The sequence below is a fragment of the Puniceibacterium confluentis genome (assembly GCF_007923445.1).
GTDB classification, from domain to species: Bacteria; Pseudomonadota; Alphaproteobacteria; order Rhodobacterales; family Rhodobacteraceae; genus Puniceibacterium; species Puniceibacterium confluentis.
Genome location: NZ_VOJI01000004.1, coordinates 1 through 115,343, shown reverse-complemented (window position 1 = coordinate 115,343; position 115,343 = coordinate 1). Strand labels below are relative to the sequence as shown.

100 protein-coding genes (1 of these 100 running past the window's edge) are annotated in these 115,343 nt (G+C 64.5%); 52 read left to right on the top strand and 48 right to left on the bottom strand.

Features of this window, described 5'->3' with window-relative positions; translation table 11 throughout:
- The 7 genes from FOY53_RS06300 to tsaA all read right to left on the bottom strand — a co-directional run.
- A protein-coding gene (locus FOY53_RS06300; RefSeq protein ID WP_146586864.1) for a hypothetical protein crosses the window boundary here: on the bottom strand, nucleotides 1–538 show its 5' portion. 206 nt of this gene lie to the left of the window's left edge; the window shows 538 of its 744 coding nt (coding positions 1–538); its start codon is at nucleotides 536–538; its stop codon lies beyond the left edge, outside the window.
- A gap of 53 nt (nucleotides 539–591) precedes the next feature.
- Entirely contained in the window at nucleotides 592–999 is a 408-nt protein-coding gene (locus tag FOY53_RS06295) for a lysozyme inhibitor LprI family protein (protein WP_146586862.1), read from the bottom strand.
- Between the two features lie 2 nt (nucleotides 1,000–1,001).
- Complete coding sequence (locus FOY53_RS06290) at nucleotides 1,002–1,307, bottom strand: urease subunit beta (protein ID WP_146586860.1); 306 nt, start codon at nucleotides 1,305–1,307, stop codon at nucleotides 1,002–1,004.
- The gene (locus FOY53_RS06285) at nucleotides 1,304–1,483 is read right to left on the bottom strand and encodes a hypothetical protein (RefSeq protein WP_146586858.1); all 180 of its coding nucleotides are present in this window, start codon (nucleotides 1,481–1,483) and stop codon (nucleotides 1,304–1,306) included. The genes FOY53_RS06290 and FOY53_RS06285 overlap by 4 nt, the downstream gene beginning before the upstream one ends.
- 38 nt (nucleotides 1,484–1,521) lie before the next feature.
- On the bottom strand, nucleotides 1,522–1,824 hold the full coding sequence (locus FOY53_RS06280; protein WP_146586855.1) for an urease subunit gamma: 303 nt from the start codon (nucleotides 1,822–1,824) through the stop codon (nucleotides 1,522–1,524).
- A gap of 20 nt (nucleotides 1,825–1,844) precedes the next feature.
- The gene (locus FOY53_RS06275; RefSeq protein WP_146586853.1) at nucleotides 1,845–2,663 is read right to left on the bottom strand and encodes an urease accessory protein UreD; all 819 of its coding nucleotides are present in this window, start codon (nucleotides 2,661–2,663) and stop codon (nucleotides 1,845–1,847) included.
- Nucleotides 2,664–2,843: 180 nt separating this feature from the next.
- Nucleotides 2,844–3,347: a tRNA (N6-threonylcarbamoyladenosine(37)-N6)-methyltransferase TrmO gene (gene tsaA / locus FOY53_RS06270; RefSeq protein ID WP_246107304.1), complete on the bottom strand. Its 504-nt coding sequence runs from the start codon at nucleotides 3,345–3,347 to the stop codon at nucleotides 2,844–2,846.
- Between the two features lie 260 nt (nucleotides 3,348–3,607).
- On the opposite strand from tsaA, the gene FOY53_RS06265 reads away from it, so the two are divergent.
- The 4 genes from FOY53_RS06265 (at nucleotide 3,608) to FOY53_RS06250 (ending at nucleotide 6,997) form a co-directional block, all read left to right on the top strand.
- Nucleotides 3,608–4,315 carry an ABC transporter permease gene (locus FOY53_RS06265; protein ID WP_146586851.1) on the top strand — a complete coding sequence of 236 codons (708 nt, stop codon included), beginning with the start codon at nucleotides 3,608–3,610 and terminating at the stop codon, nucleotides 4,313–4,315.
- Nucleotides 4,308–5,081: an ATP-binding cassette domain-containing protein gene (locus tag FOY53_RS06260; protein WP_146586849.1), complete on the top strand. Its 774-nt coding sequence runs from the start codon at nucleotides 4,308–4,310 to the stop codon at nucleotides 5,079–5,081. The genes FOY53_RS06265 and FOY53_RS06260 overlap by 8 nt, the downstream gene beginning before the upstream one ends.
- A gap of 33 nt (nucleotides 5,082–5,114) precedes the next feature.
- On the top strand, nucleotides 5,115–5,933 hold the full coding sequence (locus FOY53_RS06255; protein WP_146586847.1) for an ABC transporter substrate-binding protein: 819 nt from the start codon (nucleotides 5,115–5,117) through the stop codon (nucleotides 5,931–5,933).
- A 167-nt stretch (nucleotides 5,934–6,100) separates the two neighbouring features.
- On the top strand, nucleotides 6,101–6,997 hold the full coding sequence (locus FOY53_RS06250) for a substrate-binding domain-containing protein (RefSeq protein ID WP_146586845.1): 897 nt from the start codon (nucleotides 6,101–6,103) through the stop codon (nucleotides 6,995–6,997).
- A gap of 61 nt (nucleotides 6,998–7,058) precedes the next feature.
- On the opposite strand, the gene FOY53_RS06245 is transcribed toward FOY53_RS06250, so the two are convergent.
- The 10 genes from FOY53_RS06245 to FOY53_RS06200 all read right to left on the bottom strand — a co-directional run bounded on the left by FOY53_RS06245 (nucleotide 7,059) and on the right by FOY53_RS06200 (nucleotide 19,843).
- Entirely contained in the window at nucleotides 7,059–8,363 is a 1,305-nt protein-coding gene (locus FOY53_RS06245; protein WP_146586843.1) for an NAD(P)/FAD-dependent oxidoreductase, read from the bottom strand.
- A gap of 457 nt (nucleotides 8,364–8,820) precedes the next feature.
- Nucleotides 8,821–9,603 carry a crotonase/enoyl-CoA hydratase family protein gene (locus tag FOY53_RS06240; protein ID WP_146586841.1) on the bottom strand — a complete coding sequence of 261 codons (783 nt, stop codon included), beginning with the start codon at nucleotides 9,601–9,603 and terminating at the stop codon, nucleotides 8,821–8,823.
- Nucleotides 9,604–9,616: 13 nt separating this feature from the next.
- Nucleotides 9,617–10,480 carry a hydroxymethylglutaryl-CoA lyase gene (locus tag FOY53_RS06235; protein WP_146586839.1) on the bottom strand — a complete coding sequence of 288 codons (864 nt, stop codon included), beginning with the start codon at nucleotides 10,478–10,480 and terminating at the stop codon, nucleotides 9,617–9,619.
- Nucleotides 10,477–12,480: an acetyl/propionyl/methylcrotonyl-CoA carboxylase subunit alpha gene (locus FOY53_RS06230; RefSeq protein ID WP_146586837.1), complete on the bottom strand. Its 2,004-nt coding sequence runs from the start codon at nucleotides 12,478–12,480 to the stop codon at nucleotides 10,477–10,479. Before FOY53_RS06230 ends, FOY53_RS06235 begins: the two co-directional genes overlap by 4 nt.
- Entirely contained in the window at nucleotides 12,480–14,087 is a 1,608-nt protein-coding gene (locus tag FOY53_RS06225; RefSeq protein ID WP_146586835.1) for a carboxyl transferase domain-containing protein, read from the bottom strand. The genes FOY53_RS06230 and FOY53_RS06225 overlap by 1 nt, the downstream gene beginning before the upstream one ends.
- 103 nt (nucleotides 14,088–14,190) lie before the next feature.
- A complete protein-coding gene (locus tag FOY53_RS06220; RefSeq protein ID WP_146586833.1) occupies nucleotides 14,191–15,480 on the bottom strand; it encodes a TRAP transporter large permease in 1,290 nt (429 codons plus the stop codon).
- A 74-nt stretch (nucleotides 15,481–15,554) separates the two neighbouring features.
- On the bottom strand, nucleotides 15,555–16,559 hold the full coding sequence (locus tag FOY53_RS06215; protein ID WP_246107303.1) for a TRAP transporter substrate-binding protein: 1,005 nt from the start codon (nucleotides 16,557–16,559) through the stop codon (nucleotides 15,555–15,557).
- 26 nt (nucleotides 16,560–16,585) lie between these two features.
- On the bottom strand, nucleotides 16,586–17,053 hold the full coding sequence (locus tag FOY53_RS06210) for a TRAP transporter small permease (RefSeq protein ID WP_246107302.1): 468 nt from the start codon (nucleotides 17,051–17,053) through the stop codon (nucleotides 16,586–16,588).
- A gap of 53 nt (nucleotides 17,054–17,106) precedes the next feature.
- On the bottom strand, nucleotides 17,107–18,243 hold the full coding sequence (locus tag FOY53_RS06205; protein ID WP_146586831.1) for an FAS1-like dehydratase domain-containing protein: 1,137 nt from the start codon (nucleotides 18,241–18,243) through the stop codon (nucleotides 17,107–17,109).
- 40 nt (nucleotides 18,244–18,283) lie between these two features.
- Entirely contained in the window at nucleotides 18,284–19,843 is a 1,560-nt protein-coding gene (locus FOY53_RS06200) for an acetate--CoA ligase (protein WP_146586829.1), read from the bottom strand.
- A 147-nt stretch (nucleotides 19,844–19,990) separates the two neighbouring features.
- Here FOY53_RS06200 and FOY53_RS06195 point away from each other — a divergent pair, with 147 nt between their 5' ends.
- From FOY53_RS06195 to FOY53_RS06185, 3 genes are read left to right on the top strand one after another with little or no spacing between them, the layout of a single operon-like run.
- A complete protein-coding gene (locus FOY53_RS06195; protein WP_146586826.1) occupies nucleotides 19,991–20,776 on the top strand; it encodes an IclR family transcriptional regulator in 786 nt (261 codons plus the stop codon).
- Between the two features lie 3 nt (nucleotides 20,777–20,779).
- Nucleotides 20,780–21,211 (top strand): PaaI family thioesterase, encoded by a 432-nt coding sequence (locus FOY53_RS06190; RefSeq protein WP_246107301.1) that lies wholly within the window; start codon nucleotides 20,780–20,782, stop codon nucleotides 21,209–21,211.
- Nucleotides 21,204–22,430, top strand: coding sequence for a CaiB/BaiF CoA transferase family protein (locus FOY53_RS06185; protein WP_146586824.1), 1,227 nt, complete (start codon nucleotides 21,204–21,206; stop codon nucleotides 22,428–22,430). The genes FOY53_RS06190 and FOY53_RS06185 overlap by 8 nt, the downstream gene beginning before the upstream one ends.
- Before the next feature lie 515 nt (nucleotides 22,431–22,945).
- Here the strand turns inward: FOY53_RS06185 and FOY53_RS06180 are convergent.
- From FOY53_RS06180 to FOY53_RS06160, 5 genes are all read right to left on the bottom strand, one after another.
- The gene (locus tag FOY53_RS06180) at nucleotides 22,946–23,671 is read right to left on the bottom strand and encodes a lysozyme family protein (RefSeq protein ID WP_246107300.1); all 726 of its coding nucleotides are present in this window, start codon (nucleotides 23,669–23,671) and stop codon (nucleotides 22,946–22,948) included.
- Between the two features lie 235 nt (nucleotides 23,672–23,906).
- Nucleotides 23,907–29,633, bottom strand: coding sequence for a DUF11 domain-containing protein (locus FOY53_RS06175; RefSeq protein ID WP_186766531.1), 5,727 nt, complete (start codon nucleotides 29,631–29,633; stop codon nucleotides 23,907–23,909).
- 90 nt (nucleotides 29,634–29,723) lie between these two features.
- Nucleotides 29,724–32,342: a beta strand repeat-containing protein gene (locus FOY53_RS06170; protein WP_246107299.1), complete on the bottom strand. Its 2,619-nt coding sequence runs from the start codon at nucleotides 32,340–32,342 to the stop codon at nucleotides 29,724–29,726.
- 78 nt (nucleotides 32,343–32,420) lie between these two features.
- The gene (locus tag FOY53_RS06165) at nucleotides 32,421–32,933 is read right to left on the bottom strand and encodes a hypothetical protein (RefSeq protein ID WP_146586817.1); all 513 of its coding nucleotides are present in this window, start codon (nucleotides 32,931–32,933) and stop codon (nucleotides 32,421–32,423) included.
- 742 nt (nucleotides 32,934–33,675) lie between these two features.
- Nucleotides 33,676–34,296, bottom strand: coding sequence for a VPLPA-CTERM sorting domain-containing protein (locus tag FOY53_RS06160; RefSeq protein WP_186766530.1), 621 nt, complete (start codon nucleotides 34,294–34,296; stop codon nucleotides 33,676–33,678).
- A 380-nt stretch (nucleotides 34,297–34,676) separates the two neighbouring features.
- Between FOY53_RS06160 and FOY53_RS23025 the strand changes: the two genes are divergently transcribed.
- Both FOY53_RS23025 and FOY53_RS06155 read left to right on the top strand, forming a co-directional pair.
- Nucleotides 34,677–34,814 (top strand): hypothetical protein, encoded by a 138-nt coding sequence (locus FOY53_RS23025; RefSeq protein ID WP_186766529.1) that lies wholly within the window; start codon nucleotides 34,677–34,679, stop codon nucleotides 34,812–34,814.
- A gap of 144 nt (nucleotides 34,815–34,958) precedes the next feature.
- Entirely contained in the window at nucleotides 34,959–35,639 is a 681-nt protein-coding gene (locus FOY53_RS06155; protein ID WP_146586813.1) for a hypothetical protein, read from the top strand.
- Nucleotides 35,640–35,751: 112 nt separating this feature from the next.
- Here the strand turns inward: FOY53_RS06155 and FOY53_RS06150 are convergent, their stop codons facing one another.
- Nucleotides 35,752–37,305, bottom strand: a complete 1,554-nt coding sequence (locus tag FOY53_RS06150) for a hypothetical protein (RefSeq protein ID WP_146586811.1) — start codon at nucleotides 37,303–37,305, stop codon at nucleotides 35,752–35,754.
- Nucleotides 37,306–37,565: 260 nt separating this feature from the next.
- Between FOY53_RS06150 and FOY53_RS06145 the strand changes: the two genes are divergently transcribed.
- Complete coding sequence (locus FOY53_RS06145; protein WP_146586809.1) at nucleotides 37,566–39,677, top strand: S8/S53 family peptidase; 2,112 nt, start codon at nucleotides 37,566–37,568, stop codon at nucleotides 39,675–39,677.
- Between the two features lie 163 nt (nucleotides 39,678–39,840).
- On the opposite strand, the gene FOY53_RS06140 is transcribed toward FOY53_RS06145, so the two are convergent.
- Nucleotides 39,841–40,926: a phosphatase PAP2 family protein gene (locus FOY53_RS06140; protein ID WP_146586807.1), complete on the bottom strand. Its 1,086-nt coding sequence runs from the start codon at nucleotides 40,924–40,926 to the stop codon at nucleotides 39,841–39,843.
- Between the two features lie 200 nt (nucleotides 40,927–41,126).
- Between FOY53_RS06140 and FOY53_RS06135 the strand changes: the two genes are divergently transcribed.
- Nucleotides 41,127–42,728 (top strand): AfsR/SARP family transcriptional regulator, encoded by a 1,602-nt coding sequence (locus FOY53_RS06135; protein WP_146586805.1) that lies wholly within the window; start codon nucleotides 41,127–41,129, stop codon nucleotides 42,726–42,728.
- 83 nt (nucleotides 42,729–42,811) lie between these two features.
- Here the strand turns inward: FOY53_RS06135 and FOY53_RS06130 are convergent, their stop codons facing one another.
- The 4 genes from FOY53_RS06130 to FOY53_RS06115 are packed head-to-tail and all read right to left on the bottom strand — an operon-like array spanning nucleotide 42,812 to nucleotide 45,269.
- Complete coding sequence (locus FOY53_RS06130; RefSeq protein WP_146586803.1) at nucleotides 42,812–43,291, bottom strand: DUF6505 family protein; 480 nt, start codon at nucleotides 43,289–43,291, stop codon at nucleotides 42,812–42,814.
- Nucleotides 43,288–43,992, bottom strand: a complete 705-nt coding sequence (locus FOY53_RS06125) for a biotin/lipoate--protein ligase family protein (protein ID WP_146586801.1) — start codon at nucleotides 43,990–43,992, stop codon at nucleotides 43,288–43,290. The genes FOY53_RS06130 and FOY53_RS06125 overlap by 4 nt, the downstream gene beginning before the upstream one ends.
- Entirely contained in the window at nucleotides 43,989–45,074 is a 1,086-nt protein-coding gene (locus FOY53_RS06120) for an Mrp/NBP35 family ATP-binding protein (RefSeq protein ID WP_146586798.1), read from the bottom strand. Before FOY53_RS06120 ends, FOY53_RS06125 begins: the two co-directional genes overlap by 4 nt.
- Nucleotides 45,075–45,080: 6 nt before the next feature.
- The gene (locus tag FOY53_RS06115; RefSeq protein ID WP_146586796.1) at nucleotides 45,081–45,269 is read right to left on the bottom strand and encodes a DUF6494 family protein; all 189 of its coding nucleotides are present in this window, start codon (nucleotides 45,267–45,269) and stop codon (nucleotides 45,081–45,083) included.
- A gap of 100 nt (nucleotides 45,270–45,369) precedes the next feature.
- Between FOY53_RS06115 and FOY53_RS06110 the strand changes: the two genes are divergently transcribed.
- Complete coding sequence (locus tag FOY53_RS06110) at nucleotides 45,370–46,110, top strand: hypothetical protein (RefSeq protein WP_222435228.1); 741 nt, start codon at nucleotides 45,370–45,372, stop codon at nucleotides 46,108–46,110.
- A gap of 75 nt (nucleotides 46,111–46,185) precedes the next feature.
- Here FOY53_RS06110 and FOY53_RS06105 read toward each other — a convergent pair whose 3' ends face one another.
- Nucleotides 46,186–48,150: a 4Fe-4S binding protein gene (locus FOY53_RS06105; RefSeq protein WP_146586794.1), complete on the bottom strand. Its 1,965-nt coding sequence runs from the start codon at nucleotides 48,148–48,150 to the stop codon at nucleotides 46,186–46,188.
- A 165-nt stretch (nucleotides 48,151–48,315) separates the two neighbouring features.
- Here FOY53_RS06105 and FOY53_RS06100 point away from each other — a divergent pair, with 165 nt between their 5' ends.
- The 9 genes from FOY53_RS06100 (at nucleotide 48,316) to FOY53_RS23020 (ending at nucleotide 56,961) form a co-directional block, all read left to right on the top strand.
- Entirely contained in the window at nucleotides 48,316–48,888 is a 573-nt protein-coding gene (locus FOY53_RS06100; protein WP_342783960.1) for a DUF3305 domain-containing protein, read from the top strand.
- Complete coding sequence (locus tag FOY53_RS06095) at nucleotides 48,885–49,535, top strand: DUF3306 domain-containing protein (protein ID WP_146586792.1); 651 nt, start codon at nucleotides 48,885–48,887, stop codon at nucleotides 49,533–49,535. The genes FOY53_RS06100 and FOY53_RS06095 overlap by 4 nt, the downstream gene beginning before the upstream one ends.
- Nucleotides 49,532–50,137, top strand: a complete 606-nt coding sequence (locus tag FOY53_RS06090) for a TorD/DmsD family molecular chaperone (RefSeq protein ID WP_146586790.1) — start codon at nucleotides 49,532–49,534, stop codon at nucleotides 50,135–50,137. The genes FOY53_RS06095 and FOY53_RS06090 overlap by 4 nt, the downstream gene beginning before the upstream one ends.
- A gap of 111 nt (nucleotides 50,138–50,248) precedes the next feature.
- Complete coding sequence (locus tag FOY53_RS06085) at nucleotides 50,249–50,437, top strand: twin-arginine translocation signal domain-containing protein (RefSeq protein ID WP_146586788.1); 189 nt, start codon at nucleotides 50,249–50,251, stop codon at nucleotides 50,435–50,437.
- A gap of 98 nt (nucleotides 50,438–50,535) precedes the next feature.
- Nucleotides 50,536–53,526: a formate dehydrogenase subunit alpha gene (locus tag FOY53_RS06080; protein ID WP_146586786.1), complete on the top strand. Its 2,991-nt coding sequence runs from the start codon at nucleotides 50,536–50,538 to the stop codon at nucleotides 53,524–53,526.
- A 14-nt stretch (nucleotides 53,527–53,540) separates the two neighbouring features.
- Nucleotides 53,541–54,134 carry a formate dehydrogenase FDH3 subunit beta gene (gene fdh3B / locus FOY53_RS06075; protein ID WP_146586784.1) on the top strand — a complete coding sequence of 198 codons (594 nt, stop codon included), beginning with the start codon at nucleotides 53,541–53,543 and terminating at the stop codon, nucleotides 54,132–54,134.
- A gap of 167 nt (nucleotides 54,135–54,301) precedes the next feature.
- Nucleotides 54,302–55,516 carry a formate dehydrogenase subunit gamma gene (locus tag FOY53_RS06070; RefSeq protein ID WP_146586782.1) on the top strand — a complete coding sequence of 405 codons (1,215 nt, stop codon included), beginning with the start codon at nucleotides 54,302–54,304 and terminating at the stop codon, nucleotides 55,514–55,516.
- Nucleotides 55,517–55,519: 3 nt separating this feature from the next.
- Entirely contained in the window at nucleotides 55,520–56,815 is a 1,296-nt protein-coding gene (locus FOY53_RS06065; RefSeq protein WP_146586780.1) for a c-type cytochrome, read from the top strand.
- Entirely contained in the window at nucleotides 56,812–56,961 is a 150-nt protein-coding gene (locus FOY53_RS23020) for a hypothetical protein (protein ID WP_186766528.1), read from the top strand. The genes FOY53_RS06065 and FOY53_RS23020 overlap by 4 nt, the downstream gene beginning before the upstream one ends.
- Before the next feature lie 39 nt (nucleotides 56,962–57,000).
- On the opposite strand, the gene FOY53_RS06060 is transcribed toward FOY53_RS23020, so the two are convergent.
- A complete protein-coding gene (locus FOY53_RS06060) occupies nucleotides 57,001–58,611 on the bottom strand; it encodes an FMN-binding glutamate synthase family protein (RefSeq protein ID WP_146586778.1) in 1,611 nt (536 codons plus the stop codon).
- Between the two features lie 78 nt (nucleotides 58,612–58,689).
- Nucleotides 58,690–59,268, bottom strand: coding sequence for a cupin domain-containing protein (locus FOY53_RS06055; RefSeq protein ID WP_146586776.1), 579 nt, complete (start codon nucleotides 59,266–59,268; stop codon nucleotides 58,690–58,692).
- Between the two features lie 373 nt (nucleotides 59,269–59,641).
- Here FOY53_RS06055 and FOY53_RS06050 point away from each other — a divergent pair, with 373 nt between their 5' ends.
- The 6 genes from FOY53_RS06050 (at nucleotide 59,642) to FOY53_RS06025 (ending at nucleotide 69,974) form a co-directional block, all read left to right on the top strand.
- Nucleotides 59,642–60,598, top strand: a complete 957-nt coding sequence (locus FOY53_RS06050) for a TAXI family TRAP transporter solute-binding subunit (RefSeq protein WP_146586774.1) — start codon at nucleotides 59,642–59,644, stop codon at nucleotides 60,596–60,598.
- Nucleotides 60,599–60,704: 106 nt separating this feature from the next.
- Nucleotides 60,705–63,473 (top strand): TRAP transporter permease, encoded by a 2,769-nt coding sequence (locus tag FOY53_RS06045; protein ID WP_146586772.1) that lies wholly within the window; start codon nucleotides 60,705–60,707, stop codon nucleotides 63,471–63,473.
- A gap of 265 nt (nucleotides 63,474–63,738) precedes the next feature.
- Nucleotides 63,739–64,695 (top strand): carbon-nitrogen hydrolase family protein, encoded by a 957-nt coding sequence (locus FOY53_RS06040; protein WP_146586770.1) that lies wholly within the window; start codon nucleotides 63,739–63,741, stop codon nucleotides 64,693–64,695.
- A gap of 73 nt (nucleotides 64,696–64,768) precedes the next feature.
- On the top strand, nucleotides 64,769–67,507 hold the full coding sequence (locus tag FOY53_RS06035; protein ID WP_146586768.1) for an aminotransferase class I/II-fold pyridoxal phosphate-dependent enzyme: 2,739 nt from the start codon (nucleotides 64,769–64,771) through the stop codon (nucleotides 67,505–67,507).
- An 18-nt stretch (nucleotides 67,508–67,525) separates the two neighbouring features.
- On the top strand, nucleotides 67,526–68,986 hold the full coding sequence (locus FOY53_RS06030; RefSeq protein WP_146586766.1) for a biotin carboxylase: 1,461 nt from the start codon (nucleotides 67,526–67,528) through the stop codon (nucleotides 68,984–68,986).
- Nucleotides 68,987–69,002: 16 nt separating this feature from the next.
- Nucleotides 69,003–69,974 carry a C45 family autoproteolytic acyltransferase/hydrolase gene (locus FOY53_RS06025; protein ID WP_146587173.1) on the top strand — a complete coding sequence of 324 codons (972 nt, stop codon included), beginning with the start codon at nucleotides 69,003–69,005 and terminating at the stop codon, nucleotides 69,972–69,974.
- Between the two features lie 254 nt (nucleotides 69,975–70,228).
- On the opposite strand, the gene trpA is transcribed toward FOY53_RS06025, so the two are convergent.
- Nucleotides 70,229–71,020, bottom strand: a complete 792-nt coding sequence (trpA, locus tag FOY53_RS06020) for a tryptophan synthase subunit alpha (RefSeq protein WP_146586764.1) — start codon at nucleotides 71,018–71,020, stop codon at nucleotides 70,229–70,231.
- Between the two features lie 195 nt (nucleotides 71,021–71,215).
- Between trpA and FOY53_RS06015 the strand changes: the two genes are divergently transcribed.
- The 7 genes from FOY53_RS06015 (at nucleotide 71,216) to FOY53_RS05985 (ending at nucleotide 76,446) form a co-directional block, all read left to right on the top strand.
- Nucleotides 71,216–71,842: a DUF1007 family protein gene (locus FOY53_RS06015; RefSeq protein ID WP_146586762.1), complete on the top strand. Its 627-nt coding sequence runs from the start codon at nucleotides 71,216–71,218 to the stop codon at nucleotides 71,840–71,842.
- Nucleotides 71,824–72,702 (top strand): nickel/cobalt transporter, encoded by an 879-nt coding sequence (locus tag FOY53_RS06010; RefSeq protein WP_146586760.1) that lies wholly within the window; start codon nucleotides 71,824–71,826, stop codon nucleotides 72,700–72,702. The genes FOY53_RS06015 and FOY53_RS06010 overlap by 19 nt, the downstream gene beginning before the upstream one ends.
- A gap of 142 nt (nucleotides 72,703–72,844) precedes the next feature.
- Nucleotides 72,845–74,218, top strand: coding sequence for an MATE family efflux transporter (locus FOY53_RS06005; protein WP_246107298.1), 1,374 nt, complete (start codon nucleotides 72,845–72,847; stop codon nucleotides 74,216–74,218).
- 53 nt (nucleotides 74,219–74,271) lie between these two features.
- Nucleotides 74,272–74,475 carry a hypothetical protein gene (locus tag FOY53_RS06000; protein ID WP_146586758.1) on the top strand — a complete coding sequence of 68 codons (204 nt, stop codon included), beginning with the start codon at nucleotides 74,272–74,274 and terminating at the stop codon, nucleotides 74,473–74,475.
- On the top strand, nucleotides 74,456–75,091 hold the full coding sequence (locus FOY53_RS05995) for a 50S ribosomal protein L25/general stress protein Ctc (RefSeq protein WP_146586755.1): 636 nt from the start codon (nucleotides 74,456–74,458) through the stop codon (nucleotides 75,089–75,091). The genes FOY53_RS06000 and FOY53_RS05995 overlap by 20 nt, the downstream gene beginning before the upstream one ends.
- A 113-nt stretch (nucleotides 75,092–75,204) precedes the next feature.
- Complete coding sequence (gene pth, locus FOY53_RS05990; RefSeq protein ID WP_146586753.1) at nucleotides 75,205–75,915, top strand: aminoacyl-tRNA hydrolase; 711 nt, start codon at nucleotides 75,205–75,207, stop codon at nucleotides 75,913–75,915.
- Nucleotides 75,916–76,077: 162 nt separating this feature from the next.
- Nucleotides 76,078–76,446, top strand: coding sequence for a DUF2237 family protein (locus FOY53_RS05985; protein ID WP_146586751.1), 369 nt, complete (start codon nucleotides 76,078–76,080; stop codon nucleotides 76,444–76,446).
- A 222-nt stretch (nucleotides 76,447–76,668) separates the two neighbouring features.
- On the opposite strand, the gene trpB is transcribed toward FOY53_RS05985, so the two are convergent.
- The 4 genes from trpB to FOY53_RS05965 form a co-directional block, all read right to left on the bottom strand.
- Nucleotides 76,669–77,889: a tryptophan synthase subunit beta gene (trpB, locus tag FOY53_RS05980; RefSeq protein WP_146586749.1), complete on the bottom strand. Its 1,221-nt coding sequence runs from the start codon at nucleotides 77,887–77,889 to the stop codon at nucleotides 76,669–76,671.
- Nucleotides 77,890–77,978: 89 nt separating this feature from the next.
- On the bottom strand, nucleotides 77,979–79,316 hold the full coding sequence (locus FOY53_RS05975; protein ID WP_146586747.1) for an MATE family efflux transporter: 1,338 nt from the start codon (nucleotides 79,314–79,316) through the stop codon (nucleotides 77,979–77,981).
- Nucleotides 79,317–79,365: 49 nt separating this feature from the next.
- Entirely contained in the window at nucleotides 79,366–79,869 is a 504-nt protein-coding gene (locus FOY53_RS05970; RefSeq protein ID WP_146586745.1) for a PaaI family thioesterase, read from the bottom strand.
- Entirely contained in the window at nucleotides 79,869–80,291 is a 423-nt protein-coding gene (locus tag FOY53_RS05965) for a PaaI family thioesterase (protein ID WP_146586743.1), read from the bottom strand. Before FOY53_RS05965 ends, FOY53_RS05970 begins: the two co-directional genes overlap by 1 nt.
- A 206-nt stretch (nucleotides 80,292–80,497) precedes the next feature.
- Between FOY53_RS05965 and FOY53_RS05960 the strand changes: the two genes are divergently transcribed.
- From FOY53_RS05960 to FOY53_RS05910, 11 genes are all read left to right on the top strand, one after another.
- Entirely contained in the window at nucleotides 80,498–80,869 is a 372-nt protein-coding gene (locus FOY53_RS05960; protein WP_146586741.1) for a MerR family transcriptional regulator, read from the top strand.
- 215 nt (nucleotides 80,870–81,084) lie between these two features.
- Nucleotides 81,085–81,489 carry a MerR family transcriptional regulator gene (locus tag FOY53_RS05955; protein ID WP_146586739.1) on the top strand — a complete coding sequence of 135 codons (405 nt, stop codon included), beginning with the start codon at nucleotides 81,085–81,087 and terminating at the stop codon, nucleotides 81,487–81,489.
- Between the two features lie 23 nt (nucleotides 81,490–81,512).
- Nucleotides 81,513–83,294 carry an acyl-CoA dehydrogenase C-terminal domain-containing protein gene (locus FOY53_RS05950; RefSeq protein WP_146586737.1) on the top strand — a complete coding sequence of 594 codons (1,782 nt, stop codon included), beginning with the start codon at nucleotides 81,513–81,515 and terminating at the stop codon, nucleotides 83,292–83,294.
- Nucleotides 83,294–83,509, top strand: a complete 216-nt coding sequence (locus FOY53_RS05945; RefSeq protein WP_146586735.1) for a hypothetical protein — start codon at nucleotides 83,294–83,296, stop codon at nucleotides 83,507–83,509. The genes FOY53_RS05950 and FOY53_RS05945 overlap by 1 nt, the downstream gene beginning before the upstream one ends.
- Before the next feature lie 14 nt (nucleotides 83,510–83,523).
- A complete protein-coding gene (locus tag FOY53_RS05940; RefSeq protein WP_146586733.1) occupies nucleotides 83,524–83,736 on the top strand; it encodes a hypothetical protein in 213 nt (70 codons plus the stop codon).
- 169 nt (nucleotides 83,737–83,905) lie between these two features.
- Nucleotides 83,906–86,395: a heavy metal translocating P-type ATPase gene (locus tag FOY53_RS05935; RefSeq protein ID WP_146586731.1), complete on the top strand. Its 2,490-nt coding sequence runs from the start codon at nucleotides 83,906–83,908 to the stop codon at nucleotides 86,393–86,395.
- Between the two features lie 137 nt (nucleotides 86,396–86,532).
- A complete protein-coding gene (locus tag FOY53_RS05930; protein WP_146586729.1) occupies nucleotides 86,533–87,369 on the top strand; it encodes a DUF305 domain-containing protein in 837 nt (278 codons plus the stop codon).
- Between the two features lie 830 nt (nucleotides 87,370–88,199).
- Nucleotides 88,200–88,838 (top strand): glutathione S-transferase family protein, encoded by a 639-nt coding sequence (locus tag FOY53_RS05925; RefSeq protein WP_146586727.1) that lies wholly within the window; start codon nucleotides 88,200–88,202, stop codon nucleotides 88,836–88,838.
- A gap of 11 nt (nucleotides 88,839–88,849) precedes the next feature.
- Entirely contained in the window at nucleotides 88,850–90,061 is a 1,212-nt protein-coding gene (locus FOY53_RS05920; protein ID WP_146586725.1) for an acetyl-CoA C-acetyltransferase, read from the top strand.
- Nucleotides 90,062–90,201: 140 nt separating this feature from the next.
- Nucleotides 90,202–90,744, top strand: a complete 543-nt coding sequence (locus FOY53_RS05915; protein ID WP_146586723.1) for a hypothetical protein — start codon at nucleotides 90,202–90,204, stop codon at nucleotides 90,742–90,744.
- A gap of 192 nt (nucleotides 90,745–90,936) precedes the next feature.
- Complete coding sequence (locus FOY53_RS05910) at nucleotides 90,937–93,135, top strand: 3-hydroxyacyl-CoA dehydrogenase NAD-binding domain-containing protein (protein ID WP_146586721.1); 2,199 nt, start codon at nucleotides 90,937–90,939, stop codon at nucleotides 93,133–93,135.
- 181 nt (nucleotides 93,136–93,316) lie between these two features.
- Here FOY53_RS05910 and FOY53_RS05905 read toward each other — a convergent pair whose 3' ends face one another.
- Nucleotides 93,317–93,961: a sulfotransferase family 2 domain-containing protein gene (locus tag FOY53_RS05905; protein WP_146586719.1), complete on the bottom strand. Its 645-nt coding sequence runs from the start codon at nucleotides 93,959–93,961 to the stop codon at nucleotides 93,317–93,319.
- Between the two features lie 115 nt (nucleotides 93,962–94,076).
- On the opposite strand from FOY53_RS05905, the gene FOY53_RS05900 reads away from it, so the two are divergent.
- On the top strand, nucleotides 94,077–95,702 hold the full coding sequence (locus tag FOY53_RS05900; protein ID WP_146586717.1) for an AMP-binding protein: 1,626 nt from the start codon (nucleotides 94,077–94,079) through the stop codon (nucleotides 95,700–95,702).
- A gap of 107 nt (nucleotides 95,703–95,809) precedes the next feature.
- Entirely contained in the window at nucleotides 95,810–96,835 is a 1,026-nt protein-coding gene (locus FOY53_RS05895; protein ID WP_146586715.1) for a hypothetical protein, read from the top strand.
- Nucleotides 96,836–96,947: 112 nt separating this feature from the next.
- Here FOY53_RS05895 and FOY53_RS05890 read toward each other — a convergent pair whose 3' ends face one another.
- From FOY53_RS05890 to FOY53_RS05865, 6 genes are all read right to left on the bottom strand, one after another.
- Nucleotides 96,948–98,252, bottom strand: a complete 1,305-nt coding sequence (locus FOY53_RS05890) for an SPOR domain-containing protein (RefSeq protein WP_146586713.1) — start codon at nucleotides 98,250–98,252, stop codon at nucleotides 96,948–96,950.
- 89 nt (nucleotides 98,253–98,341) lie between these two features.
- Nucleotides 98,342–98,974, bottom strand: coding sequence for a uracil phosphoribosyltransferase (upp, locus tag FOY53_RS05885; RefSeq protein ID WP_146586711.1), 633 nt, complete (start codon nucleotides 98,972–98,974; stop codon nucleotides 98,342–98,344).
- The gene (locus tag FOY53_RS05880) at nucleotides 98,971–100,002 is read right to left on the bottom strand and encodes an adenosine deaminase (protein WP_146586709.1); all 1,032 of its coding nucleotides are present in this window, start codon (nucleotides 100,000–100,002) and stop codon (nucleotides 98,971–98,973) included. Before FOY53_RS05880 ends, upp begins: the two co-directional genes overlap by 4 nt.
- Nucleotides 100,002–101,207, bottom strand: a complete 1,206-nt coding sequence (locus FOY53_RS05875) for a phosphopentomutase (RefSeq protein ID WP_146586707.1) — start codon at nucleotides 101,205–101,207, stop codon at nucleotides 100,002–100,004. Before FOY53_RS05875 ends, FOY53_RS05880 begins: the two co-directional genes overlap by 1 nt.
- Before the next feature lie 130 nt (nucleotides 101,208–101,337).
- A complete protein-coding gene (locus FOY53_RS05870; RefSeq protein ID WP_186766526.1) occupies nucleotides 101,338–102,639 on the bottom strand; it encodes a thymidine phosphorylase in 1,302 nt (433 codons plus the stop codon).
- Nucleotides 102,639–103,148, bottom strand: coding sequence for a cytidine deaminase (locus FOY53_RS05865; RefSeq protein ID WP_146586705.1), 510 nt, complete (start codon nucleotides 103,146–103,148; stop codon nucleotides 102,639–102,641). The genes FOY53_RS05870 and FOY53_RS05865 overlap by 1 nt, the downstream gene beginning before the upstream one ends.
- A gap of 193 nt (nucleotides 103,149–103,341) precedes the next feature.
- On the opposite strand from FOY53_RS05865, the gene FOY53_RS05860 reads away from it, so the two are divergent.
- Nucleotides 103,342–105,621, top strand: coding sequence for an NADP-dependent malic enzyme (locus FOY53_RS05860; RefSeq protein WP_146586703.1), 2,280 nt, complete (start codon nucleotides 103,342–103,344; stop codon nucleotides 105,619–105,621).
- Between the two features lie 322 nt (nucleotides 105,622–105,943).
- A complete protein-coding gene (locus tag FOY53_RS05855) occupies nucleotides 105,944–107,836 on the top strand; it encodes a propionyl-CoA synthetase (RefSeq protein ID WP_146586701.1) in 1,893 nt (630 codons plus the stop codon).
- Nucleotides 107,837–107,888: 52 nt separating this feature from the next.
- On the opposite strand, the gene gloA2 is transcribed toward FOY53_RS05855, so the two are convergent.
- Together gloA2 and FOY53_RS05845 are read right to left on the bottom strand one after the other, a co-directional pair.
- Entirely contained in the window at nucleotides 107,889–108,293 is a 405-nt protein-coding gene (gloA2, locus tag FOY53_RS05850; protein WP_146586699.1) for an SMU1112c/YaeR family gloxylase I-like metalloprotein, read from the bottom strand.
- 358 nt (nucleotides 108,294–108,651) lie between these two features.
- Complete coding sequence (locus tag FOY53_RS05845; RefSeq protein ID WP_146586696.1) at nucleotides 108,652–109,413, bottom strand: NAD kinase; 762 nt, start codon at nucleotides 109,411–109,413, stop codon at nucleotides 108,652–108,654.
- Between the two features lie 170 nt (nucleotides 109,414–109,583).
- Here FOY53_RS05845 and glyA point away from each other — a divergent pair, with 170 nt between their 5' ends.
- Entirely contained in the window at nucleotides 109,584–110,879 is a 1,296-nt protein-coding gene (gene glyA / locus FOY53_RS05840; protein WP_146586694.1) for a serine hydroxymethyltransferase, read from the top strand.
- 119 nt (nucleotides 110,880–110,998) lie between these two features.
- On the opposite strand, the gene FOY53_RS05835 is transcribed toward glyA, so the two are convergent.
- Together FOY53_RS05835 and FOY53_RS05830 are read right to left on the bottom strand one after the other, a co-directional pair.
- Nucleotides 110,999–112,306 carry a sensor histidine kinase gene (locus FOY53_RS05835; protein ID WP_146586691.1) on the bottom strand — a complete coding sequence of 436 codons (1,308 nt, stop codon included), beginning with the start codon at nucleotides 112,304–112,306 and terminating at the stop codon, nucleotides 110,999–111,001.
- Nucleotides 112,307–112,584: 278 nt separating this feature from the next.
- Nucleotides 112,585–112,959: a hypothetical protein gene (locus tag FOY53_RS05830; RefSeq protein WP_222435226.1), complete on the bottom strand. Its 375-nt coding sequence runs from the start codon at nucleotides 112,957–112,959 to the stop codon at nucleotides 112,585–112,587.
- A 124-nt stretch (nucleotides 112,960–113,083) separates the two neighbouring features.
- Here FOY53_RS05830 and FOY53_RS05825 point away from each other — a divergent pair, with 124 nt between their 5' ends.
- Nucleotides 113,084–113,854 (top strand): alpha/beta fold hydrolase, encoded by a 771-nt coding sequence (locus FOY53_RS05825; protein WP_146586687.1) that lies wholly within the window; start codon nucleotides 113,084–113,086, stop codon nucleotides 113,852–113,854.
- 129 nt (nucleotides 113,855–113,983) lie between these two features.
- Here the strand turns inward: FOY53_RS05825 and FOY53_RS05820 are convergent, their stop codons facing one another.
- Complete coding sequence (locus FOY53_RS05820) at nucleotides 113,984–114,328, bottom strand: hypothetical protein (RefSeq protein WP_146586685.1); 345 nt, start codon at nucleotides 114,326–114,328, stop codon at nucleotides 113,984–113,986.
- Between the two features lie 684 nt (nucleotides 114,329–115,012).
- Between FOY53_RS05820 and FOY53_RS05810 the strand changes: the two genes are divergently transcribed.
- A partial coding sequence (locus FOY53_RS05810) for a transposase (RefSeq protein ID WP_186766525.1) occupies nucleotides 115,013–115,343 on the top strand: 331 nt, incomplete at its 3' end.

Genomic DNA, 115,343 nt, shown 5'->3' with positions numbered 1-115,343 from the left:
CTGTCTCTGGTTTTGCGGCAGCCGGACCCACTGGTTTGACATCGGGGGCCTTGCTGGCCGACGGGGCTGCGGCGGCAGGTGCTGTCACGGACGGGCTGGGGGTTTGCGCCTTGGAAATCGGCGCATCCACCGGCGCGGGGTCTGCCTTGGGCGCGGCGGCGGCGGGCTTGGGTGCCGTCACCACAGGCTGTGCCGTCGGGGCGGCCTGTGCTGTCTTGAGCTCAGCCTTGGCAGGCTTTGGCTTGACTGCCTTGGCTTTGGTTTTGGCAGGCGCAGGTGACGGGCGCGACGCCGCGCGCGGCACTGGTGGCTTGGCCGCGGGCACTTCGGCCACCGGCGTTTCTGGCGCGGCGGTCAGGACGGCAGTCGGGGCGGCGATCGCTGGCACAGTCATGCGGCCGAGCTGCATCATCAGACTGCGCTGGCGCAGGCCAGCCTGAAACAGGGTCTGGCCGACCTTGACCTGCGAGGTCCAGACTTCGCCGGACGCCCTGATGCAGGCGAGTGTCATCTGAAAGGGTTGCATGAGCAGTGGCATGGGGCTCTCCTTTTCAATTCTGGCGCGGGCCTGTGGCCCGACGGGATAGGGTGTCAGTATTCGGTGGCAAATCCGGCCAGATCCTCTGTCCGGGTCCGTGTCAGACGTGTGAGGCACTCGTAAAACAGCTGTGACTGAAGCGTACCGCCCCGGGCCAGCAGACTTTCTGCCTCGCAAGCCTGATCGCGGTAAGGAATCCAGGCACGCTGCGCGTCACGCAGAATCGTAACGGCCGGAATTTCATCCGCACCGATGTAGTGATCAAGATCCCGGGCTTTGGCCATCGCTTTTTTCCAGACCGCATTCAGCTCGGCATCCGCTGCCTCATGGGCGCGCGCCGCACAGCCGGTCATCTCGACCTGGGTTGTGGGGCTGACGCAGTCCAGGGGCTGCGCCATGCCCTTTGCGGCCCAGCCCGTCGCGGGCAGCACGATCAGTAGGGCGAGAACGGACCGGCGCATGCTCACAGATCCCCCATCACCGCCTGATTGAACCCGAAGATCCGCCGATTGCCACCGATCGGCACCAGCTGCACCTCGCGGCGCTGGCCCGGCTCGAACCGGACCGCCGTGCCGGCGGCGATGTCCAGCCGCATCCCGCGCCCGGCATCGCGGTCAAAGTCCAGAGCCGCATTTGCCTCGCCGAAATGGTAGTGGCTGCCGACCTGCACCGGACGGTCACCGGTGTTTGCGACCATCAGGGTGATCGCCGTGCCACCTGCGTTCAGCGTCAGCGTGCCCTTGGCCGGAAACAGTTCGCCGGGGATCATTTGCGGGCCCTCATGCGCACCAGGGCCAACCGCGCCGCCAGCGCGACAACCCCCAGCCCCGCCACCAGCGTCAACCAGTGTGCGCCGTCATGCGGGTGCAGGTGTGCGCCGGAATGCGCCAGCACGGGCGAAGCGATGGCAGTGAACAGCAGGGCAGGTGTGGCGATGCGGGTCATGGCGTTGGTCCTTTGTTGGGCGGTTTGCGGCGGTGTCGTCAACGGATCGGATTGTGCACGGTGACCAGCTTGGTTCCGTCGGGAAAAGTGGCTTCGACCTGCACTTCGTGAATCATTTCGGCGATGCCCTCCATGCACTGCTCGCGGGTGATCACATGCGCTCCGGCCTGCATCATCTCGGCGACAGAGCGGCCATCGCGCGCGCCTTCGACCACCGCGTCGGTGATCAGGGCAATCGCCTCGGGATAGTTCAGCGGCACTCCGCGGGCCAGGCGCTTGCGCGCCACTTCGGCGGCCATGGCGACCAGCAGTTTGTCTTTCTCTCGGGGCGTCAGTTGCATGTGGTTCGGTTTCCGGTGGGTTAGAGCATCCAGGGTCGGGGCAGATCCCCCCCCGACAGGTGGCGCAGAAGCGGGGTCAGTCCACGGCGCATCCCAAAGCTGTCCGGCGCGGTCAGGCGCAGGAACAGCAGATCGTCGCCAAGAGCCGAAACCCCCGCGCTTTCGGGCAGCAGTGCGCGCAGGGGGTCCAGCTGTCGGCGCGCGCCCGGCGTTGCAAACACGACCGATGCCAGCGCGCCGCAGCCGTCGGCCACAAACCGGCGATCGAGGGTGGCGGCGGCATCCCCGTCCAGGTGCAGGCGGTCGGCAAAGGCAAGGCGCCCGTCGATGCGCAGGTCGATGTGGTCGCGCAGAGTCAGCCGGCGCACGGATTCGCCCATCGCGGCGCGACCAAAGATCAGGGTCTCGACCGCCAGCAGTGTTGCGTCCGCCGCCATCTCGACCGTCAGGTTGCGTGCCAGTGCGGCATGGTCGAACAGGATCGTCTCTTGCGGCAGCCAGTCAATGCGCGCGCCCGGCCCGATTCCGAGCGTGGTACTCACCCGCCCCGGCGCCCCCGGCAGTGCATGATAGATGCGTTCCGCCGCCTGGCTGGTCAGGCTCAGATGCGCCCCTGCCCCGGCTTCAAAACGGGCTTCGAACCGGTCACCGCCGGTCACGCCACCCGAGGTATTGAGCCATACGGCGGGCAATGCCGCAGTTGCCGGTCGCGGGAACAGCAGCCGCGATGCCCCGGCCTGATGCAGATCCACAAGCACGCTTTTCCCGTCACGGACCCGCGCGGAAAGATGCGTCCGGCCCCGGGCGCGCTGCGCCGCAGGCAGGGGGGCCTTGGTCATGCTGTGATCGTAGGGAATGTGGCGGACTCCGATGCTGCGATGGATACGGTTTTCACAGGATCGCCTACAGCGACAAGCCCTGGACCGTGACGGCATCCGCTCAGCGCCCCCCCACGCACCCCGAACGCCCAATCTGCAGGCTGTTCCTGGCTTCCTGCCAAAATTTCGGGCACATGTGAATCACGCAAGATCCGCCGCCTTTTCCCCCGCTTTCGGCGTAAAATCGCAGCGGTCCGGCTTGATATCCAGCAGCGGCGTGCCGTCCAGACAGTCCAGCCCGCGCACCACCAAAGCCGCACGCTCCCGGCGCACCAGATGGACGCGTGCGGTGCCGATCGGATTGGGCCGTACCGGCGAGCGCAGCGCAAAGGTACCGACAGTCCGCCCGTCATGGCGCGGACTCTGCGTGACCAGATCGCGACGCGACTGATGCAGCCAGTAGATCACTTCGAGACGGCTGTAGGCTTCGATCCCATCCAGCGCCGCTTCCCAGATCGGGTCAAGTTCAAGGCGGCATTCGGGGCCGTCCAACCGGCCCTGACGGGGGCAGTCGGCACGGGTCAGAAACGGGGTACGGATACGCCCGATAAACCGGAGCGCGGCATCGTCGGCCAGGTCCAGATCGACCTGCCGCTCGCCGGGTCGGGTGTCGGTGCGGTCCTGCGGCATCCGTTGTCTCTGCATGGTTTGGCAACAGAATACATCAATCCGGCACGCGGAAAAGTACCCGTGACGTCCGCGCACCGGAAAGCATCGACAGCTTGCGGTGCTCTGACGCGGAGTCGGCGGTTAGGCGGCATTACACGGCCCGGTCGAAGGAATGCCGCCGCGCGCCCGAAAATCGGTAATCTTTCCAGACCAAAATCAGCTTAAATTTCTTGCACGCCTGTCCGAATTACCGCATCATTCCGGAGTATCCGAAGATTATGCAAAGGCCGGAAATTTTGCAAGACTATGGAGAGGCATTGTCTTTGGCCCTGAGCCTTGTCCTGTCGGGCGATGGTGACCTGTATCAAATCGTCATCCTGTCCCTGCGCGTCAGCCTGACAGCCACCGCGCTGGCCTGTTTGATGGGGCTGCCGCTTGGGGCATTGCTGGCGGTGACACGGTTCCGCGGACGCGGTGGCGTGCTGGTGCTGGTCAACGCCCTGATGGGGTTGCCGCCGGTGGTTGTCGGGCTGCTGGTCTATCTGCAACTGTCGCGCTCGGGTCCGCTGGGGTTCCTCGGGCTGCTCTATACGCCCAGCGCCATGATCATTGCCCAGTGCATCCTGATCACCCCGATCGTCGCGGCCCTGTCCCGCCAGGTGCTCGAAGACATGCACACGGAATATGCCGAGCAGTTTCGCTCTCTCAGTCTCAGCCGGACGAGGAGCATGCAGGCGCTGCTGTGGGACGGCCGCTTTACGCTGCTGACCGTCGCGCTGGCGGGATTTGGCCGCGCCGTCGCCGAAGTGGGCGCCGTGATCATTGTCGGTGGCAACATCGACCATCTGACCCGGGTGATGACCACCGCGATTGCCCTTGAAACCTCGAAGGGTGATCTGGCACTGGCGCTGGCGCTGGGAATCGTGCTGATGGTGCTTGCCCTGGGTGTGAACGCCACGGTGCAGTCGGTGCGGATGTCCGCCATGAAGCAAGCCTATGCGTGAATCCCGCCTCCCCCGCGCCGGTGAATGTCAGCAGGTCCAGCCGCCCTGCGGCCCTGTCGTGCAGGCGGCGCGCCTGTCGGCACGGAGGCTAGGGTATCTCGCGCATGGCAGGACGCTGATCAGCAACCTGGATCTGGATCTGGACACCGACGGCATCACCATCGTCATGGGCCCCAATGGCGCCGGCAAAAGCCTGCTTTTGCGACTGCTGCACGGGCTGATTGTCCCTGACGCGGGAACGGTATTCTGCGACGGCGCGCCGCTGGACGCGGGGGCGCGGATGCGCCAGGCGATGGTGTTCCAGAAACCGGTGCTTCTGCGCCGCTCGGTTGCAGCCAATGTCGATTTTGTACTGCACAGCCGCGGTCCGCGCGACTCTGCGCGGCGTGACGTGCTGCTGGGCCGCGTCGGCCTGTTGTCCCGGGCCGCACAGCCCGCACGCCTGCTGTCGGGGGGCGAGCAGCAGCGCCTGGCTCTGGCGCGGGCGCTGGCGAGCGCGCCGGATCTGCTGTTCCTTGACGAACCCACCGCCAGCCTCGACCCGGCCTCGGCACAGATGATCGAGGATATCCTGCGCGAAGAGCGGCGCCGGGGAACCAAGATCGTCTGCGTCACGCATGACATTGGTCAGGCCCGCCGGCTTGCCGATGACATCGTGTTCCTGTCGCAGGGCCGGCTTGCCGAACACCGCCCTGCGGACGCCTTTTTCGGCGCTCCGGCGTCCCCGGCCGCGCAGGCCTTTCTCGCGGGCCGCCTGACGGTCTGACATTACTTCCCACCATCGCCAGAGGAGACCCCGATGGGCGTTCGCACGTTTGTTTCCACATTCGCCCTGCTGAGCCTAGGCGCCGGACCCGCGCTGGCCCAGGACCGGACGATCCTGGTGCAGTCGACCACATCGACAGCGAACTCGGGGCTTTACGACACGCTGCTGCCGCAGTTCAACGAAGCAACCGGGATCACCGCCAACGTGGTGGCCGTGGGCACGGGTCAGGCGATCCGCAACGCCGAGAACTGTGATGGCGACGTGCTGCTGGTGCATGCCAAGTCGGCGGAAGAGGCCTTTGTGGCAGAGGGCTTTGGGGTCAAGCGGTCGGATCTGATGTACAACGACTTTATCGTCGTGGGACCAGCGGATGACCCCGCCGGTGTTGGCGGCATGAACGATGCCGCGGCGGCGCTGGCAAAAATCGCCACCAGCGGCGCGCTGTTCGCGTCGCGGGGGGATGACTCGGGCACCCACAAGAAGGAGATGTCGCTGTGGCAGGGCGCAGGTGTCGACGCGGCGGCGGCATCCGGCCAGTGGTATCGCGAAACAGGCTCTGGCATGGGCGCTACCCTGAACGCGGCGGTGGGTATGAACGCCTACGCCCTGACGGACCGCGCGACCTGGATCAGTTTTGAAAACAAGAGCGATTTCGACATTGTCGTCGAAGGCGATCAGGACCTGTTCAACCAGTATGGGGTGATCCTGGTGAACCCCGAAAGATGTCCGACGGTCAATGCCCGGGACGGGCAGGAATTCATCGACTGGCTGCTGTCCCCTGCCGGCCAGACCGCGATTGCGGCCTACCGCCTGAACGGTCAGCAACTGTTTTTTCCAAACGCCCGGCCGTAGGCCCATGGCAGGAGACGCCGAATTGCGCACGGATTGCCGTCACCGCGCGATGATTTATCCGCGCTGGCCGGGGTGTGCGAATTGACCCTCTGCCGCTGGCGGCGGAGAGGCCGCCGCACCGGTCAGGCCTTGTCCAGCGACGGCACGGCGCATAGTCTGCAGCGATCATGACCGACACCGCTGACCAGACCCGCCCCGAATTCCTGACCGTGCGCGAGTTGGCCGAACTGCTGCGCATCAAGGAACGCAAGGTCTATGACCTTGCCGCCAGCGGCACCGTGCCCTGCTCCAAGGTCACCGGCAAGCTGTTGTTTCCCGAGGCGGATGTCCGCGCCTGGATCGCCAGAGGCAGCGCCATTGCGTCCGTCACGGACGGGGCGCGCCCGCCGCAGGTTTTCCTGGGCTCGCACGACCCGCTGCTGGACTGGGCCCTGCGCCAGTCGCGGTGCGGCATCGCCACCTATTTCGACGGCTCGCTGGACGGGCTGGACCGGTTCGAGGCGGGCGAGGGACTGGCCAGCGGCCTGCACATCTTTGACGCCGCCATGGACCATTGGAACCTGTCGGCGGTGCAGGGTCGCTTTGCGGCGCGCAACGTGGCGCTGCTCGGCTTTGCGCGGCGCCGACGTGGGCTGATTCTGTCGGCGGACGCCCCGGATGCGATCAGGGAAATCGCGGATCTGGCCGGTCTGCGACTGGCGCCCCGCCAGCCGGAATCCGGCACGCACGGTCTTTTTGAACACCTGCGCGCCGCGGCCGGCCTTGCGCAGGATGCCTTGCACTATTGTGACCCGGCCCGCAGCGAGGCGGATGCGGTGATGGCCGTCCAAAGCGGAAACGCCGATGTCGCCTTTGGCCTCGAAGCGCTGGCCCGTCCCTACGGTCTGCGGTTCGTGCCCGTGATAGAAGAACGCTTTGATCTGCTGATCGACCGTCGTGCCTGGTTCGACCCGCCGTTGCAGCAGTTCGTGCGCTTTGTGCAGGGCGACAGTTTTGCCCGCCATGCTGCCGGTTTGGGCGGCTATGACATTGACGGTATCGGGGCGGTGCGCTGGAATCCCTGAAGCGCTTCGGCGCGACACGCAAACGGCGCCGCGGGGTTCACAACAACCGGCGTTGTCGTGCCTAGCCGTGTCGCCCGCTGCGCGGCAGCCGGTTTTCAACCAGATGCACCAGCTGCGCCCCCAGGGCGATGAGCGGCTCGCGCAACCGTCCGAATACCGGCGCCGCCAGTTGCTGCGACGGCAGCGGGATGTCGGCCAGGCTGCGGTGTCCTGACAGATGCTCGGCCAGCAGACGGCCAAACACCGTACCGGGCGCAATTCCGCGACCATTGTATCCGCTGATTGCCAGAATATCCGGCCCCAGGCAGCTCAGCCTTGGCAGATTGCTCCGGGTCATGCCGATCTGTCCGCACCAGCCGGACTCGAACGTCACGTCGCCCAGTTGCGGAAAGATCCGCGCGATGGCGCGGTGGGCCCAGTTGCGGTGCACGGCCAGTCCGCGGCCCGTCAGGCTGCCGACCGAACCGAATATCAGCCTTCCGGCGGCATCCAGACGGAAAGAGCTCAGAACCTCGCGCGTGTCCCAGGCCCCCTGGCGGTAAGGCAGGATCGACTGGCGCAGGTTGTCCGACAGGGGCCGGGTGGCAAAGTTGAAATACGGCAACATGACCTGGGTTTCGCGCACTTCCGGATAGACATGCCGGGTGTAGGCATCGGTTGCCATGATCACCTTCCCGGCGGTGATGCTGCCGCGGCTGGTCCGCAACAGGGGCGCACCGTTGCGGGTCTCGACCGCGAGCACCGGCGAACCGGTGAAGATCCGCGCCCCGGCTGCCTGCGCCACGCGCGCCAGTCCGCGCGCATAGGCCAGCGGCTGGATTGTCCCGGCCCGATGATCCAGCAGCGCACCGCTGTAGGCGCAACTGCCGATGGCCGCGGCGGCATTCTCGGCCCCCAACAGCTCAAGATCGACGCCGCGCCGACGCCATTGCGCCGCTCTTTCCGCAAGGTTGCGCAGGCCGGACGCCCCCACCGCACAGTGCAGGGTTCCGGTGCGCACCGCCTGGCAGTCGATGGCTTCGGCGCGGATCAGATCGAACACCTCCTGCGGCCCCTGCCCTAGCAGCTCCAGCAGCGCCGTGCCCATCCCGGACCCCAGGGTGCCGATGATCTTGTCCGGCATCACCCACATGCCGGCATTGACCAGACCGACATTGCGGCCCGAGCCGCCGAACCCGGCCTCGACGGCCTCTGCCAGAACCACGCTCTGCCCCGCACGCGCCAGATGCAGGGCCGCCGACAAGCCGGTATAGCCGCCGCCGACAATGGCCACATCAGCCGTGACGTCCTGATCCAACACCTCTGTAACTGGCGCATCCGGAGCGGTCTTTTCCCAGACTCCGTGACTATGAGGGTCGTTGTTCATGACGTCCGGGTACTCTGGCGGCGGCCGTGTGCGGGCCTGTCTGAAGAAGCGGTAAGCCTGCTCTATACGCCTGAATTCCAGGGTTTCCAGTGCGCGCCTGCCTGCGGTGGCGATTTCGCGCCTTCGTGATGCCCCTCTGCGACGGTCTCCCGGCCGGAGTCATGGCGGCAACAGGCCCGCGAAACAGACCTTCTGTGACGGAAATTTCCTGCCTGTCGTGCCGTGCCAGAGGGTGATCCGCCTGCAGATACAGGCCGGGAAACCGTTTGCGGTCAAGGCAGTGGGTGCCTGTCACTCCGGCAGGCCCGGGACGCAGCCTGCCCTTTGCATCGCCGATCATGTTATCCGACCCCGCCCGGAAGACATCGAAGCCGGGTCGGCCGCGCACAACAGGCGCGACTAAACGTCCCGCACGCACCTTACCGGCTGGCGGGACTTTGGCGCCGTGTGGATCTTCCTACTGCCAGGGAGGCGGCACCTTTGCAAAGAAGGCCGCGATGCCGTTCTGGGTTTCTGCGGTTTCCCAACGGTCGGCCAGCGCGTTTGCGGTCATTTCGGCGGCCTGTGCCGGATCGTGGCCGGAAAGGCTCCGGCACAGCGCCTTGGCGGCGGCGACAGCGCCGGGCGCACAGTCGAGAATGCCGGTCACCTCGGCTTCGACAGCGGCGTCCAGATCCGCCGCCGGACAGGCGTGGGCGACAAGTCCGGCCCGGATCAGAAATGCAACGTCAAAGGGTCTGGCGTTAAAGAACACCTGCCGGGCAAAGGCCGCGCCCAGGCGGGCGACGACGAAAGGACCAATGGTGGCCGGGATCAGCCCCAGGCGGGTTTCGGTCAGCGCAAAGCGCGTGCTGCTTTCTGCCAATACGATATCACACACCGCGACCAGCCCGAGACCGCCGCCATAGGCTGCACCGTGCACCCGGCCGATCAGCGGCTTGGGCAGCGCGTTCCACAACCCCAGCATGTCCGCCAGCGCGCGGGCGCCGGCCACCTTTCCGGGACGGTCCTGTGCGGCCTGATCGCGCATCCAGGCCAGATCGCCACCCGCGCAGAAGGTCCGGCCTGCCCCCGACAGGACCACGGCGCGCACCGCGTCGTCCGCGCCCAGTTCACGGGCAACCTCGGTCAGTTCGGCGATCATCTGCGCGTTCATCGCATTGTGCTTGTCCGGGCGCTGCAGCGTGACCTGCGCGATCCCGCGGGCATCGGTCGCGACGCTGAGGGTCTGGAATGTCATGACGGTTTTCCTGTCAAGTTGGGGGGACGGATTTCATCGCGGCGATACAGGCCTCGGCCAGGGCCAGGGCTTGCAGGTCGATGCCGGTGTCGAACCCTTCGGCCTGCAACATTTCGACCAGAACCGCAGTCGACAGGTTGCCCTTGGCTCCCGGGGCGTAGGGGCAGCCGCCGAGCCCGCCAACCGCGCTGTCAAAGGTGCGCAGCCCCAGATCCAGCGCGACGCGGACATTGTCGATCGCGGTGTCACCGGTGTCGTGGAAATGCCCGGCCAGCCGCTCTGCCGGGATCTCTGTCAGCACCTCTTCGATCATCCGCCGGATGCTTTCCGGCGTGCCGGCCCCGATGGTGTCGCCCAGCGCAATTTCGTAACATCCCATGTCGAACAACCGACGGGCCACGTCGCGCACCGCCCGCGGGTCCACCGCGCCGTCATAGGGGCAGACAGCGACGCATGAGACGTAGCCGCGCACCGGAACAAAGGCCTTTTCAGCGACGCCCATCACCGGTTCGAAACGGCTGAGGCTTTCCGCGATCGAGCAATTGATGTTCTTTTGACTGAACCCCTCCGAGGCCGAGGCGAAGATTGCCAGTTCGTCGGCCCCGGCTGCGATGGCTAGTTCGGCCCCCTTGAGATTGGGTGTAAGCACGGCGTAATCCACCGCATCGTGGCGCTGGATTCCCGCCATGACCTCGGCGGCATCGGCCAGCTGCGGCACCCATCTGGGGGAAACAAAACTGGTTGCCTCGATCTTGCGGAACCCGGCGCGGGACAAGAGGTCGATCAGTTCGATCTTGCGGGCGGTCGGGATGATCTGCGTCTCGTTCTGCAGTCCGTCCCGCGGACCCACCTCGTAGACGCGCACCGCATCGCTCATTCCGCCGCCTCGTCTTCAAAGGTGATCAGTGCAAGACCGCCCTCGACCGGGGCGCCGACTGCGCAGGCCACTGCGGCAATGATGCCGTCGCGCGGCGCGACAAGGGTTGTTTCCATCTTCATGGCCTCCATCACCCCCAGGACCTGGCCCTGGGTCACCCGGTCGCCGATCGCTGCCGACAACTGGATCACGACACCGGTCATCGGCGCCAGGACCGCATTGCCGGTATCGGCGCGCGCTGCCTGCCCCGAACGGGCGTCCGGTACGATCAGATCCGTGGTCCGCCCCTCTGAGAGCACCGAGACCAGCGCCCCGGCGCCCAGATCCGCACGCGCGACCCGTGCGCCGCAGCGGATGCGCTGTGCGCCGACGCGGGCAGAGAGCGCCGCGCCGTCGCGGCGGATCTCGGACAGGGTGACCGGTTCCGGGCCACCGCTGAGGGTGACGCTGTCACCGCTTTCGAAACTGAGGGTCCGCGCCAGTGTCTCGGTGCCGTGCAGCATGAGAACCTCGGTCTGTGCCGTGCCCCAGAGCCGCCAGCCCGGCGGCGTTCCGCCACCGGATGCCCCCGGCGCGAGGTCCAGCGCCGAATACGCGGCAAAGGCAAGATGGGTTTCGCTGAGCGGCACTGCGGCACAGAGCGTGTCAAGGTCGCGGGCGATCAGGCCGGTGTCGAAGTGCCCGGCGTTGAATCCCTGGTGCGCCGCCAGCGCCGCCAGAAACCCGGCATTGGTGACCGTCCCCGCCACATGGGTCTGCGCCAGCGCGGTGCGCAGACGGTCAAGCGCCTCGGCCCGGGTGGCACCATGGGTGATGATCTTGGCGATCATCGGGTCGTACCAGGGGCTGATCTCGTCACCGCTGCGCACGCCGGTGTCATTGCGCGCGCCGTCATGGAACGACAGATGATGCAGGGTGCCGGTGGCGGGCAGGAAATTGTTGCCGGGGTCTTCGGCGTAAAGCCGTGCCTCGAAGGCGTGGCCACTGATCGTCAGCTGGTCCTGCGTGCAGGGCAGCGGCGCACCGGCAGCGACCAGCAGTTGCCAGGCAACCAGATCGACGCCGGTGATCGCTTCGGTCACCGGGTGTTCGACCTGCAGGCGGGTGTTCATCTCCATGAACCAGAACCCGTCGGGACGCAGCGGGCCGGACCCGTCGGCTATGAACTCGATGGTGCCGGCACCGGAATAGCCGATGGCCTTTGCGGCTGTCACCGCGGCCTCGGTCATCGCCGCACGCACGTCACCGGTCATGCCGGGCGCCGGCGCTTCCTCGATCACTTTCTGGTGGCGGCGCTGAAGCGAGCAGTCGCGTTCGAACAGATGCACCACGTTGCCGTGACTGTCGCCGAACACCTGCACTTCGATATGGCGCGGCGCGGACACGTATTTTTCGATCAGCACATGGCCGTCGCCAAAGGCCGACACACCTTCGCGCTGCGCCGAGGCGAGCGCGGCGGCAAAGTCAGACGGGTCATCGACGCGCCGCATGCCTTTGCCGCCGCCGCCCGCCCGCGCCTTGATCAGCACCGGATAGCCGATGTCATCCGCCTGTGCGGACAGGAATGCAGGGTCCTGATTTTCACCATGATAGCCGGGCACGACCGGCACACCGGCCTGTTGCATCAGCTTTTTCGCCGCATCCTTGAGCCCCATGGCCCGGATCGCGCTGGCCGAGGGGCCGATGAACACCAGACCGGCCTGCTCCACAGCGTCGACGAAGTCCGGGTTTTCGGACAGGAAACCATAGCCGGGATGGATCGCCTGCGCCCCGCTGTCCAGCGCGGCCTGAATGATCACATCCCCCCGCAGATAGCTTTGGGACACCGCGGGTGGGCCGATGTGCACCGCCGCGTCAGCCAGCGCCACATGCTGGGCCTGCGCATCGGCATCGGAATAGACGGCCACGGTCCCGACCCCGAGGGCCCGGGCGGTGCGGATGATACGGCAGGCGATTTCGCCGCGGTTGGCGATCAGTATTTTGTTGAACGGTTTCATCATCACATCCTGAACAGGCCGAATTTGGTGTCTTCGACCGGCGCATTCAGCGCGGCCCGAAACGAAAGCGCGACCACGTCGCGGGTCTTGCGCGGGTCGATGATGCCGTCATCCCACAACCGCGCCGAGGCATACAGCGGCTGGCTTTGCCGCTCGAACAGATCCAGCGTCGGCTGCTTGAAGGCCGCCTCTTCTTCGGCCGACCAGCTGCCGCCCTTCGCCTCGATGCCGGCACGGCGCACATCCGCCAGAACCCCGGCGGCCTGCGCTCCGCCCATGACCGAGATGCGCGCGTTCGGCCACATCCAGACAAAGCGCGGGCCAAACGCGCGGCCACACATGCCGTAGTTGCCCGCACCATAGGACCCGCCGATCACCACCGTGACCTTGGGCACCGCGGCCGTGGACACTGCGGTGACCAGCTTGGCGCCGTCCTTGGCGATGCCGCCGGCCTCGTATTTCGAACCGACCATGAAGCCGGTGATGTTCTGCAGGAACAGCAGCGGGATCTTGCGCTGACAGCACAGTTCGATGAAATGCGCGCCCTTGACCGAGCTTTCCGAGAACAGCACGCCATTGTTGGCAAGGATGCCGACGGGAATGCCGTCGATATGGGCAAACCCCGTCACCAGAGTGGTGCCGTAGCGCGGCTTGAACTCGGCGAAGTCCGAGCCGTCCACCAGCCGCGCAATGATCTCGCGGACATCGTAGGGCGTGCGGTCGTTGTCCGGGACGATGCCCATCACGTCGTCGGCGGGAAACAGCGGCGCCCTGGCCGCCACAATGTCCACCGAGGGCCTGGGCCGTGGGCCAAGGTGGCTGACGATTTCGCGCGCCAGCGCCAGCGCGTGCCGGTCGTCGTCCGCCAGATAATCCGCCACCCCGGACAGCCGCGTGTGGGTATCGCCGCCGCCCAGGGTCTCGGCATCGATGACTTCGCCTGTGGCCACCTTGACCAGCGGCGGACCGGCAAGAAAGATCGTGCCCTGCTCGCGCACGATGATTGTCTGATCGCTCATCGCCGGGACATAGGCGCCGCCGGCGGTGCAGGACCCCATGACAACCGCGATCTGGGCAATCCCCTTGGCGCTCATCCGCGCCTGATTGAAGAAGATCCGGCCAAAGTGGTCACGGTCGGGAAACACCTCGTCCTGATTGTTGAGGTTGGCCCCGCCGGAATCGACCAGATAGATGCAGGGCAGATGGTTTTCCTCGGCAATTTCCTGCGCGCGCAGATGCTTTTTCACCGTCATCGGGAAATAGGTGCCACCCTTTACGGTCGCATCGTTGCACAGGATCATGCAGTCGCGGCCCGCGACCCGGCCGATCCCGGCAATGGCCCCCGCCGACGGGATCTCGTTGTCGTACATGCCGGACGCGGCAAACAGTCCGACCTCGAGAAAGGCCGATCCGGGGTCCAGCAGCCCGGCGATCCGGTCGCGCGGCAACAGCTTGCCCCGTGCGGCATGCCGCGCCCGCGACGCCTCTGATCCGCCCTGCAGGATCCGCGCCGCCTCGGCCGCGATGGCGTCATACTGCCGTTCCATCGCAGAAACATTCTTGGCGAACGCCTCCGATCCCGGAACGACGCTGCTTTCCAATACCGCCATTACTGTCAAATCTCCTTGTTCTGGTGCCGTGCAGCCGAATCGTATCACGCCTGGAACGTGCGGGTATCGGGTGAACGCAGCGATTGTCTGATTGAAGCCTGCGTCAGCGGGTCATGAAGTCCGGCAGGAACAGTGTGACCTGCGGAAAACAGATTAATAGCAGCAGGACGATGAGTTCCATACCGAGGAACGGCAATATGCCGCGAAAGATCGTCCGGAGCGGAACGCCGGTCTGCGCCGCTGCCACATAGGCGTTCAAGCCCAGAGGTGGTGTCAGCAGTCCGATCTCGACGGTCTTTGTGACCACGATGCCGAACCAGACAGGATTGTACTCGAGCGCCATGGCGATCGGGAACGCCAGTGGCATCGCCAGCGACAGGATCGCCAGCTGGTCCATGAACATGCCCATCACCAGCAGGGCGAGGATGATGATGCCCATGATCGCCGCGGGAGGCAGATCGGTTGTGGCAACGAATTCCAGCATGTTCTGGGTGATGCGGGTGAACGCGAGATAGTTGGCAAAGATCGCCGAGCAGGCCACGATCGTGACGATCATCACCGTTGCCCGGATCGCGCCGCTGACTGACTGGTTGAAGGCGGCAAAGCTCAGACTGCGCTGGAACAGCACGATGATCAGAGACCCCATGACCCCAAGCGCCGCCGCCTCGGAGGGAGAGGCGATGCCGGCGTAAATCGCCCCGATCACCGCCACCATGAGCATCGCCATGGGAATGACGTGACGGCTGTCCAGCAGGGCCTTCTTGGCCTCGAAGCGCGCGCCCCTGGGGGCCTGGTCGGTGGTGTGGGCAATCACCTTGATCACCACCGCCAGTCCGGCGGCGGTCAGCAGGCCGGGAACGATGCCCGCAATGAACAGTTTGCCGATCGAGGTTTCGGTCAGCACGCCGTAGACCACCAGCACGATCGAGGGGGGCACGACCACGGCGAGTGTGCCGCCGACACTGACCACCGCTGCGGCCAGCCGGTCCGAATAGTTGTGGCGGCGCATCTCGGGAAAGGCCGAGGCCGACATCGCCGCAGTCGAAGCGGTCGAGCTGCCGACAAGCGCCGCCAGCAGAACCGAGGCACCGACCGTTGCCATCGCCAGCCCGCCCTTGACGTGGCCGATCCACGACTGGCAGGCGATGATTGCCCGGCGTGTCACGTCACCGGCCGTCAGAAGTTCGGCCATGAGAATGAACAGCGGAATTGCCACCAGGATGAAGGACGACGACGTGTCGTAAAAGGTCCGTTCCAGCACCGCGAGTGCCGGGCGCAGCCCAAGCTGTGCGGCCAGGCCGAAGAAGCCCACCAGCCCCATGGCAAAGGCAATCGGCATCCGGAAGACCATGAGCACGGCGAGCAGGAAGAGTATGGCAATGAATGTCAGCATCGACGGGACTCGCACTCCTTTGTTGGGGCGGCCGCGTCGGCGACCGCCCGAGTGATTGCTTGCACGGTTGCGGCTTATTCGCTGGTCAGCGAGCGATAGGTGTCGAGGATCATCGCCGCCTGATCGTTCTTGATCCGCTCGACCCAGTCCGCGCTGACCATCATCAATGCATCGCTCACCGCGCCCAGTTCGGTATCAGAGAATGTGTATGTGTCGATCCCCTCGCCCTTCCACTGGCCGATGAGTTCGCTGACCGATGAATCCTGTGCCTGCGCGACGTGGGTTGCGGCTTCACTGCCAAGGCGCATCATTTCCGCCTTTACCTCGTCCGACAGGCCCTCAAAGACAGAGGTCCCCAGCACCATGACAAAGCTGTATCCGCCAAAGGAGCCGTTGGTGGAAATATGGCTGACCACTTCGTTGAGCTTGTAGCCCGGGACCGAGGCCAGCGGGAACAGCACCGCGTCCAGCCGACCGCGTTCGACCGCCGTGTAGACCTCGGGACCGGGGATCGAGATGCCGACTGCGCCCAGCGCCCGCGCGGTCATGGCCTGAGTCGACCCCGACGTGCGCACATCCAGCGCATTCCAGTCGGTCGGCGCACCCAGATGTTTCTTGGCCAGGACCTGGTAGGGCGGCAGCACGAAGCCGAAGATCGGCGTCACGCCGGCCGCGAGAAATTCTTCGCGCATCGGACCTTCCTGCAGCATGGTCTGTAGCGCCTGGGTGCCCTGAACCGCGGACCCGTAGTATCCCGGCAGGCCGACCACCGAATTCAGCGGCAGCGACTCTGCATGATAGAGCGCGCCCAACAAGGCGGCGTCCAGAATGCCGTTGTTGACGGCATCCAGCTGTGCCTCGGATTTCGCCGCCTGCTGCGACGGGAAATGTTCGAACTTGATCTCGCCGCCCGTCGCCTCCTCAACAGCCGCCATCCACTTTGTTGTCCCTTCGAGGGACACGATATGGCTGGTGGACTGGAAATCCCCCAGACGCAGGGTTGTTTCCGCTGTGGCGGATCCGGCGTTCATCGCCAGCGCGCCGACAACTGCGGCCATCAGTGTGTTCATCGGTTTCATTGTGTTCTCCTCCCAGAGATCTTGTGTCAGGACTTGTGTTCGCCCGGTACCAGGGCGTCGTGGATCAGCCGCAGGACCAGCACGCCACATCCCAGCGGAATGACGGCATAGGCCCAGCCCAGCGGCCAGTCGAGGACGCCATATTCGACGTCGTTGCGGGCAAAGGCCTTGAAGGCAAATTTGCCGGACATGTAAGTGACGGCGGCAAAGAACGCCGCAGGCACCAGCAATCGCGCCAGCGCGATCCCCCTGCCCAAAAGCCCCGGCAGGGACTCTGGCCCGAAGTCGAGCGCGAGATGTCCGCCGTCCCGGAACACCCGGGACAGCGACAGCGTCGCAAGCGCGGGCATCAGGTAAAGCTCTGTCAGTTCGAACTGGATCTGCACCGGTTCATTGAAGAAAAGCCGCAGCAGGATGTCCGCGTTGATCAGCGCCGCGACCGCGACAAGGGCGAGGCACCCTCCGAGATGGAGGGTATCCTCTAGTTTTGACAAAAGTTTTCCCAGAACGTGCAACGTCGCCTCCCAGCGGTTGACGCGAAACTTCCTCAGCGCTTGGGAAGCTCGACAATTGCGGACCCGACGGCGGACATCTCGCCATCCTGCTGTTCGGCCCGTTGCTGGATTTCCAGCAGGTAGCGGCCGTTTTCCTCGTATTTGCGGGTCACGGTGCCGTTGATCAGGATAAAGTCGCCTTCGGGATTGTGCCGACGGACCTGGCATTTGGCCTGCGCAAGGAAACCGTCGTCGCCCATCCAGCTGGTGATCTGCTGGGTCAGCCACGAAGTCCGCTCGGGGCCGTAGTCATAGGCGCCGGGAGCACCGACCTCCAGCGCAAATTCTTCTTCCCAGTGCACCCGCTCGGGACAATCGGGAATTCCGAACTTGTTCTTGATGCCGGCGCTCGGGTGTTTCTGCTGCAACTGCCAGGCCAGCTTGTTGGCACGGATGTACAGCCCGCCCCAGCCCTGCGCGTAACAGATGAATCCGGTGGCGGTCATCGGCCCCTTGACCATCGTCGGCAGTTCTTCACCGACGGTCACGTCGTCCCAATACCGGGTCTCGGCGCCGCGGACAGTTTCCTGTTCGTAATACTTGTAGAACTTGTCCAGCTCTTCCTGGGTATAGACGTGGCGGCCCTTTTCCTTGGCTTCGGTGTATTTGGTGCCATTTTCCCGCGCCTGATCGCGATCGGTGCGGAAACACCAGCTGTCGGCCTCGGCCAGCATCTCGCCAGTCTTGGCGTCGTAAAAATCCACATGATAGATCTGCTGGATCGCCTTGCCGGCGAACCGCGTATCATGTTCGACCAGATCCTTGAGGTAGGCCTCGGTGCGGAATTCGGTGTTGCGCAGGATCGGCTTGTGCCAGGTCCAGTTCGCGCCCGACCACATGGCATGGACGCCCGGCAGGCCGCCCACATAGCCCGAGATGATCCGGCTGGTGGAGAACAGGAAGCTGGGCAGCGCCAGGACATCGCCGTATTTGGTGGTCTTGGCATATTCCGGGTCGCACCACAGCGGGTTGTCGTCGCCGATGCCGTGGGCGTAATGACGGATGTTGTCGCGGGTCGCCTCATAGCACCAGGGTTCGACCGTCTTTTCGATCCTCACGCCGATACGCTGGCGCAGATCGGCAAGGCCGTCCTCGGTGATCTTGGGAAATTTCCGGGTCATGTCGTTCATCTTGGTCTCCTTGAATGCAGATAGAGATAGGCGGGGCGGATCACTCCGCGGCGTTCAGTTTCTTGGCCTGCTGATCGCGCAGGACCTTGCGGTTCACCTTGCCGGCCGGTGTCTTTGGCAGCTCGGTGACAAATTCGATCTGGCGGGGGTATTCATGCCGGGCGAGCCTGGCGCGCACATGGTCCTGGATGCTTTTGACCAGGCCGTCGGTCTCGGCGGACTTGAGGATGATGAAGGCCTTGACCACCAGACCGCGCACGGCGTCCGGCGCACCGATGACGGCGCATTCCGCCACAGCCGGGTGGCTCAGGACCGCGTCTTCGACCTCGACCGCGCCGATGGTCCAGCCGGCCGAGATGATCACGTCGTCGGCCCGCCCCCCGTGGTAGAAATAACCATCGGCATCGACCCGGCCCAGATCCTTGGTCGGGAACCACGCGCCGTGTTTCCTGACCATCAGCTCGCCGGTTTCCTCGGGGTCGGCCGGGCTGCCGTCGGGGCGCTGCACCTCGACCTCGACCCCCGGCACCGCCTTGCCCATGGCGCCGTCCCGCACTTCGAGGTCATCGGCGCCGGGATAGTTTGAAATGATCACACCGATCTCGGTCGTGCCGTACATCGACCGCACCTTGGAGCCGAAGACACGTTCGACGTAGGCGGCGGTTTCACTGTCGATCGGCTCTCCGGTAAAGCTCAGCTTGTCGAAGACAAAATTGAAATTCTCGGCCTCTCCGGTGTTGCGCATCATCCGGTAATGGGTCGCGGCGGCGGTCAGGTTGGTGATCTTGAAATCCTGCAACGCGCGCAGCAGCCGTACCGGATCGAACCGCCCGCTGAATGTTCCGGTCGAGACCCCCATTGCCAGCGGCGCCAGCGTGCCGTGCCACAGACCGTGCCCCCATGCCGGCGACGACGGGCAAAAGAACCGGTCACCGGGACGAATGCCCGTGGCATAAAGCGCGGCGACCATCAGCGTCACGATCGACTGGTGGCTGTGCTTTACCGCGGCAGGCAGGGCACGGGTCGTGCCCGAGGTGTATTGCAGCACCGCAAGATCGCGGCCCGACGTGTCCCATTCGAACGTGGCCGGGTGGTGCGCGAGACTGTCGAGAAACGCCTGGTCGACGACGGTGACGTTCCGCGCTCCGCCTTCCGACGCATCAGGCGCCTTTTCGGCATTGGTAAAGAACACCTCCGGCGCACAGTCACCGACCCGCAGCCTGATGCCGTCCGGCCCGAATAGCGAGAACATCGGCACCGCCACCGCGCCGGCCTTGATCACGCCGAATATGGCGCAATAAAAGGCCAGGGACGGCTCGATCATGATCGCCACCCGGTCGCCTTTGCCGACCCTCCTGCCCTTGAGATAGTGTGCGATCTGCGACGAACGGCGGGAAATCTCGGCAAAGCTGACGACCTCGTCCGATCCGTCGGCATGGGCCACCCGCAGGGCCACGGCGTCACCGTCGACATGCCGGTCGATACACTCATGAGCGATGTTGAAACGCTCGCGGGTTCCGTCGAACAGCTCCCAGAGCGCGTCTTTCGAATAGTGCCTTTGTGCGTCTGCATAAGACGTGAACTGCGTCAGACGTGTCATTTCAGCGCTGTCTCCCAAATCTGTCCAACGGGCCATCCGAGGTGACCACCGGCTTCGTTGACAAGGGTAGAGATGTGCGACAAGTATTGTCAATACGCTTACATCATTGTATATGTACAACGATAACGCAGCGAACGGAGGCCGGAGATGAGCGACGGAGACGACAAGACCACCACGAAACGCCAGGTGCCCGCGGTGACCCGGGCCCTTGCAATCCTTAGGTTTCTGGCGCGTTCACCTGATCCCATCGGGGTGAATCCGCTGGCGCGCGGTCTGGGACTGGTGCCCAGCACCTGCCTGCACATCCTGCGCGTCCTGCAGGACGAGGGGCTGGTGGACTTTGATTCGAACACCAAACAGTATTCGATCGGAATCGGGATCCTGCCGCTGGCCCGCTCGGCGCTTCAGCGCAACACCTTCTCGTCGGTCGTGCAGCCGCACCTGTCGGCCCTGTCGAACAAATTCGATGTGACCAGCATTGCGACGCAGTTGGCCGAACCGCGCCAGATGGTGGTCGTGGCCCTGGCGCAATCCAGCATACCGTTCCGGTTGCAGGTCGATCTGGGCAGCCGCTTTCCAGCGTTGATCAGCGCCACCGGCCGTCTGCTTGCAGCCTACAACGGGCTGTCGGACAGCACTCTGAAAACCGAGTTCAAGAAATTGAAATGGGACCACCCGCCCAGCTATGACGACTGGTTGCTTCAGGTGGCGCAATCGCGCGACCGGGGTTACGCCATAGATCCGGGTGTCTACATCTCGGGGGTGACCGTGGTGGCCATCCCGGTGTTCGGCAGCGACGGCAAGATGACGCGCTCGCTGGTGGCGCTTGGCATCACCGAGAGGCTTGAAAGCAAGGACGTACCGAAACTGGCCAAGGCGATGATGGCGATCCGCGACGAGATCCAGTCATCGCAAATCGACATCGGGAGCTGAGTCTTGCAACAAACCGAAGTCAATCCCGCGAACTGGCGGGAACTGAAAATTGACGGGTTCATGACGCTGGTCGGCCCGCTGTTGCGCTCGACCAACCCGGAAGAACCGCGGCTCTATGCGCTTCAGACCGGCGACGCGCACAAGAACCTGATCGGGCTGGTTCACGGCGGCGTCCTGACCAGCCTGCTGGATCAGGTCATCGCGATGACCGCGTGGCAGGCCGCGGACCGCCGCCCGACGGTCACGATCCAGATGGACACCCGGTTTCTCGGCCCTGCCAGGGCCGGCGACTTCCTGATGGCCGGTGCCCGCGTCCGTCAGGCGACCCGCAGCCTGCTGTTTGTCGATGCCGAAATCACCTGCGCAGACCGCCTGATCGCCAGTGCCACTGCCATCATGAAAATCTCGAAGCCAACAGGAACGCCAAATGACTGAAACAAAGACATCCCCGCGAAACGGTCCGCTGTCGGGCATCAAGGTCCTGGATTTCTCGCGCATCCTGTCCGGCCCCTACGCCAGCATGGTTCTGGCTGATCTCGGCGCGGAAATCATCAAGGTCGAGCCGATTGGCACCGGGGACGAAACCCGCAACTTCCCCCCGTTTCAGGCGGGCATGAGCCACTATTACATCGCCCTGAATCGAAGCAAGAAAAGCCTCAGCCTGGACCTCAAGTCACCGGAGGGTGCACAGATTGCCCGCGATCTGGCCGCACAGTGCGACATCGTTCTCGAAAACTTCCGCCCCGGCGTGATGGAGCGTCTCGGCCTGGGATTCGAGACATTGCGGGACCTCAACCCCGGTCTGATCTACTGTTCGATCACCGGTTTCGGAAACAACAGCCCCCATGGCGACAAGCCGGCGTTCGATATCGTCGCCCAGGCCCTGTCCGGAGTCATGCACATGAACCGGGAACCCGGGCAGGCACCGAACAAGCTGAGCCTGCCTCTGGGCGATCTGTCGGGAAGCATTTTTTCGGTGTTCGGTGTGCTTGCCGCGCTGCACGAACGTCACCAGACCGGACGCGGCCGTCATGTTGAAATCGCCATGCTGGACAGCCTGATCGCCTTGCAGGGATATCTGTCGCAGATCTATTTCGTCTCGGACCAGGACCCGCAGCCAGTCGGCACCCGCCATCCCAGCATCGTGCCCTACGGCGCGTTTGCAACCTCGGACGGGCATGTCATCGTTGCCTGCCTGACCGAGCGTTTCTGGCACAATTTCGCGCGTTGCCTGGGGTGTGAGGCGCTGGTCTCGGATCCGAGATTTGCGCTGTACGAAAACCGGCTGGCCAATCGGGACGCGCTTGAACAGGAAGTCTGCGCGGTCATGGGCGGCAACACGACGGCCTACTGGCTGGAGCGCCTGACGGAATTCGATGTCCCGAACGCCCCGATTCTCAGCATAGCGGAAGCGCTGGAACAGCCACATGTGGCCGCCCGAAACCTGGTCGAAACCGTAACCCACCCCGAGGTCGGCGACCTGAGACTGGTGCGCAGCCCCATGCTCTTTGACGGTCAGGGGCCCGATAAATCAGGCGCCCCGGCACTGCTCGGGGAGAATTCGCGCGAAATCCTCCAGGAGCGGCTTGGCTTGGATCGCAGTGAAATCGACACGCTGGTCGCGAAAAAGGTCGTGGGCGCGAACAACGCGTGACTTTCACGCCGGTCCCGATCGACAGGGACCGGACCACTTGTTTCCGATGTCACTCGGGCCGAGGCACATCCTGCATGGTGTGCGCGGCACCGAACCGGCAAGGCTGCGACCGGAAAAGGTATCCGCCGTCGCCGACAGATCCTCCTGCGGTCCGGAACCCGCGTTCAGATCCTTTCTCCGACCACTTGCTGTGAAAAGACCTGGACACAGGCAATCCCGTTTCGCTCCCAGACCAGACTGCCTTGCGCAGTGCTGAAGGCCCCGGTCCGGACGCAGACCATCCTGGCATGATTGACCGGTGTGGCGTCACGCTGGGCGCGATGAAGGCGGTGGAATTGTGCGAACATTTCATGTCCCTCCTGTTGCGATGGATCAAGTATTGCGGAAAACTGCGGAATTACCCGTCCCTATATCGGATATCGCCGCTATGCTTTGGTATATACGGCCGCCCAGACGGAATTCAAAAGGGCGACACAAGCCGCCACGCTTGTTTCTCGGGGTCACCCGGAATGAGATCAACTTCCGGAGCGAGAGAAAATCTTTTTCATGTGCGAGTCGAATTCATTCCACGTAATCACGGCCCGGTTTCCGGCGTACCCGTGGTAATAAGAGCGGCCTGTGGATGTCGGAAATCCCGCCCAGATCCGCGCCAGGTTGTTCATGAATCGATGCCTGCTGATCTGGCCGACGAGAAACGCGCTGTATCCTGCGTCCTCAAGCAGGATATCCGCCAGACGGTCCTGGACATCATCGGTAAACCGCGTGTCGCGCGTCAGGCCGAGTTCGTGCACCAGGCTTTTCAAAGTGGACGGAATGAACTGGTAGCGACCGATGGCATGCGGCTGCCCGGGAGTGGCTGCAATCCATTGATAAATTTCGCCAATTGTCATCTGCGTCGGGCGCTTTCCGGGACGCTTCCTTGCGCCGTGCTGCACTGCATCATAACCCTTTCGACCTGCTTCGGCCCAACCGATCAGATGTTTGACAGCCGCAGCGGATCCGGCCCCGGCGGCGACGGGAATTTCCCTCTGGCGCTTGGCCGCCGCTTTCTTCACCATCGCAGAATTCAGATATATGCGATCCTTTGGTTCGGCGGGAAACAGGTTGAACGCGACACCTCCGGTCTTTGCCGCGCGGTAATCCGCGAATATGAAACTGTCGGCGTGAACCTGCTTTGCACCGACCACAGTCAATAACGAAATGGCGGCAATTGCTCCTTTGGCAAACATCTTCATCTCCATTGATCCATTTTTGATAAAGAGATATTGCCGAAATCCCTATCGGAAATCATTTGTGCAGGAAGGCAGTATTTGCGCCAAAAGCATAGGTCATCGCGCGGTTTGCATACCTTCTGGACCTAATGGCGACGCGTTTCTTGCCGCCCCCGTCTGAAACCGCATGCGGGCGGAGCGAAAAAAATGGGCCACGCCGCAGATGCGCTTGCGGCGTGACCCTTCCTGGCAACTGGTGGATCAATCAGTTGCCGAGGAATCCGTCGAGCTGATCCCAGAGGGAGTTGTCGAGCAGCAGGTTGAAGCGGAAGTAGAAACCTTCCTGATAGAGCGCACTTTGCCCGGCCAGCCGCCCGTCCGCCTTGTTGTAGCCAACGGCCAGCAGAGTGCCCTTGGTCGGGACAAACCCGATTTCGGCGCCCAGCCCGCTGGTGGTGTTGCCCGCATCGTCCCACAGATGGGCGGCGTTGGCGCCGATCTGGAACCGGTCATTGCCGAATTCGTAGTTCAGACCGGCCTGAATCAGCTGGGTGGTCGAAGTTGCGCCACCGCCGCCGACCAGGCTGATCCTTTGGTGTTGTCCGGCGTATTTGCCGTTCAGCCGCAGATCGGCATCCACTTCGTAAGAGGCATCGACCGACCAGAGGTGGCTTTCCGTGCGATTGTACTTTTCCTCAAGACGATGTTCGTACCAGGCCAGAACCTCGAGACGCGGATCGCTGACCGGGCGGTAAGCCGCTCCGGCACGTGTGCGCATCCGGCGGTGGCTGGTGCCATTGCGCTGATCGATGGCGATCCGGGTGCGGCCAAGAACGGTCAGGTCAGGTGAGAGTTGGCCTGCGAGACCGAGGCTGGCGTAATAGGTGTTGCCGGTGTCCTCGAATGTTGTGTCGAAATCCGCGTCTCCTACCCAGTCACCGTCATCCGATCCCCATTTGACCCCCACCGCAATGCTGGTCAGTTTCGACTCGTTGGCATCCATCAGGCGCGAATGTTCGAGTCCGAGGTCCAGCGTCGTCGTCTCGTTCAGCTTGAAGTGCGCGGCAAGCCCCTGGGTGAAGGTGGTGTCGGTCTCTCCTGCCCCTCTCACCAGTTCGGTGCGCCCGCTGAGCCATTCGTTCAACTCGAAGGTGAAACCCAGCGTGGCATGGGACATCACGACAGCGTCGCCAAAGTGCAGCTCGACCTCGTTATGCACGCGCCAGCCGGGCTCGGGTTCGCGGAAAAGGCCAAGGCTCAGCTCGGTTGGCCGGTGGCTCGCGCCCAGCGGGTGGCGCAGCTGCGCCTCGATCACCGTGTCGGGCCGGGCGAGCGGCGTCCAGTGCGCACCAAGGATGAGCGATGTTTCCGACGTGGTCACATCCTGCAGGCGATCCCGGCGGTATTCGAGCCCGATGTCTCCGCGCAGCTGCTGGTTCAGCCGGCGCGAATAAAGTGCATCGAGAGTCAGGTGGTCACTGCCGTTGATCCGGTCCCGCACGAATTCCGCCCCGAGCGCGATGGCGCTTTTGTGGTCGATCTCGTACCCATGGCTCAGCCGGACCTGGGTGGTGCCCGGTCGGGCCAGACCGCCGCGCGCCAGAAAGTTCTCTCCGGTGTGGATCGCCTCGAATGTCAGCCGCTGCCGGTCTGTCTGATAGGCATAGGACAGACGTGCAGCGCCCCCGACCGCGCTCTGTGAATCCTCCGAGCGGGCCACTTCCGCCTCCCAGATGCCGCCGGCCGAGTCTTCGTGGCGGATGTATCCGGAGTGCAGGCGCTCACGGGCGGGGTTGCCGATCGGGGCGTCGGCGTGCACAGCGCGTGCACCGATGGTCGTCCGTTCCCCCACCGCATGATTCACCTCGCCGCCATATAGCCAGTATGTGTCCGCGCCGTCGTTTTCCACCTCATAGGTCACACGGATCGACACGGGGTTGCCGTCCGGATCGAACTGGCGCACCGGCGCGTCAAAGGTGATCGTGTCGCGGAAGAAATCGAGGATATAGTCGGTGCCGCGGCGCATGGGAGTCGCGGTCAGGATGTCTCCGCCCTGTTCGTCCCGGACCAGAATCTCGACCCGCTCGCTTCCCTGGACATAGCCGCCAAGGTCAAGGTCATAGGGGCCGGAAACTCCGCGGCCGCGGACCTCCTGCACCATCTGTTCCTGTGCTGTGCGTGCGGCGAACACCGTGACCGAGACCTTGTCATTTTCCCAATGGGCCTTGGCCCCGGTGGCGACGCGGCGCAGGCCATCCAGCTTCAGCGCGCTGGCCTCGGGTTCGATGGCGATGTCGCCGTACAGGATGTAGGACCGTCCCTTTTCCACCTTGACGAACAGGTTGCCCGACGACTGCGCATCCTGGCCGCGCTCGGAGTTGTCGCCGTAGACCGGGTAATACTCGTCGCCGCGAATGTCACGGAACAGGCGGTCCTCGGTGTCGCGGTCCGAGCTGTAGCGCAGGGTCAGCAGGGCGTCGCCACGGATCGCGCCCTTGAGGTAGACCTCGCCGCGCAGTCCCGTGGCGGTGTCCTCGAAGGAACTGAAGCGGTCCTTGTCCAGCAGCGCGCCGCTGTTCCTGCCCAGCGATACCGCGCCTTCGATCACGCCGATCAGAATGCGTTCGTCCAGATCCGGCGTAAAGGTGATGTTCGCCTCGGCGGTGCCGAAGTTGCCGGTCACGGTGATCCGGTCGGGGCCGGCGACCTGCGGCGGGATCAGGCCAAACGTGGCCTCGCCGTTGTCGAGATAGGCCTGCACTCCGGGGGTTCCGGGGCGGATGTCGGTCACATCCCACAAAGCGCTGCGCGCGTGCAGGGTGACCGTGCCCGAGGCAGGCACCGGCAGCCCGCGTGCATCCAGAACGCGCACCACCACCGGCACCACCGACACCGGAGAGGCCGAAGCCGTTTCGGGCAGGATGATCTCGAACCTTGCCGGTTTTCCGGGGGCTACCAGGGTGATCGACTGACGCAGACGTTCGATGCCGAAACCGTCCTTGCCGATCAGCGCCAGGGTGTTCTTGCCCGGGGCCAGCTTGACCGCGATGTATTCCATCGCCTGGACGTTGTTCTGTTCCCAGCTGGTGCGTTCGCCCACCCGGTCCGCGCCAAGTTCGCGACCGTTCAGCAACAGCGCCAGTGTCAGATCGGCCTTGCCCTTGATCCGGACATTCAGGGTGCTGCGCGCAACGGTGCCGCCGTCCTCCAGGTCGATAAAGCCCGGTTCGGGGTCGAGCGTCTTGATCAGCGAATCCAGCGATTGACGCCGTGTCGTCGCCTGTGCCTTGGCGGCCGCGTCTGCGGCGGCGGCGGCGTCGCCATCGGTCAGAATGCCCGACGTCAGTTGGGTTGTCGTGGCAATCCCCTGTTCGCCCCGGGACGAACGGGCGGGCGGGCGGCTGCCTTCGATCGGAAGGTCTGCGGCGGTCAGCGAGTTTAGCTGTTGATTTTCCTCGAAATGGTTGCGGCGCTTCTGGACTTCAGCCAGGGCGTCTGCCGTGCAGTCGGCCACGGCAAAGTGCTCGGCGCGCAATTCGCCCTTGCGCAGCGGGACCAGACGCGATCCGCCACGTTTCAGGTCATTGGTACGGGTCACCTGCACCTCTGTTCCTGCGGGCAGGGTTTCGCCCTGCACCAGGAAGGCATGGGTGCGCGGACGCAGGCCAAAGAGCGAATACCTGCCCTCGATATCGGTCACGACCGACAGACCTTCCTGGGTCACGATCCGCACGCCGGGGATGCCGGGTTCGGTGATGTCGCCACGGATTCCGTCGGCGTCGCAATCCATGAACACCGAACCGATGACGGTGCCCTGACGGGCAAAGACGCCGCCGGAATTGTCGAGCCGGACCATGGCCCGGGCCACCGGCGACTGGCGCGGCGTGCCTGTGCCCGCCTGACGGCCCGACAGAACGGCGGTGTTTTCGTTGCGGCCTTCGCGGGCGGCAGCGGTGAAACGCATCACATAGGTCAGTTCATGGTCCGACAGCGGCGCGATCGTGCCGAGGTCGAACAGCATGTCGCCCCCCTGTGCGTCCACCGGATCTGCCAGCGGCGCGCCATCCAGCAGGACAGAGCCCGGAACCAGGGTCACGCCATAGGGCGGGCGGTCCAGAAGTTCGGCGCCGGTCAGGGCCTGGTGCATGTTGTTGGTGAAGCCCAGAGTGTAGCTCACGAATTCGCTATGGGTCACGGTTTCACGATCGCTTGTCTTCTGCAGCGACAGCGGCGCGCCGTAGTGCGGATCCACCGGAATGTCCGAGACATGGACCATGCCGCCGGTGTGATCGAAGGCAGCCCCATAGCCGGCCCCGGTCATCACCCGGCCAAAGCCCGGGAAATCCACGCGGGTCGAGGGGAATTCCCACGCCGGCGCGTCGGCCACGTCATAGTAGTAGGTACCGGCGGGCACTTCGCCGAAGGCAAAGAAGCCGCGCGGATCGGTGACGCCGCGCGCGATCTCGCGTCCCGCGACTGCATCCACCAGCACAATGCTGACGGCGTCGATCGGCGCATTGGTCACCGAATTGAACAGATAGTTGCCCGGGTTGATCAGCAGATCGTCATCCAGCAGGTTGCTGCCGCACTGGGCCGTCGCGATCAGGGTATCGCCCTCTGTGGTCGCCATCACATTGTCTCCGGCAATGACACGGTCCATGCGTGCCAGCGGCAGGGCCGCGCTCAGGAAGGTTCCGGTGTTGGGACCGGTTTCGGTCACAGGCACCATCTCGACATCGCCGGTCTGGGTGCTGCGGACGGTGACAGTGGTCAGATCGACGCCGTTTGTCAGGTTGCAGCCACCCGAAGTCAGCCGCAGGCGGGTGTCGCTGCCGGGTGTGCCGAATGTCTGTGCCTCCCGGGTATCGGGATCCTCGAACCACAGGTGACCCGCCCCCGCGTTGGTGCGCTCGAAGATCGTGGTGTTCGACATCAGGGCCGCGCTGAATCCGTCACCCTCCAGGTAGGCGGCGGCGGTGTTCACGATCTCGACATCCCCCAGAGCAAAAGGCAGGCGGACCGAAAACCCGGGGTCGACGGCCCGTCCGACGGGGAAATCCCCCTCAAGGAAAAAACCGACGGCATCAACAGTTTCGGCCATCTCGGGTTGGGTGGTGTGATAGTCATGTGCAGGCTCGCCGACCTTGTGGAACAGCGCTTGCATTCCGCTGGTCGCTGCGATGCCGTCGAACACAGTGTTGAGCGGGATCCGGTCGCGCACCAGGACACCGGTGCGCAGGACGCCGTCGATGCGCAGCGCCACGCCGTCGATCGCGGAATACCCGAGGATGGCGGTATCGGAATTGTTGCGTACCCGCAGGGTGTAGTCGAGCATGACCGCCGTCTCGGTCTCGCGCACTGTCTGGATTTTCTCGACCTCGAGCGCACCGCTGACAATGGTTGCCACACCCAGCGCTTCGCCTTCGAGGCGCGACCGGATGACGGTATCGCCTTCTGCCGTGGCGCTTACGAAGAGGGACGCGAACATTCGGTCGCCGGGCCGGGCGGTGAACGGGACATTGAATGCATAGATCAGCTGCAGACGGTCGCCGGGCAGCAGGGCATAAGCGGCCGCGATGTCGAACGCCCGCTCGTGGTCGTCAATACGTCCGTTGCCGTTCAGGTCCGCCAGCAACTGTCCGCCGGGGATGCCGTCTGGCATCGCGAACAGCGCGTCGAGTGGCACGTTGCCGCTGTTGCGCACCTCAAAGTGGTATTGCGCCATCGCCCCACGGCTCAGCAGCAGGTCGGAATAGCCGGAAACGTCGATGCTGGGCACCGAGAGCACCTCGGCTTCGACCGGGTTGGAAAACACTGTCTCAACAATCCCGAGCGCGTTGTTGAAATACGTCGTCTGGGCAATGTTGCGGATCAGTGTGCCACCGGGAGCCGGGCTGGCCATGGAATTCTGGGGAAGAAGACAGAGCATCAACACCACCGTCTGTATCAATGTCGCGGCCCGCAGGCCTGCTGTCCGAAGAAAACTGCGCATCAGCCTGCTCCTTGCAAAATGGATTGTCTGGGATCCGGATTGAAAAGGCGCCCCCGGTCAGGTTGGAGAACCGGAGGCGCCGGAGTTCGCCTAGTTGTTCACCTGAACGGTGAACTCCAGCCGGGCGAACCCTCCTGGCAGGATCGAGCCATGGTCGCTCGATACGCTGGTCGAAGTGACCGTTGCGGTGCTGCCTGCCGGGAACAGGCTCTCGGCGCAGCTGCCGCCACAGTTGGTCACTGCGGTATAGGCCGGGGCCGCATCCGAGATGGTCACGTTTGCCGCGGTGGTCGTGCCGGTGTTTTCGGCCTCGACCATGTAGCGGATGCACTGGCCGGGCTCGACGTCCTGCCGGTTTTTGGTGAAGGTGCCGACAGAGCCATCACAGTTCGCGTCGATGTACTGGTACTTGCTCAGCGTCATGTCGCCCGAGATGATGGTGATCCGGTCCTCGACCGCGTTGTCGGTGGTGTCGGCATCCGTGGCCGTTCCGCCGTTCAGCGCGGTTGCCAGGCTGACTGCGCCGATTTCGGTCACACCTGCGGTTGCGGTCGACGGTGTCTGGACACGATAGATCAGCGAGATGCTGTCCCCCGGGGCCAGACCGTTGACGCCAGGCGCAATGCCGTCGGTCAGGTCGTCAAAGTTGTCGATCACCGGCTCGGCAGGGTCGATCACGCCATTGCCGTTCTGATCCCAGAAGATTGCACCGGCGAAGTTGCTCAGACCGGTTTCGGTGATCGCGCCTTCGGTGATGGCCGTGTTGCCCTCGTTGGTGACGGTGTGGGTCATTTCCACGATGCCACCGGGCGCGGCCTGTGCGCTCTGGTCGTCGATGATCTGCACGTCGTAGATCTCGTTGACCGTGATCTGGTTGACGATGCGGTCGCCCTGACCGGAAACCGAAGAGACCAGCGCGATGTCGACCAGCGTGTCGCCCGGAAGCGCATCGGCGGTCGGTGTCACGATGACCTGGAAGGTCGTGCTGGCCCCGGCGGGAATGGTGCCGGTATTGGACACCACACTGCCGTCAGCGGCGCGGAATTCAACGGTCCAGCCTGCGGGCAGCGCCTGTGCCAGCGAGAGGTTGAAGCTGTCCGAAGTCGGGCCTTCGTTCTGGACCAGCATGTCGAAGGTCACCGGAGCACCGGGGTCGGTGGCAGTGGTGATCCACGGCGCGCCGCCATTGGTCGGAGCGGCGCCGTCCCCTTCGACACCGGCGACTGCGTTCTCGAGATCGACCGAGGCCGCAAGCACCGCACCGGAGAATTCGGCGGTCGACTGATCGGTGGCGCCGGACCCGTCCGAGATCGTGGTCACGGTCGCGGTGTAGTCGGTGGTGGCGGTCGGCGCCAGATCGGTCGGCAGAGTCGCGATCAGGGTCACCTTGGCACTTTCGCCGATGGCCAGCGGGCCAACCGAGCCGATCACCGGGGTCACACCGTCGGCACCGACAAAGCGGAAGGTGGTGCCGGGCGGGAAGTCGACGTTTTCGACCTGCAGCGACAGGCTGTCAGCCTGGTTCGACAGGTTGGTCAGCACGAACTCCTGCTTGATCACCCCGCCCTGGTAGACGTCGGCGGTTTCGGTCACCACATCGTTGTTGGCGGCGTCGTCGTCCGTCGCCGAGGCAATCGCCGGGTTTGCTGTCCCATCCGCGTTGATGGCCGTGTCCGCGACCGCGACCGCGTACTGGGTATCGACCACGACGGACGCGGTGTTCGACGGCGGGAATGCGACGCCATCGACATCCTGGGTGGCAGTGTTGGGGATCACGCCGGCATTGGCGGTGTCAGCGATGACCGCGCGGAAGGTCACGCTGCCCGAGCGGCCGGAACCGACGGAAGAGAGGCTGAAGTTGACGGTCTGGCCATCGTCATAGTCCCAGGCGATGGTTTCGCCCGCGCCGTTGCTGGCGTCGACAACCGTCGAACCGTTGTCGTCATCCAGTGGGGCTGCCGCGTCGGACCAGCGCGCCGACCCCGGTACATAGGACAGGTTTCCGTCCAGAACGTCCTGCACCACATAGTTGTTGGCCGCTGCCAGACCGGTGCTGGAGTAGGTCAGCGTGATGGTGACGGTGTCACCGGCGTCGATGATGTTAGGGTTACCGCCCGATGCCGCGTCGGCGACCATCGACTTGACCAGTTCGACAATCGCGTCGTTCGAGATGGTGAGCGTGTCGGTGTTGGTGCTGAGCTCGGTGCCATCAAGCGCGGAAACGGCGGTGACGGTGATGGTGTCCGTACCGGTGGCGTTGGAGGGAACCGATGCTTCGATCACGACGCCAAACTGCTCGCCCGGGGCAAGTGTCGGTGTTTCGGTCAGCGGTGTCGCGCTGTCGGCCACACCGTCCATGTTGGCGTCCGGGTAGAACACCAGCTGCGACGTGTCGAGCGTGCCGGTGTTGTCCTCGATCGCGGTGAGAAGGAAGCTGTCCGATCCGTTGCCTTCGTTGGTGATGATGTGTGGCAGGAAGGCTTTGCCGCCCGGCGCGATGGTTTCGGTGTTGTCCGAGGTCAGGGTGACGCCGGCCACCTGCTGCACGATCGTCTCGACCGTGTTCGAGGTCACCGTGATGGTGTCACCCGCCGAGTTGGTATAGGTGGCGACGGCCTGGTTGCCGATGACCGACCCGGCTTCGGGGGCGGCGGCAAAGGTCGCGGTGCCCAGGACGGCGCCAAAGGCGGCGGCACTGGCTGAACGCATGAAGATAGATTGATAAGTCACAGTCAAAGTTCCCTTGTCTAGGTTTTGAAATTAAGAGGTTCGATCCGGTGTTCGGGATCAGTCGACGCGAACGCGGTAGGAGTTGAAGGCGGTTTCGCCAGCTGCGAGCGGCTCGGAGAATGTCCAGCGGACAGAGGCCACCTCTTCTTCGGGCAGCGGTTCTTCGTGCAGGTTGCCGTCTGCGTCGGCGACCAGGCGCATCGCCGGCAGCGTCGACCACTCAAGACCTTCCTGCACGGGATCAAGCTCGGCCTGGACCTCGAACACCGCCTCGATCGAGGTGGTTTCGGCGCCCAGCGTCAGCGAGACGCCGTCCGGAACAGGAGCGGCGATGACGATGCCCGCCATGGGGTCATCGGTCATGTTCTCGTGGCTCAGCTGATAGTGAATGACTTCGCCGGGACGGACGGTGCCGCGCTCGACGAGCCGCTCCTGACCGTCCTCCTGCGTCTCGACAATGAGGAAAGAGAAAGTACTGGCAAGGGCATCAGCCGAGGCCGAAAAACCGACCATCGACAGTGCCGCCCCGGCAAATACAGCCCGGGACATCTGGGGGATATGAACGAACATCTATTATTCCCATTTAGGCCGGAACAGCGTACCGGCGATTACAGTGAACGGGCTCAGCACAAGCGCCGTTGACGGCAATATTTGGGAAAAAGACCTCGAATGCATTCGCGCAGAAAGATAATAAACCGGCCAATCAGGTTCACAGCTATTCTTTGGAATAGGTGCCCTAGACCGACGAACCCCACAGGCGCGGAATGTGCGCAACGACAGGCCAGACCGGGGGAAATTTCCATAAATACAAGCTGGTTAACATCTGCTTGCGCAATCCATGACACTGACCATTCCGCAGGGAACCTGGGCTGATTCGAGCGGCAGGCAAAGGGCGACGCCGGATGATTTCAGATCCGAAGGGAGTTGCGGCAGCGCCGAATTCTTCTAACGGACTCTCCCCAAGGGGAAATCTGGCTCATTAATAATACCTGATATAATCAGAGTGATCATTCAATTCCAAATGGACAATCGAATGCCCGCCGCAACGGCAATCACCGCACCTTTCAATTCGAGAACGGCAATCGCGAAACGATCCTTGCGGGGCATCTGTCGCGCACCGGGTGCGGGCAGGACCGTGAGCACACGCTGACCGCACGGCTCGCCCCGGCGCGACGCGGCATGGCACCCTGGCTCAATTGGTCGATCAGGGTCATCGGCACCTTCAGCCAACGCCCCCCGGAGGCGGGCAGCGTGCTCGCATGCAAAAAGGGCGCCCCGGTCGGAGCGCCCCTTGGTCCGGAGACTGACGAATTCAGGCCTGAGAAGCCTTGCGGCGGCGGCCTGCAATGCCGAAGGCGCCCAGCGCCAGCGCCAGCAGCGGCATCGCGGCGGGCAACGGTACGGCCGAGGCGGTTTCGTAATTCAGCGTACTGAGCGACTGGGTCCAGCTGCTCAGGGGGCCCATGCCGTTGGACCAGATCACGCTCTGGATGCCTGTCAGGCCGGCAAAGGAGTAAACGGTGCTCGCATTCGAGCTTAGAAGTCCGGAAGCGAGGACCGCAGCGCCAGCGCCAAGAACCTGGTAGTTGCTGACACCGTTGTCGCCGTGGGTTTCAAAGGTGAAGCTCAGTGCGGAAACCGGCGCGGCGAAGGTTGCAACCAGATTGTTCGCTGTCGGGTACAGGCCCGCGAGCGGAGAGTTGGACAGTCCACCGCCATAGGTCGAAATCTGTGCATCCCCCGAGGCCGGCCCGCCCGAAAGTGAAAAGGTGACGTTGTCGTATTGATCCGTCACCGTGGTGCCGGCTGCGAGTGCCGTGAAATCGATCGCGACGGCAGCGGCCCGGGCTTCGGACACGAAGGCCGGGGTTGCGATGAGGGCCGCAAGACCCAGAGAGAGAACTTTGAGAGAGGTTTTCAGTGAGGAAATCATATGCATCGCCTTTGTGCGAAGGAGTTGAAATCTGGGTAACGACTTGCCTAAGCACTCAAACATCCGTGTGAATCCCGGCAGAATTAAGACGACTTTGAACCAACTTTGCGACACCTAAAGGCGAGCGGCGCAGCCCATGCACCCGCAATGCCCGTCAGACTGCCGCAAATATTCCTGCGCCCGGCGCTGCGCGGGCCTTGCGCCGGGGCCTGTCATGTCCCACTTTCCCCCCTGCAGGCTGCCCGATGGCCCAACGCCTCTCTGCGCCTGCTGCCTCACCGGTGACATCGCCCTGACAACCGTTGTCAGGCCCCCTGCCCCCCTGAGCATCCACCCGATGGGCAACCGCCGTTCGGGAACCCGTGCAAAGGAACATCCCCATGTCCAAGGAAAAAAATCGCGGCAACAAGGAAACCAAGAAACCGAAAAAGGAAAAGGTGAAGGTCCTTGCCACAGCCAATTCAGGCGCGAATTCGGCCAAGGGCGCGACCACCATCGCCGGTAAAAAGGTCAACTGACCCCGCGCCGGTACAGATCCGGTTGCTCCGGGCACATCGGTCGAGATGCCGATGCGCCCGGACCCTGCGCGCGGGGTCGCGGGATAACTCGTTGGTGAGCGGCGGGGACTTGCCTTGCCTCACGCCTTGCTCTCCTATCACGGCATGCGCTTCCTCTTGTTGCTGTTCCTTGTCCTGGCCGCCTGCGGCCGCCCGCTCACCCCGCTTGAGCGCTCGTATGTGCATGCGTTGCAGGGCGACCAGACCGACACTGGCCGGGTGCGGCTGATTGACGGGCACCCCGGCGCGGCGATCACCTTCAAGCGGCCGGTGCGCCCGCGTCTGACCTGCTCGGAGCGGATCTGGCCGCCGTCGCGCGGCGAGACCGTGACAGTTCAGCCCGGCGGCATGGTGTTGTTCAACCACATGCTGCTGCGCGACGATCTGTACCGCGAGGATTTCCTGAGCCGGTATCCCGAGGAAATAGACCTGGCCGACGCCATGCTGCTTGCCCATGAGATGACGCATGTCTGGCAGTGGCAGAACCGTGCGCGCACCGGATACAGCCCGCTCAAGGCGGCGTCGGAACACAGCAACAACCCCGATCCCTACCTGTTTGCCGAGGATACAACAGTCAGGTTTCTGGATCATGGCTATGAACAACAGGGCGCGATTGTCGAGGAATATGTCTGCTGCGCGCTTCTTGACGCCGATGCGCCGCGCACAGAGCGGCTGCACAACCTGATCGCCGCGGCAATGCCGATGTCCCGGCTCGACAAGGTGCTGAAACACAACGCCGTGCGCATTCCCTGGTCCGGCGCCGAGATCGAGGGCATTTGCAGGTAGCCCCGCGCGCCCGGCTTTGCCGCGGTGCCCGATAAAGGTTTCCGTCGCTGGCCCGAACTCTGTTTCCGGACGCTGCCGGGCCCGCTCACCCTGCGCGGGGCCGGTCGGCGGTTCAGACCACGGCCGTCAGATAGGGCGCGGACCTCTCGCCGCTGTCCGGCCACGGGGCATAGGCGCCGTCGATCCGCAAGCTGACCCGCACCGAGCCCGGAGCACTGCGTCGGGCCAGCAGAGTCACCTGACGGTTGTCGAAGTCGCAAAGGTCAATGCGCCCCGGCTGGCCATCCTCTTCCAGCACATCCCGCAGCAGGATCAGCGCCAGGCTTTGGCCGAACCGCAGGCTCTGGCGGTTTTCCAGGGTGTAAAAGCCGCCAGCGATGCTGCGCGCCAGCGTCACATTCAGGGCCAGCTTGTCCAGCTCCCGATAGAGGTCTGCGGGCGCGGGGTCGGACCATCCGGTGACGGGCGCATCGAACAGCGCCTTCAACAGCGTGACCAGTGTCCCGGCCAGCACCGCCTGCCCGGCCCCGACCGAAGGGCAGAGCCACCCTGTGGGCGACGCGAGCGGCGGCAGCATCAGGTTCTGCTGCATCGAAAAAGGCGTCCAGCCGTCACTATTTTCACCGTCCGGGGATGGCCTGTCATTGCAACCGGTGCCTGTGGCCCGGTTCATCGCCGCCATCCAGTCCGCCAGTCGCGGTGCATCGGACATGACCCGGTTCAGGGCGGCCTGTTCCAGCGCGGCTTCCGGGCCGGCACGCTGGTCCTCTCCGGAGCGTATCAGCGACCAGCGCGCTGCGACAACGCCGGGGCGCGCCACGCGGGGCCCTCGGTCGCCGCGGCGGCTATGCTGCGCGGCCTGCCGCGCGCCGGACACCAGCATCGTCAGGACACGCGGCGCATTCCACTGCACGCCATTGCGGATCTCTGGCAGATCGGCCCCCAGGGGCATCCCCTTTGCCAGCAGAAGCAGCGCCGCCGACATGTACGGCTGACAGGGGTGGCGGCAATGGACTTGTGTGGCAAGGTCTCGGGGCGTGCGCAAGACTTGCCGCGCCGCGTCAGCGCGTCTTGGCCATGCCAGCCTTGCGCCGCAGGCCGCCTCGATCCAACGCACCCAGTGAGACATCGGCTGATCCGCCCCCGGGTCAGCAACCCCCGGCACCGACAGGCCCGGGCCGGCAGGCCCCGCGGCACGCGGCGGTCCGGCGCGGAAGAACGCAGACAGCACCGGGTCGGACGCAGAAACCGCCGTTGCCGGAAAAAGGGGCTGACCACTGCGCGGCACTGGGGACGAGGCGCAGTGGTCAGCATCACCCGGCACGCACAGGGAGAGGATATCCGCGAGCGGACTGGCACCAGAGGGAAGGGAGGCGTGGCGGGACGACCACGGGAGCTGGCGCAGCTCGGTCTGCAGATCGTGCAGGGTGAAACAGGTGGCCGCATCAATCCGGATCGCGTGACGCGGGTCGGACAGCTTGGCAAAGGGAATGTCGCGCAGCAGGGTCAGCGCATAGATCCGGCCCATCTCACAGGCCAGGGCCTCGGAACCGAACACCGGACGGCGCGGCCGGGGCAGGACGGCCGCCGCGGATCGCGAGGCGGTGGAGCGGCCCCCCGGGATCACGGTAAGGTTGACATGTCGGTTGGGGGTTCTGGCGGTCATGGCAGGCAACTCCGGAGGACTTCGCCGCGCCCTCTGCCGAGGTCCGCGGTCCCTGTGTTAACCAAACGTTAACCACCCCGCGTGAGTGCAAGGTGAGCCCTGCGTGAAACCGGCGCGACAGCGCCGTAAATTCCGGTGGCAACCGCGCGCCGGCCCCGACCCGCCCGTGAAAAAACCGCAAAAGATGCGGGCTTGCTTGACCTCGGGTCGACCAACTGCGTTTCCTTGGCTGGAATGCTGTCAGAAGATGGGAAAGCTGCATGGTCTTGACGTGGTCGCCGCCGGTTTCAGCCGATTTCTGGGATGCCTATCTTGACTGGTCCTGGCTTCTGCAAGAGCGCCGTGCAGCCCTTGCGCCGCCCCCCGCACGCAGCCCGGTCTGGTTCACGCCGGTCTTTGTCCGCCTGAAACCGAGCGGCACGCCACCCCGAATCGAAACCACCCGGCAGGCAGTGCTGGACCAGGTCGACACGCCGCTGGATCCGCTGCTGATGGATCCGCAGGAATACGACCGCCTTGCCGCGCGCGCCGCACAGCCGCCGACCGCGACCGGGCTGCCGGACGAATATGCGCTTTACCTGCGCCACGGCACGCCGCTCGGCGCCTACGCGTCACTGATGGACGTGATCGACATGGGCTATCCGGTCAATCTGGACGCTGACCAGACGCCCCAGACCCTGTCGGTCGATGACACCCGGGACGCCGATACATCCAGTGCAGCCAAGGGGCATCCGCCGATTGTCGCCATTATCGACGATGGTATCGGATTTCTGAATGCCCGGTTCCGCAAACCCACCGGCGCGGGTAAATACCGGACCCGGTTTCACGCCGTCTGGCTGCAAGCGCTGGAAACCCGCCCCAGGGGCCCCGGTCCGCGCCGCGCCCATATCGGTGAAATATACAGCCGCAAGGACATCAATACCTGGCTGGCCAGAGGTGACGCGCTTGAGGAAGCGGCGGTCTATTCCGCTCTGAACCAACAGCTCTACGGCACCGAGGGGCACCGCGCGCTGGAATTCGGCCGCAGTCACGGAACCCATGTGCTGGATCTGGCCGCCGGGGCGGACCCCGAGGCGACGGGGGATCCGGTGCACCGCTGGCCATTGCTCGGCGTGCAATTGCCGCCCGAAGCAGTGTCGGACACCTCGGGAATGCGGTTCGAAAGCTACATGGTGCAGGCGGTGCGCTGGGTATTGTCCCAATCCGCACTGATCGACAAGAAGGCGCCGGTGATCATCAACCTGTCGCTGGGAATGCTGGCCGGGCCCAAGGATGGCAGCAGCTTTGCCGAGTACCAGATCGCCCGCGAGGCCGCCGTCTGGGAACAGGTGACCGGACAGCCGGTGCGCGTGGTCTGGGCCTTTGGCAACAACCGCCGCAGTCGTCAGGTGGCACAATTCGACTTTGATCCCGCCGTCGGCACAACCGAACAGGAGATCACCTGGCGCGTGCAACCGGACGACCTGACCGCCAGTTACCTGGAAATCCGCACCCCGGATGGCGTGCCTTCGGGTCAGATCGAAATTGCCCTGAGCCCCCCGTCCGGCGTGGCGTCGGGGTTCGTTCCCCTGCCCGAGGGCGCCTTCCGCTCGCTTTCCGCGAACGGCGCAGCCGTTGCACGGATCTACCATGTCGGGGCCCACGTGCTGAGCGATCGTGTCACACAGGCCGCCACGCACACACTCGCGCTGGCTCCGAACGAGGCGCAGGTCGCGGGCGAACCTCTGGCCGAAGCCGGTGCCTGGCAGGTTGCGGTGCGCTATGGCGGGCAGGCCCCCTGCGCCGTGCACCTGCAGATCCAGCGCGACGAGACCCTGCCGGGATACAATTCCAACCGCGGGCGGCAGTCCTATTTTGACGGCGGCCCCTCGGCCTATGTCTGGGATCCAGAGCGCGGCAACTGGAGCGGGCTTGCCGCAGACAGCCCGATCACCCGCGCAGGCACCCACAGTGCACTGGTCACCGACACGGCGCGACAGGTCTTCAGCGCCGGTGCCGCACAGTGGCAGGCCGCCAGCCAAAGCTATGTGCCGGCCTATTACACTCCGGACGGGGCGGATTGGACCGTGCCCGGTCCGACCGCTGCAACCCGGGCCGAAGATGGCCGGGTGCAGCGCGGGGTGCTGGCTGCCGGCACCCTCACCGGATCGGTGTCCCCGATCGCCGGCACCAGTGCGGCGGCGGGCCGCCTGACGCGTGCACTGGCGATGAACGCCACGCTGATCGTGCAGAACGCCGCGACCGGCGGCGGCACCCAGATGGACGACCTGCGCGGCGGCGCTGTGCCCATCTTGCCGGTGCCGCCGGGCAGCGCGACGCGATTGGGCGCCGGCATCGTGGATGTCATGGCCGGAGCGCGACCGCGCGAGTGAGATCCGAAGGGGTCTCGCCTGGCGACGATGGCGCTGCCGCCAAGGCTCTGCCCGGCCACGGCCCGGTCAGCGGCGGGACCGACTCTTTGGCAGCGGTCTCAGCCTTCCTGGGCGGGGACAAAAGGCCCCTGTGCATCGCCCGGACTCCTGGAAGGCGGCTGCCTCATTGCCACTCGGATTTAATCTCGGTCCACATCTCCTGCATCCAGACGGGCACTTGCGACGGGTCCAGAGCCACGGTCCCGGCTTCGACCACAGCCGGGTCGTTCAGTGCCTCCCCCAGCAGGCTGAGATTGAAATCGCCCTGATAACTTTCACCATGATAGATCCGCGACGGTGTCTGGGTCTTGCCATCCAGCAGGTTGATCAGCGCTTCGGCCAGCGTCAGGCCCGAAACCGCACCGGCCATGCTGTCGGTCGGATAATGGACCCCGGCAACCGTCCGGTTGGTGGCAATGCGGGCGGCATAACGCATGACTTCGTCCTGAGTGCTGACCGCCTGCGCCGGGTCAAAGGGCGTGGCATAGAAAAACCGCGAGAACAGCGTGGCCAGCACAAAGGCCTCGGTGGCATGACCGCTCGGATAAGACCCATGTCCGGGTGTCTGGATCACCGGCTGCACCGCCGTCGACAGAGCGATAGGCCGCGGGACATCCAGCCCCATCTTCACCGGCATCTCGACCGACTTGCACAGCCGCAGCAGTGTTCCCGCCATGCGCAGCGTCCATTTGGTGGCGTCGCCGCTGAGATAGCCGACGGTGGCAAAGAACGGCACCAACCGGCCGGTCTGGACCTTGATTTCGCCCAGACGGTCGGCCTGCAAGTCTGCGGCCGCGCGCAGATAGTCGATCTGATGCGCGGCCAGGAATTGCGTCGAGGGTTTGTTCAACGTCACCAGCGGAGCGCCCTGCACCGTGATCACCGCGCTGTCGTTGGCGGCGGCGCTGCTGGCCAGTGTCACCGCGAACTGGGTGCCAAGCGCCTGCGACAGGACCGACGCCCGTGGCCCCGAGGCGAGCTTGCGGAACGCCTCCCAGGCGGATTGCGCAGCAGGGGTACGGTTGGCGCCGGGCCACATACGCTGGGTGCCGGCACGGGCGGACAGGATGGCCCAGCTGGGCGTGCCGCCGGACCGGCCTTCGACACCTTCGACGCCTTCCACCCCCTCGACACCTTCGACGCCCTCGACCCCTTCCACGCCCTCGACACCTTCGACGCCCTCAACCCCTTCGACACCAAATACCGCCATCCAATACTCCAGTTTAATGCGAAAATTTCCGGATCTGTTTGTCCCCGACCCTGACGGCGTTCTTGGCCCAGGTCAAAAGGCATTCTGCCTATGGTATGGGTATTAACGAAGATTTCACGCTGATTGCGCTAATGTGACCTCAATGCTACGATCCTTGCGCAGGGGCCGGTATTACGGCAATTTAGACATGCAGGATTGGTATGGGCGACGCAGCAGCGGCAGTCAGAATTTCAGTGCTGGGTCCGTTCAAGGTGACAACACCCGATGGCGCCGACATCACGCCACCCGGCGCCAAGAACCAGGCCCTGCTGGCGATACTGGCGCTGACACCCGGCATGAACCGCCCGCGCCGATGGCTCGAGGACAAACTCTGGAGCACGTTCGGACCCGAACAGGCCTCGGCCAATTTGCGGCAGGCGCTGTCCAAGCTGCGCGGCCTGTCCCCGGCTCTGGGGGCCGCGCTGCAGGGTGACCGCACTGCGCTGTCGCTGAACCCCGCACTTGTGACCGTGGAAAAGACGGTCTCGGCGGGCAGTGAAAATGAAGACCGCGAGCTGCTCGAAGGGCTGGATGTGCGTGATCCGGAATTCGAGGACTGGCTGCGCGCCGAACGCACCCGGATGCGCGAGACGATCGAGGCCGCGCGCCCCCGCGTCGCCCGCGGCGTGATGATCGAATGCCGCACCGATGTGCACGGCGCCGATCAGAAGGGAATCATCGGCGACATCCTCGCCAACCAGATCGGCCAGACCGTTGCCGAAAATGTCCGCGCCTGGCGCCGCTCGGGTCAGCACACCGGCCCGACCCAGCGCCAGGAGGGGGATCTCCAGATCGGCTGCGACCTGATGGAGAACGATGGCAAGACCAGCGTCTTCATCAAGATCGTGCATATCCCGACCGGGCAGATCCTGTATTCCAAACTGCACGCACTGGAAGACGCCGGGGACGTGCTGAACTCTTCCGTGCCGATTGCCGCCATCGTCTTCGAGGCCGCCGACCGCGTGGTCGCCAAGCTGCCCCTGATCGTCGAGAATGCCCGCCCCGAAGCGCGCGCCACGGCGCTTGCGCGGCTGGCGCTGTACCGGATGTTCAGCTTTGAACCCGACGCCCTGCGCGAGGCCGACAGCCTGCTGAGCCAGGCCCATGACGTCGACCAGAACGGCATCTACCTCGGCTGGCGCAGCCTGGTGCGGATGATCCAGCTGATCGAACTGCTCGAGGACAATCCCCAGGCCCTTCGCGAGGAAGCCGCGTGGTTCAACCAGCGTGCAATCGAGGATTCGATGGACAATTCGCTGGTACAGGCGCTTGTGGCGCAGGTCCGGGTGATGGGACTGGGAGACGCGGTGGGGGGCATGGAAATGGCCGACCTGGCGGTCGAGCAGAATCCGTCGAACGGCTTTGCCTGGACCGCCAAGGCGATGTCGCACATGCGCGCGGGCGCGCCCGAACTGGCGATCAAATACTCCACCCAGGCCCGGCAGATCGCGCGGTTTTCGCCATTCCGCCAGTGGTGGGAAGTCAACCACTGCGTCGTCAACATCGCCTGCAACAACCCCGCCGAAGCGATTGCGGCCGGCGAAGCGGCGGCCCGCGCCGCGCCGTCATTGCGCCCGGCGCACCGGCATCTGCTGGCGCTCTACGCCCTGGACGGCCAGATGGACAAGGCACTGGCCACCGCCGAAAAGCTGTCGAGGATCGAGCCCGGGTTCACCCTCGACCGATTTGTCAACGACGAGACCTACCCGGTACGCACCCTGCGCGCCAAGGGATTGCTGGAGCCGATCCGGGCACTGCTCTGACGGGAGCGGCTGCGGCAGGGCGCCGGAGCGGCGCTGCGCGGGGCCTTTGCCGATAGATCCGCGCAAGACGGTGCCGGTGCGGCTCAGTCGTCCAGTTCGCCGTGCACGGCGAACTGCATGATGTCGGCCTCCTGCGCCTCGATCACCCGAAAGCTTTCGCGCACGCCCGCCTCGGTGAGTTCACGGGCCACGGTGAGCAGCGTGTTGGGCGCATGATCGTCACACAGTGCGATCATCTGGTCGATTTCCTCGGTCGCGACCGGGCGTGCAGCCTCGGGCGACGGCGCGCCGTAGGTGTCGACAAAATGCTGCGCGAGAGAGGTGATGAGCGCCTCGCGCTCGGAGGGTTCGAGCCGGGTCACCGCGACAAAGCTCACCCGGCCAAAGGTTTCGATCCCCAGCCAGCCGTTGGCGAAGGCCTGGCGCGCCTTGCCGACCAGATCGCCCTCGCTCCAGTTGGAAAATTCAAAGCCCCCCGAGAGGCACCATTCACCGGTGCGGGCCGGAGAATGAAAGACGCGTGTGTCGCTTTCGTCGAAATGGATGGCGCGGGCGAGTTTCATGTCTGTGTCTCCAGCAGGTCGGTGAGCGGGATCAGATGGGTCGTGCCCTCTGCTTTCAGCAGCATACCAAGGTTTTCGTCCACTCCGAGAAAGGTGCCGTCCCGTCCCGCGATTGTGACCGGTCGGCCCAGACCGTGCAACAGGCCGCTCCATTCGCGGTGCAGCGGGGTCATGCCCTCCTGCTCCCAGCGGTGGATCCAGGTCAGCGTGTGGCGGGCCCAGGATTCAAGCATGTCCTGCGGCGTCAGCTCGCCACAGCCCTCGGCGTAAAGCGCGGTCTCGTCCGGGGTATTGCCCTGATCCTGCAAGGTCGCTTCGAATCGCAGCGCATATCCCACGACAAGCCAGTCCGGTATCACCTCCGGATCACGGGTCGACGCGGCCATCCGCAGCGCCCCGCAGCGCCCGCCATTGACGCGGATCACGCCGCTCCAGTCCAGATGCACCGGCACCTCGGGCGGGGCCAGAGCCCCCAGCGCATTCTGCACCCCGACACCGCAGAGCGGCAGCATCGCCACGGCCTGCGCCAGTGGCACCTCGGGGGCGCAGATCAGCGCGGCACGCAGATCGTCGCTCAGATCATACAGGATCAATCCGGCATCGACCCCGTCCCGCGCCGCTTCACAGGCGGCGGCAAAGGGGTCGTGCCCCGCAGCGTTCAACCCGCTCATCAGCGGCGGAAACTGCGGGGCACGCGTCATGCGCGCCCCTCGGACACCAGCCGACGGGCCAGGTCGCGGAAGCTCTGGGCCTGCGGGCTGTCGGGTTTGGAGACAACGATCGGTGCGCCGCCGTCGGACGCCACGCGGATGTCGAGGTGCAGCGGGATTTCGGCCAGCAGCGGCACGCCGATCTTGGCAGCCTCTGCCGCGACGCCGCCGTGGCCAAAGATGTGTTCCTCGTGGCCGCAGTTGCTGCAGACATGCGTCGACATGTTCTCGATCAGCCCAAGGATCGGCACCTTCATCTGGTTGAACATGTCGATGCCCTTGCGGGCATCCAGAAGCGCGACGTCCTGCGGAGTGCTGACCACGATGGCGCCATCGACCCGCGCCTTCTGCGCCAAGGTCATCTGCACGTCGCCAGTGCCAGGCGGCAGATCGACCAGCAGGACATCCAGCGCTCCCCACTGCACCTGCATCAGCATCTGCTGCAACGCGCCCATCAGCATCGGGCCGCGCCAGACCACCGCCTGGCCTTCGTTGACCATCAGGCCGATGGACATCATGGTGACGCCGAAGTTGCGCATCGGCAGGATGGTCTTGCCATCCGGGCTTGCCGGCCGACCGCTGACGCCCAGCATCCGCGGCTGGCTGGGACCATAGACATCGGCGTCCAGCAGACCGACGCGGCGGCCTTCGGCGGCCAGCGCACAGGCGAGATTGGCAGACACGGTGGATTTGCCGACACCGCCCTTGCCCGAGGCGATGGCAATGATCCGGTCCACACCGGGAATCTTTTCCGGTCCGCCCTGCAACGGTTTCGGCGCGTGCGAATGGCCGTGTCCCGACCCTTTGAGATCCGGCGGCGCCTTGGCGGTATGAGCAGTCATCACCACCGAAACGGTTGCTGCGCCCTCCAGCGATCTGACCAGATCCTCGGCGCTCTGACGCACTGGCGTGTAGGCCTGCGCCTTGTCGCCCGGCACTTCGAGCACAAAGCGCACGGTGCCCGCGTCCACCGTCAGGGCCTTGATCAGGCCGGCCGTCACAATGTCGCCACCCGAGACCGGATCGCTCACGGATTTCAGCGCGGTCAGGACCGCGTCACGTGTCAATGTCACCTGTGTCTATCCCTGAATCTTGCCGGTTACGACATGTTCAAGGTCAAGCCCGTCCACCGTCAGAACCACCTTCGCGGCAAAGCTCTTGCCCTCGGTGTTGCCCGCCTTGCGCATGGCTTCTTCGATCGCCTGCTGGCTGGTGACGCCCACCTGTTTCAGAAACTTGCGCATCGACATGTTGAAATCTTCGCTCATCCGATCCCTCCCCTGGGTCCTGTGAAGCATTGACGGGTTTAGGCGACCGCCCATAGGCTTGCAAGTGACACGTTGTGGTGAGGTCTTGAGGAGAGCCGCGATGCGACGACAAATCCTGCTGGGACTTGCGCTGTTTGCGGCCGGCGCCGTTGCCGCGCAGGACGCGGATCGCAAGCTGCGGCTGGCTGCGCCCGCCGCGCTGACGGACTCGGGACTGATCGACTTTCTGGTGCCGAGATTCTCGCTGAAGACTTCGACGCGGATCACCCTTGTCGCGGAAGGTTCCGAGGCGGATGCGGTTTTCGGCACCGAAGGTGCGGTGGCCTTCAGCGGGCTTGGACGCGCCTGGCATCTGGCCGTCGGCGCGGATCCGGATGCGCAGCGGTTTGCGGACTGGCTGCTGTCGGACATCGGACGCGGCACGGTGGATCAGTTCGCGGTGGACGGCCAGACGGTGTTTTCGTCTGTGGTGGAAGGCGACGCCGAGGTGGCTGAGGTGACCTTTGACGGCGATGCGGCGCGCGGGGCGGTTCTGTCGCTGGCGCACTGCGGACGCTGCCATGTGGTCGGCGACATGAACCGGATGAAAGCCATCGGATCGACACCGTCCTTCGCGGTGCTGCGCACTCTGCCCGACTGGGGTGGGAGATTTCGGGGATTCTACACTCTGAACCCGCATCCGGCGTTCACCCAGGTGGCCGAGGTCACGCTGCCGTTCGCGAAAACCCTGCCCTCGCCCATCGAACCTGTGCGCATCACGCTGGACGATCTGGACGACATCCTCAGCTTTGTCGCCGCCATCACCCCTGCCGATCTGGGCGCGCCGATCCAGTCGCGCTGATGCCCGGCACGGCCATGTCTCCGCCGAATCCGGCAGCGGGCGGGGCCTGACCCATCTCCCCCGGCGCCGCGGGCCTCAGTGATCCTTGCGCTTGGACGGGCCCTCGGCCAGATAATCATCGGTCGTGCGCACCCGCCGCGGTGTGCCCATGGCAAACGGATTGTTTTCAGAATGGTACTGCGCCGCGATGCGGCACTTGTCGCACATCTGGATCATCCGGGCCGCCTTCTCATTGGCGAACATCGAATGCTTGCCGGCCAGTTTCTCGACCACCTTCTCGACCGTGGATTTCACACCGAACAGGGCACCACACTCGACGCAGGCAAAGGGCTCTTCTTCGTTCAGCACCCGCTGGGACAGCGCGGCATCACTCAGCTCCAACTGCGGTTTCAGCGTGATCGCCTTTTCCGGGCAGATCGTCGCGCAGATTCCGCATTGCAGGCAGGCATCCTCCTGAAACAGCAGCTGGGGCTTGTCCTCGTTGTCGCCCAGCGCCCCCGAGGGACACAGCGAAACGCAGGAGAGACACAGCGTGCAGGCGTCCGTGTCCACCAGGACCGCCCCATAGGGCGCTCCCGCCGGCAATGCCAGGGTGCCGCCCGCCGGGTTCAGAGCCTTTGCCGCGACGCGGGTGACCTGACGGCGGGTGCCGATGGGCAGAACCGGAGTCGCGACCGCGGGCTTGCGGTCGGCGCCATACAGGTGGTCTGACAGCGCGTCGGGATCGCTGAGGTCCAGCAACGCAACGGCCGCGTGCCCGGCCACGGCATTGGCCAGAGCGGTTTCGCCTGCGGGGGTGTCACGCTCGGTGCGCGGGGCAAGCAGGACATCGACAGAGGCAAAGCCGCACGACAGCGCCGCCAGCATTTCGGCATGGCCGAACCCCGCCAGAGCCGCGACTTCGATGGGAATGACGTCCCCGGGCAGGCCACGGCCGAAGCGGGCGGCAAGTCGGATCATTTCCGCCCCGTGGCTGTCATGCACCAGCAGCCGGGGGTTCCGGCCCCCGGCCTTGCGATAGGTGGCACTCAGGGTGTCCAACCGGCGGAACACCGACGATACCGGCGGCGCATCGTAGCTGATCGCGCCCGAGGGGCAGAGCGCCGAACAGGCGCCGCAGCCCGCGCAGATCATCGGGTCGATGGCAACATGCTCGCCGGCCGAGACAATCGCACCGGTGGGGCAGATATCCAGACACTTCGAGCAACCGGTCTGTTCGGCACGGGAATGGGCGCAAAGCGACTCTTCCAGCCGGACATAGAGCGGCTTTTCGAAGGTGCCGACCATCTGCGCCGCCGCGGCCGACGCGTCCGCCACCGCCACCGGCTGGCGCGGATCGGCGCGCAGGTATCCTTCGCGCTTGTCGGGGGCCGGAAACAGGGCACTGCCGCCGGTCAGATCCAGGATGATGTCGCATTCGGACTGTGCGCCATCACGCGACGCGCTGAACGCGAAACTGCCACGCCCGCCCGGCAGCAGTTGCCGGAACCCGTCGATGCGCAGCCTGAAACCGCCAAGCGCCCCCTGCGCACGGCCCAGCCGTCCGCGGATCACGTCATAACGGCGGTCCGCCGGCACCTCCGCAGCGTCGGTCTGCAACACGGTCACGGCGAGTTGATCACAGAGCCGGGCCGCCGCGGCAAAGGCCACCTCACCCTGCCCGATTATCAGACAGGTGCCTTCGGAAATGATGTCCAGCGACCGTGCCGAAGGCAGAACCAGCGCCGCCTCTGCCGCAAGCGCCGCCATCTTCGGAGCAGCGGTGCTGCCGACCTCGGTCCACCCGGCGCGGTCGCGCAGATCGACGAACCCCGGCACCTCTGTGGCCAGTTCTTCCGCCAAAGCTTCGAAAAAGGGGCGTTCCTGCTGGCAGGCGATGATCACATCCCCCGCGGCCAACGCGGCCGCGGCCCTGTCGGACTGATGTTGGCACAGGCCGGTGTGGACCTTCGAGCAGGTCATTCCGGTGGCCTTCGAAATGGCATCGGCGTCCACCGTCTGGCTGCCCAGACAATCGCAAAGCAGCAACGTTTTTCCCACGAGTCTCTCTCCCCCAAGGGATCCGGGTCTGCGATCCCGACCCCGCTGGCGGGTCATGGACAAACGAACCCCGGAAACCTATGCTTTTCGAAAATGTAAGCCCGGGAATACCGGAGCCGGGGACCGGACACAAGCGCCGCCCCAAGCCACGTCAGGGGAGATGCCGTGCGCCTGCAGGACCAGAAGAGCCTTTCCATGCCCATGGGGGTGGTGATCCGGCGACGACCGGGCGTGACCCGCTGGGCAAAATACGTCTGGTCGCCGGTTGCGGTCTTGCCTGGTGCGGCCCCCGCCGCGTGGCGGTTGCTGCGCGAGGACGGTGATGCTGCCGACTTCCACGCCGCCACCGTGCCGCTGACGCTGTATCGTGGCGAGGCCGAAGCCTACATGGTCGCGCTGTCGCAACCGGAACCGTCGGTTTACGTCGTGCTGCGTCAGGCGGAGCACGGTGCTGCATGGCCATACCTCGTGCATCTGGTCACCGCCTCGCCGCACGAGGCGCAGCTTTACGCCGAAAGCGGCGACGAGATCGTCGAACGCGTGGCGATGCCGCCCGGCCTGCTGGCCTGGGTCGGTTCCTACACCCAGGCCCACTATGTCGAAGAGCCCTTTGTCAAACGCAAGCGGCGGCGGCATCTCGAAGAGCGCACCGAGGACGGGATCGGTGATCCGCGCATTTCCCAGGCCAGCGATGTCTATCGTGCGCCCGGGTCGATACGCAGGGCGGGCGAGACATGACTAAGAGTGACGAGCCGGGCTTCTGGACACGCCGTCGTGCCAAGGTGGCCGAGGAAGAGGCCGCCGAAACCCGCGCCCGCGCGATCGAGGCAGAAGAGGCCGCAGCCGCCAGACTGGCCGCCGAGCAGGCGGAAAAGTCCGACGAGGAAATCCTCGCGGATTTCAACCTGCCGGACCCGGACAACCTTGTCCCCGGGCAGGACATTGCCGGGTTCATGCAAAAGGCGGTGCCGGAACATCTGCGGCGCCGGGCGATGCGCCGACTCTGGCGGCTGAACCCGGCCCTGGCGGTGCTGGACGGGCTGAACGACTACGACGGCGACTTTACCAACGCGGCAACCGATGCTCCGGGGGTCAAGACCTCGTATCAGGTGGGCAAGGGACTGCTGCGCCACGTCGAGGAACTGGCCCGGGCCGAAGCGGAGAAAGTTGAAGCCGCGAGTGCGGAAATTCCGCAAGTTGCCGAAGATTACGAAAATTATGCAGCCATACCGGAAATTTCACCGGACGATGACGATGCTGCGCCTGCATCTACGACCAAGGTCGTAGTGTCGTATCCCGAGATTGGTGAGAAAACTGAACCAGATGAAGCGGATCCGGTATTACCGCGCCGCATGCGCTTTACCTTCGAGACGGAGACCGAATGAATACTGCAGCCGCGCCCCGGATGGACGTGTCGCCCGAAGACCGGCTTCGCGCCGATCTGTACAACTATCTCGGGGTTCTGCTGGCGGCGCCGGCGGATGAAATGACGCTGGCGCAAAGCGCCGGGCTGACAGGGGATGACACCGATCTGGGTCGCGCCATATCGCGACTGGCCGAGTGCGCCAGCACCAGCAGGCCAAAGGATGTGATCCGCGAGTTCAATGCGCTGTTCATCGGGCTCGGACGCGGCGAACTGCTGCCCTATGCCAGCTATTACCTGACCGGGTTCCTGAACGAAAAGCCGCTGGCCACCCTGCGCAATGACCTTGCGGCGCGCCGGATCAGCCGTGCACCGAATGTTTACGAACCCGAGGACAACATCGCCACCATGATGGAGGTGATGGCCGGGCTGATCGTCGGGCGGTTCGGCGATCCCGCGCCGCTTTCGGATCAGCGGGTGTTCTTCAACCGCCATGTGGCCCCCTGGGCGGGACATTTCTTTGCCGATCTCGAAAAGGCAAAGAACGCGATGCTTTACAGCGCTGTCGGGTCGGTTGGCCGCGCCTTGATGGATATCGAACGCGAGTCGTTCCGGCTCGCCTAGAACAGACACGGGCCGGAACGGTCCGGCGACACTGCGGCGGGCATGTCCCGTCCTGACCAGAAGCCGCCCCGCAGAGGGCTGCACAGCAACGAAACAAAAGGGAGACCCTCCATGTCCAAGAAAGACGAGACGGCCAGGAGCCGACGCGATTTTCTGAAGCTGGCCGGCGCCGCGGGCCCGGCTGCGGTTGTCGCTGTCGCCAGCACCGGAACCGAGGCCGAGGCCGCGCCGGCGGCGGCCGACGGCAAGATGCAGGACACCGCGCACACGCGGGCCTATTTCGACAGCGCCCGGTTCTGAACACCGGACGCCGACCAGATCAATCGCCACGCAGCGGGCACGCCGCGGGCTAACCAAGCCAAGCCTGACGCAAAAGTCGGGCAGCACGGGAGGGTTACATGCTTAGGAAAAAAACCAACGGGGTGGCCAGACGGTCCCAGCGCACCGGCATTCTGTCCGAGATCGCAGGGTCTTCGGTTGATCGCCGCGCATTCCTGCGCGGTTCGGGACTGGCCATCGGCGGGCTCGCGGCAATCGCGGCCACTGCCGGATCGGTGACGCAGGCCAGCGCGCAGGCTGCTGTGTCCGGCGCTGTCAAAACGGTGAAATCCGTCTGTACCCATTGTTCGGTCGGCTGCACGGTGATTGCCGAAGTCAACAATGGCGTCTGGGTCGGCCAGGAGCCGGGCTGGGACAGCCCGTTCAACCTCGGCGCCCACTGCGCCAAGGGCGCTGCGGTGCGCGAACACGCCCACGGCGAACGCCGCCTGAAATACCCGATGAAGAAAGAGGGCGGCGATTGGGTCCGGATCACCTGGGAGCAGGCGATCAACGAGATCGGCGACCAGATGAACGTGATCCGCGACGAGAGCGGCCCGGATTCGGTCTATTGGCTGGGCTCTGCCAAGCACAGCAACGAACAGGCCTACCTGTTCCGCAAGTTCGCCGCCTACTGGGGCACCAACAACGTCGACCACCAGGCGCGGATCTGCCATTCGACCACGGTGGCGGGTGTGGCCAACACATGGGGCTACGGCGCCATGACCAACAGCTACAACGACATCCACAATTCCAAGGCGATCTTCCTGATCGGCGGCAACCCCGCCGAGGCGCACCCCGTGTCGCTGCTGCACATCCTCAAGGCGAAAGAGCAGAACAACGCGCCGTTGATCGTCTGTGATCCGCGCTTTACCCGCACCGCCGCCCACGCCGACGAATATGTCCGCTTCCGGCCCGGCTCGGATGTGGCGCTGGTCTGGGGCATCCTGTGGCACATCTTCCAGAACGGCTGGGAGGACAAGGAATTCATCCGCACCCGGGTCTGGGGCATGGACGAAATCAAGTCCGAGGTCGCCAAATGGAATCCCGAAGAGGTCGAACGTGTCACCGGTACCCCCGGCTCACAGCTTGAGCGGGTCGCGCGCACGCTGGCCAACAATCGCCCCGGCACGGTGATCTGGTGCATGGGCGGCACCCAGCACACCAACGGCAACAACAACACCCGCGCATATTGCATCCTGCAGCTGGCGCTGGGCAACATGGGCACCGCCGGCGGCGGCACCAACATCTTCCGTGGCCACGACAACGTGCAGGGCGCCACCGATCTGGGCGTTCTGGCCGACACATTGCCGGGCTACTACGGTCTGGCTCCGGGCAGCTGGGCACATTGGGCCCGGGTCTGGGAAGAGGACCTCGACTGGCTCAAAGGCCGCTTTGCGGTGATGGCCGGTGCCGGCGATGATGGCAAAGACCGCCTGATGATGAACGAGACCGGGATTCCGGTGTCGCGCTGGATCGACGGCGTGCTCGAGGACAAGGCAAACATCGACCAGCCGGACAACACCCGGGCCATGGTTCTGTGGGGCCACGCGCCCAACTCGCAGACCCGCCTGCCGGAAATGAAGACGGCGATGGAAAAGCTCGACCTGATGGTTGTGGTGGACCCCTACCCCACCGTTTCGGCCGTCATGCAGGACCGCACCGACGGGGTGTATCTGCTGCCCGCGGCAACTCAGTTCGAGACCTACGGCTCGGTCACCGCGTCAAACCGGTCGTTGCAATGGCGCGAAAAGATTGTCGAGCCGCTGTTCGAATGCAAGTCCGATCACGAGATCATCAAACTGTTCGCGGACAAGTTCGGCTTTACCGACAAGATGTTCCGCAACATCGAGATCAACGGAGACGAGCCTCTGGTCGAGGACATCACCCGCGAATTCAACCGGGGCATGTGGACCATCGGCTATACCGGGCAGTCCCCCGAGCGGATGCGGCTGCACATGGAGAACCAGCACACCTTTGATCGCACCACACTGCGCGCCAACGGTGGGCCGGCCGATGGCGACTTCTACGGGCTGCCGTGGCCAAGCTGGGGCACCCCCGAGATGAACCACCCCGGGTCGGCAAACCTCTACGACATCTCGCTGCCGGTGGCACAGGGTGGCATGGGCTTCCGCGCCCGCTTTGGGGTCGAGCGCAACGGCGACAACCTGCTGGCCGAAGGGGTCTATCCGGTGGGCTCGGAAATCCAGGACGGATATCCCGAGTTCAGCATGCAGATGCTGATGGACCTGGGCTGGGACGGTGACCTGACCGCCGAAGAGCGCGCCAGCATCGAAAAGGTCGCCGGTTACAAGGCGCCCGAGAAGGCCGGAGACGGCACGGCGGAGGTTGGCGAGACATCGCAGACCGGTGAGACACCCTCGGACTATGCCGAGCAGGTTGGCGGTGTGAACTGGAAGACCGATCTGTCGGGCGGCATCCAGCGTGTGGCGATCGCCCACGGCTGCGCCCCCTATGGCAACGCCAAGGCCCGCGCCGTGGTCTGGACCTTCCCGGATCCGGTGCCGCTGCACCGCGAGCCGCTCTATACCAACAGGCGGGATCTGGTGGCGGATTATCCGACCTACGAGGACAAGAAGTTCTGGCGCGTGCCGACCATGTACGCCTCGATCCAGAAAAACGACTTCTCCAAGGACTTCCCCACCATCCTGACTTCGGGTCGTCTGGTCGAATACGAGGGCGGCGGCGACGAGACGCGGTCGAACCCCTGGCTGGCCGAACTGCAGCAGGACATGTTCATCGAGATCAACCCGCGCGATGCCAACAACACCGGCGTGCGGGATGGCGCGATGGTCTGGGTCCACGGTCCGGAGGGGGCCAAGATCAAGGTCAAGGCACTGGTCACCAACCGCGTGGCAAGCGGCGTGGCGTTCATGCCGTTCCACTTTGGCGGCTTCTGGCAGGGCGAGGATCTGCGCTCGAAATATCCCGATGGCGCAGACCCCTACGTTCTGGGCGAATCCACCAACACCGCACAGACCTATGGTTATGACAGCGTGACGCAGATGCAGGAGACCAAAGCGACTCTCTGCAGAATCGAAGCGGTATAAGGAGTATATGAGACATGGCACGAGCTAAATTTCTCGTCGACGCCGAACGCTGCATCGAATGCAACGCCTGCGTCACGGCCTGCAAGAACGAACACGAGGTGCCCTGGGGGATCAACCGCCGCAAGGTGGTGACGATCAACGACGGCAGCCCCGGCGAACGGTCGATCTCGGTCGCGTGCATGCATTGTTCTGACGCACCCTGCATGGCGGTCTGCCCTGTGGATTGCTTCTACCAGAACGAAGAGGGTGTGGTCCTGCACTCCAAGGATCTGTGCATCGGCTGCGGCTACTGCTTTTACGCCTGCCCGTTTGGCGCGCCGCAGTATCCCCAGGCCGGCAACTTCGGTTCGCGCGGCAAGATGGACAAATGTACCTTCTGCTCGGGGGGCCCGGAAGAGAACAACTCTCAGGCCGAGTTCCAGAAGTACGGTCGCAACCGGATCGCGGAAGGCAAGCTGCCGATCTGCGCCGAAATGTGCGCCACCAAGGCGTTGCTGGCCGGCGATGGTGATGTCGTCTCGGCGATCTACCGCGAACGCGTCGTCGCGCGCGGCTTTGGATCCGGCGCATGGGGCTGGGGCACGGCCTATGACCAAAAGGGCGGCTGACGCCATCTGACACAGGGGTCAGCGCCGCTTCGTGCCGCGCTGACCCTTTTTCGTGTTACTTTCGGATCATTTCCGAGGCTCCGCATGACTGGGCTTCTGAAATTGTCCGGAGCTGCTGACAGACTGTTCAGCGCGCCGATCGAACCGGAGACTCCTGGGAGCCTGCCATGAAATTCCTCTCGTCCTTCCTTGTTCTGCTGACCCTTGCCCTGACCGGGCTGCCTGCATCGGCGCAAGACAGCGGCGTCGATCCGGCTGTGAGCGAGCAGGCTCCGGCACGTGCGACACAGACGCTGGAGGACATCCTGGCCCGCCAGCGCGGCGAGGACGTCGACAACAGCGCCCGCCGGGCCCTGACCGGTGATCCCGACAATGCCGCTCCGATCAGCGCGCCGCTGGGCACGCTCGGCGGGGCCTCGGATCCCGACCTGTGGCGCGGTTTGCGGTTTGACCAGGCACAGATCAGCACCCAGCAGCGTGGCCCGGCTGCCACCACGCTGATTCAGGACGACGGCATGTGGTGGCTGGATTTCCGCCGCGGCCCCCTGATCACCTATGGCGGCTGGTTGCTGCTCGGGACGCTGGCCCTGTTGGCGGTGTTCTACCTGATCCGCGGCCGGGTGCGCATCGAGGGGCCGATCACGGGGCGCAAGCTGGAACGCTTCAAGTTTGTCGAGCGGATGGGACACTGGCTGCTGTCGGGGTCGTTCCTGATCCTCGCCATCACCGGCCTGATCACTCTGATGGGGCGCAAGTTCCTGATACCGACCTTTGGTCTGGACACGTTTTCCACCGTCGCCATCGGGTCGAAATGGGTGCATGACAACGTGTCCTGGGCCTTCATGCTGGGATTGGTGATGGTGTTTGTGATGTGGGTTGTTCACAACCTGCCCGACCGCACGGACATCAAATGGATCCTGCGCGGCGGCGGGCTGTTCGGCGGCGGTCATCCGGACGCCAAAAAGTTCAACGCCGGGCAGAAGATCGTGTTCTGGTCGGTCATCCTGCTGGGCGCGTCGATTTCAGTTTCGGGCCTGTCGCTGCTGTTCCCGTTCGAGTGGCACCTTTTCGGACCGACTTTTGCACATCTCAATGACTGGGGGGTGCCGCAGATGCTGGGCTATGGCGCGCTGCCCACCGATCTGTCGCCGCAGGCTGAAATGCAGTACAGCCAGCTCTGGCACGCGATTGTCGGCTTTGTCCTGATGGCCGTGATCCTCGGACACATCTATATCGGCACGCTCGGCATGGAAGGCGCGTTCGACGCCATGGGCACCGGCATGGTCGAAGAGCAGTGGGCCAAAGAGCACCACAACCTCTGGGTCGCCGAGGTCAAGGAACGCGAGAACGCGGCGCCCAAGAGCGCGACGCCGGCGGAATAGGGAATGCGCTGGCTGCTGCTGGCCCTGTCTCTTGTTTCCGGGCCGGTCCGGGCCGGTGAATATACCACGTTTGAAGGGCACGGCGGTCCGATCATGGGCCTGGCCGTGTCGCCCGCGGGGCAGGTCGCGACCACCAGTTTCGACAATTCGGTCGGCCTTTGGCAGGGTCAGAGGTCGCGTTGGCTCGAACGTCACACCGCGGCTGTCAATTGCGCGGTGTTTCCCTCCGAGACATCCCTGGTCAGCGGCGGCGACGATTTCACGCTGGTGTTCTGGGATTTGACGCTTGGTACAGCGACGGCAAAGAACGGGCATCAGGGCAAGGTGAAATCGCTGGCGGCCAGCCCGGATGGCACAATGGTGGCCTCGGCAAGCTGGGACGGCAGCATCGGTCTCTGGACGCTGACGGACGCGGGCAGCCGGTTTCTGCGCGGGCACGGTGGTCCGGTCAATGACGTGGCCTTTTCGGACGACGGCGCGCGGCTCTACTCGGCTTCGGCCGACGGCTCTCTGCGGATCTGGGACGTGGCCAGCGGCACCGAGCTGGGTCGGCTGGTCGAACACGGGTTTGGCCTGAACGAGATCGTGGTGAACGAGGCGGCGGGTTGGATCGCCTATGGCGCTGTGGATGGCGGCACCCGGGTGATCGACATCGCCACCGGAACCACCCTAGCTGACCTGTCGCTCGAGCGGCGACCGATACTTGCCATGGCGATGTCGCCGGACGGCGGGCTATTGTCAGTCGGCGACGGCGAAGGCTACATCATGGTGGTGGACACGGCGACCTGGAGCGTTGTGAGTGATTTTCGTGCCACCAAGCGGGGACCGGTCTGGGCGCTGACGTTTTCTGCGGATGGCAGCAACATCCTGGCCGGCGGCCTTGACGACACTGCACACTCCTGGCCGGTACTGACCCTGGACTCGTATGACGGGGTAGAGGTCGCGGATCCGTCTTTCCTTGCCAATCCCGCGACGCTGCCGAACGGCGAACGGCAATTCAAACGAAAATGCTCGATTTGTCATACTCTGACCCCGGGCAGCGCCCGGCGCGCCGGACCGACACTCTATGGCCTGTTCGGCCGACCTGCGGGGACGGTTGCGGATTACCGGTATTCCGCGGCGCTGGACGATTCGGAACTGATCTGGAATGAACACACTATCGACGCCCTGTTCGACATTGGTCCCGAGCACTATATTCCAGGGACCAAGATGCCGATGCAACGCATTGCCGGCGCAGGGGACCGCGCCGATCTGATCGAATATCTGCGGTCCGAAACCGCACCAAAGGAGAAACCATGAAAGCCTTCATCCTCGGTATTGTGCTGATCGCCGTGATTGCTGTCGGGGCCAATCTTACGCTGGAAAACATGGGATTTTCCCAGGCGGACGTGAGCGTCAGCTCCAGCAGCGTCCGGCTGGACGGCGCCGGACCTGAGCACGAGTGACCGCCCGCAGGGTGCGGAACGCGGGCGGGTGACGCCGGTTCAGTCGCGTGGCGCGAAGCTGGCGGCCTCGGCACGGTCCCAGCGAGCCTTGTAGCCCTGACCGTCGGCGACGCCATTCAGCAGGAACCCCTCTGGCAGATAGGGAAAGGCTTCGTCACCGGTGACCATCTGGTTGTCGGCCTGCCGCGCCATGAAATGCCGGGGCAGGAAGTTTCTGGGGTCACTCAAACCGGCCGCGCCGGCCATTTCGCCCAACGCTTTCATCGTATTGGCGTGGAAACGCGCAACGCGTCGGCTTTTGTCGCTTACAACCAGAGCACGCTGGCGCAGCGGATCCTGCGTTGCCACCCCGACCGGGCATTTGTTGGTATGGCAGGCCTGCGCCTGGATACAGCCGATGGCGAACATGAAACCGCGCGCCGAATTGCACCAGTCGGCACCGATGGCCAGCGCCCGGGCAATGTCAAAGGCCGACACGATCTTGCCCGCTGCGCCCAGTTTGACCTGATCGCGCAGTCCGGCGCCGCGCAGGGTGTTGTGCACAAAACTCAGCCCTTCGATCATCGGCATGCCAACGTGATTGGTGAATTCGACCGGAGCCGCACCTGTGCCGCCCTCGGTGCCGTCGACGACAATGAAATCAGGCACCACGCCGGTTTCCAGCATCGCCTTGACGATGCACATGAACTCCCGACGGTGGCCGATGCAAAGTTTGAACCCAACCGGCTTGCCACCGGAAAGCGCGCGCAATTCACCGACAAACCGCATCATCTCGATCGGTGTCGAGAAGGCCGAATGCGCCGCCGGGGACACACAGTCGACCCCCATCGGAATGCCGCGCGCTTCGGCAATCTCGGGCGAGATCTTGGACGCCGGCAGCATGCCGCCATGTCCGGGCTTGGCACCCTGCGACAGCTTCAACTCGATCATCTTGATCTGCGGCAGCGCCGCGGTCACCGCAAACTTGTCCCGGTCGAAACTGCCGTCCGCGGCACGGGCTCCGAAATACCCCGAGGCAACCTGATAAATCAGATCGCCCCCACCCGCCTTGTGATGGCGGCTGACCGACCCCTCTCCGGTGTCATGTGCAAAGCCACCCAGTCGGGCGCCGGTATTCAGGGCCTCGATGGCATTGGCCGAGAGTGAGCCGAAACTCATGGCCGAGATGTTGTAAAGCGAGGCAAGGTAAGGTTGCTTGCAGGCGGCATTGCCGATGGTCACACGGAAATCGCTGTCGGTGATATGGACCGGGTTGATCGAATGGGTCAGCCAGGAATACCCCGCGTCATAGACCCGCTTGCGGGTGCCAAAGGGCCGCTTGTCCTCGACGCCCTTGGCCCGCTGATAAACCAGGCTGCGGGAATCCCGGCTGAAGGGTTCCTCGTCCTGATCCGATTCGATCAGATATTGGCGGATTTCCGGGCGCACGCCTTCGAACAGGAACCGCATGTGGCCCATCACCGGATAATTGCGCAGAATCGAATGGCTGGGTTGACGGATGTCATGCACCCCCAGCGCGGTCAGCCCGGCGAACAGCACAAAGGGCAGCAGCATCCAGGCGGACCAAAGGCTGAGCAGCAGGCACAGGACCGCAAGTGCCGCGACCGCCGCCAGTGGCGCAAATCTCTCCAGAGTGGCAAGTTTCTGCATCTTTGTTCCTGCGTTCGGGTGTGCGGGCAGACCGTGCGCCCTTGTGGGGATCGTCTCGGGTATCTGGCGGGGCCCTGATCAGAAACTGGGGGGCGTGCAGGCGCTGACAATGACGCATTTTTCGCTGAAGCTGTTGTGAAAGCGGTGCGGCTTGAGGCTCTCAAAGATATAGGCGTCGCCCGGCCCCAGCACCTCGGTGCGGGCGCTGACCGTGAGAGCGATCTGTCCTTCAATCACGATCCCGGCCTCTTCGCCCCGGTGGGTGTACAGTTCAGGCCCGGTATCGGCACCCGGCGCATAGGTCTCGTGCAGCATCTGGATGGTGTGCCGCGAGGCATCGCCGACCTGACGCATCGACAACAGATCCGCAGCCTCTTCCGGCATGTGCAGAGCCGCGCCCAGACTGATTTCGCGCAACTCTTCGGCGCGGAAGACAAAGGCCTCCAGTTCCGGGCCATCGTCGGCGAAGAATTCTGAAAACGACATCGGAACCGCATCCAGAATCCGTTTGAGCGAAGCAACTGACGGACTGGACCGGCCCTGTTCAATCATCGAGATCAGCCCGTTGGTGACCCCGGCCTGCCGCGCCAGTTGACGCTGCGACAACCCATTGGCGCTGCGTACAGATCTTAGCCGCTGACCAATATCAAGGTCCAAGGCGAATCCCCCCAAGGCAATTTTAACGTTCTGAATTTATTGCAAAAAAATGCAATTTTCATGTGTACCGCCTGCTATAAGCGTAACCGACTTGATCGAAATAATAAACGGTACTACGCTACCGAGACTCCTGCGGCAGTGGTGCCCGGAATCAACAGGATGGCACTGGGAACGACACTGACGCGTAACGCCCTATCGGGGAATTCGACCGTCATCGTCCTTGGAACGATGCGCACGGAAACGACATCGGCGCCTTGACGCACAGACATGTGGACGCCCGTTCGCGGCACCCTAGTCTTCTGCTCCGGGCGACACGCCCTCTGGACCGGCCTGCCAGGCCGCCCGGCAACATGAAACCAAACGGGAGAGTTACATGAAACACGCAAGATTCCTCGCTCTGAGCGCTGGCCTGCTGGCCTCGACCTCGGCGATGGCGCAAGAGCGGTTCATCACCATCGGCACCGGGGGACAGACCGGCGTCTACTTTGTTGTAGGCCAGTCGATCTGCCGTCTTGTGAACCGTGACAGCGCCAAGACCGGCCTCAAGTGCACCGCACCGTCGACCGGCGGATCCATTGCCAACATCAACGCCATCAAGGCGGGTGACATGGACATGGGTGTGGCCCAGTCCGACTGGCAGTACCATGCCTACAACGGAAGCTCGCAGTTCGAGGGCGACAAGTTCGACAAGGAACGCGCGGTGTTCTCTGTCCATTCCGAACCCTTCACCGTGATCGCCCGCAAGGACGCCAACATCAACTCCTTCGATGAACTCAAGGGCAAGCGCGTCAACGTCGGCAACCCTGGCTCGGGCCAGCTGGCGACGATGGAGGTCGTGCTGGACGCCAAGGGCTGGACCATGGGCGACTTTGCCCTCGCCTCCGAGCTCAAGCCGGCGGAACAGGCGGCCGCACTGGGTGACAACAAGGTCGACGCGATCGTCTACACGGTCGGCCACCCGAACGGGTCCATCCAGGAAGCTGTGTCGACCGTCGAGGCGAACCTTGTGCCCGTCGAGGGCGAAGCCATCGACAAGCTGGTCGCAGACAATCCGTTCTACGCCTACGCCACCATCCCCGGCGGCATGTACGCGGGATCCGACGAGGACGTGAAGACCTTCGGCGTCAAGGCGACGTTCGTCACCTCGGCGGATGTGCCCGATGACGTGGTCTATGAGGTCGTGAAAGCGGTCTTTGACAACTTCGACCGCTTCAAGAAGCTGCACCCGGCCTTTGAGAACCTCAAGGAAGAGGAAATGATCAGCGACGGCCTGTCGGCACCGCTGCATCCGGGTGCCGAAAAGTACTACAAGGAACGTGGCTGGATGTAATCCGCCCGATTGATGATCGGGGTGGCGGCATGTCCGCCCCCCCGCCAAATGCGATTTCCGGGCAATGACCCGGTCAAGGGCCGAAGCCCAACGGGGATAGTCACACATGTCGGACAAAGATCAGCAGAAGGCAGCCGCCGTCGAAGCCGCAGCAGCGGGCCACGGCGGCCTGAGCCAGACCGAGCTTGACGCACTTGTCGCCTCGTCCGACACCGGTGGACGCAGTGTTGCCGGGCCTGTCGGCACCTTCCTCATGCTGGTGGCCCTGGCCTGGTCGCTGTTCCAGCTCTGGTTTGCCTCACCGATCCCGTTCATTGTCGGGTTCGGTGTCTTCAACGACACCGAGGCGCGCTCGATCCACCTGGCTTTTGCGATCTTTCTGGCGTTTGCCGCCTTTCCCGCGACCCGTACCAAATTTCAGCTCGGCCTCGGCATCGCCATTCCGGTGATCCTGGGCGCGCTGTTCATGATCGGCGCCAAGGATGGCGCGTCCACATGGTGGATTCCGGTTGTGGTGATCGGGCTGGTCGCCTGCATCGTGCTGGGCTCTCCCAAGAACAAGATCCCGCTCTGGGAATGGGCTCTGGCGCTGATCGGCGCGGCGACGGCGTTGTATCTTTATGTCTATTACCGCGAGATTTCCGGCCGGGTCGGCGCACCGGTCACCCAGGATTTTGTGGTATCGGTGATCGGCATCCTGATCCTGCTCGAAGCGACCCGCCGGGCGCTGGGTCCGGCGCTGATGATCGTCGCCTCTGTCTTTCTGATGTACACGGTGCTGGGGCCCTACATGCCCGGCATCATCGCCCACAAGGGCAACAACCTCAGTGAAATCGTCAACCATCAGTGGATCACCACCGAAGGCGTCTTTGGCATCGCCCTCGGGGTTTCGACCAGTTTCGTGTTCCTCTTCGTGTTGTTCGGCTCGCTGCTCGACCGGGCCGGAGCGGGCAACTACTTCATCCAGGTGGCGTTTTCGCTGATGGGCCACATGAAGGGCGGACCGGCCAAGGCGGCTGTCGTGTCCTCGGCCATGACCGGGCTGATCTCGGGGTCAAGCATCGCCAACGTGGTGACCACCGGCACCTTCACCATTCCGCTGATGAAGAAAGTGGGCTTTTCCAGCGAAAAGGCCGGCGCGGTCGAGGTGGCCTCTTCCGTCAACGGCCAGATCATGCCGCCGGTGATGGGGGCCGCGGCCTTTCTCATGGTGGAATACGTCGGCATCCCCTATTTCGACGTGGTGAAACACGCGTTTCTGCCGGCGGTGATCTCTTACATCGCTCTGGTCTACATCGTGCATCTCGAGGCGCTGAAGGCCGGGATGGAGGGTCTGCCCCGCGCCTATACCCCCAAACCCATCGTACAGCGTCTGATCGGCATCGCCTTCATCGTCGCGATGATCTGCTTCCTGTCGTTTGCGGTGTATTATGGCATGGGCTGGATCCGCACGGTGTTTCCCGCGACCGCAGGCTACATCATCTTTGTCGCGCTCAGCGCGGTCTATATCGCGCTGCTGCGGGTGGCCAGCAAAGAGGCCCCGCTGAAGCTGGACGACCCGAACGCGCCGGTGACCGCGCTGCCGCTGCCGGGTCCGACGATCCGCTCGGGGCTGCATTACATCCTGCCGGTTGTCGTGCTGGTCTGGGCGCTGATGGTCGATCGCCTGTCACCCGGCCTCTCGGCCTTCTGGGCGGCGGCCTACATGGTGTTCATCCTGCTGACCCAGCGGCCTCTGATGCAGATGTTCCGGGGCGAAAGCCGACTTGCGGCGGACATCCGGGACGGGGTCATGGACCTGATCGACGGCCTCGTGACCGGCGCGCGCAACATGATCGGCATCGGCATTGCCACGGCGACGGCCGGCATCATCGTCGGCGCGGTCAGCCAGACCGGCGTCGGCTCGGCCCTGGCCGATGTGGTCGAAGTCCTGTCGGGCGGCAACATCATGGCCATCCTGATGCTGACCGCCGTGCTGTCTCTGATCCTCGGGATGGGCCTGCCGACCACGGCGAACTACATCGTGGTCTCGGCGTTGCTGGCCCCGGTCATCGTGACGCTGGGCCAGCAGAACGGCCTGATCGTGCCACTGATCGCCGTGCACCTGTTCGTGTTCTATTTCGGCATCATGGCGGATGTGACACCGCCGGTCGGCCTGGCGTCCTTTGCCGCCGCCGCCGTGTCCGGAGGAGACCCGATCAAGACCGGCGTCATCGCCTTTTTCTACTCGCTCAGAACTGCCGCGCTGCCGTTCCTGTTCATCTTCAACACCGAATTGCTGCTGATGAATGTGAACTGGGCGCAGGGGATCTTTGTCTTTGTCATCGCCACCGTCGCCATGCTGCTGTTTGCCGCTGCGACGCAGGGCTGGTTTCTGGCGAAGAACAAGGTCTATGAGACGATCGCCCTTTTGCTGATCGCCTTTACCCTGTTCCGCCCCGGGTTCTGGATGGACATGGTGTTTCCGCCCTACAGCGAAGAGGCACCGGCACAGATCGCCGCCGCCGCCGCGGACACGCAGCCGGGCGATGAATTGCGCCTGCGGGTATCCGGGGTGAACGATCTGGGCGATCCGATCCAGTTCGTCGCATTGCTGCCCATCGGCGAGGGCGCAACCGGTGAGGAGAAGCTTGAAAGCGCCGGGCTGGTGTTCCGCACCGAGGACGACAAGATGTTCATCGACGACGTGTCCTTTGGCTCGCCCGCCTCTGACGCCGGGCTTGATTGGGATCAGGAGGTGCTGCGCGTGCTCAAGCCGGTCAGTGTTCCGTCCAAATACCTGATGTTCATTCCGGCGCTGTTGCTGCTGGCACTGGTGGTCTTCCTGCAACGCGGCCGCAACACACGGGCCGTCGGCCGCAGGGCCGCGGCCTGATCCCGGTGGACAGTTGCGCGCGCCAAACCAACCGAGCATCCGTGTCAGGGGCGGCACATCCTGCGCCTTGGAGGAAGAGAGTGTTCGCGAAATCCGCCTCCCGGCGGGCTGACGCAGCGGAATATCGGCAGTTTCTGACTGATTGGCAGCAAATCTGCCCGCCGACGGTTTCCGTCACAGGCATCTGGGCCTAAGTGATGCGGAAAGCGGACATACCGGGCACTCGCCCAAAGAGGTGTCTCCGCGCCAATGGAGACTGTTTCCGATGACCCCTTTCGCAATTGCGGGCGTGCAGATGTACGTTCAGGCCACCGAGTCCAACGTCGATGGCCTCATCCACCGGCTCGACGTGCTGATGGCGCGTTTCCCCTGGACCCAGATGGTGCTGTTCTCCGAACTGGCCGCCTTTGGCCCGCTGGATCGCTACGCGCTGCCGCCAGAGAACGAGACGATCGACCGCCTGTGTGCCGCCGCGGCACGCCACCGGGTCTGGCTGATCCCCGGTTCGATGTTCCTGCGCAGCATCGACGGCGCAATCCGCAATACCGCCCTGGTGATCAACCCGGATGGTGCCATCGTCGCGCGTTATGCCAAGATGTTCCCGTTTCGCCCCTATGAGGCCGGAATCACCGCAGGCACCGAGTTTTGCGTGTTCGACGTGCCTCAGGTGGGCCGCTTTGGTCTTTCGATCTGCTATGACATCTGGTTCCCGGAAACCACGCGCCAGCTTACGTCCATGGGCGCCGAGGTGCTGTTGAACCCGGTTCTGACCGGCACCACCGACCGCGACGCAGAACTGGCCATTGCCCGAGCGACCGCAGCGCAGTTCCAGTGCTATGTATTTGCCGTCAACGGACTGGGTGCCGGAGGTGTGGGCAAATCCATCGTCGTCGATCCCAGTGCGACGGTGCTGCACCAGTCGGCGGGACAAGAGGACATGTTTCCGATCGAGATCGATCTCGACGTGGTGCGACGCCAACGCGAGGCCGGGATGAAGGGGCTGGGCCAGGTGCTCAAATCCTTCCGCGACCGGTCCAGCGATTTCCCGGTCTATGACCGGGCCAGCGGTTCGGACGGGTATCTCTACACCCTCGGACCACTCGAAATGCCGCAGCAGGGCAACCGTGCCGGGCTGCATGTGGATGTACCGCAAAACGCGGACACACCGGCGACCCGGCCCCTGGGATTCCAGGCGGTCATGGGCAAGACATCAAGCGGCTGACCCTGCCCGCCACGGGGGGCAGTCCAGCCCCCCACCGCGTCGCGTGGTCTCCGCCATTGGGAGGAGAGAAGCGATGCAATCCGTGAACGAATACTATTCGGCGGTCCAGCTGCGGTCAGACAGGTGGGCTGCCCTGCGCGAGGCCACCGACACGCTGGCCCAGGGCGGCACCGAACGCCAGATGACCGCACTCCGCAAGCGGGTCGAGGATCTCTGGCATTCGCTTGAGGTGATCGAGCCGTACTGGGCCTTCCCCGGCATGCAGGCCTTTGATTACATGCGCCGCCAGTTTACATCGGGCCACTATGAGGATCTGGCCTATTCGGTGCACCGCGCGTTGCGGGCGCTGACCTCGGGGGCGTATCGGCGGCGCCATATCCCGCTGGACAAGGACAGTTCCGAAAAGGACGAGCAGGACGACGAGGCGATGCTGTCGCCCGAAGCCCGTGCCATGTCGAAACCCTATTTCGAAGTGCTGATCGTCGATGACGTCAATGAACACCAGGAACGCTGGCTGAAATCCAACGTCTCGCGGATGCGCCGCCCCGAAGATCCGTTCCAATACGAGGCTGTGGTGGTGCCCAGCCTCGAAGACGCGCTGATCGCGGTGCTGTTCAACCACAACATTCAGGCCATCGTCGTGCGTCCGGGGCTGACTCTGAAATCGAGGCTCGAAATGCCGCTGCTGTCACGCTACGTCGACAGCGCCGAGCGGCAGGACGAAATCGACTCGCTGCGCCCCAAGGACTACGGCCCCGAACTCTGCCGCCTGATCGCCAAGCTCCGGCCCGAGCTTGACGCCTATCTGGTCACCGAACGTTCGGTCGAGGACATTGCCGGGCTCGACCTCGGAATCTGCCGCCGGGTGTTCTACAACCAGGAAGATTTCGTCGAACTGCACCTCAATATCCTGCGCGGCGTCCAGGCACGCTACAAGACACCGTTTTTCACCGCGCTGGTGAACTACTCCAAGCAGCCGACCGGCGTCTTCCATGCCATGCCGATCAGCCGGGGCAAGTCGATCACCCGCAGTCACTGGATTCAGGATATGGGTGCCTTTTACGGCCCCAACATCTTTCTCGCCGAAACCTCCGCCACCTCGGGGGGGCTCGACAGTCTGCTGGAACCGCACGGACCGATCAAGGAGGCGCAGGAGCTTGCCAGCCGGGCCTTCGGATCGAAACAGACCTTCTTTGCGACCAACGGCACCTCGACCTGCAACAAGATCGTGGTCCAGGCGCTGGTGCGCCCGAACGACATCGTGCTGGTCGACCGTGACTGTCACAAGTCGCACCACTACGGCATGGTGCTGGCGGGGGCGAATGTCTGTTATCTCGACAGTTATCCCCTGAACGAATATTCGATGTACGGCGCGGTGCCGCTGCACGACATCAAGAAACAGCTTCTGGACCTCAAGGCAGCGGGCAAGCTGGACCGGGTGCGGATGCTGCTGCTGACCAACTGCACCTTTGACGGCATTGTCTACAACGTCGAACGCATCATGGAGGAATGTCTGGCGATCAAGCCCGACCTGGTCTTCCTCTGGGACGAGGCGTGGTTCGCCTTTGCCCGCTTCAACCCGACATACCGCGGCCGTACCGCGATGAATTCGGCCAATGTGCTGCGCGAACGCCTGCGCAGCCCGGAGCACGCCAGTGCCTATGAAAAGCAGCAGGCCAAGCTCAAGGATGCCGACGACGCGACGCTGCTGAAAACCCGGCTGATCCCGCCGCCCACGTCCCGGGTGCGGGTCTATGGCACCCAGTCGACCCACAAGACGCTGACCTCTCTGCGGCAGGGGTCGATGATCCACGTCAACGATCAGGACTTCAAGGGCGAGGTCGAGCAGAGCTTCCACGAAGCCTACATGACCCACACCTCGACCTCGCCCAACTATCAGATCATCGCCTCTCTCGACGTGGGCCGCCGTCAGGTCGAGCTCGAAGGCTTTGAATTTGTCCAGCGCCAGATCGAGGCGGCGATGTCGATGCGCCGCGCGATCTCGACCCATCCGCTGCTGCGGAAATACTTCAAGGTGCTGACCGCCGGCGACATGATCCCCGAGGCGCACCGCGAATCCGGGGTCGAGAGTTATTACGAGCCGGAACAGGGCTGGACCGATCTGTGGGAGTGCTGGGAAAAGGACGAATTTGTCCTCGACGCCACCCGCGTCACCCTGGCCGTGGGCGGCACCGGCTGGGACGGCGACACCTTCAAGACACAGATCCTGATGGACAAATACGGCATCCAGATCAACAAGACCTCGCGCAACACGGTCCTGTTCATGACCAACATCGGCACCACGCGCAGCTCGGTCGCCTATCTGATCGAAGTGCTGGTGGAAATCGCCAAGGGCCTGGACGACCTGCTGGACGACGCCAGCCGCATGGAACGTCTGGCCTTTAACAAGCGTGTCACCAACCTCATGCACGATCTGCCGCCCCTGCCCGACTTCAGCCGTTTCCACGATGCCTTCCGCGCCGACAATGTCACCGGCGAGGGCGACATCCGCACGGCGTTCTTCCTCAGCTACGATGAAACCAACTGCGACTATCTCGAACTTGACGGTTCGCTGAAAAAGGCGATGGACGCCGGGCAGGAGATCGTTTCGGCCAGCTTCATCATTCCCTACCCCCCCGGCTTTCCGATCCTCGTCCCCGGACAGGTGGTCAGTCAGGAAATCCTCAGCTTCATGCGCGCGCTCGATGTCAGCGAGATCCACGGCTACCGCCCGGATCTGGGTCTGCGCGTCTTTACCGCCGACGCCCTTGCCAAACTGAACAGCGCCAAGCTGTCAACCGCTGCCGAATAACAGAGAGGAACCTATAAAATGGCATCAACAGTCCTGAACAACATCTCGGAAATCCGCCGGTTCTTTCACCGCAACGAGGATCCGATCTATTTCATCTCGGCGACCAACTTCAACCTTCTCGGGCTCGACGAATGGGTGAAGAACTTCAAATACATCTGCTACATCGACTGCTACGGCGGCAAACATCCCAACGTGTTCTGCCCCTCGGAGCAGCCGCACGCGGAATTCCAGAGCATCGAGGACATCAACAACTACCTCCTCCAGCACAAGGAAGTCATCGACTTCATCAAGCGGCGCGGTGGCAAGCCGCATTTCGTGTTCCTGATGTTCGACGAAGAAACCGAACGCCTGTCCAAGGAACTGGGCGCCGACGTCTGGTTCCCCAAGGCCAAACTGCGCAGCAGCATGGACAACAAGATCGAAACCGTGCGCATCGGCAACAAGGCCGGGGTACCGTCGGTGCCGAACACCCTGTCCGAGGTCGAAAGTTACGACCACCTGCGCGAGATCACCGAAAAGGCCGGCATCGGCCATGATCTTGTGCTGCAATCGGCTTTTGGCGACTCGGGCCACACGACTTTCTTCATCAAGTCCGAGGCTGACTTCCGCCGTCACGAGAGCGAAATCGTCGGTGAAGGCGAAATCAAGATCATGAAGCGCATCGACTGCCGCGGTTCCGCGATCGAGGCCTGCGCCACCAAAGAGGGCACCATCGTCGGCCCGCTGATGACCGAGCTTGTCGGCTTCAAGGATCTCACCCCCTATCGGGGTGGCTGGTGCGGCAACGAGATCCTCTCGACCGCCTTTCCGCCCAAGGTGCGCAACCACGCCCGCGATCTTACCTTCAAATTCGGCGAACAGCTGCGCAAGGAAGGCTATCGCGGTTATTTCGAACTCGACTTCCTGATCGACAAGAAGACCGGAGACCTCTGGCTGGGCGAGTTGAACCCGCGCATCACCGGCGCGTCGTCGATGACCAACCACGCTGCCTTTGCCCATGCCGACGCCCCGCTGTTCCTGTTCCACCTGCTGGAATTCTCGAAGAAGAAGTTCAACCTGGACGTGGATGAGCTCAACGCCCGCTGGGCCAACCCCGACATGATCGACAGCTGGTCGCAGATGGTGATCAAACACACCGAGGATAACGTCGACATCTGCACGGAGGCGCCGGAAACCGGCATCTACCGCATGCTCGAAGACGGGCGCGTGGTCTATGACCGCTTCGATTATCACCGCCGGGCGGTGGAATCCGAGAACGAGGCGTTTTTCCTGCGCATCCTCGGTCCGGGTGATTACCGCTACGAGGGCGCGGACATCGGCATTCTGGTGACGCGTGGCCGGTCGATGACCAAAAGCTTCCTGCTGAATGAACGGGCCAAGAAGTGGATTCACGGGATCAAGCAATGCGTCAAGGGCCGGGCACTGCCGGTTGCCGAAGCCGGGCCGGCGCTTGCCGATCCGGCATTCAAAATCATGTAGTGCCTCTGGCATGACCATGTTCTGGCGCGCCATTTCCGAAGAGAAACCCGGCCCGAGATGGGCCGGGTTGTTCGCGGAATACTGGCCGGATTATCGGCGGTGGTGGCTGAACGAGGGTGATGCCGCGCGCGCCTCCTATCTGGAAAGCCGCCAGATGCTGACGCGTCACATGCCGGAACTGGTCCCGCTTTACGATCAGCTCTGCGAACTGGCGGGGGGCGGGGATCAGGCGGCGCGGTTCCTGTCGTTCTATTGTCCGCCGCCGTACCTGTCGGGGTGTTCCCAGGCGCTGTGGACCGGCAAGGCCCCGGTTCTGGTGCGCAATTACGACTACAATCCCGCCGCCTTTGATTCGCTGATCCTGCGTACCAACTGGATGGGCCGCAGGGTGATCGGTGTCTCGGACGGGTTGTGGGGGCTGGTGGACGGCATGAACGATACCGGCGTCGCGATTTCGCTTACCTTCGGCGGGCGGCGGGTGGTCGGTCAGGGCTTTGGCGTGCCGCTGATCCTGAGATACGTGCTCCAGACCTGCACCACGTCCGAGGAGGCGGGCCGGGTGCTTGCCCGCGTCCCGACCCACATGAGCTATAATGTCACCGTGGTCGACCGCGAACGCAAATACCTCACTGCGATGATGGGGCCGGACCGCAAGGCCCAGATCACCCACGCCGCCGTGGCGACAAACCATCAGGAAAACGTCGAGTGGATCAGCCATGCCCGCTTTACCGCCACGGTCGAACGGGAGCGGTACCTGCTGCACCGGATGAGCCTGCACAGGGATACCGAGGAAAAGTTCATCTCGGCCTTCCTCAAGCCACCGCTCTATTCCACCGCCTTCAGCCAGGGTTTCGGCACCCTGTACACCGCCGTTTATCGCCCGCGCAAAAGGCAGATGGAGATCCGCTGGCCCGGCACCATCTGGCCGCTGTCGCTGGACACCTTCGAGGAAGGCGCCCGTCAGGTCCAGGTTCCGGGGAGCGCCTGATACGGTTTTGCGCCCGGCTGCCTGAGGTCCGGTGCCAAAGGTTGCGCGGACTTGCCTGCGGCGCCACTCGGATCAATCGGACCACCCGGTCCGGGGAGACACCAGGGCAGATGGCTGAACGCCCTGTCCGCCCAGCAGGGTGGGGATCCCTCCGACCAGGCAGATGCCGTGCTGCGGGGCATGCCCCTTGGCCCGCGCACCCGTTGTTGTGGGCGGCAATCGAACCGGCTTGCAGAGCCGTCCGGCGCCTTGCCTCAGGCGCGGTGTGCGCCGTCCGACAGGGTTTTGACAAAGGCCAGCACCTCGGACACAGGCTTGCCCGACGCGAGTTCGGCCACGATCGCCGATCCGACCACGCAACCGTCGGCCACACTGGCGATGCCCTGTGACGCCTCTGGCGTCTTGATGCCAAAGCCGACGATCACCGGCAGATCGGTCTGCGCCTTGATCCGCGCCACCTCTGGCGCAACGTCAACCGCCTGTGCCTCCCCGGCGCCGGTGATCCCCGTGATCGAGACGTAATAGACAAAGCCGGATGTATTCTGCAGCACCTTCGGCAACCGCTTGGCATCGGTTGTCGGGGTTGCCAGTCGGATGAAATTCAGCCCCGCCTTCTGGGCGGGCAGGCACAATTCCTCGTCTTCCTCCGGCGGCAGGTCGACAATGATCAATCCGTCGATCCCGGCATCCTTGGCCTGTTCGAGAAACCGCTCCACCCCGCGCGAATAGATCGGGTTGTAATACCCCATCAGCACGATGGGCGTGGTGTCGTCCGTTTCACGAAACGTCCGCGCGATCGCCAGTGTGCGGTCCAGCGTCATTCCGCCCTCAAGCGCGCGCTGGCCGGCCAGCTGGATCGTCTGGCCGTCCGCCATGGGGTCGGTGAACGGCAACCCTAGCTCGATGACGTCCACCCCCGCGCCCGGTAGGCCGCAAACCAGTTCCAACGACGTGTCATAGTCCGGATCGCCCGCCATGACATATGCCACAAAGGCCTTCTTACCTTGCGCTTTCAGGTCGGCAAACTTGGCATCGATGCGAGTCATGGTGGTCCCTTCCAGATGATCCCGCGAGGTCTGCCGGAACTTGCGGCGGAAATCAATGGTGCCGCACCCGGGGCGCGCCGCTTCCGGCCAGTGCCGCAAGGCAATAGGGCAGATCACCTGCCCGGGTTGGCACGGATCAGCCGCCCGCGGACCAGCAGCTTGCCAGGGCACGGCATAGCGATTAGCACTCACAGCATGCGTACACTCATGCTCTGTCTTGCCCTCTCGCCCCTGCCCGCCCTGGCGCATCCGCACATGTTTGTGGACAGCCGTCTCGACCTGGTGCTCGATGACGCCCGGAACGTGACCGGGCTCAGCCTGAGCTGGACCTACGATGACTTCACGACGCTCCTGATCCTCGAGGACATGGGCCTTGATCCCGATGGCGATGCACAGTTGAGCGATGCCGAACTCGCGCAACTCAAAGGTTTTGACCTGGTCGAATGGCCCGAAGGTTTCGAAGGCGATCTTTACTTCTATCACGACGGGGAGCAGGTTCCGCTGGACCATCCGGTGCCTGCCACGGTGGCGGTCACCGACGGCCGGATCGTCGCAACCCACACCCGCAGCCTGACCCCGACCCCGGCGGACGGGCTGCAGATCCTGCAGTATGACCCGACCTATTATGTCGCCTACACCCTGTCAGGCGGCGTGCACCTGCCCGCCCCCTGTACCGCGACGGTGACCGAGCCCAATCCGGATGCGGCCACGCAGGCACTGGCGCGCGAGCTGGATCAGGTGCCCGCGGATCAGTTTTCACCGCTGAGGCTCGGCATCCATTATGCGCAGGATGTGCGGATCACATGCAACGCGCCCTCCTGATCGCCGCGCTCGGGCTTGTTGCGCTGGCGCTCTGGCTGTGGGGATTTGGCGGTGCCGACCGGGTGGTGGTCTGGGCCGCCGAAGGCCAGCGCACGGCCCAGAATGCCATGGCACGGGGGCTGCGCAGCCTGCGGGCCGGAGAGCCCGGGGCGCTCGCCACCCTGCTCGGGGTCTGTTTCGCCTATGGTGTCTGCCATGCGGCCGGGCCGGGCCACGGCAAGATCCTCATCGGCGGCTACGGTCTCGCCGCGCGGGTGCCGATTGTGCGTCTCGGCACCCTCGCCATCGCCTCTAGTCTGGCGCAGGCGGCCTCGGCCGTGGCGCTGGTCTATGCCGGCGTGCTGGTGCTGAACTGGAGCCGGACATATATGCAGGCCCTCGCGGACGAGATGCTGGCACCGCTCAGTTACGGTGCCATCGCACTGATCGGGCTTTGGCTGGCGCTGCGCGGCGCAAGGAAACTTGCCACGTACGGCCGCGCTGAAATCCACGACCACGACGGCTGTTCCCACGTGCATGGCCCGACAACGGCCCAGGCCGCCGCCGTGCGCTCGCTGCGGGATGCGGTCCTGCTCGTCGGCGCCATCGCGCTGCGCCCCTGCACCGGGGCGCTGTTTCTGCTGATCATCACCTGGCGCATGGATTTGGTCTGGCAGGGCATCGTCGGCGCCTTTGCCATCGGCCTCGGCACCGCCGCCGTGACGCTGGCAGTGGCCGCCGCGAGCGTCACCCTGCGCGAAGGCACGCTGACGCGCATCCCCCAGGGCGCCACCACGCTGCGCGTTCTGGGACTGGTTGAGGCGCTGGCGGGCCTTGTCATCGCCGCCCTGGCCCTGCAGCTGCTTTTGCGCACGCTCTGAACGCACGGCGGCGCGCGACCGCCTGTTTATCCGGGCGACAAATATCCCGGGAAGCGCGAGGGGCTTGCCCCCCGTTCCCGCGCTGACATCCAATGCGCGGCCGGCACTTGCCGAAACGCCGCCTTGCCCCTAAAGCCCGATCATGACACCCCATCCCGCCATGACCTGGACGCAGCATTTCCGCGCCGTGCTGACCCTCGGCCTGCCGTTGATCGGCGGGCACCTGGCGCAGTTCTCGATCGGTCTCACCGATACCCTGATGCTGGGCCGCTACGGCGCCGAGGCGCTGGCCGCCCTGACCCTGGCCACCGCCCTGTTTTTCCTGCTGTTCCTGATGGGCTGTGGCTTTGCCTGGGCGGTGATGCCGATGGTGGCGCAATATGATGCCAAGGGCGATCCCACCAGCATCCGCCGCGCCACACGCATGGGACTGTGGCTCTCGACGCTGTATTTTGCCTGCGTCATGCCGCTGCTCTGGGTCTCGGGGCCGCTGCTGCTGGCGCTGGGCCAATCGCCGGACCTGGCTGCGGACGCCCAGACCTACCTGCGCATCGCAGGGTTCGGCATGCTGCCGGGGCTGCTGGTGATGGTGCTGAAAAGCTATCTTGCCGCCCTGTCGCGCACCCGCATCGTGCTGCTGATCACGCTGGCCGCGGCGCTGGCCAACGGATTGGGAAACTACATCCTGATCTTTGGCAAGCTGGGGGCGCCGGAGCTGGGCATTGTCGGCGCGGCCATCTCATCTGTGGTGAGCCAGTCCGTGGCCCTGGCAGGCATCGCGGTCTATGCCCATCACCGCCTGCCCGAGCACGCGCTGTTCACCCGGCTCTGGAAGCCGGACCGCGAGATGTTCACCCGCGTCTTTCTGCTCGGCCTTCCGATCGGCCTCACCACCCTGGCCGAAGTCGGCCTGTTCGAGGCGACGGCCCTGATGATGGGCTGGCTGGGCACGGTGCCGCTTGCGGCGCATGGCATCGCGTTGCAGACCGCCTCGGCGACCTTCATGGTGCACCTCGGTTTTGCCAATGTGGCGACGATCCGATCCGGAAATGCGTTGGGCAAGCGCGACGCCGCCCATCTCAAACGCGGCGCGGCGGCGGTCCTTGCCCTGTCGCTTGCCACCTCCTGCGTCACGATCGTGGTGTTCCTGAGCCTGCCTGAACAGCTGGTGTCGCTGTTCCTCGATCCCGCGGATCCGGCCCGCGACGCCATTCTGGCCACAGGTGCGGCGCTGCTGGCGGTGGCGGCCCTGTTTCAACTGGTGGACGGGGCGCAGGTGATCGCGCTGGGGCTGTTGCGGGGCATGCAGGACGCCCGGATACCGATGGTGATTGCAGTGATCGCCTATTGGGCGATCGGAATCCCGGCCTCGTATCTGCTGGGGTTTGTTCTGGACCTCGGCGGCGTCGGCATCTGGTCGGGTCTGGTTGTCGGGCTGGGTCTGGCCGGGGTGCTGATGCAACACCGGTTCTGGTGCCGGGCCGTGCCCGAGGCCGGGCGGAAATTCAGCCGCTGAGAGCGGGCAGACCTGTGCGCCGACCCGGCGTCACGCGGATCAGGACGCTGGTCATGAGTATTTGGAAAGAGAAGAAACCGCCGGTGGTCTGCCGGGCCGAAGCGGGCCGCCTGCGCCTCGGTGGCATGGTGCGCGCGCGAATCGAGCTTGCCTTGCGGCGCGATCCGGTTTATCGCGCCAGCTTCACGCGGGTCTACAGCCTTGGAGGAGGCCCGCATAACCTTAGGAGAATTCATTATGGCTGGAGAGATTCCTGATCTCGTAGCTCTGGAACGGACGGGGACAGGCAAGGGCGCCGCTCGTCAGGCACGTCGCGACCACCTGGTTCCCGGTATCGTCTATGGTGGTGGTGCCGATCCGCTGCCGATCAACCTGCCCTACAATGCGCTGCTCAAGCGCCTGAAGGCCGGCCGCTTCCTGTCGACCCTGTTCAACCTCAAGGTTGACGGTCAGGACGATGTGCGCGTGATCTGCCGCGCCGTGCAGCGCGATGTGGTCAAGGACCTGCCGACCCATGTCGACTTCATGCGCCTGCGCCGCACGTCCAAGATCAACCTGTTCATCCACGTTGATTTCATCAACGAAGATGCCGCGCCGGGCATCAAGAAGGGTGGCGTTCTGACCGTTGTGCGCCCCGAGGTCGAACTGGTTGTGACGGCGGCCGATATCCCCGATCACATCACCGTGGATCTGACCGGGCTGAACATCGGCGACACCGTGACGATTTCCGATGTGACGCTGCCGGAAGGCGCCAAGCCGACAATCGACCGCGATTTCGTGATCGCCAACATCTCGGCGCCGTCCGGACTGCGTTCGTCCGGCGCTGCGGATGACGAAGACGACGAAGAGGCGGCTGACGCGACCGAGGAGTAATCCCGTCGGGTCCGCCCGAGACCAGCTTTGCGGCCTCGCCCTTCCCGGGCGGGGCCGTTTGCGTTTCGCGCCGCGACACCCTATCTGGGGTCCATCTCTGGCAGGAGGAAGCGATGAAGATCTTTGTGGGCCTGGGAAATCCCGGCGGCCAGTATGCAGGAAACCGGCACAACATCGGTTTCAGGGCGGTCGAGGCCATTGCGCAGGCCCATGGGTTTCAACCCTGGAAGGCGCGGTTTCAGGGGCAGGTCGCCGAGGGACGGCTGGGCGGCGACAAGGTGCTGTTGCTCAAGCCTCTGACCTTCATGAACCTGTCCGGCCAGGCGGTGGGCGAAGCGATGCGCTTTTACAAGCTGGAACCCGGTGACGTGGTGGTGTTCCACGACGAACTGGATCTGGCGCCCGGTCGTCTCAAGGTCAAGACCGGCGGCGGGCACGCCGGGCACAACGGGTTGCGCTCGATCCACGGCCATATCGGCGAAGCCTACGGACGGGTGCGCATGGGAATCGGGCATCCGGGACGCAAGGACCTGGTGTCCGGGTATGTGCTGCACGATTTTGCCAGGGCGGATGCCGCGTGGCTGGACGCCGTGCTGCAGGGCGTGGCGGATGGGGCGCCAGAACTGGCGCGGGGAGATGCAGGCAAGTTCATGAACGCCGTCGCGCAGCGGGTCGCGCCGCCGCGCAGCGGGGGCGGCGGGCAGAAACCTGCACCCAAAGCTGCCGCCAAGGCGGAGACAGAGGCGGAGACGGAAGACACCGCGCCCGAACCGGCCGCCGACACCCGCAATCCGCTGCAGAGGCTCGCCGACCGCTTTCGCTGAAGCCACAGGCCGGGTGGCCCCTGCCGGCAGCGATTTCCTTGCTCGCGGGCGCGCAGGGCAATAGGCTGGGCTCACTGCCGCTGCGGGAAACACCTGAGCGCCAAGATCACCTGACCGCATTGCCGACAAAGGACCACCGACCACCAGAACAGGAGAGACGAGATGGAAAAAGATCCCGAAATCAACGTTCTGGGAACCGGTCTGGAGTTATGCGGCACCGACCCGGTCACCGGGTTTTACAGAGACGGACATTGCAACACCTGCGCCGCGGATACCGGAAGCCACACCGTCTGCGCCATCATGACGGCGGAGTTCCTGGCGTATTCGAAATATGTCGGCAACGATTTGTCGACGGCCCGGCCGGAATTCCACTTTGCCGGGCTGAAGCCGGGGGATTCCTGGTGTCTCTGTGCCGGTCGGTTCCTGCAGGCGCATGACGAGGGCTGCGCACCCCTGGTCCGGCTGGCCGCCACCCATCAACGGGCGCTGGAACTGGTGCCCCTGGCGGTTCTGGAACAGTATCAAAGCTGACATTCGTCAACGTGCAATCACGGTTTTTGACCGCGTGGCGGTGGGATGACTTGCATATACCGGATCTATCCCCGGAACTGTCCACAGGTCAGGCTGTCTGCTGACCGCGACTGCCAGGCGGGCACGTCTCAGCGGCCCTGCGGGCACTGCAACGGAAAACGCCCGGGCGGATAGCGCCGGGCGTCCTTGCCAAAGGCCTTTCGGAACAACGCCGACGCCTCCCTAGTCCATGTCGAAGCCGAGATGTTTCGCCACGGTAAAGATATCCTTGTCACCCCGGCCACACATGTTCATGCAGATCAGATGATCCCTGGGGAGGTCCGGCGCGATCTTCATCACATGCGCCAGCGCATGGGATGGTTCCAATGCGGGAATGATTCCCTCTTTGTCACAGCACAGGGTAAACGCCTCAAGCGCCTCGGCATCGGTGATCGCCACATAGGTGGCCCGGCCGATGTCGTGCAGCCAGGCGTGTTCCGGGCCGATGCCGGGATAATCCAGGCCGGCGGAAATCGAAAAGCCTTCGAGGATCTGCCCGTCGTCATCCTGAAGCAGGTAGGTCCGGTTGCCATGCAGCACCCCCGGTCGCCCGCCGGTGAGCGAGGCGCAATGTTCCATCTTGGCGTTCACGCCCTTGCCGCCGGCCTCGACGCCGATGATGCTCACATCCTTGTCGTCGAGGAAGGGATAGAACAGGCCCATGGCGTTCGACCCGCCGCCGATGGCCGCAATCAGCGTGTCGGGCAGACGGCCCTCGGCCTCGAGCATCTGCTCTTTGGCTTCCTTGCCGATGATGGCCTGAAAATCGCGCACCATTGCCGGATAGGGGTGCGGGCCGGCCACGGTGCCGATGCAGTAGAAGGTGTCGCGCACGTTGGTCACCCAGTCGCGCAGGGCGTCGTTCATCGCATCCTTTAGCGTGCCCCGACCGGACGTCACCGGGATCACTTCGGCCCCGAGAAGCCGCATCCGGAACACGTTGGGTTTCTGCCGCTCCACATCATGCGCGCCCATGTAGACGACGCACTTCAGGCCGAACTTGGCACAGACGGTGGCGGTGGCAACGCCGTGCTGCCCGGCCCCGGTTTCGGCGATGATGCGGCTTTTGCCCATGCGGCGGGCGAGGATGATCTGGCCGAGCACGTTGTTGATCTTGTGCGCGCCGGTGTGGTTCAACTCGTCCCGCTTGAGATAGATCTTGGCCCCGCCCAGATGTTCGGTCAGGCGTTCGGCATGATACAGCGGGCTGGGACGGCCGACGTAATGCTTCCACAGGAAGTGCATTTCGTCCCAAAAACCTTTGTCCGTCTTGGAGATCTCGTACTGTTCTTCAAGCTCAAGGATGAGCGGCATCAGGGTTTCCGACACGAAGCGGCCACCAAAGTCGCCAAAGCGGCCCTTTTCGTCGGGGCCGGTCATGAAGCTGTTGAAAAGGTCGGTCATCGCGCGTCTCCCGTATTTCAGGGGCCAGTTCTAGGGCCGGGCGGCCCGGAATTCCAGAGCGATTCCGTCACGTGCAGACGAGCAGCGCGTCACGCCGCTGCCCGCTCCAGCGCCGGGTAGCGTGCCCCGAGGGTCAGGCCGCGCGCCACAAATGACACCAGCAGCGCCGCCCAGAGGCCGTGGTTGCCGAAGGCCGGAACCAGCAGCAGCACCGCTCCGAGGTAGATCAGCGCCGACAGCACCATCATGTTGCGCATGTCGCCGGATCGCGTCGCCCCGATAAAGATGCCGTCGAGCATCCAGGCGGCAAGCCCGACAAGCGGCGCGGCGACCATCCAGGGCAGATACAGACGCGCCGCCGCCTGCACCGGCGGGACATCGGCCATGAGGTCGATCAGGGCCGGCCCCCCCAGCCAGAAGCCCAGTGACAGGGCGGCGCAGCTGATCAGCCCCCAGAGGCTGGTATAGGTTGCGCTGCGGCGCAGGTGGCGCAGGGCATGGGCGCCCATGGCCTGCCCCACCAGCGCCTCGGCGGCAAAGGCGAATCCGTCCAGCGCATAGGCGGTGATTTGCAGGAATTGCAGCAGCACCTGATTGGCGGCCAGCGCGACGTCCCCGAAATCGGCACCGAGAAACAGGAAAGACATAAAGATCGCCTGCAACAGCAGCGACCGGATCAGGATGTCGGAATTGACCTGCGCCATGCGGATCAGCTTGACCCGGTCGAACACCCGCGCCCAGTCGCGCCAGTCCGGCAGGCGGAAGGCCGCACGGCACAGCCACAGACCCATAGCCAGGCCGGACCATTCAGCGATCAACGTGGCAATGGCCACGCCGTTCACCCCCCAGCCAAGGCCCAGCACGAACCACAGGTCGAGCCCGATGTTGATCAGGTTCATCCAGACCTGCAGCACCAGCACACCGCGCGTGCGTTCCTGCGCGATCAGCCAGCCAGTGATGCCATAGATCGCAATCGCCGCCGGGGCCGACCAGATGCGGATCTTCATGTAACTGTGGGCCAGGGTTTCCACTTCGGCGCTGGCCGGAGACAGGGCGAACCCGGCGGAGAAGATAAGCGTCTGGCCCAGGATCAGCACTGCCCCGGCCCCCAGGCCGATCATCAGCACCCGGGTCAGCAGGGCGGCGACCTCGGCGCGGTTGCCCTCGCCTGCCGCCTGCGCCGCAAGGCCCGTGGTGCCCATGCGCAGAAATCCGAAGATCCAGTAGACAGCAGTCAGGATGATCGCGCCGATTCCGACCGCGCCGATGGGCGCGGCAAGGCCGATCTGGCCGACAACCCCGGTGTCCACCGCACCGAGGATCGGCACCGTGGCGTTGGACAGCACGATCGGCACCGCGATGTTGAGAACGCGTCGGTGGGTGATCTCGCGCAGGGGCGCGCGGATGTCTGCCGCGGCGCCTGTCATCCGCGCGCCGCGCGGCAGAGCGGCAGGCCGCGGCCCGAAACCGTTCCGGTCATTGCGGCGGCATCAGGAAATGCGCCGAACATTCGGCGATGGGGCGGTCGTGGTTGTCCTGCCAGGCCGCCGCATGCACAAAGGCATAGCGCCGCCCCGACCGGGTCACACGCGCGCGGGCATAGGCGTCGCGCGGCAGGCCGGTGCGCAGGTAGTCGGTGGAAAAATCAATGGTCTTGGGCAGACGCGGCAGCTTACCCGCCTCAAGATCGACCAGATTGAGCGCTCCGCTTTCGATATCGCTCCACAGCCAGGCCCAGCTCAGGGTGATGATCGACGTCACCTCGAGAAAGGCGGCCGTCACGCCGCCGTGGATCGCGGGCAGCAGCGGGTTGCCGATCAGCTTGTTGTCATAGGGCAGCACGGCGGTCAACTCGTCGCCGCGCCGTTCAAAGCGGATGCCCAGAAACTGGACGTAGGGCACACCGCCGACGAGGGCGTGAAGCGCGGTATCGCGGCGCTGCTTGACAACCTGCACGGGCTCCGGGGGGCGGCGGTCCATCAGGTCTGCTCCACCGTGAAGGTCCCGGTGGCGGTGGCAACCGGGCGGTCGGTGTCCTCATCCGTCGCCGTGGCCCGCACGAAGGCAACCGAGCGCGTGATGTGATGACACACGGCGCGGGCGGTGATCGTCTGCCCCGGAGTGGCCGCGCGCATGTAGTCGATGCGCAAACCGATTGTGGCCGTGCCGGCCGGGGCGGACGGATGGCTCATGACCGCTGCGCCGCCGCAGGTGTCCATCAATGCCGAGACCGCACCGCCATGGATCACCCCGGTTTCGGGATCGCCTATCAGACGGGCGTCATACGCCATCGTGATTTCCGCCACGCCGTCTCCGATTTCTGTCAGGTTCATGCCCAGCGCCCGGGAATGCGGGATGGCTTCGATGAACTGGCGGGCAATGTCTGTCTTGTCAGGTAGCATGACGGGTTCCTGTGGCGCGCTTCATGCCGGAAGTTGGATCACGACCCGCGCACATGTGCAACCCGGCCCCGGCGTTCTGGCACGCCGCGCGACAGTAGCCGCCGCAGAGCGCGCCCCACGGTTGCAATTTCTGCGCTGCAATGCCGCAACGATATTGCCCTTGTTCAGGGCTGGGCTTAGGCTTGACGCAGGGGAGTCAGATACCGATGAACGACAAACGCTTCAGCTTCAAGGAAATGTGCGCGCAGTATGATGTGACGCCGCGCACCCTGCGTTATTACGAATACATCGAACTCCTGCACCCGGACCGTGAAGGCCGGTCGCGCTGGTACGGTCCGCGTGAAAGGGCGCGGATGACTCTGATTCTGCGTGGCCGCAAGTTCGGCTTCCAGCTCGAGGATATCCGGCAGTGGCTTCTGATCTACGAAAAGGAAGGCACCGCTGCACAGATGCAGGCCTGGATCAAGCTGGCCGACAGCCAGCTGGACGAACTGGCGGACCAGCGGCGTCAACTGGACGAAGCGATCGACGAATTGCAACGTTTGCGGGACGACACAGCCGAGTCACTCAGGGGCTGAATCGGGGTCAGATCGAGAGCGGCACGGCCGTCCGACACATGATTCAGGTTTTTGACCAGTTAATTAAATTTCAAAAAACGGTGCTTGACGTTGCCTTATCTTACGTCAACGGAAATGTGACGTGGCGTAGAACTACGTCTGCCAAATTTCTCATTGTATGAACGCGTCAGGAACGACATTTCGCTGGGGAGGTGACCCTACGAAAGGTTGATGACATGAGCGAAGACCAGACAATGAGCATCCGCCAGATGTGCGATGCATTCGACGTGACACCCCGCACTTTGCGGTTCTACGAGGCGAAGGAGCTGCTGTTTCCGATCCGCGAAGGCCAGAAGCGTCTGTTCACCCGGCGCGACCGCGCCCGTCTCAAGCTGATCCTGCGCGGCAAGCGCTTTGGCTTCAGCCTCGAAGAGATCCGCCAGCTTCTGGACCTGTATCACATGGGTGACCAGCAGCAGACGCAGATCGCCAAGACCTACGATATTGCCAAGCAGAGGCTGGCAGAGCTTGTCAGCCAGCGCGACGAGATGAACGCCGCGATCTCGGAACTCGAAGAGCAGCTGATCTGGGCCGAAAAAATGCTGGACTCGCTGAGCCAGACCAAGAAAGCCGCCGAATAGGCACACCCTTAAGGGAGGACCCGATGCCGATCTATCACGCGCCCACAAAGGACATGCAGTTCGTACTGCACGACGTCTTGAAAATGTCCGAAGCGGACATCCCCGGGTATGGGGATCTCGACCGCGACACGACACTGGCAATTCTGGAAGAGGCGGGCAAACTGGCCTCGGATGTTCTGGCGCCGCTGAACGTGATCGGTGACTCCGAAGGGTGCGTGCTGGAAAACGGTGTCGTGCGCACCCCGACCGGGTTCAAGGCGGCGTTCGACCAGCTGCGCGAGGGTGGCTGGACGGCGCTGGACTGTGACGAACAGTATGGCGGTCAGGGCCTGCCCTACCTGATGAACACCGCCGCGATGGAACCCTTCGTCTCGGCCAACATGGCGTTCAACATGTATCAGGGCCTGACCCACGGCGCCTATTCGGCGATCAACGTGCATGGCACCGACGCGCAAAAGCAGACCTATCTGCCAAAGATGGCGTCCTGCGAATGGACCGGCACCATGAACCTGACCGAGCCGCACTGCGGCACCGACCTGGGGCTGATGCGCACTAAGGCGGTGCCGCAGGACGATGGGTCGTATCTGGTCACGGGTCAGAAGATCTTTATTTCGTCCGGTGATCATGACCTGGCCGAGAACATCATCCATCTGGTCCTGGCCAAGATCCCCGGCGGTCCCGAAGGCATCAAGGGCGTGTCGCTGTTCATCGTGCCCAAGTTCCTGGTGAACGAGGACGGCTCTGTCGGGGCGCGCAACGCGGTTTCGGTCGGCAAGATCGAAGAAAAGATGGGCATTCACGGCAATTCGACCTGCGTGATGGATTACGACGGGGCGACGGGCTACCTGATCGGGGACATGCACAAGGGCATGCGCGCGATGTTCACCATGATGAACGAGGCGCGACTGGGTGTTGGCCTGCAGGGCTATGCGCAGGCCGAGGCCGCCTATCAGAACGCCGTGGAATACGCCAAGGACCGTCTGCAGGGCCGGGCCGTCACCGGTGCCGAATTCCCAGACAAACCCGCCGACCCCCTGATCGTGCACCCGGACATCCGCCGGAATCTGATGGACCAGAAGTCGTTCGTCGAAGGCGCGCGGGCCTTTACCTATTGGGGCGCGAGCCTGATCGACCGGGCGCACAAGACCGACGACAAGGCCGCCGACGGCCTGATTTCGTTGCTCACCCCTGTCATCAAGGGCTTTCAGACCGACAAGGGTTTCGAAATGGCGGTCAATGCCCAGCAGGTGTATGGCGGGCACGGCTATATCGAGGAATGGGGCATGTCGCAATTCGCCCGCGATGCCCGGATTGCCATGATCTACGAAGGCGCGAACGGCGTTCAGGCGCTGGATCTGGTCGGCCGCAAGCTGGCGCAGGATGGCGGCAAACATGTCATGGCCTTCTTCGAGTTGATCAAGGCCTTCCTCAAGGACAACGCCGGACAGGACGCCGAATTCGACAGGGACTTTCTCGATCCGCTCAAGGCAGCGTCCAAGGATCTTCAGGCGGCAGGGATGTACTTCATGCAGAACGGCATGAAGAACCCGAACAACGCGTTGTCCGGATCCTATGACTTCATGCACATGTTCGGTCATGTCTGCCTCGGCTACATGTGGGCGCGCATGGGGCTCGCGGCACGGGCCGGACTGGCGGCGGGGGGTGGCGACACCGAATTCCTCGAGACCAAGCTTGCCACCGGGCGCTATTACATGGCGCGGCAGCTGCCTGCCACATCCCTGCATCTGGCGCGCATCCAGACCGGGGCCGACACCGTCATGGCACTGGACGCCGCACAGTTCTGATGGCCCGCCGTCTGGATCTGCCGGTCCGGCGCAGCATGAACCTGACCGAGGCCGCCTATGCGCGGCTTCGGGACCTGAACGCGACCTATGGGCTGGGAAACAACTATCTGCTGGTGGTCTTGCTGGAACAGCTTGACCAGATCGCCGATCCGGCCAGACTTGACGCGGCGTTCCGCGACTTCATTGCCGAATATGGTGCGCCAAAGGATCCCTGACCAAAGGACGCAGCATGCCCAAACGATTTCGCCTGACCCGCCGGTTTCCGGTTGCCATGACCGAAGACGGCTATCGCAAGCTCAAGGCGTTTGCCGCTGAGGCGGGGCTGGACGAAGGTGAGGCGCTGTCATTTCTGTTTGAAAACTTCGACAGCGTGACCAACAGCGAGAACCTCGGTCACCGCCTGCGCCTGTTCAATGCCGAACTCGACGCCCGAAAACGCTGAACCGCACCGGAGTCCGACGCTATCGCCCTGCGTCCCGGCGCGGCAAGATCCCGGCGCCGCGCCTTTTTCCGCACCTGACGATTCCTCCTTGACCTTCCAGTGACTGGAACCACCATGGTGAGTCCAGGGTCGGATTCCCGACGCCACTTTCGGACAGCAGGAGGCTGGCATGGCACGGCATCACACACATCTGCACCACGATCACATCTCGAATTCCCCGACGCCGCCGGACACTGGCGGTGTCACCCGCGATCCGGTTTGCGGCATGACCGTCGACCCCGCGGCAGGCAAACCGCAGGCAGAGCATGACGGGCACCTTTATCATTTCTGCTCGGATGGCTGCCACGCCAAGTTCACCGCCCAGCCCGAGGCCTATCTGACGGCGCAGGACCCGGTCTGCGGCATGTCCGTCGACCGCGCCAGCGCCGAACACATGAGCAAACACGACGGCGCACGGCACTATTTCTGCTCATCGCGCTGCAAGGACAAATTCGATGCCGAGCCCGAAGCCTATCTGGGCGCGCGCGCGGCCCCCGAGCCGATGCCCGAGGGCACGCAATACACCTGCCCGATGCACCCCGAGATATTGCAGGACCATCCCGGCGACTGTCCAATATGCGGTATGGCGCTGGAACCGTTGACCCCATCAGCCGATTCTGGTCCCAACCCGGAATTTGTCGATTTCAAGCGGCGGCTCTGGATCACCGCTCCGCTGGCGGCGGCGATCTTCGTGCTGGAAATGGGCAGCCACATCGGCCTGCCCTTTGCCAACTGGATCGGCCACACCGCCTTTGGCTGGGTGCAGTTCCTGCTGGCAACGCCTGTGGTCCTGTTCACCTGGCCGTTCTTTCGGCGTGGATGGGCCTCGGTCATCAACCGCAGCCCCAATATGTGGACCCTGATCGCCCTGGGGACCGGGGCGGCCTACCTGTTTTCGGTCGTGGCCCTGATGGCGCCCGGGCTGTTTCCGCTGGGGGTGCGCGACAGCATGGGCATGGCACCGCTCTATTTCGAGGCGACCGCGGTGATCCTGGTGCTGGTGCTGCTGGGACAGGTCATGGAACTGGCCGCCCGCGAGCGCACCGGCGATGCCATCCGCGCCCTGCTGGACCTTGCCCCCAAGACCGCGCGGCGGGTGTCGGACACCGGCGAAGAGGACGTGCCGCTCGACACGCTGGTGGCGGGGGACATCCTGCGCGTGCGCCCCGGAGAGGCCGTGCCGGTGGATGGTGTGGTGACCGAGGGCCGTTCCTCGGTCGATGAGAGCATGCTGACCGGCGAACCGCTGCCGGTCGAGAAGACCGAAGGCGAGACAGTCACCGGCGGCACGCTGAACAAGACCGGCAGCTTTCTCATGCGCGCCCAAAGCGTCGGGGCCGAGACCACTCTGGCCCGCATTGTCGAGATGGTGTCCAAGGCCCAGAGGTCGCGGGCGCCGATCCAGGCGATGGCAGACCGGGTGGCGCAGTACTTTGTGCCCGCTGTGGTCGCGGTGGCGGTGCTGGCCTTTCTGGCCTGGCTGGTGCTTGGCCCGTCACCCGCGCTGTCTTACGGCTTTGTGGCGGCGGTATCGGTGCTGATCATCGCCTGTCCCTGTGCGCTGGGTCTGGCGACGCCGATGTCGATCATGGTCGCCACCGGACGCGGCGCTCAGGCCGGCGTGCTGATCCGCGATGCCGAAGCGCTGGAACGGTTCGCCAAGGTGGATGTGCTGGTGGTGGACAAGACCGGCACGCTGACCGAAGGCAAGCCGACCCTGACCGACGCCGAACCCGTCGCGCCCCGGACGCGTGAGGAATTGCTGTCGATGGCGGCGGCGCTTGAGCGCGGGTCCGAACATCCGCTGGCCGAAGCCATCGTCGCCGGCGCACGCGCGGCAAAGGCACCCGAACGCGAGGCGCGCGAATTTGAAGCGGTGACCGGCAAGGGGGTGACCGGCAAGGTCGAGGGCCGTCAGGTGGCGCTGGGAAATGCGGCGCTGATGGCCGATCTGGGCGTCGACACAGACGGGCTCGGACCACGGCTGGCCGAGCTTCAGACCGCGGGAAAAACGGCGATGTATGTTGCCATCGACGGCAGCCTTGCCGGGCTGGTGGCGGTGGCCGATCGGGTCAAGGAAACGACGCCCGACGCGATCCGGGCGCTGCACGACGCGGGCCTGCGCATCGTCATGGCCACCGGCGACGCGCGCGGCACCGCGGATGCGGTCGCACGCGATCTGAACATCGACGAGGTACATGCCGAAGTCAGTCCGGCAGACAAACATGCGCTGATCGAACGGCTGAAGTCCGAAGGCCATGCGGTGGCCATGGCCGGCGACGGCGTGAACGACGCCCCGGCACTGGCGGCGGCGGATGTCGGCATCGCCATGGGCACCGGCGCGGATGTGGCGATGGAAAGCGCAGGTATCACGCTGGTCAAGGGCGATCTCGGCGGCATCGTCCGGGCGCGGCATCTGGCGGTGGCGACCATGCGCAACATCCGCCAGAACCTGTTTTTTGCCTTCGTGTACAACAGTGCCGGCGTGCCTCTGGCTGCGGGCATCCTGTACCCCTTCTTCGGCATCCTGCTGTCACCCATCGTCGCGGCGGCGGCGATGAGCCTGTCCTCGGTATCGGTCATCACCAACGCCCTGCGCCTGCGCATGACCCGTCTCTGACGGTCTGCACAGGAGCGCCAGACACGACCGGCTGCCGGGTGCAGCCGGTCGATTTGCTGCCATCTGGCCACGGATGCGGAACCTTCCCCCCCTGGAATGTCGTTTGTCTGCGACACCACACTGGATAGGGGACCCCGATGACCTACACCCGCTTCGCCCTGATGATCGCCACCTCGACGCTCGTCATGTTCGGGCTGATGTACCTGAACACCTATGCGTGGGAGCATGTCTTCTTCAGCGAAACCCGGGCCTACATGGCGATTCTCATGGGCGCCGTCATGGCGTTTGTGATGCTGGCATTCATGGCAAAGATGTACCCCAGCCGCGCGGTGAACACCGCAATCCTTGTCGGCAGCGTCATTGTCTTTGCCCTGTCGCTCTGGCTGGTACGCAGCCAGGTGACCGTGAACGGCACCAGCTTCATGCGCGCGATGATTCCGCACCATTCGATTGCCATCATGACCTCGGGGCGCGCTGAAATCGAGGATGCGCGCGTGCGCAAGATGGCCGAAGGCATCATCGCGGCGCAGCAGAAGGAGATTGCCGAGATGCGGGCGCTGATCGCTGACACCGCGGCGGGGAACATCGTTTCCGAGGTCTATCAGGATCCGGCGCCGCGGGTCGGGACGGTCGAGGATGCTCTCGGCAACACCCTCCTGGCAGAGTTGGACCCGGCCCCGCTGACCGCCGAGGAGGCGGGCATGGCCGTGCCCGGCAGCGACAACTGTGGTTTCCGCATGACCCGGGGGTCCAGCCCCATCCTTTGGGCGTCAGCCGATGGCACTGCGGCGGCGGCGAAGCTGAACGGTGTCATTCTTCCGCTCACCGGCAATGACGGCACCTTCACCGCCGAAGGGCTCACCATGACCGTAACCCCCATTCAGGATGGCCTGCGCGCCGAGAGCCGCCTGGCCTTTGACCTGACCCCGGGTCCGACGGCCCGCTTTGACGGCTTCTGGACCTGCGGCAGTTGACGGCCGTGAAGCCCGCGACCTCCGCTGACCGCACAGGGCGGTTCAGCGCCAGTGCGGCCGGAGGATCCGTACAATGCGCGGCCCGGTCAGAAGACAGAGCGCGGCACCCTCGCCACGCCGGTCGCGCAGAAAACACCCGGCGCGGGTTGTGCCCTCTCGCATCCACCGCCCTCAGCCCGCATGACCGGCCTGTGTCGCGCCGCAGACCCGAGACAAAAGACGTGACGTTCGGCTTGGAATTCCACGCAAAACCTGTTCTCGGTGCAGGTGTTGCGACAGTTGCCCGACAGTCGCCAGGAGGAACCCCGGGATACAATGAACCAACGCCGTTGCCCTGATAACGCCATGCGCGCCCGCGCGCGTTTGCCCGAGACTTCGGCGCCGACATGGACCCGGTGTGGCGCGGCACCGGTGAACTCGGCAGGTCCCGTCGATTCCCCCGCCCTTGCCGATCCCGACACCTCGAATGCGCCCGTCAGCGCCCGCCGCCCCCGACCTTGGCACGCGGCTGCAACAGCTGCCGGTCGCGGACGCGCGGCACCGGCGCGCCACGCGCGGCGGACCTGCCCGCCGCATCCTGACCGTTGCACAACGGAGGACGCGGCCAAATGTCGACCCTGCCCTCCGGCACCAATGCGGGATTTACCCAGGCGGGCAGGGGGACAGGGTTTCTCCTCTTGCGGTCATCGGCTCTCCAGCCTGTACCGCCGTCACAGCCTGCCCGCATTATCCTTGATACAAGGTTACGAAGGACTGCCTTTTCGCGTTTCTTCTCTTTATAAATACTCATTAACCGCCAAACTGAACCGTATTTCCGAAGGGGCTTGCGCATGACAATCCAACTGCACTGCTTTGGCGAATCCGGCAACGCTTACAAGGCGGCGCTGGCTCTGGAACTTTCCGGTCTCGACTGGGAACCGGTGTTCGTCGACTTTTTCAACGGCGCGACGCGCACCCCGGAGTACCGCAGCGACATCAACGAAATGGGCGAGGCGCCGGTGATGATCGATGGCGCCGTCAGGCTCAGCCAGTCGGGCGTGATCCAGATGTACGTGACCGAGCGGTCCGGCAAGTTCGGCGGCGCGACCCCCGCCGATGCGCGCGAGGTGATGCGCTGGGTGTTCTGGGACAACCACAAGCTGTCCAGCCAGGCCGGAATGACCCGGTTCCTGATGAATTTCCTGCCCGAGGACAAGCGCCCTGCCCCGGTGATCCAGTTCATGCAGGGTCGCCTGCAGGCTGCTTACGCGGTGCTGGACAGCCATCTCGCGCGGCGGGACTGGATGGTGGGTGACAGCCTCACCAATGCCGACATCAGCTGCTGCGGCTATCTGTATTACCCCGAACCTTTCGGGTTCGCGCGCGGCGACTGGCCCCATATCGACGCCTGGCTGACGCGGATCAGTGCGCAGCCCGGCTGGAAACACCCCTACGATCTGATGCCCGGCAACCCCTCGGACCGGGCCTGAAGGAGAAGACAATGACCGAAGCCTATATCTATGACGCCATCCGCACCCCGCGCGGCAAGGGCCGCAAGGACGGTGCGCTGCACGAGGTCACCTCCGTGCGCCTGTCCGCTCAGGTCCTGAACGGGTTGAAAGAGCGGAACGATCTGGACGGCCACGCGGTCGAAGACGTGATCTGGGGCAATGTCACCCAGGTCGGCGAACAGGGCGGCTGTCTGGCGCGCACCGCGGTGCTGGCCTCCGAGCTCGACCAGTCGATCCCGGGGCTGGCGATCAACCGCTTCTGCGCCTCGGGCATGGAGGCGGTGAACCTTGCCGCCAACCAGGTACGGGGCGGCGCGGGCGCGGCCTATATCGCCGGCGGGGTCGAGATGATGGGCCGGGTGGCCATGGGCAGCGACGGCGCCGCGATAGCGGTGGACCCCAGTGTCGCGATGGACAGCTATTTCGTGCCCCAGGGCATCAGTGCCGACATCATTGCCACCGAATACGGCTTCAGCCGCGACCAGGCCGACGCCCTGGCAGTGGAAAGCCAGCGCCGCGCCAAGGCGGCCTGGGACGACAGACGCTTTGACAAGTCGATCCTGGTGGTGCGCGACCAGAACGGCCTGCCGATCCTCGATCACGACGAATACATGCGCCCCGGCACCGATATGCAGAGCCTTGGCGCTCTCAGCCCCAGCTTTCAGGCGATGGGCGAGGTGATGCCGGGGTTCGACAAGATCGCCCTGATGAAGTACCCGCATCTTGAGCGGATCAATCACATCCATCACGCCGGCAATTCCTCTGGTATCGTCGACGGCGCGGCGGCGGTGCTGATCGGAAACAAGGCGTTTGGCGACAAGCACGGGCTGAAGCCCCGCGCCCGCATTCGCGCCACGGCCAAGATCGGCACCGACCCCACGATCATGCTGACCGGCCCGGTGCCGGTGACGGAAAAGATCCTGAAAGATCACGGCATGGCGATCAGCGACATTGACCTGTTCGAGGTGAACGAAGCTTTTGCCAGTGTGGTGCTGCGGTTCATGCAGGCGTTTGACGTCGATGCCGACCGCGTCAACGTCAATGGCGGCTCGATCGCCATGGGCCACCCGCTCGGTGCCACCGGGGCGATCATCATCGGCACGCTTCTTGACGAGCTTGAACGCTCTGGCAAGGGTGTGGGTCTGGCCACGCTGTGCATTGCGTCCGGCATGGGGGCCGCAACGATCATCGAGAGGGTCTGACCATGGACCCGGCGCAGACGAGCAGCGATGCCCCCGACCGCGCCGGGCAGATGGTGGCAGGTGCTGCTGCAGTGAACAGCGGCATTTTCCGGTCAACCGTGCCAAGCTGCCTGCACAGGCACGCAGGGAGTATGCGCAACATGTCCAAGGAAATTGTACAGAGCTGGCTGGATAGCGTTGGCGATCTGCTGATGCAGAATGATTTTGAAGCCTATCTGGACAATTTGCACCTGCCGATTGGCATCAAGACTCGGGGGGGCGGGGACTGGCTGATCGGGGACGAGGACATGCTGCGCGACGGGTTCGACGCCTGGGTTTCGATGATGCATGATCAGCGGGCCACACACCTGATCCGTCGGGTCTGCGATACCGAAACGGTTGCCAACGGCGATCTCTGGGGGCTCTACACGACGAATATCCTGAAAAATGCCAAGCCGGTGGTAGAACCGTTCCAGTCTGCGGTCTGCCTGCGTCGCTTCGAAAACGGCTGGAAGGCCGTCGGGTTGATATCGGGGCTGATCAATACCCAATGGCCGTTTGCTCTGCCGCGGGTCGCCCCGGCGCAGGACAGCGCTGCGGATGCGACGCTCGGCGCGCCCTGGCCACCAAGCGAGTCGGCGACCGGCCTGCCGCAGGAACCCGCCTTCCTGCAGCCTCCCGCGGCCGAAACAGACAGGAAATGACCGTTGCGGCACCGGGACTGGACCCGGCCGACAGGCTGGTTCGGGCGCGGCATGCGCCACCGGCGGAACAACATTTCGTCCCCGGACCGGCGCTGCCGGTCCGGGTGACGGCGTCAGGCCGCGACGCCTGCAATACCTGGGAACACGCCGCGCCCGGCGCGGCCCGCAGACACCTTTAGAGGGAGAAGATACATGAGCGATTTCACCATGGCGACGGATGCAGAGGGCGTCGCGGTCATCACCTGGGACGTGCCGGAAAAGTCGATGAACGTGATGTCACTTCAGGGCTTTGCCGACCTGGACGCGCTGGTCGACGCCGCGCTGGCGGACACGGACGTAAAAGGCATCGTCATCACCAGCGGCAAGGACAGTTTTGCCGGCGGCATGGATCTGAACGTTATCGCCAAGATGAAGGACGACGCGGGCGACGAACCGGCGCGCGGTCTGTTCGAAGGCGTGATGCAGATGCACGCCGTGTTGCGCAAGATCGAGCGCGCCGGCATGGACCCCAAGACCAACAAGGGCGGCAAGCCGATTGCCGCCGCCCTGCCCGGCACTGCGCTCGGCATCGGTCTGGAACTGCCGCTGGCGACGCACCGGATCTTTGCCAGCGTCAATCCCAAGGCCAAGATCGGCCTGCCCGAGATCATGGTCGGCATCTTTCCCGGCGCCGGCGGCACCACGCGGCTGGTGCGCAAGATGGGGGCCATGGCGGCATCGCCCTTCCTGCTCGAAGGCAAGCTCAGCGACCCGGTCAAGGCCAAGGCCGCCGGTCTCATCGACGAGGTGGTCGCCGATCCGGTGGCGGCGGCAAAGGCATGGGTCTTGCAGGCCAGGGATGCCGATATCCTCAAACCCTGGGACGCCAAGGGTTACAAGATGCCCGGTGGCGCACCGTACCACCCGGCCGGCTTCATGACCTTTGTCGGAGCGAGCGCGATGGTGCACGGCAAGACCCAGGGCGTCTATCCGGCGGCCAAGGCGCTGCTCTCGGCGGTCTACGAGGGCGCGCTGGTGCCCTTCGACACCGCGCTGAAGATCGAGGCGCGCTGGTTCACCAACGTGCTGATGAACCCCAGCTCGGGCGCGATGATCCGGTCGCTGTTCATCAACAAGGAAGCGCTGGAGAAAGGGGCTGTGCGTCCGGACGATGTGCCGGATCAGCGGGTGCGCCAGGTTGGCATTCTCGGCGCTGGCATGATGGGCGCCGGCATCGCGCTGGTCAGCGCCCAGGCCGGAATCGACGTTGTCCTGCTGGACCAGAAGCAGGAGGCCGCCGACAAGGGCAAGGCCTATGCGGCGAGCTATATGGACAAGGGCATCGCCCGCAAGAAGGCGACCGAAGAGAGCAAGGCCGCGCTGCTGGGCCGCATCCACGCCACCACGGATTACGCGGCGCTGCAGGGCTGCGATCTGATCGTCGAGGCGGTGTTCGAGGACCCCAAGATCAAGGCAGAAGTCACCCGCCATGTCGAGTCGGTGATCCCCGAAGACTGCATCTTTGCCACCAACACCTCGACCTTGCCGATCTCGGATCTGGCGAAGGCGAGCCAGCGGCCCGAACAGTATGTCGGCATCCACTTCTTTTCCCCGGTGGAAAAGATGATGCTGGTCGAAATCATCAAGGGCAAGGCAACCGGCGACCGCGCGGTGGCCAAGGCGCTGGATTTTGTCCGCCAGATCCGCAAGACCCCGATCGTGGTCAACGACGCCCGCTTCTTTTACGCCAACCGGTGCATCATTCCCTACATCAACGAGGGCATGCGGATGGTGGCCGAGGGTGTCGCGCCGGCGCTGGTGGAAAACGCGGCCCGTCAGGTCGGCATGCCGCTGGGGCCGTTGCAGCTGGTGGACGAGACCTCGATCGACCTTGGCGCCAAAATCGCCCGCGCCACCAAGGCGGCCATGGGGGACGCCTATCCTGACGGCGCGGTGGACGAGGTGATCTTCTTCATGGAAGGCCAGGGCCGACTGGGCCGCAAGTCCAAGGCCGGCTTTTACAGCTATGACGACAAGGGCAAGCGACTGGGCCTGTGGGACGGGTTGGCCGCGCAGTACCCCGTGGCCAAGGATCAGCCCGACCTGATCGAAGTGCAGCACCGGCTGCTGTTCGCTCAGGTGCTCGAAGCGGTGCGCGCGCTTGAGGACGGCGTGTTGATGGACATCCGCGAAGGCGATGTCGGCGCGATCCTGGGCTGGGGCTTTGCCCCCTGGTCGGGTGGCCCGTTCTCGTGGCTCGACATCATCGGCGCGCCCTATGCCGCCGAGCGCTGTGACCAGTTGAGCGAACGGTTTGGCGCGCGTTTTGCCTGCCCGGCGCTGCTGCGCGAAATGGCCGACAAGGGACAGAGCTTTTACGGCCGCTTCGCCGCCAAGGCTGACGCCGCCTGAGAGCATTGCGCCGCGCTGGCGCGCGTCGCCGGGTGGCGGGGCCGGTCCTGACGGACCGGCCCCGCCATACCGAACCGTCGCGCAACAGGCCCTCAAGCCTGACCGTTCCACCCGTCCGGAACCCCGGCAGTGCGCGTGACCGCACCCTGCGACCAGACCCGGCCTCCGCCCGCCGCGCTGCCTAGAACGCGTAGCCGAACTGTGCGATATCCGCGGCGCAGATCTCGGACACATGACGCGCCGTCGCATCCGAATAGAACCCGCGGTACTCCGCGGTGCGCGTCGAGCGGTTTTCGTGCGGCATCTCCGGCACAAATCCCAGAGCCGCGTGCACCTGCGGCAGATCCTCGGTCAGGTGCTCGAGGCGCAGGTAGGCGCTGGCCCGGAGGGTGCCGTCCGCGCAGCGCAGGTAGCTGGAATACGGATGGGCGCGCATCGCGCGCGACGTTGCCGGATCGGTGACAAAGGCCGCAAAATCGCTGGTCCGGGCAAGCTGCACTGCCGGGTGTGCGAAGGTCTGCACCCGCAGCCAGTGGTAATAGCTCACCAGCCGGTCCCAGGGATTGCGCACCAGCGTAAAGGTGAACATCGCCGCGATCTGCTCTGGCCCGAGCAGCCCGTCGATGTCGGCAAGCTTGCTGTGCTTCCACAGTCGACCGGTTGTTTTCAACGTCTTCAATCGCCCCCTGCGCCGCCGGGCCTTGGGCGTGTCACCGATCAGGATGTCATCGCGCATGGCCCGGGATTCCAGCGCCAGCGCCATCGAGGTGCCGCCGGTTTTCGGAATGTGGACGAAGATATAGCCGCGGCCGGGCGAGATGATCATGGTGGCAGACTAGCGCCGCGCAGGCGCAAGGGGAATCCCCGACATCCGTCGGCCTTTTCTTGCGTGCCAAAGCTGCGCATAGTCAGCCGAGGTGGCGCCAAGAAGGAGTGTGACAATGGGCTGGCTGGCAGATGAGACGGGACTTGACAAGACCCAGGCGAATTACACGCCGCTGACCCCGCTGTCGTTCCTGCGCCGGGCAGCCGAGGTGTTTCCCGATCACCCGGCGGTCGTCTACGGCCCCCACCGCAAGACCTACCGCGAGTATCACGCCCGCTGCACCCAACTGGCCTCATCCCTTGCGCAGATGGGGGTCCGGCCCGGCGATGTCGTGGCGACGCTGATCCCGAACCTGCCGCCGCAGGCCGAGGCGCACTTTGGCGTGCCTGCCTGCGGCGCCGTCCTCAACACCATCAACACCCGGCTGGATGTGGCGACGGTGGCCTATATCCTTGGTCACGGCGCGGCAAAGGTCCTGCTGGTGGACACCCAGTTCCTGGACCTCGCCGAAGCCGCGCGCGAGGCGATGGACGGCGAAAAACCGGTCCTGATCGAAGTGCCGGATGACCACGCCGGTTTCCCCGCGACCGGGCGCTACCAGACCTACGAGGCGTTGCTGGCCCAGGGAGATCCGGCCTATGACTGGCACATGCCGCAGGACGAGTGGGAAAGCCTGTCGCTGAACTATACCTCGGGCACCACCGGCCGGCCCAAGGGGGTGGTGTGCCATCATCGCGGTGCCTATCTGAACGCCATGGGGCAGATCGTCAGTTGGCGTATGGTGCTGCATCCGGTGTACCTGACAATCGTGCCGCTGTTTCACTGCAACGGCTGGTGCCACACCTGGATGATGCCGGTACTGGGCGGCACCCTTGTCGGCTGCCGCGACATCACCGCACGCGCGATTTTTGATGCCATCGCCGACGAGGGGGCCACCCATTTCGGCGGCGCGCCGATCGTGCTCAACATGCTGGTCAACGCCCCGGTCGCGGACCGGCGCAGGTTTGACCACACGGTCGAGGTCTTCACCGCCGGCGCGCCCCCCGCCCCCAGCACCCTGGCCAAGATCGAACCGATGGGATTCAACGTCACCCAAGTATACGGTTTGACCGAAACCTATGGTCCGGGCACCGAATGCCTGTGGTCGGCGGCCTGGGATCCGCTGGAAGGGGACGACCGCGCAGCCATCAAGGCGCGGCAGGGTGTGGCGATGCCTTTCCTAGAACACGTTACCGTGATGGACGACGCGATGGCCGAAGTGCCGCGCGACGGTGCCGTCAAGGGCGAGATCATGTTCCGCGGCAACGGGGTGATGAAAGGGTACTACAAGAACCCCGTGGCAACGGCCGAGGCCTTTGCCGGCGGATACTTCCACTCGGGCGACATCGCGGTGCTGCACCCGGACGGGCACATCCAGATCGCGGACCGCGCCAAGGACATCATCATCTCGGGCGGCGAAAACATCAGCTCGGTCGAGGTCGAGGGCGTGCTGATGGCGCACGAAGCGGTGAACCTCTGCGCCGTGGTCGCCAAACCCGACGAAAAATGGGGCGAGGTCCCCTGCGCCTTTGTCGAGCTGAAGCCGGGGGCAGATGTCACGTCCGAGGCGCTGATCGCCTTTGCCCGCGCCCGTCTGGCCGGGTTCAAGACGCCGAAAATGGTCGTGTTTCAGGAACTGCCCAAAACCTCGACCGGAAAGATCCAGAAGTTCGAATTGCGCAACCTTGCCAGGAAAATGTAACGCCGGGGCAAACCGGACCGGCCGCTGCGCCCGGGCCGGTGCGGGCTTTCCTCGGAGCTCGGCAGCGGTTAGGATTGGCGCAAATATGAGGCAGAGCAGCAGCCCGCATGACAGCGCTGAACGAATACCAACGGCTTGAGGCGTCCGGTCTCTGGCGGCCCGCGCCGGATGCGCAGCGCCGCGACGTTGTCGTGTCTCTGGGGGATGCCTCGCTGACCATCACCGATACCAGCGACAGGGTGCTGGCGCACTGGTCGCTGGCCGCTGTGTCGCGGATCAACAAGGGCGCGCTGCCGGCCCTGTACCATCCCGATGGCGACCCCGGCGAAACACTCGAACTGCCTGCCTCGGAGGCGGTGATGATCGATGCGCTGGAACGGGTGCGCCGCGCCATCGAACGCCGTCGCCCGCGCCCCGGAAAGCTGCGGGTCTGGATCACCGGTGGAATCGCGGTTCTTGTGGTCGGCCTGGCGGTGTTCTGGCTGCCCGACGCCCTGCTGCGTCACACGGTCAAGGTTGTGCCCAACGTCAAGCGCATCGAAATCGGCGATGCCCTGCTCGACCGGATCACCCGCGTTGCCGGAATGCCCTGTGCCGCCCCCCAGGCGCAGGAACCGCTGCGCCTTCTTGCGGCCCGGATTCTGGGCGAAAACCGCCGCGAAGCGCTGGTGGTACTGCGCGACGGGGTGCGCAAGACGGTGCACCTGCCCGGCGGCCGCATCCTGCTGAACCGTGCGCTGATCGAAGACCCCGAAGACCCCGACGTCACCGCGGGCTATGTGCTGGCCGAAGCGGTGCGGCGCAGGGGCCGGGATCCGCTGGAGGGCCTGCTGCGGCATGTCGGACTGTGGCCCAGCCTGACATTGCTGACCACCGGATCGCTGCCCGAGGCGGTTCTGGACGACTACGCCGAGGCTTTGCTGGTCGAGACACCGCCGCGCGAGCCGCCCGGCCGTCTGGTCGACGCCTTTGCCGCCGCTGAACTGCGCACCACGCCCTATGCCTATGCCGAGGACGTCACCGGGGAAAGCACCCTGCCGCTGATCGAGGCCGACCCGCGCAAGAAGGAGGGCAGCCGCCAGGTTCTGTCCGATGCCGACTGGATTCGGCTGCAGGGCATCTGCGGCGGCTGACCGTTTTCCCGGGCCATGCCGCAGCCGTCAACGGACCGCACACCGCTACTCCCCGAATAGCAAACGCCCGGTTCAGGACCGGGCGCAAGCGTCATCACAGGGCTGTCGGTGATCAGCGCACGAAGGCGTCACCAAACCCTGCCCGCCGGGCAGAACCCAGGGCGGCGTCGAGCTGCGCACCGTTGCTGAAGGGACCGGCCAGCACCACGCGGAACGATTTCCCGCCCTTCCGGAAATTGCTGTAGGTCACCGGCAGGCCCATCTGCTGCAGACGTGCCCCGGTTGCCTGTGCATTCGACGGCACCCCGAATGTGCCGACCTGCACAAACCGGCCCTGCGGCGCGGCCACACCGGACCGGGGCGCCGCAGCTTTGGCCACCGCACGCGATTTGACCGGCACCTGAACCTTGCTCCTGGTCGAAAGCGCGGCATTCTGCGTCGCGTAGTCGGTATAGGGATAGATCAGCTTGGGATACTTGGCGGTCACGTCGCGACCGGAATGCCGGTCGACCAGACGACGCGGCACGGTGTTGGTCCAGACCAGTTGCGTCTGCAGATACCCGTCAACCGACTGATTTGCCCGATTGCGGTTCAGGCGGTCGTCCTGAAACGCCCCGCGATAGCCCTCGGGCACTTTCACCACCTGATCGTCACGCTTTTCATAGACCTGGCGCGGTACGATCCGGGTGCTGCCCGGAACGGAGCGGGCATCCTGAGACCGGTTGTAATAGACGTTCTTGCCTGCACCCGGCGCCTCTCCGCGCCGCACCAGTGTCACGTGCGACGGCGACTGCGGCGCACAGCGCACCCGCATCAGCGTGCCCTCACGCGAATGGCGTGTGACATAGGTCGCACCGGTCTGGCACGCCGCCTCGACCGATCGATAGGTGGTCAGCGGCGCGGGCGGTACGGATGGTTTCGGCGCGGCCTGCACAACCCGCGGCACGACGGGCCGGGGGGCAGCGCGCACGGTCTGAACCGGCGTCGGTTTGGGCCGGGGCGTCTGGATCGAGGCTACGGTGCGCATCGGCGCCGGGGTGGCCGCAGCGCTGCGGACCGGCGCGGGTTTGGGTTTGGCGGTCGGCGCGGGCGCTCGAGCCGGTGCTGCCGCCTGCACCGGAGCGGGATCGGCCTGTGTCACGGGCGGCGGGGTGATCACCGTTGCCTGACGAACGCGCGGAGCATCCGGTTCCGGCTCCGGCGCGCTGGCAAAGGTCGGCTTGGCCCCGCAAAGCTGCTGCCGCTGGCGGTTGACCCGCGGCACCCAGTTCACAGTGCCATCAATCCCGGCGCGCACAAAGACGCAGCCCTTGCTGTCGACATACTGGCGGCCCTGGAACGAGCTTGGCGGGAACTCTGCCGGGATCTCGTTTCCCTGCGCGGCGGCACTGCTGACGGACGCGGCCAGAAGGGCCACCAAATGTAGTCGTTTCAATCGCATGTCATCTCCCCAGATGTCCGGTCAGGATGCCGGATCTGCCGGAGTCTGTAAAGCGTTGATACCGCTTATTTAGTGCCGAACATGCGGTCACCCGCATCCCCTAGTCCCGGAACGATATAACCCTTTTCATTCAAGTGGCTATCGAGCGAGGCTGTGATGATCGGCACATCCGGGTGCGCCTCTTTCATCCGCGCCACGCCTTCCGGGGCCGCGAGAAGGCACAGGAAACGGATGTTTGTCGCCCCCGCCTGCTTGAGCAGGTCAATGGCCGCAACCGAGGAATTGCCGGTGGCAAGCATCGGATCAACCGCGATCACCAGCCGGTCCTCCAGCGATTCCGGCACTTTGAAATAATACTGCACGGGCTGCAGCGTGACCTCGTCCCGGTAAAGACCGACAAAACCGATCCGCGCCGAGGGAATCAGCTCCAGCACCCCGTCGAGCAGCCCGTTCCCGGCCCGCAGGATCGAGATCAGCGCCAGCTTTTTGCCGGCCAGAACCGGGGCTTCCATCTCTTTCAGAGGGGTTTCGATCCGGCGCTTGGTCAGCGGCAGTCCGCGCGTCACCTCATAGGCCAGCAGCTGGCTGATCTCGCGCAGCAACTGCCGGAAGACAGCGGTCGACGTGGCCTTTTCCCGCATCAGCGTCAGCTTGTGCTGCACCAGCGGGTGATCAACGATGGTAAGATGCTCGGTCATTTTGTGTCCAGTTGCTTGAGGATCCTGTCGCGGGTGTCCGTGTTGCAGAAGGCGGCGTCGGCCGCGGTGCGGGTTACGGCGCGCAGCGTGTCGGCGTCCCAGCCGAAGGTCTGCGCAAGGCTGACATACTCACGCCGCATGTTGGTGTGGAAAAACGGCGGGTCGTCGGTCGAGACAGTCACCTTTACACCCCGCTCGCGCAGGCGGGCAATCGGATGCGCGGCAAGGTCCGGATACACCCCCAGCGTCACGTTCGAACCGGGGCAGACCTCGAGCACCACCCCGGTTTCGGCCAGCAGATCCACCAGTGCCAGATCCTCGATCGCCCGCACGCCGTGACCGATGCGGGCAACGCGCAGCTCCTCGACGGCCGCCCGCACTTCGGAGGGGCCGCGCCACTCTCCGGCATGGGTCGTCAGCTTCAGACCGGCCTCGCGCGCCATATCAAAAGCGTACATAAAGTCGCGCAATTCGCCGCGATTCTCGTCGCCACCCATACCAAAACCGACAATCCAGTTCCCTGCGGTCTCGGCGGCGCAGCGTGCGGCGGGCTTGGCCCTGTCGGGGCCGAAATGCCGCACGCAGGTGACGACGCCGCGCAGGACAACCCCCATGTCCCGCTCGGCTGCCTCTGCCGCTTCACGGATCGCGTGCAGATACTCCCGCCAGGCCCCCAGGTCGCCGCCGCCGCAGAAATCGGGGCTGAGGAAGGTTTCGCAGTAAATCACGCCATTTGCGGCACAGTCCTCAAGCAGGGCGGTGGTCAGACGACCATAGTCGCGCGGCGTCTGCAGCACCTGCGTCGCAGCTTCGTAAACGTTCAGGAAATGCACGAAATCGCGATAGGCATAAGAGCCGTCGGCGCGAAAGACACCGCTGAGGTTGACCGATTTTTCCTGCGCCAGGCCGCGGATGAAGGCAGGCGGCGCCGCGCCTTCGTGGTGCAGGTGCAGTTCCACCTTGGGCAGTGCGGCGATCTCGGCAAGATCCTCTTCGCTCAGCGGTTCACGGTCCTCACGACGGGTCATCACAGAAAACTCCTTCCCGGTCCCAGGGACCTTACGCCCAGGTGCGACGCAACAGAGGCGGCAACATCGGCAAAGGCGACATGGCCGAGCGATCCGCTGCCAAGGCCATGTATCAGCACCGGCACGCGCTCACGGGTGTGGTCCGTGCCGTGCCATGTCGGGTCATTGCCGTGGTCCGCAGTCAGACACAAGAGGTCATCGGCCCTCAGACGCGGAAGTAGTCCGCCGATGGCGCCGTCGAACCACTCCAGCGCCCGGGCATAGCCCGACACGTCGCGCCGATGCCCCCAGAGACTGTCGAATTCGACAAAATTGGCGAATGTCAGGCTGCCGTCCGGCGCCCGGTCCACAAGATCTCCCAGGTGGCGCATCAACTCGGCGTCGGTTCCCTTGCAGAGCTCGTCGATTCCCTGCATCGAAAAGATGTCGCCGATCTTGCCCACGGCAAAGACCCGTCGGCCCGCATCCTGCACCCAGTTGGTCAGCACCGGCGCGGGCGGCGTGATCGCATAGTCACGCCGGTTGCCGGTACGCCGGAATGCGCCTTCGGTGCCGACAAACGGGCGCGCGATCACCCGGCCAACCTTCATTGCATGCAGATGCGGCGCCAGCGCGGCGCACAGGGCCAGCAACCGCTCCAGACCAAAGGTGTCCTCATGTGCCGCGATCTGAAAGACCGAGTCCGCCGAGGTGTAGCAGATCGGCTTGCCGGTGCGCAGATGTTCGGCGCCGAAACGCTCGATCATCGCGGTGCCCGAGCCGTGACAATTGCCCAGAATTCCGTCGGTTCCGGCCAGCGCGCCGACGGTCTGGACGATCGCTTCCGGAAACGCGGGCTGCTTGTCGGGAAAATAGTGCCACTCCCAGGGCACCGGCAGCCCCGCCAGATCCCAATGGCCCGACGGTGTGTCCTTGCCGCGAGAGGTCTCGGTCGCCGCGCCCCAGCGCCCGGTCGGTACGCGGCTCAGCCCCGGCGTCGGCGCGCCGGACGCCAGGCGCACGGCGGCGCCCAACCCGAGAGTGTCCAGAACCGGGAGGTGCAGAGCCCCCGAACGCCCCTGTTCCGCCGCCCCCGCGGCGCAGGCCCCGGCGATATGCCCAACGGTATTGGATCCGGTGTCAGGCAGCGCGCCGTTGAAATATTCCCCGGCATCCGGCGCACCGCCGATCCCGACCGAATCCATCACCACCAGAAACGCTCTCATCGTCGCCTCCCTGTCCGGGCCTGCGCCCGGCACCGTTGTTTCTTCTCTTTGCAAATACTCCGGGGAGCGCGAGGGGCAGCGCCCCTCGTTCCTGCCCGCGCCGCCGCGACACCGCCGGGCCCGGGCGCCATCACTCCACCCGCTCCCGCACCAGCGGACCGATCTGCGGACCGGTTCCCAGGCGCACCGCCGCCCGAACCGCCTGCACAGCCGCGTCGGCGGCGTCGGTGCGCGCGGCGTGGACACGGGCCAGCGGCTGGCCTTTCTCGACCCGGGTGCCCATCGGCAGAACCTCGGACAGCCCGACCGAGGCATCCACAACATCGCTTTCCACCTGACGCCCGCCGCCCAGCGCGACCACCGCCAGCCCCAGAGCTTCGCCGTCGATGGCGCTGATCACCCCCGCCTCCGGGGCCGGAACCTCGCGGATCACCGTGGCTTCGGGCAGGAAGCGACGCCAGTCCTCGACAAAGCGCAGCGGCCCGCCCATCGCCGCGATCATCCGACCAAAACGCTCTGCCGCCGCCCCGGAGGCAAGCGCCTCGGCAATGCGCCGCGCCCCCGCCGCAGCCGACCCGCTCAAGCCTGCCCTGTGCAACAGCGCCCCGCCCAGCTCCTGGCTCAGCTCGGCCAGCGGTCCCTGCGCCGCCCCGGTCAGGACTTGCAGCGCGGCATCGACCTCGAGCGCATTGCCCAGGGCCGGAGCCAGCGGCTGCGACATGTCGGTGATCAGCGCAGTTGTCGGGCAGCCCGCCGCACAGGCCGTGGCGACCAGCGCCCGTGCCAGCGACCGCGCGTCGTCGTCGGTTTTCATGAAGGCGCCGGATCCGACCTTGACGTCCAGAACCAGTCCGTCCAGCCCGGCCGCCAGCTTCTTGGACAGGATCGAGGCGCAGATGAGATCCAGCGATTCGACCGTCGCGGTGACATCCCGGACCGCATACAGGCGGCGGTCTGCCGGGGCGATGTCAGCGCTGGCACTGACGATGGCGCAGCCTGCCCGCGCCACCACGTCGCGAAACCGGCTCTCGTCCAGGGTGGTCACGACCCCCGGAATGGCTTCGATCTTGTCCAGCGTGCCGCCGGTGTGTCCGAGGCCGCGCCCGGAAATCATCGGCACGTAAACCCCGCAGGCCGCCAACGCCGGGGCCAGAACCAGGGATACACAGTCCCCGACCCCGCCGGTCGAATGCTTGTCCAGCACCGGCGCGTCCAGATCCCAGCGCAGGACCCGCCCCGAGTCGCGCATCGCCCGCGTCAGCGCCGCCCTGCCCGGATCCGAAAGCCCGCGCAGGCAGACCGCCATGGCAAAGGCCCCGGCCTGGGCATCGCTGACCCGGCCATCGGCCAGCCCCGCCGCGAACCATGCAAGCGCCGCGTCCGATGGCTCCTCGCCCCGGCGCAGACAGGCTATGATGCGGCGGGCATCCATCAGGTGGTCTCCATGTGCCCCTTGCCGAAAGCCCCGGGCAGCAGTTCCGCCACCGTCGCGGTTCTTTCGAAACCGGCCACCGTCGCCATCGTCACCACCACATCCTGACCGGCAAACTCCGCCAGTTTCTGCCGACAGCCACCGCAGGGCGGCACCGGGTCGGGACTGTCGGCAATCACGTAAATCTCGGCGATCCTGGACTCGCCGCCAGCGATCATCGCGGCGATGGCTCCGGCTTCGGCGCAGGTGCCTTCGGGATAGGCGACATTTTCGACATTGCAGCCGGCAAAGACCTGTCCGCCGGGCGTGCGAAGGGCTGCCCCGACCCGGAAGCCGGAATAGGGTGCATAGGCGTTCAGGCGTACCGCTGTTGCGGCGTCTTTCAGGGTCATGGTCCGTCTCCTCGTCTGTCCGGCATGTTGCGAAGCGGGCGCACGGATTGCAAGCCTGGCGCCGGGGCACCCTGCGGCAGAACTGCCGGAAACCCCGGTCGTCAGAGATATTCGCATGCCGCAATCGGGCCTGTGCCCGGACCCGGAAGACAGCCGCTTCAGCGGCTCCGCGACCGGCGCTTCCGCCGCCGTCAACGCCGCTATGGTCATTTACAAATGCCGGGCGAAACTGCTACGCGAAATCCAGTCCCTTCCCCGGGGCACGCAAGTGGTTTAGCCCTGAACCACCCATTTCCGCAGGAGGCCGCCCGTGTCCGACAGCTCTAATGAAACCCTGCGCCAGGCGGCGCTTGCCTATCACGAATTCCCCAAACCCGGGAAACTTGAAATCCGCGCGACAAAACCCCTGGCCAACGGCCGTGACCTGGCGCGGGCCTATTCCCCCGGCGTCGCCGAGGCCTGTCTCGAAATCAAGGCCGACCCGGCCAATGCCGCCCGCTACACCGCGCGCGGCAACCTCGTTGCCGTCGTGACCAACGGCACGGCGGTGCTGGGTCTGGGCAACATCGGCGCGCTGGCCAGCAAACCGGTGATGGAGGGCAAGGCCGTCCTGTTCAAGAAGTTCGCCAACATTGATTGCTTCGATATCGAAGTGAACGAAAGCGACCCGGAAAAGCTGGCGGATATCGTCTGCGCGCTCGAGCCCACCTTCGGAGCGATCAACCTCGAGGACATCAAGGCGCCGGATTGCTTTATCGTTGAAAAGCTGTGCCGCGAGCGGATGAACATCCCGGTCTTTCACGACGACCAGCATGGCACCGCCATCGTGGTCGGGGCGGCCGCCTTCAATGCCCTGCATGTCGCCGGCAAGGCGTTCGAAGACATCAAGATCGTGTCCACCGGCGGCGGCGCCGCCGGGATTGCCTGCCTCAACATGCTGGTCAAGTTGGGTGTGAAACGCGAGAATATCTGGCTGTGCGATGTCCACGGCCTGGTGTTCGAGGGCCGCGAAGTCGACATGAACCCGCAGAAATCCGCCTTTGCGCAGGTGACCGACAAGCGCACTCTGGACGATGTCATCGCCGGGGCCGATCTGTTCCTGGGCCTGTCCGGGCCGAATGTGCTGACACCGGACATGGTCGCCCGGATGAGCGCCCGCCCGATCATCTTTGCCCTGGCCAATCCCAACCCGGAAATCATGCCCGACGCCGCCCGCGCCGTGGCCCCGGATGCGATCATTGCCACCGGCCGGTCGGATTTTCCCAATCAGGTCAACAACGTGCTGTGCTTTCCCTTCATCTTCCGCGGCGCGCTGGACGTCGGCGCGACCACCATCAATGACGAGATGGAAATCGCCTGCGTCGAAGGCATCGCCGCCATGGCCCGCGCCACCACCAGCGCCGAGGCCGCCGCCGCCTATCAGGGCGAACAGCTGACGTTCGGGGCCGAATATCTGATCCCGAAACCCTTTGATCCGCGTCTTTCCGGCGTTGTCTCGACCGCCGTGGCGCGGGCGGCCATGCAAACCGGCGTCGCAACCCGGCCGATTGACGACATGAAGGCCTACAAGGCCAAGCTCGACGCCAATGTCTACAAGTCGGCGCTGCTCATGCGGCCGGTCTTTGAGGCGGCGCGCACCGCGTCACGCCGGATCGTCTTTGCCGAGGGCGAAGACGAGCGGGTGCTGCGCGCGGCGCAGGCGATCCTGCAGGAGACCACCGAGCAACCGATCCTGATCGGCCGCCCCGACGTGATTGACTCGCGCTGTGAACGTCTGGGGCTGGAAATCCGTCCGGACCGCGACTTCAAGATCGTGAACCCGGAAAACGACCCGCGCTATCGGGATTACTGGGAAAGTTATCACGCCATTCTGGCCCGCCGCGGCGTGTCGCCGGACATTGCCCGTGCGATCATGCGCACCAATACCACCGCCATCGGGGCGGTCATGGTGCATCGCAAGGAAGCGGACAGTCTGATCTGCGGCACCTTCGGCGAATACCGCTGGCATCTGAACTATGTCGCCCAGGTGCTGGCCGCCGACGAATTGCGCCCGGTCGGCGCACTGTCGCTGATGATCCTCGAGGACGGGCCGCTGTTCATCGCCGACACCCATGTGCATGTCTATCCGACACCGCGGCAGCTGGCGGATACCGCCATCGCCGCCGCCCGCCACGTGCGCCGCTTTGGGATCACGCCCAACATCGCGCTGTGTTCGCAGTCGCAGTTCGGCAATCAGGGCGAAGGCAGCGGCAACCGCCTGCGCGAAGCGATCCAGATCCTGGATTCCGCGCCGCGCGACTTCTGCTACGAGGGCGAAATGAACGTGGACGCGGCGCTGGATCCGGAACTGCGCGCCCGCCTGCTGCCGTCCAACCGGATGACGGGCGCCGCCAATGTGCTGATCTTCGGACATGCCGATGCCGCGTCGGGCGTGCGCAACATTCTCAAGATGAAGGGCGGCGGTCTGGAAGTCGGTCCGATCCTGATGGGGATGGGCAATCACGCGCATATCGTCACCCCATCGATCACCGCGCGCGGTCTGCTGAACATGGCCGCCATCGCCGGTACGCCGGTCGCCGCCTACGGCTGAGTCTCCGCCGGTACGTCATTGCCTGTGCATCCCGGACATCGGGCGCCGCGCCGGGCGCCGACGACTGGCTGATCGGCATCCCCCGGCACCAACGGCCACATCCGGAGGCGATTCGCGCTTCGCAGAATCGTGTTAGCAAATTTGCAGAACCCGGGACCGGGCAGGACGAACCGCATATCCCGCGGTACTTTGCAAATATTTGCAGAGAGCTTATGCGAAATCTGCAAATTCCCGTGTGACAGGACAAGCCTGTGACCGGTAACAGGCTTGCCCCGCTGCCTGTGCTTTCGTAACGCTATGCCAAATCGGAGGGGACAGGACCATGGGTTACAAGGACGTCTATCAGAGCTGGCAATCGGACCCAGAGACATTCTGGCTGCAGGCAGCCGAAGCCATCGACTGGGATCAAAAGCCGTCAAAGGCTTTGTTCGACCGCGGCAACGACCTCTACGAATGGTTTGCGGATGGCATGGTCAACACCTGCTGGAACGCCGTTGACCGGCACGTCGCTGCCGGCAATGGCAGCCGGGTGGCGCTGATCCATGACAGCCCGATCACCGGAACCCAGTCAAAGATCACCTATGCCGAGCTCAAGACCCTGACCGCCACGCTGGCCGGTGCGCTGAAGGCACGCGGGATCGAAAAAGGTGACCGTGTCGTCATCTATATGCCGATGGTTCCCGAGGCGATTGTCGCCATGCTGGCCTGCGCCCGGCTGGGCGCGATCCATTCGGTGGTTTTTGGTGGCTTTGCCGCAAACGAACTGGCGCTGCGCATCGACGATGCGCAACCCAAGGCGATCCTTGCCGCTTCCTGTGGCATCGAACCCGGGCGGGTGATCCCTTACAAGCCGCTGATCGACGGCGCGATGGCCCAGTCCCGGCACAAGCCGGAGTTCACAGTGATCCTGCAGCGCGAACAGGCCATTGCGGATCTCAGGGACGGCATTGATTTTGACTGGCACGCGTTCCAGGAGGGAGCAACCCCGGCAGAGTGCCTGCCTGTCGAGGGCAGCCACCCGGCCTATATCCTGTACACCTCCGGGACGACAGGTGCCCCGAAGGGCGTCGTGCGCCCCACTGGCGGCCATCTGGTGGCGCTGAACTGGACGATGAAGAATGTCTACAATGTCGACCCCGGAGAGGTGTTCTGGGCGGCTTCGGATGTCGGATGGGTCGTCGGCCATTCCTACATCTGCTATGGCCCGCTGATCCACGGCAACACCTCGATCGTGTTCGAGGGCAAGCCGGTGGGCACCCCCGATGCCGGCACCTTCTGGCGGGTGATCGAAGAGCATGACGTCAAGAGCTTCTTCACCGCCCCCACCGCCTTTCGCGCCGTCAAACGCGAAGATCCCAAAGGCGAGTACCTGAAAAAGTACGACCTCAGCGGCCTGCGCGCCATCTACCTTGCCGGCGAGCGCGCCGACCCCGACACCATCGAATGGACACAGAAACTGACCGGCAAACCGGTCTACGACCACTGGTGGCAGACCGAAACCGGCTACACCATCGCCGGAAATCCGGCGGGAATCGAGCCGCTGCCGGTGAAGATCGGATCGCCCACGGTCGCGATGCCCGGTTATGACGTGCGGATTCTGGACGAGGGTGGACATGAATTGCCCGCGGGCAGCCTGGGCGCCATCGCCATCCGGTTGCCGCTGCCGCCCGGCACCCTGCCGACCCTGTGGAATGCCGAAGACCGATTCCGCAAATCCTACCTGTCGCATTTCCCCGGGTACTACGAAACCGGCGATGCCGGGATGAAGGATGCCGACGGATACCTCTGGATCATGGCGCGCACCGACGACGTGATCAACGTGGCTGGTCACCGGTTGTCGACCGGCGGCATGGAAGAGGTGCTGGCCTCACATCCGGACGTGGCCGAATGCGCGGTGATCGGCGTGGCCGACGATCTCAAGGGGCAGTTGCCGATGGGCTTTGTCTGCCTGACCAAAGGCGTGAACCGTCCGCACAGCGAAATCACGGCGGAATGCGTCAAACTGGTGCGCAACCAGATCGGACCGGTCGCGGCCTTCAAGCTGTGCTCCGTGGTGGATCGGTTGCCCAAGACCCGCTCGGGCAAGATCCTGCGCCGCACGATGATCCAGATCGCCGACGGGACCGACTTCAAGGTGCCTGCGACCATCGACGATCCGGCCATTCTCGACGAAATCCGGGAGGCACTCAAAAGCCTGGGATATGCAAAAACTTAAGCGACAGCGCGCCGCCGGTCTGACCGGCGGCACACGCGGACGGTGACAGGCGTCAGCCCTCGTTGAGTTCCAGAGGCAGGCCATCCGGGTCCTGGAAAAAGGTGAACTTCCTGTCGGTAAGCGCATCCGTGCGCACCGGTTCGACCACCACCCCCTGCGCTTCCAGCGCCGCTTTGGCCGCGTCGACATCGGGCACCACAAACGCGAGATGGCGCAGCCCCTGAGCCTCGGGACGCGACGGGCGCGGCGGCGCGCCGGGAAAGCTGAAAAGTTCGATCTGACCGCCGCCGGGCACGGCGAGATCCAGCTTCCAGCTGTCGCGGGCCGCGCGAAAGGTTTCCGCGATCACCGACAACCCGAGCACCTCGGTATAAAATCGCTTGCTCGCTTCATAATCGGAGCTGATCAACGCAACATGATGCAATCCCTGGATATTCAATCTGCGTGCCCCCGACATCCTGCCTGAAACAGGGTAACGCAGGAGACCCGCCGCTGCCAGAGCGAAGCCTCTTGTGATCATACCGGAAACCTTGGGCGTGCGCGGCCCCCGGGGGACCGGCGGCTTGCCGGGCGTGCTTGGGCCGATGCGCGCTGCGTCCACCGTCATCGCACTGCATGCGCGTTGGCATGACCCGAGGCCGGGAGCCAAGTGGCGTTGACAGGCGTGGCAAGACACCGGCACTTTCGGAGCGGCGCAGCACATCCTGCATCATCAGGGCCGTCTATAAGCGACGAATGGCGCGTCCTTGGGTACGGCTGCGCGCATCGCAAAGTTCCGCATAGCTTGCGCGCCGGTCCGGAGTCGCACCTTGCCGTCAGACAAACTGTTCCTGGATCAGGCGCTCTTCCAGGCCATGCCCGGGGTCGAACATGACCCGGTGCGCGATGCTGGGCTCGGAGCGGATGTCGACCTGGACGACGTCGCGTACCGCGCGGGCATCCGCTTCGGCCATGACCGGTCGCTTGTCGGGATCAAGTACCTCGAAACGCACCACCGCCGTGCTGGGCAGCAGTGCCCCGCGCCAGCGTCGCGGGCGGAACGCCGCCATCGCCGTCAGTGCCAGCACATCCGAGCCGATGGGCAGGATCGGGCCATGGGCGGAATAGTTGTAGGCGGTCGAGCCCGCCGGCGTTGCCACCAAGGCGCCGTCGCACACCAGTTCGGCCATGCGCAGACGGTCATCCACCGAAATCCGCAACCGGGCGGCCTGCGGTCCGGCGCGCAGCAGCGACACTTCGTTGATTGCCAGTTCGTGGTGCACGGTGCCATCCATGGTCACAGCGTGCATCGACAGCGGATTGATCACCGCCTCTTCGGCCGCCTCCAGCCGTTCGCCAAGACCATATTCCGAGTATTCGTTCATCAGAAAGCCGACCGTGCCGCGGTTCATGCCGTAGACCGGCAGCGCCAGCGACTGGGTCCGGTGCAGCGTGTGCAGCATAAAGCCGTCGCCCCCCAACGCCACGATGACATCCGCCCCGTGCTCTGCGTGATCGCCATATTGCCGAGTCAGCGACTCCCGCGCCGCCTGCGCGATGGGTGCGTTGCTCGCAGTAAAGGCAATTCGAAGCGACATGAGGTTCCCCGCCGGACTTTTCGTTTCCGAAACAACCACATGTTGCGGGTCTGCGCCAGCACCGTGCCGGTATTAAGACGGCAACGTCGCATTGGGCACTTTGCGCGGGCCCCGGTTTCCGCTACGACCCCCCCTATCACGCACCTCAGATTCCCTTGGGAGGCCCTGCCATGAATGCCCCGCACCGCGACACCGGATTTTTCACCGAAACCCTCGCCGAACGCGACCCCGAGCTTTACGCCTCGGTCCGCAACGAGCTGGGCCGCCAGCGCGACGAGATCGAGCTGATTGCGTCCGAAAACATCGTCTCTGCCGCCGTAATGGAGGCCCAGGGCTCGGTCATGACGAACAAATATGCCGAGGGCTATCCCGGACGCCGCTACTATGGCGGCTGCCAGTTCGTCGATGTGGCAGAGGAACTGGCCATTTCGCGCGCCTGCGAACTGTTCGGCTGTGACTTTGCCAACGTGCAGCCGAATTCCGGCAGCCAGGCCAACCAGGGCGTGTTCCAGGCGCTGATCAAGCCCGGCGACACCATTCTCGGCATGTCGCTGGACGCGGGGGGGCACCTGACCCATGGCGCCCGGCCCAACCAGTCGGGCAAATGGTTCAATGCGGTACAATACGGCGTGCGGCGTGACACGCTGGATATCGACTATGACCAGATTGCCGCCCTCGCCGCCGAGCACAAGCCGGCCATGATCATTGCCGGCGGCTCGGCCATTCCGCGCAAGATAGATTTTGCCAAATTCCGCGAAATTGCGGATTCGGTCGGGGCCTACCTGCTGGCCGACGTGGCCCACTTTGCCGGTCTGATTGCGGCGGGCGAATATCCGGATCCCTTCCCGCATGTGCACGTCGCCACCACCACCACCCACAAGACCCTGCGTGGCCCGCGCGGCGGCATGATCCTCACCAATGACGAGGCGATCGCCAAAAAGATCAACTCGGCCATCTTCCCGGGCATCCAGGGCGGCCCGCTGATGCATGTCATCGCCGGCAAGGCCGTGGCCTTTGGTGAAGCGCTGCGCCCCGAGTTCAAGACCTACATCAAGCAGGTGATCACCAACGCGCAGGCGCTGGCCGATCAGCTGCACAAGGGTGGGCTGGAAACCGTGACCCACGGCACCGACAGCCACATCGTGCTGGTGGACCTGCGCCCCAAAGGCGTCAAGGGCAACGCCACCGACAAGGCGCTGGGTCGCGCGCACATCACCTGCAACAAGAACGGCGTGCCGTTTGACGATGAAAAGCCCACCGTGACCAGCGGCATCCGGCTGGGCTCGCCGGCGGGGACAACCCGCGGTTTCGGCGAACCGGAATTCCGCCAGATCGGTGACTGGATCAACGAGATCGTTGACGGGCTTGCCGCCAACGGCGAAGACGGCAACGGCGCGGTCGAAGACAAGGTCAAGGGTGAGGTTGCAGCCCTCTGCGCCCGTTTCCCGCTGTACCCGAACCTCTGAGGCACCGGCTTCGACACTTGTGATCAAGAACGAAAAGCCCTGCGGACATTGCTGTCGGCAGGGCTTTTTGCTTGCCGGGGCTGCGGCAGCCCGGTGGTCAGAGCTTTTCCTGGCGCGGGTCAGTCGCCGGGCTGGCGCGGCAGGTAGATGGTCACGCGCGTCCCCGCCGACGTCGAGGTAATGCCCAGCCCGCCCCGCAGTTCGCGGGCCAGCCCCAGCACTGCCGAAAGCCCCAGGCCTGCCCCCTTGCCCACGGGCTTTGTGGTAAAGAACGGCTCGACAACCTGCGGCAAAATCCGCGCCGGGATGCCGAGGCCCGTATCCTCCACGAAGATCGCGACATTCGGGCCCGCCGTCAGAAAGGTGCCGTCCGCCAGAGCGACAGGCGCCGACAGCGAAACCGCCTCTGCGCCCAGGACCAGGCTTCCCCCCTCCGGCATCGCATCCACCGCATTTACCACGAGGTTGATCAGCGCCATCAGCAATTGCTCGCGGTCCGCGAGAACCATGAGCGGCTGGTTGGTGCGGCGCAGGTCAATCCGGATTGTGCCGGTAATGACCCCGCGGGCGCGGCGCACCACCTCGTCCAGCAGGTCGGCGCACTCCAGAACAGCGATCTGCATCGGTTCCTTGCGGGCATACACCATCAGGTGTTTGACGGTCCGCGCGGCGTCGACCGCCACGGTTCGTGCGCCGTCTAGTATGGCCTCTCGCTCTGCCGGATCCTCGATCTCGGCCAAAAGATCGAAGCTGCCCAGTATGGCGGTCAGCTTGTTGTTGAAATCATGCGCCACGCCGCCGGCAAGCTGTCCGACAGCCGCCATTTTCTGAACCTGTGACGCACGTCTGGCCGAGTCTTCGGCCATCAGGCGCTGGCGCCGAACGAACAGCAGCGTGCGCGCAAAATACCACAGCAGTGCCGCGGCAGACAGGGCCACCCCGATCCTCGCCACTGTGTCGTCAAAGGCGGGGATCAGCACAGCGATGGCTGTCCCGATTGCGACCCCGACAACCGCGATTTCTCCGGCGATCAGGACGCGCAGGGTGTCGCTGCGCCGCACCAGGATGACGAGCACACAACCCACCAGACAGGCGCCGACAACCGTCAGCGCCTTGTCCTGCTGAGATATGAGCAGGGTCGGCATCCACAGAAAGCTGATCAGCACCATCAGGAACAGACCGGAGGAGAGCAGGTTGTCGCTCCGTGAAATTCTGTCCGGCTCGCGCTGGATGCGCGACTTCAGAAACAGGTAATAGACCAGGTTTGTACCGGCAAATCCAGCGCCCCAGACCAGGGCAGTGTTCCAGCCGGTGTAGAAGTACAGCAGTGCAGCGCCCCCGAGAGCACCGACAAGGCGCACCACAAGTTCGGGCCCCTCCCCGTATTCAAGGGCATAGTGACGGTTGATCTCGTCCTTGTAATCCAACTCTGATCCTGAACCTGTCGCTGCCAAATCTTGAGCGATCAGCTCGCTGTCGCCCGGCCGAACATAAAGACTTTTACAGGTGATAGAACAATAATTAAGCTGTTGAGTCCAATGAACAATCGGGGCGTCGTCCCCACAGGGGAAACACTCGCCCACGCAGCCAGGGGTTCAGTTGTACACAGCGGCCCAGAAAGCCATCTTCGGCAGGCGTGAATTCAGCCTGCGCCACCGGATCCGCCCCGGCAAGCCGCCCCCCCGCCCCGGACCGGCTTGGTCTGTCAGAGGAACCCGCGCCAGCGCAGTACCACGATCAGCAAGGTCAGACCCAGCGCCAGATTGATCACCAACCCGGCCGCCACTCCCAGCCACTTGCCGCGCCTGCGGAAACCGGCATCGACATTGCGCAGATAGGATTCCGCCCGCAGCGAAGCCGCTGTCACCTGGGCCCTGTCAATTCGCATCGACAATTTCGGATGCCCCGAGACATCGGCCGCCTCGGCCACACGCCCCAGATCGCGCCGGACCGACCGCGGCAGTTCCCGTCCCACCCGCGCCACCCGCTGCGCCAGCGTGCCGCGGCGGGCACTGAAGCGCTCCTCGAGCAGCTTTTCCAGCCGCGCGGCCTGCACACCGATATCCTGAGGCTCATCCATCCGCAGCAGGCTAGCCCGCCGCACGACAGGGCAGAAGCCCGAATCCGCATCGTCCTGCGATTTCAGTGCCGCGACAACCACCGAGCCTCTGGCCCTGCGGCCCGGGTCGCAGTATGACCTCCCCATGCTGAACCAGATCCTCCATGGCACACCCACCGACCAGCCGCCCCTGATCATCGTGCACGGCCTCTACGGCTCGGCGCGCAATTGGGGGGTGATTGCAAAACGTCTGTCGGACACACGGCAGGTCATCGCCGTGGACTTGCGCAATCATGGCGACAGTCCCTGGACCGACAGCCACACCTACCCGGACATGGCCGCGGATCTGGCCGATGTGATTGCCGCCCAGGGCGGCACCGCGGATGTGATGGGGCATTCGATGGGCGGCAAGGCGGCCATGGTGCTCGCCCTGACCCACCCCGAAACCGTCGGCCGCCTGATCGTTGCCGACATCGCCCCTGTGGCCTACGCCCACACCCAGATCCAGCACGTCAAGGCGATGCAGGCCGTGGATCTGACCCGGGTCGAACGACGCGCGGATGCCGTGGCACAACTGGCGGCGCATGTGCAGGACACGGCGCTGCAATCCTTCTTCACCCAGTCGCTGGACGTCAGGGAAAAGCGCTGGAAGCTGAACCTCGACCTTCTGGCGCGTGACATGCCCGGCATCCTGGACTTTCCGCAGATGGACGCCCGGTTCGAGCATCCGACGCTGTTCCTGTCGGGCGGCGCGTCCGACTATGTCCTGCCCGAACACCGCCCCGCCATCCGCGCGCTGTTTCCCAAGGCGCGGTTCGCCAGAATTCCGGGCGCAACCCATTACCTGCACGCCGAAAAACCCCGGGAATACGAAGCCTCGGTTCGGGCCTTTCTGGATCTCGCCGCGCGGCACTGAGCCGGTCGAGGGGCTGTGAACCGCGCGACCAGCCACCGGCGCACCCGGTCAGCGGACACCGGCGCCCCTCAGCCACCGGGTTTCTTCTCTTGAAAAATACTCACGCCCCCTGCGGCCAGCGCCTGGGGGTCAGTAGCCGGTGCAACTCGCTTCGGCCCTGGACACAAAGGCCTTGTAGCGCAACCAGAGACTTTCGTGATTGGGGCGCTTCGATTGCCGGATTTCCTGCGCGCGATGCGGATCCTTGAAGAAAGTCACCGCGACGCGCTGGTCCTGCCCGCTCAGCTCGCGGTCCGCCACGGTCTGGATACAGCCGCACAGCTGCGGATTGCGCGCTTTGCGTTCACTGGCCAGACAGGCCTTGCTGATCGGTCCCGAGGAAAACTTCGTCACCCGGCCATAGCTCTCGGGCTGACGTTGCCCGCCACACCCCGCCACAAGCGCAAGTGCCAAAACTCCAGAGAGTATCCTCATCCAACTGCCCCTGAAACTGCCCGATCCCGAGAACCCATGCCCGAGGGTTGCTCCCCCTGTTCCACGCGTCCATGCCTGCAAGAAGGTATAGGGCGGCGGGGCGACAAATTCAATTCACGTTTCCTACAGCACCCTGACCAACGCCGGAAACCCCACGCTCGAACTGCAATCCGGCCCGGGTTCAAACCGAAGGCGCCCGGCGGCCCCTGCCCGTCCCCGCCATCAGGTCCAAGCACGATGCCACACTGTCTGCGAAAGGCGTTCAAGGCCCCCTGACGCATGCAATCATGCAGCGTGATCCTTTCAGGTAGCTTGATTGTTGCAGCGAGGCGCCTGCTGGGTGACCTGCCCCCCTGAAACGTCCGCGATTTTGGGTTAGTCTGTTCTCCAAACGAGGAGACAGAAGATGCGGAAAAGCCGTTTCAGCGAAGAACAGATCATTGGTATCCTGAAGGAACATCAGGCTTGACCTGAGACCCAACACTCCTCCAGCCTTTTGGAGAATCCGCGTGTAGAATTCTGGCCTTATGCGGCCTGCTTTTGCAACGTCATTTTGGCGACAAACTCGTTGGGCGTGAGATTGCGCAGTGACGGATGCGGCCGGATTTGGTTGTAATGGGCGTTGTTGCACCAGTCTGACGACGGAGGATTCACTTTGTGAATCCATGCCGTTAGACGCGCGGTATGAGCAAGCCATCTCCCATCCGCTATCGCACGACGAACTGGTCCAGCTACAACGCATCGCTGCGGAAGCGGGGATCGCTGCTGGTCCGGGTCGACAAGGACATGATCTGGCGCGCGCCAGGTGACTGGCGACCCAGACGGCCAGCGGTGTTTTCCGATGCGGCTATCCAGTTCTGCCTGTCGATCAAGATCCTGTTCAAGCTGCCGCTGCGCCAGACCGCTGGCATGGTGGCGCGCTTGCTGAAGTTGGCGGGGCCGGACTTCTCGACGCTGTGCCGCAGGCAAAAGACCCTGGCCGTGCAGATTCCCCATCGCCGCGCAGATGGCCCGC

Coding starts and splice junctions, on each gene's coding strand:
- FOY53_RS05960 (WP_146586741.1), top strand. CDS start 80,498: ATGAACGACAAACGCTTCAGCTTCAAGGAAATGTGCGCGCAGTATGAT.
- FOY53_RS05880 (WP_146586709.1), bottom strand. CDS start 100,002: ATGACCCGTCGTGAGGACCGTGAACCGCTGAGCGAAGAGGATCTTGCC.
- FOY53_RS05930 (WP_146586729.1), top strand. CDS start 86,533: ATGACCTACACCCGCTTCGCCCTGATGATCGCCACCTCGACGCTCGTC.
- FOY53_RS05845 (WP_146586696.1), bottom strand. CDS start 109,413: ATGTCGCTTCGAATTGCCTTTACTGCGAGCAACGCACCCATCGCGCAG.
- FOY53_RS06170 (WP_246107299.1), bottom strand. CDS start 32,342: ATGCGTTCAGCCAGTGCCGCCGCCTTTGGCGCCGTCCTGGGCACCGCG.
- FOY53_RS06110 (WP_222435228.1), top strand. CDS start 45,370: ATGCGACGACAAATCCTGCTGGGACTTGCGCTGTTTGCGGCCGGCGCC.
- FOY53_RS06095 (WP_146586792.1), top strand. CDS start 48,885: ATGACTAAGAGTGACGAGCCGGGCTTCTGGACACGCCGTCGTGCCAAG.
- FOY53_RS06115 (WP_146586796.1), bottom strand. CDS start 45,269: ATGAGCGAAGATTTCAACATGTCGATGCGCAAGTTTCTGAAACAGGTG.
- FOY53_RS06000 (WP_146586758.1), top strand. CDS start 74,272: ATGAGTATTTGGAAAGAGAAGAAACCGCCGGTGGTCTGCCGGGCCGAA.
- FOY53_RS06290 (WP_146586860.1), bottom strand. CDS start 1,307: ATGATCCCCGGCGAACTGTTTCCGGCCAAGGGCACGCTGACGCTGAAC.
- FOY53_RS05950 (WP_146586737.1), top strand. CDS start 81,513: ATGCCGATCTATCACGCGCCCACAAAGGACATGCAGTTCGTACTGCAC.
- FOY53_RS06280 (WP_146586855.1), bottom strand. CDS start 1,824: ATGCAACTGACGCCCCGAGAGAAAGACAAACTGCTGGTCGCCATGGCC.
- tsaA (WP_246107304.1), bottom strand. CDS start 3,347: ATGCAGAGACAACGGATGCCGCAGGACCGCACCGACACCCGACCCGGC.
- FOY53_RS05910 (WP_146586721.1), top strand. CDS start 90,937: ATGAGCGATTTCACCATGGCGACGGATGCAGAGGGCGTCGCGGTCATC.
- FOY53_RS06130 (WP_146586803.1), bottom strand. CDS start 43,291: ATGAAACTCGCCCGCGCCATCCATTTCGACGAAAGCGACACACGCGTC.
- FOY53_RS06225 (WP_146586835.1), bottom strand. CDS start 14,087: ATGGCGGTATTGGAAAGCAGCGTCGTTCCGGGATCGGAGGCGTTCGCC.
- FOY53_RS05855 (WP_146586701.1), top strand. CDS start 105,944: ATGGGTTACAAGGACGTCTATCAGAGCTGGCAATCGGACCCAGAGACA.
- gloA2 (WP_146586699.1), bottom strand. CDS start 108,293: ATGTCGGGGGCACGCAGATTGAATATCCAGGGATTGCATCATGTTGCG.
- FOY53_RS06205 (WP_146586831.1), bottom strand. CDS start 18,243: ATGAACGACATGACCCGGAAATTTCCCAAGATCACCGAGGACGGCCTT.
- FOY53_RS23020 (WP_186766528.1), top strand. CDS start 56,812: ATGAAAGCCTTCATCCTCGGTATTGTGCTGATCGCCGTGATTGCTGTC.
- FOY53_RS06065 (WP_146586780.1), top strand. CDS start 55,520: ATGCGCTGGCTGCTGCTGGCCCTGTCTCTTGTTTCCGGGCCGGTCCGG.
- FOY53_RS05975 (WP_146586747.1), bottom strand. CDS start 79,316: ATGACAGGCGCCGCGGCAGACATCCGCGCGCCCCTGCGCGAGATCACC.
- FOY53_RS06025 (WP_146587173.1), top strand. CDS start 69,003: ATGTTCTGGCGCGCCATTTCCGAAGAGAAACCCGGCCCGAGATGGGCC.
- upp (WP_146586711.1), bottom strand. CDS start 98,974: ATGACCGAGCATCTTACCATCGTTGATCACCCGCTGGTGCAGCACAAG.
- FOY53_RS05920 (WP_146586725.1), top strand. CDS start 88,850: ATGACCGAAGCCTATATCTATGACGCCATCCGCACCCCGCGCGGCAAG.
- FOY53_RS06185 (WP_146586824.1), top strand. CDS start 21,204: ATGACTGAAACAAAGACATCCCCGCGAAACGGTCCGCTGTCGGGCATC.
- FOY53_RS06085 (WP_146586788.1), top strand. CDS start 50,249: ATGTCCAAGAAAGACGAGACGGCCAGGAGCCGACGCGATTTTCTGAAG.
- FOY53_RS05940 (WP_146586733.1), top strand. CDS start 83,524: ATGCCCAAACGATTTCGCCTGACCCGCCGGTTTCCGGTTGCCATGACC.
- FOY53_RS06220 (WP_146586833.1), bottom strand. CDS start 15,480: ATGCTGACATTCATTGCCATACTCTTCCTGCTCGCCGTGCTCATGGTC.
- FOY53_RS05970 (WP_146586745.1), bottom strand. CDS start 79,869: ATGGACCGCCGCCCCCCGGAGCCCGTGCAGGTTGTCAAGCAGCGCCGC.
- fdh3B (WP_146586784.1), top strand. CDS start 53,541: ATGGCACGAGCTAAATTTCTCGTCGACGCCGAACGCTGCATCGAATGC.
- FOY53_RS06165 (WP_146586817.1), bottom strand. CDS start 32,933: ATGTTCGTTCATATCCCCCAGATGTCCCGGGCTGTATTTGCCGGGGCG.
- FOY53_RS05995 (WP_146586755.1), top strand. CDS start 74,456: ATGGCTGGAGAGATTCCTGATCTCGTAGCTCTGGAACGGACGGGGACA.
- FOY53_RS06040 (WP_146586770.1), top strand. CDS start 63,739: ATGACCCCTTTCGCAATTGCGGGCGTGCAGATGTACGTTCAGGCCACC.
- FOY53_RS05825 (WP_146586687.1), top strand. CDS start 113,084: ATGCTGAACCAGATCCTCCATGGCACACCCACCGACCAGCCGCCCCTG.
- FOY53_RS06175 (WP_186766531.1), bottom strand. CDS start 29,633: ATGCGCAGTTTTCTTCGGACAGCAGGCCTGCGGGCCGCGACATTGATA.
- FOY53_RS06140 (WP_146586807.1), bottom strand. CDS start 40,926: ATGGCGGTATTTGGTGTCGAAGGGGTTGAGGGCGTCGAAGGTGTCGAG.
- FOY53_RS06010 (WP_146586760.1), top strand. CDS start 71,824: ATGCAACGCGCCCTCCTGATCGCCGCGCTCGGGCTTGTTGCGCTGGCG.
- FOY53_RS06230 (WP_146586837.1), bottom strand. CDS start 12,480: ATGATGAAACCGTTCAACAAAATACTGATCGCCAACCGCGGCGAAATC.
- FOY53_RS06255 (WP_146586847.1), top strand. CDS start 5,115: ATGGGCGTTCGCACGTTTGTTTCCACATTCGCCCTGCTGAGCCTAGGC.
- pth (WP_146586753.1), top strand. CDS start 75,205: ATGAAGATCTTTGTGGGCCTGGGAAATCCCGGCGGCCAGTATGCAGGA.
- FOY53_RS06035 (WP_146586768.1), top strand. CDS start 64,769: ATGCAATCCGTGAACGAATACTATTCGGCGGTCCAGCTGCGGTCAGAC.
- FOY53_RS05870 (WP_186766526.1), bottom strand. CDS start 102,639: ATGGATGCCCGCCGCATCATAGCCTGTCTGCGCCGGGGCGAGGAGCCA.
- FOY53_RS06195 (WP_146586826.1), top strand. CDS start 19,991: ATGAGCGACGGAGACGACAAGACCACCACGAAACGCCAGGTGCCCGCG.
- FOY53_RS06285 (WP_146586858.1), bottom strand. CDS start 1,483: ATGACCCGCATCGCCACACCTGCCCTGCTGTTCACTGCCATCGCTTCG.
- FOY53_RS06070 (WP_146586782.1), top strand. CDS start 54,302: ATGAAATTCCTCTCGTCCTTCCTTGTTCTGCTGACCCTTGCCCTGACC.
- FOY53_RS06060 (WP_146586778.1), bottom strand. CDS start 58,611: ATGCAGAAACTTGCCACTCTGGAGAGATTTGCGCCACTGGCGGCGGTC.
- FOY53_RS05830 (WP_222435226.1), bottom strand. CDS start 112,959: ATGGATGAGCCTCAGGATATCGGTGTGCAGGCCGCGCGGCTGGAAAAG.
- FOY53_RS06080 (WP_146586786.1), top strand. CDS start 50,536: ATGCTTAGGAAAAAAACCAACGGGGTGGCCAGACGGTCCCAGCGCACC.
- FOY53_RS06275 (WP_146586853.1), bottom strand. CDS start 2,663: ATGACCAAGGCCCCCCTGCCTGCGGCGCAGCGCGCCCGGGGCCGGACG.
- FOY53_RS06135 (WP_146586805.1), top strand. CDS start 41,127: ATGGGCGACGCAGCAGCGGCAGTCAGAATTTCAGTGCTGGGTCCGTTC.
- FOY53_RS05915 (WP_146586723.1), top strand. CDS start 90,202: ATGTCCAAGGAAATTGTACAGAGCTGGCTGGATAGCGTTGGCGATCTG.
- FOY53_RS06125 (WP_146586801.1), bottom strand. CDS start 43,992: ATGACGCGTGCCCCGCAGTTTCCGCCGCTGATGAGCGGGTTGAACGCT.
- FOY53_RS06160 (WP_186766530.1), bottom strand. CDS start 34,296: ATGATTTCCTCACTGAAAACCTCTCTCAAAGTTCTCTCTCTGGGTCTT.
- FOY53_RS05935 (WP_146586731.1), top strand. CDS start 83,906: ATGGCACGGCATCACACACATCTGCACCACGATCACATCTCGAATTCC.
- FOY53_RS05905 (WP_146586719.1), bottom strand. CDS start 93,961: ATGATCATCTCGCCCGGCCGCGGCTATATCTTCGTCCACATTCCGAAA.
- trpA (WP_146586764.1), bottom strand. CDS start 71,020: ATGACTCGCATCGATGCCAAGTTTGCCGACCTGAAAGCGCAAGGTAAG.
- FOY53_RS05820 (WP_146586685.1), bottom strand. CDS start 114,328: ATGAGGATACTCTCTGGAGTTTTGGCACTTGCGCTTGTGGCGGGGTGT.
- FOY53_RS05895 (WP_146586715.1), top strand. CDS start 95,810: ATGACAGCGCTGAACGAATACCAACGGCTTGAGGCGTCCGGTCTCTGG.
- FOY53_RS05900 (WP_146586717.1), top strand. CDS start 94,077: ATGGGCTGGCTGGCAGATGAGACGGGACTTGACAAGACCCAGGCGAAT.
- FOY53_RS06250 (WP_146586845.1), top strand. CDS start 6,101: ATGACCGACACCGCTGACCAGACCCGCCCCGAATTCCTGACCGTGCGC.
- FOY53_RS06245 (WP_146586843.1), bottom strand. CDS start 8,363: ATGAACAACGACCCTCATAGTCACGGAGTCTGGGAAAAGACCGCTCCG.
- FOY53_RS06155 (WP_146586813.1), top strand. CDS start 34,959: ATGCGCTTCCTCTTGTTGCTGTTCCTTGTCCTGGCCGCCTGCGGCCGC.
- FOY53_RS06030 (WP_146586766.1), top strand. CDS start 67,526: ATGGCATCAACAGTCCTGAACAACATCTCGGAAATCCGCCGGTTCTTT.
- FOY53_RS06260 (WP_146586849.1), top strand. CDS start 4,308: ATGCGTGAATCCCGCCTCCCCCGCGCCGGTGAATGTCAGCAGGTCCAG.
- FOY53_RS06090 (WP_146586790.1), top strand. CDS start 49,532: ATGAATACTGCAGCCGCGCCCCGGATGGACGTGTCGCCCGAAGACCGG.
- FOY53_RS05965 (WP_146586743.1), bottom strand. CDS start 80,291: ATGCTACCTGACAAGACAGACATTGCCCGCCAGTTCATCGAAGCCATC.
- FOY53_RS06295 (WP_146586862.1), bottom strand. CDS start 999: ATGCGCCGGTCCGTTCTCGCCCTACTGATCGTGCTGCCCGCGACGGGC.
- glyA (WP_146586694.1), top strand. CDS start 109,584: ATGAATGCCCCGCACCGCGACACCGGATTTTTCACCGAAACCCTCGCC.
- FOY53_RS05945 (WP_146586735.1), top strand. CDS start 83,294: ATGGCCCGCCGTCTGGATCTGCCGGTCCGGCGCAGCATGAACCTGACC.
- FOY53_RS06005 (WP_246107298.1), top strand. CDS start 72,845: ATGACACCCCATCCCGCCATGACCTGGACGCAGCATTTCCGCGCCGTG.
- FOY53_RS06045 (WP_146586772.1), top strand. CDS start 60,705: ATGTCGGACAAAGATCAGCAGAAGGCAGCCGCCGTCGAAGCCGCAGCA.
- trpB (WP_146586749.1), bottom strand. CDS start 77,889: ATGACCGACCTTTTCAACAGCTTCATGACCGGCCCCGACGAAAAGGGC.
- FOY53_RS05985 (WP_146586751.1), top strand. CDS start 76,078: ATGGAAAAAGATCCCGAAATCAACGTTCTGGGAACCGGTCTGGAGTTA.
- FOY53_RS05875 (WP_146586707.1), bottom strand. CDS start 101,207: ATGAGAGCGTTTCTGGTGGTGATGGATTCGGTCGGGATCGGCGGTGCG.
- FOY53_RS23025 (WP_186766529.1), top strand. CDS start 34,677: ATGTCCAAGGAAAAAAATCGCGGCAACAAGGAAACCAAGAAACCGAAA.
- FOY53_RS06145 (WP_146586809.1), top strand. CDS start 37,566: ATGGTCTTGACGTGGTCGCCGCCGGTTTCAGCCGATTTCTGGGATGCC.
- FOY53_RS06050 (WP_146586774.1), top strand. CDS start 59,642: ATGAAACACGCAAGATTCCTCGCTCTGAGCGCTGGCCTGCTGGCCTCG.
- FOY53_RS06235 (WP_146586839.1), bottom strand. CDS start 10,480: ATGAGCGATGCGGTGCGCGTCTACGAGGTGGGTCCGCGGGACGGACTG.
- FOY53_RS05925 (WP_146586727.1), top strand. CDS start 88,200: ATGACAATCCAACTGCACTGCTTTGGCGAATCCGGCAACGCTTACAAG.
- FOY53_RS06240 (WP_146586841.1), bottom strand. CDS start 9,603: ATGACATTCCAGACCCTCAGCGTCGCGACCGATGCCCGCGGGATCGCG.
- FOY53_RS06150 (WP_146586811.1), bottom strand. CDS start 37,305: ATGACCGCCAGAACCCCCAACCGACATGTCAACCTTACCGTGATCCCG.
- FOY53_RS05955 (WP_146586739.1), top strand. CDS start 81,085: ATGAGCGAAGACCAGACAATGAGCATCCGCCAGATGTGCGATGCATTC.
- FOY53_RS06180 (WP_246107300.1), bottom strand. CDS start 23,671: ATGGAGATGAAGATGTTTGCCAAAGGAGCAATTGCCGCCATTTCGTTA.
- FOY53_RS05865 (WP_146586705.1), bottom strand. CDS start 103,148: ATGCGAATATCTCTGACGACCGGGGTTTCCGGCAGTTCTGCCGCAGGG.
- FOY53_RS06200 (WP_146586829.1), bottom strand. CDS start 19,843: ATGACACGTCTGACGCAGTTCACGTCTTATGCAGACGCACAAAGGCAC.
- FOY53_RS06015 (WP_146586762.1), top strand. CDS start 71,216: ATGCGTACACTCATGCTCTGTCTTGCCCTCTCGCCCCTGCCCGCCCTG.
- FOY53_RS06215 (WP_246107303.1), bottom strand. CDS start 16,559: ATGAAACCGATGAACACACTGATGGCCGCAGTTGTCGGCGCGCTGGCG.